Origin of the sequence: Bacillus marasmi (assembly GCF_902168435.1) — a bacterium.
Taxonomy (GTDB): domain Bacteria; phylum Bacillota; class Bacilli; order Bacillales; family Cytobacillaceae; genus Bacillus_BU; species Bacillus_BU marasmi.
The window spans coordinates 1-115343 of record NZ_LR656175.1 but is presented as its reverse complement, the minus strand read 5'-3'; the positions used below and the strand labels follow the sequence as shown (position 1 = coordinate 115343).

The 115343-nt window shown below is 42.0% G+C and carries 106 protein-coding genes, 1 pseudogene and 1 riboswitch (1 of these 108 running past the window's edge); of the genes and pseudogenes, 93 read left to right on the top strand and 14 right to left on the bottom strand.

Going from position 1 to position 115343, the window contains the following annotated elements:
* Positions 1-654, top strand: partial view of a Crp/Fnr family transcriptional regulator gene (locus tag FXW34_RS16215; protein WP_147535053.1) — the 3' portion only. The gene continues 87 nt to the left of window position 1, outside the view; 654 of the gene's 741 nt are visible here — the last part of the coding sequence; its start codon lies beyond the left edge, outside the window; it ends in the stop codon at positions 652-654.
* Positions 655-974: 320 nt separating this feature from the next.
* Here FXW34_RS16215 and bshB2 read toward each other — a convergent pair whose 3' ends face one another.
* The 3 genes from bshB2 to pdxK form a co-directional block, all read right to left on the bottom strand.
* A complete protein-coding gene (gene bshB2, locus FXW34_RS16210) occupies positions 975-1640 on the bottom strand; it encodes a bacillithiol biosynthesis deacetylase BshB2 (protein WP_147535052.1) in 666 nt (221 codons plus the stop codon).
* A gap of 550 nt (positions 1641-2190) precedes the next feature.
* On the bottom strand, positions 2191-2538 hold the full coding sequence (locus FXW34_RS16205) for a YojF family protein (protein ID WP_147535051.1): 348 nt from the start codon (positions 2536-2538) through the stop codon (positions 2191-2193).
* A gap of 625 nt (positions 2539-3163) precedes the next feature.
* Positions 3164-4003 (bottom strand): pyridoxine/pyridoxal/pyridoxamine kinase, encoded by an 840-nt coding sequence (gene pdxK / locus FXW34_RS16200; protein WP_187118989.1) that lies wholly within the window; start codon positions 4001-4003, stop codon positions 3164-3166.
* 512 nt (positions 4004-4515) lie between these two features.
* On the opposite strand from pdxK, the gene fdhD reads away from it, so the two are divergent.
* The 13 genes from fdhD to FXW34_RS16135 all read left to right on the top strand — a co-directional run bounded on the left by fdhD (position 4516) and on the right by FXW34_RS16135 (position 18237).
* Entirely contained in the window at positions 4516-5280 is a 765-nt protein-coding gene (gene fdhD / locus FXW34_RS16195) for a formate dehydrogenase accessory sulfurtransferase FdhD (protein WP_147535050.1), read from the top strand.
* A 14-nt stretch (positions 5281-5294) separates the two neighbouring features.
* Positions 5295-8315 (top strand): formate dehydrogenase-N subunit alpha, encoded by a 3021-nt coding sequence (fdnG, locus tag FXW34_RS16190; RefSeq protein WP_483964279.1) that lies wholly within the window; start codon positions 5295-5297, stop codon positions 8313-8315.
* A complete protein-coding gene (locus FXW34_RS16185) occupies positions 8315-9139 on the top strand; it encodes a 4Fe-4S dicluster domain-containing protein (RefSeq protein ID WP_147535048.1) in 825 nt (274 codons plus the stop codon). Before fdnG ends, FXW34_RS16185 begins: the two co-directional genes overlap by 1 nt.
* Complete coding sequence (locus tag FXW34_RS16180) at positions 9132-9851, top strand: formate dehydrogenase subunit gamma (protein ID WP_147535047.1); 720 nt, start codon at positions 9132-9134, stop codon at positions 9849-9851. The genes FXW34_RS16185 and FXW34_RS16180 overlap by 8 nt, the downstream gene beginning before the upstream one ends.
* A 94-nt stretch (positions 9852-9945) precedes the next feature.
* Positions 9946-10779, top strand: a complete 834-nt coding sequence (locus FXW34_RS16175; RefSeq protein WP_147535046.1) for a formate dehydrogenase accessory protein FdhE — start codon at positions 9946-9948, stop codon at positions 10777-10779.
* A gap of 56 nt (positions 10780-10835) precedes the next feature.
* On the top strand, positions 10836-11435 hold the full coding sequence (gene mobA / locus FXW34_RS16170; protein WP_147535045.1) for a molybdenum cofactor guanylyltransferase: 600 nt from the start codon (positions 10836-10838) through the stop codon (positions 11433-11435).
* 37 nt (positions 11436-11472) lie between these two features.
* On the top strand, positions 11473-12705 hold the full coding sequence (locus FXW34_RS16165; RefSeq protein ID WP_147535044.1) for a molybdopterin molybdotransferase MoeA: 1233 nt from the start codon (positions 11473-11475) through the stop codon (positions 12703-12705).
* A 15-nt stretch (positions 12706-12720) separates the two neighbouring features.
* Positions 12721-14646, top strand: coding sequence for a molybdopterin biosynthesis protein (locus FXW34_RS16160; protein ID WP_147535043.1), 1926 nt, complete (start codon positions 12721-12723; stop codon positions 14644-14646).
* A gap of 68 nt (positions 14647-14714) precedes the next feature.
* The gene (locus FXW34_RS16155; protein ID WP_147535042.1) at positions 14715-15179 is read left to right on the top strand and encodes a molybdenum cofactor biosynthesis protein MoaE; all 465 of its coding nucleotides are present in this window, start codon (positions 14715-14717) and stop codon (positions 15177-15179) included.
* Complete coding sequence (gene moaD, locus FXW34_RS16150) at positions 15172-15405, top strand: molybdopterin converting factor subunit 1 (RefSeq protein WP_147535041.1); 234 nt, start codon at positions 15172-15174, stop codon at positions 15403-15405. Before FXW34_RS16155 ends, moaD begins: the two co-directional genes overlap by 8 nt.
* A 4-nt stretch (positions 15406-15409) precedes the next feature.
* A complete protein-coding gene (locus FXW34_RS16145; protein WP_147535040.1) occupies positions 15410-16477 on the top strand; it encodes a ThiF family adenylyltransferase in 1068 nt (355 codons plus the stop codon).
* A gap of 429 nt (positions 16478-16906) precedes the next feature.
* Positions 16907-17185 carry a YwdI family protein gene (locus FXW34_RS16140; RefSeq protein ID WP_147535039.1) on the top strand — a complete coding sequence of 93 codons (279 nt, stop codon included), beginning with the start codon at positions 16907-16909 and terminating at the stop codon, positions 17183-17185.
* Between the two features lie 680 nt (positions 17186-17865).
* Entirely contained in the window at positions 17866-18237 is a 372-nt protein-coding gene (locus tag FXW34_RS16135; RefSeq protein ID WP_147535038.1) for a DUF423 domain-containing protein, read from the top strand.
* A 46-nt stretch (positions 18238-18283) separates the two neighbouring features.
* Here the strand turns inward: FXW34_RS16135 and gerQ are convergent, their stop codons facing one another.
* Positions 18284-18793, bottom strand: coding sequence for a spore coat protein GerQ (gerQ, locus tag FXW34_RS16130; protein ID WP_246141119.1), 510 nt, complete (start codon positions 18791-18793; stop codon positions 18284-18286).
* A 295-nt stretch (positions 18794-19088) separates the two neighbouring features.
* Positions 19089-19198: riboswitch (TPP riboswitch) on the top strand.
* Between the two features lie 89 nt (positions 19199-19287).
* Between gerQ and FXW34_RS16125 the strand changes: the two genes are divergently transcribed.
* The 5 genes from FXW34_RS16125 to FXW34_RS16105 are packed head-to-tail and all read left to right on the top strand — an operon-like array spanning position 19288 to position 23002.
* Positions 19288-19884: a thiamine phosphate synthase gene (locus FXW34_RS16125; protein ID WP_246141116.1), complete on the top strand. Its 597-nt coding sequence runs from the start codon at positions 19288-19290 to the stop codon at positions 19882-19884.
* A 4-nt stretch (positions 19885-19888) separates the two neighbouring features.
* Positions 19889-20998 (top strand): glycine oxidase ThiO, encoded by a 1110-nt coding sequence (gene thiO, locus FXW34_RS16120; RefSeq protein ID WP_147535037.1) that lies wholly within the window; start codon positions 19889-19891, stop codon positions 20996-20998.
* 11 nt (positions 20999-21009) lie between these two features.
* A complete protein-coding gene (gene thiS, locus FXW34_RS16115) occupies positions 21010-21228 on the top strand; it encodes a sulfur carrier protein ThiS (RefSeq protein WP_147535036.1) in 219 nt (72 codons plus the stop codon).
* Positions 21225-21998 (top strand): thiazole synthase, encoded by a 774-nt coding sequence (locus FXW34_RS16110; RefSeq protein ID WP_187118988.1) that lies wholly within the window; start codon positions 21225-21227, stop codon positions 21996-21998. The genes thiS and FXW34_RS16110 overlap by 4 nt, the downstream gene beginning before the upstream one ends.
* Positions 21995-23002: a ThiF family adenylyltransferase gene (locus FXW34_RS16105; protein WP_147535034.1), complete on the top strand. Its 1008-nt coding sequence runs from the start codon at positions 21995-21997 to the stop codon at positions 23000-23002. The genes FXW34_RS16110 and FXW34_RS16105 overlap by 4 nt, the downstream gene beginning before the upstream one ends.
* A gap of 1627 nt (positions 23003-24629) precedes the next feature.
* Here the strand turns inward: FXW34_RS16105 and hemQ are convergent.
* Positions 24630-25376 (bottom strand): hydrogen peroxide-dependent heme synthase, encoded by a 747-nt coding sequence (hemQ, locus tag FXW34_RS16100; protein ID WP_147535033.1) that lies wholly within the window; start codon positions 25374-25376, stop codon positions 24630-24632.
* 295 nt (positions 25377-25671) lie between these two features.
* Between hemQ and pta the strand changes: the two genes are divergently transcribed.
* Both pta and lipL read left to right on the top strand, forming a co-directional pair.
* Complete coding sequence (pta, locus tag FXW34_RS16095; RefSeq protein ID WP_147535032.1) at positions 25672-26643, top strand: phosphate acetyltransferase; 972 nt, start codon at positions 25672-25674, stop codon at positions 26641-26643.
* A 225-nt stretch (positions 26644-26868) separates the two neighbouring features.
* On the top strand, positions 26869-27717 hold the full coding sequence (lipL, locus tag FXW34_RS16090) for an octanoyl-[GcvH]:protein N-octanoyltransferase (protein ID WP_147535031.1): 849 nt from the start codon (positions 26869-26871) through the stop codon (positions 27715-27717).
* A gap of 409 nt (positions 27718-28126) precedes the next feature.
* Here the strand turns inward: lipL and FXW34_RS16085 are convergent, their stop codons facing one another.
* The gene (locus tag FXW34_RS16085) at positions 28127-28942 is read right to left on the bottom strand and encodes an RsfA family transcriptional regulator (RefSeq protein WP_147535030.1); all 816 of its coding nucleotides are present in this window, start codon (positions 28940-28942) and stop codon (positions 28127-28129) included.
* Positions 28943-29371: 429 nt separating this feature from the next.
* Between FXW34_RS16085 and FXW34_RS16080 the strand changes: the two genes are divergently transcribed.
* The 3 genes from FXW34_RS16080 to FXW34_RS16070 all read left to right on the top strand — a co-directional run bounded on the left by FXW34_RS16080 (position 29372) and on the right by FXW34_RS16070 (position 31684).
* A complete protein-coding gene (locus tag FXW34_RS16080; RefSeq protein ID WP_147535029.1) occupies positions 29372-29596 on the top strand; it encodes a YuzB family protein in 225 nt (74 codons plus the stop codon).
* A gap of 234 nt (positions 29597-29830) precedes the next feature.
* On the top strand, positions 29831-31129 hold the full coding sequence (locus tag FXW34_RS16075) for an HD domain-containing protein (protein ID WP_147535028.1): 1299 nt from the start codon (positions 29831-29833) through the stop codon (positions 31127-31129).
* A gap of 48 nt (positions 31130-31177) precedes the next feature.
* Positions 31178-31684, top strand: coding sequence for a YwgA family protein (locus tag FXW34_RS16070; protein WP_147535027.1), 507 nt, complete (start codon positions 31178-31180; stop codon positions 31682-31684).
* Positions 31685-31734: 50 nt separating this feature from the next.
* Here FXW34_RS16070 and FXW34_RS16065 read toward each other — a convergent pair whose 3' ends face one another.
* Complete coding sequence (locus FXW34_RS16065; RefSeq protein WP_147535026.1) at positions 31735-31920, bottom strand: 2-hydroxymuconate tautomerase; 186 nt, start codon at positions 31918-31920, stop codon at positions 31735-31737.
* 176 nt (positions 31921-32096) lie between these two features.
* Here FXW34_RS16065 and FXW34_RS16060 point away from each other — a divergent pair, with 176 nt between their 5' ends.
* Complete coding sequence (locus FXW34_RS16060; RefSeq protein ID WP_147535025.1) at positions 32097-32762, top strand: site-2 protease family protein; 666 nt, start codon at positions 32097-32099, stop codon at positions 32760-32762.
* 83 nt (positions 32763-32845) lie between these two features.
* Complete coding sequence (locus FXW34_RS16055) at positions 32846-33358, top strand: YwhD family protein (protein ID WP_147535024.1); 513 nt, start codon at positions 32846-32848, stop codon at positions 33356-33358.
* Between the two features lie 394 nt (positions 33359-33752).
* On the opposite strand, the gene FXW34_RS16050 is transcribed toward FXW34_RS16055, so the two are convergent.
* Entirely contained in the window at positions 33753-35831 is a 2079-nt protein-coding gene (locus FXW34_RS16050) for a transglycosylase domain-containing protein (protein WP_147535023.1), read from the bottom strand.
* A 274-nt stretch (positions 35832-36105) separates the two neighbouring features.
* Here FXW34_RS16050 and speE point away from each other — a divergent pair, with 274 nt between their 5' ends.
* From speE to FXW34_RS16025, 5 genes are all read left to right on the top strand, one after another.
* The gene (gene speE / locus FXW34_RS16045) at positions 36106-36933 is read left to right on the top strand and encodes a spermidine synthase (protein WP_147535022.1); all 828 of its coding nucleotides are present in this window, start codon (positions 36106-36108) and stop codon (positions 36931-36933) included.
* An 84-nt stretch (positions 36934-37017) separates the two neighbouring features.
* Positions 37018-37890, top strand: a complete 873-nt coding sequence (gene speB, locus FXW34_RS16040) for an agmatinase (protein WP_147535021.1) — start codon at positions 37018-37020, stop codon at positions 37888-37890.
* A 306-nt stretch (positions 37891-38196) separates the two neighbouring features.
* Complete coding sequence (locus tag FXW34_RS16035; protein WP_187118987.1) at positions 38197-38661, top strand: YwiB family protein; 465 nt, start codon at positions 38197-38199, stop codon at positions 38659-38661.
* A complete protein-coding gene (gene argS / locus FXW34_RS16030) occupies positions 38658-40328 on the top strand; it encodes an arginine--tRNA ligase (RefSeq protein ID WP_147535019.1) in 1671 nt (556 codons plus the stop codon). Before FXW34_RS16035 ends, argS begins: the two co-directional genes overlap by 4 nt.
* A gap of 602 nt (positions 40329-40930) precedes the next feature.
* Entirely contained in the window at positions 40931-41110 is a 180-nt protein-coding gene (locus tag FXW34_RS16025; RefSeq protein ID WP_147535018.1) for a XapX domain-containing protein, read from the top strand.
* Positions 41111-41196: 86 nt separating this feature from the next.
* Here the strand turns inward: FXW34_RS16025 and FXW34_RS16020 are convergent, their stop codons facing one another.
* Entirely contained in the window at positions 41197-42504 is a 1308-nt protein-coding gene (locus FXW34_RS16020; protein ID WP_147535017.1) for a phospholipase D-like domain-containing protein, read from the bottom strand.
* 216 nt (positions 42505-42720) lie between these two features.
* Between FXW34_RS16020 and FXW34_RS16015 the strand changes: the two genes are divergently transcribed.
* The 10 genes from FXW34_RS16015 (at position 42721) to FXW34_RS15970 (ending at position 57770) form a co-directional block, all read left to right on the top strand.
* Positions 42721-44832, top strand: a complete 2112-nt coding sequence (locus tag FXW34_RS16015; protein ID WP_147535016.1) for a heterodisulfide reductase-related iron-sulfur binding cluster — start codon at positions 42721-42723, stop codon at positions 44830-44832.
* A 400-nt stretch (positions 44833-45232) separates the two neighbouring features.
* Positions 45233-46420, top strand: coding sequence for an acetyl-CoA C-acetyltransferase (locus tag FXW34_RS16010; protein WP_147535015.1), 1188 nt, complete (start codon positions 45233-45235; stop codon positions 46418-46420).
* Between the two features lie 347 nt (positions 46421-46767).
* Entirely contained in the window at positions 46768-47619 is an 852-nt protein-coding gene (locus FXW34_RS16005) for a 3-hydroxybutyryl-CoA dehydrogenase (protein WP_147535014.1), read from the top strand.
* A 34-nt stretch (positions 47620-47653) separates the two neighbouring features.
* Positions 47654-48790, top strand: a complete 1137-nt coding sequence (locus tag FXW34_RS16000) for an acyl-CoA dehydrogenase (protein ID WP_147535013.1) — start codon at positions 47654-47656, stop codon at positions 48788-48790.
* A 231-nt stretch (positions 48791-49021) separates the two neighbouring features.
* Positions 49022-50161: an acyl-CoA dehydrogenase gene (locus tag FXW34_RS15995; RefSeq protein WP_147535012.1), complete on the top strand. Its 1140-nt coding sequence runs from the start codon at positions 49022-49024 to the stop codon at positions 50159-50161.
* 211 nt (positions 50162-50372) lie between these two features.
* Positions 50373-51023, top strand: a complete 651-nt coding sequence (locus tag FXW34_RS15990; protein ID WP_147535011.1) for a TetR/AcrR family transcriptional regulator — start codon at positions 50373-50375, stop codon at positions 51021-51023.
* Positions 51020-54286: a fused isobutyryl-CoA mutase/GTPase IcmF gene (gene icmF / locus FXW34_RS15985; protein ID WP_147535010.1), complete on the top strand. Its 3267-nt coding sequence runs from the start codon at positions 51020-51022 to the stop codon at positions 54284-54286. Before FXW34_RS15990 ends, icmF begins: the two co-directional genes overlap by 4 nt.
* Before the next feature lie 399 nt (positions 54287-54685).
* Positions 54686-54892 carry a hypothetical protein gene (locus FXW34_RS15980; RefSeq protein ID WP_246141113.1) on the top strand — a complete coding sequence of 69 codons (207 nt, stop codon included), beginning with the start codon at positions 54686-54688 and terminating at the stop codon, positions 54890-54892.
* A 101-nt stretch (positions 54893-54993) separates the two neighbouring features.
* Positions 54994-55542 carry a DNA-directed RNA polymerase subunit delta gene (rpoE, locus tag FXW34_RS15975; protein WP_147535009.1) on the top strand — a complete coding sequence of 183 codons (549 nt, stop codon included), beginning with the start codon at positions 54994-54996 and terminating at the stop codon, positions 55540-55542.
* A gap of 623 nt (positions 55543-56165) precedes the next feature.
* A complete protein-coding gene (locus tag FXW34_RS15970) occupies positions 56166-57770 on the top strand; it encodes a CTP synthase (RefSeq protein WP_147535008.1) in 1605 nt (534 codons plus the stop codon).
* A gap of 474 nt (positions 57771-58244) precedes the next feature.
* On the opposite strand, the gene FXW34_RS15965 is transcribed toward FXW34_RS15970, so the two are convergent.
* Positions 58245-58769 carry a DUF2529 family protein gene (locus FXW34_RS15965; RefSeq protein ID WP_147535007.1) on the bottom strand — a complete coding sequence of 175 codons (525 nt, stop codon included), beginning with the start codon at positions 58767-58769 and terminating at the stop codon, positions 58245-58247.
* Positions 58770-59063: 294 nt separating this feature from the next.
* Between FXW34_RS15965 and FXW34_RS15960 the strand changes: the two genes are divergently transcribed.
* From FXW34_RS15960 to FXW34_RS15925, 8 genes are all read left to right on the top strand, one after another.
* On the top strand, positions 59064-59435 hold the full coding sequence (locus FXW34_RS15960) for a response regulator (protein WP_147535006.1): 372 nt from the start codon (positions 59064-59066) through the stop codon (positions 59433-59435).
* A gap of 279 nt (positions 59436-59714) precedes the next feature.
* On the top strand, positions 59715-60572 hold the full coding sequence (locus tag FXW34_RS15955) for a class II fructose-bisphosphate aldolase (RefSeq protein WP_147535005.1): 858 nt from the start codon (positions 59715-59717) through the stop codon (positions 60570-60572).
* A 438-nt stretch (positions 60573-61010) separates the two neighbouring features.
* A complete protein-coding gene (locus FXW34_RS15950) occupies positions 61011-62297 on the top strand; it encodes a UDP-N-acetylglucosamine 1-carboxyvinyltransferase (protein WP_147535004.1) in 1287 nt (428 codons plus the stop codon).
* 110 nt (positions 62298-62407) lie between these two features.
* Complete coding sequence (gene glpX / locus FXW34_RS15945) at positions 62408-63367, top strand: class II fructose-bisphosphatase (RefSeq protein WP_147535003.1); 960 nt, start codon at positions 62408-62410, stop codon at positions 63365-63367.
* A 406-nt stretch (positions 63368-63773) separates the two neighbouring features.
* On the top strand, positions 63774-65039 hold the full coding sequence (rho, locus tag FXW34_RS15940; protein WP_147535002.1) for a transcription termination factor Rho: 1266 nt from the start codon (positions 63774-63776) through the stop codon (positions 65037-65039).
* 261 nt (positions 65040-65300) lie between these two features.
* A complete protein-coding gene (gene rpmE, locus FXW34_RS15935) occupies positions 65301-65501 on the top strand; it encodes a 50S ribosomal protein L31 (protein WP_147535145.1) in 201 nt (66 codons plus the stop codon).
* Positions 65502-66780: 1279 nt separating this feature from the next.
* On the top strand, positions 66781-67410 hold the full coding sequence (locus FXW34_RS15930) for a thymidine kinase (protein WP_147535001.1): 630 nt from the start codon (positions 66781-66783) through the stop codon (positions 67408-67410).
* Between the two features lie 161 nt (positions 67411-67571).
* Positions 67572-68009, top strand: a complete 438-nt coding sequence (locus FXW34_RS15925; protein WP_147535000.1) for a hypothetical protein — start codon at positions 67572-67574, stop codon at positions 68007-68009.
* Between the two features lie 97 nt (positions 68010-68106).
* On the opposite strand, the gene FXW34_RS15920 is transcribed toward FXW34_RS15925, so the two are convergent.
* The 4 genes from FXW34_RS15920 to FXW34_RS15905 all read right to left on the bottom strand — a co-directional run bounded on the left by FXW34_RS15920 (position 68107) and on the right by FXW34_RS15905 (position 72860).
* Complete coding sequence (locus FXW34_RS15920; RefSeq protein WP_147534999.1) at positions 68107-69042, bottom strand: 4Fe-4S binding protein; 936 nt, start codon at positions 69040-69042, stop codon at positions 68107-68109.
* A gap of 68 nt (positions 69043-69110) precedes the next feature.
* Positions 69111-69686 (bottom strand): DMSO/selenate family reductase complex B subunit, encoded by a 576-nt coding sequence (locus FXW34_RS15915; protein ID WP_147534998.1) that lies wholly within the window; start codon positions 69684-69686, stop codon positions 69111-69113.
* Between the two features lie 144 nt (positions 69687-69830).
* The gene (locus tag FXW34_RS15910) at positions 69831-72209 is read right to left on the bottom strand and encodes a DMSO/selenate family reductase complex A subunit (RefSeq protein ID WP_246141109.1); all 2379 of its coding nucleotides are present in this window, start codon (positions 72207-72209) and stop codon (positions 69831-69833) included.
* Positions 72210-72860: a TorD/DmsD family molecular chaperone gene (locus FXW34_RS15905; protein ID WP_187118986.1), complete on the bottom strand. Its 651-nt coding sequence runs from the start codon at positions 72858-72860 to the stop codon at positions 72210-72212.
* Between the two features lie 508 nt (positions 72861-73368).
* On the opposite strand from FXW34_RS15905, the gene prfA reads away from it, so the two are divergent.
* From prfA to murA, 44 genes and pseudogenes are all read left to right on the top strand, one after another.
* Positions 73369-74442, top strand: coding sequence for a peptide chain release factor 1 (gene prfA / locus FXW34_RS15900; protein ID WP_147534996.1), 1074 nt, complete (start codon positions 73369-73371; stop codon positions 74440-74442).
* Positions 74435-75328, top strand: a complete 894-nt coding sequence (prmC, locus tag FXW34_RS15895) for a peptide chain release factor N(5)-glutamine methyltransferase (RefSeq protein WP_147534995.1) — start codon at positions 74435-74437, stop codon at positions 75326-75328. The genes prfA and prmC overlap by 8 nt, the downstream gene beginning before the upstream one ends.
* A gap of 400 nt (positions 75329-75728) precedes the next feature.
* Positions 75729-76670 carry a stage II sporulation protein R gene (spoIIR, locus tag FXW34_RS15885; protein ID WP_147534993.1) on the top strand — a complete coding sequence of 314 codons (942 nt, stop codon included), beginning with the start codon at positions 75729-75731 and terminating at the stop codon, positions 76668-76670.
* Positions 76671-76742: 72 nt separating this feature from the next.
* A complete protein-coding gene (locus FXW34_RS15880; protein ID WP_147534992.1) occupies positions 76743-77186 on the top strand; it encodes a GNAT family N-acetyltransferase in 444 nt (147 codons plus the stop codon).
* A 155-nt stretch (positions 77187-77341) separates the two neighbouring features.
* The gene (locus FXW34_RS15875; RefSeq protein ID WP_147534991.1) at positions 77342-78391 is read left to right on the top strand and encodes an L-threonylcarbamoyladenylate synthase; all 1050 of its coding nucleotides are present in this window, start codon (positions 77342-77344) and stop codon (positions 78389-78391) included.
* Between the two features lie 460 nt (positions 78392-78851).
* Complete coding sequence (locus FXW34_RS15870; RefSeq protein WP_147534990.1) at positions 78852-79406, top strand: manganese efflux pump MntP; 555 nt, start codon at positions 78852-78854, stop codon at positions 79404-79406.
* Between the two features lie 146 nt (positions 79407-79552).
* Complete coding sequence (locus tag FXW34_RS15865; protein WP_147535141.1) at positions 79553-80008, top strand: low molecular weight protein arginine phosphatase; 456 nt, start codon at positions 79553-79555, stop codon at positions 80006-80008.
* A 92-nt stretch (positions 80009-80100) separates the two neighbouring features.
* The gene (gene rpiB, locus FXW34_RS15860) at positions 80101-80544 is read left to right on the top strand and encodes a ribose 5-phosphate isomerase B (protein ID WP_147534989.1); all 444 of its coding nucleotides are present in this window, start codon (positions 80101-80103) and stop codon (positions 80542-80544) included.
* Between the two features lie 150 nt (positions 80545-80694).
* Positions 80695-81264: a TIGR01440 family protein gene (locus tag FXW34_RS15855; RefSeq protein WP_147534988.1), complete on the top strand. Its 570-nt coding sequence runs from the start codon at positions 80695-80697 to the stop codon at positions 81262-81264.
* Between the two features lie 295 nt (positions 81265-81559).
* Entirely contained in the window at positions 81560-82801 is a 1242-nt protein-coding gene (glyA, locus tag FXW34_RS15850; protein WP_147534987.1) for a serine hydroxymethyltransferase, read from the top strand.
* Between the two features lie 259 nt (positions 82802-83060).
* Entirely contained in the window at positions 83061-83690 is a 630-nt protein-coding gene (gene upp, locus FXW34_RS15845; protein WP_147534986.1) for a uracil phosphoribosyltransferase, read from the top strand.
* Positions 83691-84247: 557 nt separating this feature from the next.
* A complete protein-coding gene (locus FXW34_RS15840) occupies positions 84248-84538 on the top strand; it encodes a hypothetical protein (RefSeq protein WP_147534985.1) in 291 nt (96 codons plus the stop codon).
* A gap of 444 nt (positions 84539-84982) precedes the next feature.
* On the top strand, positions 84983-86167 hold the full coding sequence (locus FXW34_RS15835; protein ID WP_147534984.1) for an acetyl-CoA C-acetyltransferase: 1185 nt from the start codon (positions 84983-84985) through the stop codon (positions 86165-86167).
* Between the two features lie 74 nt (positions 86168-86241).
* Complete coding sequence (locus FXW34_RS15830) at positions 86242-87027, top strand: 3-hydroxybutyrate dehydrogenase (protein ID WP_147534983.1); 786 nt, start codon at positions 86242-86244, stop codon at positions 87025-87027.
* A 137-nt stretch (positions 87028-87164) separates the two neighbouring features.
* Positions 87165-88610, top strand: coding sequence for a sigma-54 interaction domain-containing protein (locus FXW34_RS15825; RefSeq protein ID WP_147534982.1), 1446 nt, complete (start codon positions 87165-87167; stop codon positions 88608-88610).
* Positions 88611-88961: 351 nt separating this feature from the next.
* Positions 88962-89228 carry a hypothetical protein gene (locus tag FXW34_RS15820; RefSeq protein ID WP_147534981.1) on the top strand — a complete coding sequence of 89 codons (267 nt, stop codon included), beginning with the start codon at positions 88962-88964 and terminating at the stop codon, positions 89226-89228.
* A pseudogene (locus FXW34_RS23715) lies at positions 89192-89356 on the top strand (nuclease-related domain-containing protein); the annotation flags it as partial. The gene FXW34_RS15820 and the pseudogene FXW34_RS23715, both read left to right, overlap by 37 nt.
* A gap of 105 nt (positions 89357-89461) precedes the next feature.
* Complete coding sequence (locus tag FXW34_RS23430; RefSeq protein WP_246141107.1) at positions 89462-89929, top strand: eL43 family ribosomal protein; 468 nt, start codon at positions 89462-89464, stop codon at positions 89927-89929.
* A 114-nt stretch (positions 89930-90043) separates the two neighbouring features.
* Positions 90044-92407, top strand: a complete 2364-nt coding sequence (locus FXW34_RS15810) for a S8 family serine peptidase (RefSeq protein WP_147534980.1) — start codon at positions 90044-90046, stop codon at positions 92405-92407.
* Between the two features lie 469 nt (positions 92408-92876).
* Entirely contained in the window at positions 92877-93104 is a 228-nt protein-coding gene (locus FXW34_RS15805; RefSeq protein WP_147534979.1) for an AtpZ/AtpI family protein, read from the top strand.
* Position 93105: 1 nt separating this feature from the next.
* On the top strand, positions 93106-93480 hold the full coding sequence (locus tag FXW34_RS15800) for an ATP synthase subunit I (RefSeq protein ID WP_147534978.1): 375 nt from the start codon (positions 93106-93108) through the stop codon (positions 93478-93480).
* Positions 93481-93501: 21 nt separating this feature from the next.
* Positions 93502-94212, top strand: coding sequence for a F0F1 ATP synthase subunit A (gene atpB / locus FXW34_RS15795; RefSeq protein ID WP_147534977.1), 711 nt, complete (start codon positions 93502-93504; stop codon positions 94210-94212).
* 73 nt (positions 94213-94285) lie between these two features.
* Positions 94286-94498, top strand: a complete 213-nt coding sequence (atpE, locus tag FXW34_RS15790; RefSeq protein WP_006838507.1) for a F0F1 ATP synthase subunit C — start codon at positions 94286-94288, stop codon at positions 94496-94498.
* Positions 94499-94669: 171 nt separating this feature from the next.
* Positions 94670-95197 carry a F0F1 ATP synthase subunit B gene (locus FXW34_RS15785; protein WP_147534976.1) on the top strand — a complete coding sequence of 176 codons (528 nt, stop codon included), beginning with the start codon at positions 94670-94672 and terminating at the stop codon, positions 95195-95197.
* Positions 95194-95730, top strand: coding sequence for a F0F1 ATP synthase subunit delta (locus tag FXW34_RS15780; RefSeq protein WP_147534975.1), 537 nt, complete (start codon positions 95194-95196; stop codon positions 95728-95730). The genes FXW34_RS15785 and FXW34_RS15780 overlap by 4 nt, the downstream gene beginning before the upstream one ends.
* Before the next feature lie 24 nt (positions 95731-95754).
* Entirely contained in the window at positions 95755-97263 is a 1509-nt protein-coding gene (gene atpA / locus FXW34_RS15775; protein ID WP_147534974.1) for a F0F1 ATP synthase subunit alpha, read from the top strand.
* Positions 97264-97459: 196 nt separating this feature from the next.
* Positions 97460-98317: an ATP synthase F1 subunit gamma gene (atpG, locus tag FXW34_RS15770; protein WP_147534973.1), complete on the top strand. Its 858-nt coding sequence runs from the start codon at positions 97460-97462 to the stop codon at positions 98315-98317.
* A gap of 158 nt (positions 98318-98475) precedes the next feature.
* Positions 98476-99897 carry a F0F1 ATP synthase subunit beta gene (gene atpD, locus FXW34_RS15765; RefSeq protein WP_147534972.1) on the top strand — a complete coding sequence of 474 codons (1422 nt, stop codon included), beginning with the start codon at positions 98476-98478 and terminating at the stop codon, positions 99895-99897.
* A 22-nt stretch (positions 99898-99919) separates the two neighbouring features.
* Positions 99920-100327 (top strand): F0F1 ATP synthase subunit epsilon, encoded by a 408-nt coding sequence (locus tag FXW34_RS15760; RefSeq protein WP_147534971.1) that lies wholly within the window; start codon positions 99920-99922, stop codon positions 100325-100327.
* A gap of 545 nt (positions 100328-100872) precedes the next feature.
* Positions 100873-101247: an NADH-quinone oxidoreductase subunit A gene (locus FXW34_RS15755; protein WP_147534970.1), complete on the top strand. Its 375-nt coding sequence runs from the start codon at positions 100873-100875 to the stop codon at positions 101245-101247.
* On the top strand, positions 101238-101750 hold the full coding sequence (locus tag FXW34_RS15750) for a NuoB/complex I 20 kDa subunit family protein (protein WP_147534969.1): 513 nt from the start codon (positions 101238-101240) through the stop codon (positions 101748-101750). Before FXW34_RS15755 ends, FXW34_RS15750 begins: the two co-directional genes overlap by 10 nt.
* Before the next feature lie 3 nt (positions 101751-101753).
* Positions 101754-102962 (top strand): NADH-quinone oxidoreductase subunit C, encoded by a 1209-nt coding sequence (locus tag FXW34_RS15745; RefSeq protein ID WP_147534968.1) that lies wholly within the window; start codon positions 101754-101756, stop codon positions 102960-102962.
* Positions 102963-102965: 3 nt separating this feature from the next.
* Positions 102966-104066, top strand: coding sequence for an NADH-quinone oxidoreductase subunit D (locus FXW34_RS15740; RefSeq protein WP_147534967.1), 1101 nt, complete (start codon positions 102966-102968; stop codon positions 104064-104066).
* On the top strand, positions 104066-105073 hold the full coding sequence (gene nuoH, locus FXW34_RS15735; protein ID WP_147534966.1) for an NADH-quinone oxidoreductase subunit NuoH: 1008 nt from the start codon (positions 104066-104068) through the stop codon (positions 105071-105073). Before FXW34_RS15740 ends, nuoH begins: the two co-directional genes overlap by 1 nt.
* Before the next feature lie 78 nt (positions 105074-105151).
* Positions 105152-105571 (top strand): NADH-quinone oxidoreductase subunit NuoI, encoded by a 420-nt coding sequence (nuoI, locus tag FXW34_RS15730; RefSeq protein ID WP_147534965.1) that lies wholly within the window; start codon positions 105152-105154, stop codon positions 105569-105571.
* A complete protein-coding gene (locus FXW34_RS15725; RefSeq protein WP_147534964.1) occupies positions 105568-106080 on the top strand; it encodes an NADH-quinone oxidoreductase subunit J in 513 nt (170 codons plus the stop codon). The genes nuoI and FXW34_RS15725 overlap by 4 nt, the downstream gene beginning before the upstream one ends.
* Positions 106081-106395: an NADH-quinone oxidoreductase subunit NuoK gene (nuoK, locus tag FXW34_RS15720; RefSeq protein WP_147534963.1), complete on the top strand. Its 315-nt coding sequence runs from the start codon at positions 106081-106083 to the stop codon at positions 106393-106395.
* A 53-nt stretch (positions 106396-106448) separates the two neighbouring features.
* The gene (gene nuoL / locus FXW34_RS15715) at positions 106449-108314 is read left to right on the top strand and encodes an NADH-quinone oxidoreductase subunit L (RefSeq protein WP_147534962.1); all 1866 of its coding nucleotides are present in this window, start codon (positions 106449-106451) and stop codon (positions 108312-108314) included.
* The gene (locus FXW34_RS15710) at positions 108315-109829 is read left to right on the top strand and encodes a complex I subunit 4 family protein (protein ID WP_147534961.1); all 1515 of its coding nucleotides are present in this window, start codon (positions 108315-108317) and stop codon (positions 109827-109829) included.
* 6 nt (positions 109830-109835) lie between these two features.
* Positions 109836-111359, top strand: coding sequence for an NADH-quinone oxidoreductase subunit NuoN (nuoN, locus tag FXW34_RS15705; RefSeq protein ID WP_147534960.1), 1524 nt, complete (start codon positions 109836-109838; stop codon positions 111357-111359).
* 443 nt (positions 111360-111802) lie between these two features.
* Positions 111803-111985, top strand: a complete 183-nt coding sequence (locus FXW34_RS15700; protein ID WP_147534959.1) for an H-type small acid-soluble spore protein — start codon at positions 111803-111805, stop codon at positions 111983-111985.
* Positions 111986-112129: 144 nt separating this feature from the next.
* Positions 112130-112366, top strand: coding sequence for a DUF1146 family protein (locus FXW34_RS15695; protein ID WP_147534958.1), 237 nt, complete (start codon positions 112130-112132; stop codon positions 112364-112366).
* 343 nt (positions 112367-112709) lie between these two features.
* Positions 112710-113483, top strand: coding sequence for a YwmB family TATA-box binding protein (locus FXW34_RS15690; RefSeq protein WP_187118985.1), 774 nt, complete (start codon positions 112710-112712; stop codon positions 113481-113483).
* Between the two features lie 33 nt (positions 113484-113516).
* On the top strand, positions 113517-114827 hold the full coding sequence (gene murA, locus FXW34_RS15685) for a UDP-N-acetylglucosamine 1-carboxyvinyltransferase (protein ID WP_147534956.1): 1311 nt from the start codon (positions 113517-113519) through the stop codon (positions 114825-114827).
* The last annotated feature ends 516 nt before the right edge of the window (positions 114828-115343 follow it).

Here is a 115343-nt window from a genome sequence, read left to right as displayed (position 1 = left end):
AACCTTCCTAAGAAATCCTTTAACCTGTTGGAGAATCGAATCATAAAAAAGTCTCATCGTAAAGGAGAGCAAATTATCTCTGAGTACGAAGAAGCACAAGGGGTTTATTTTGTTCATTCAGGTATCGTTAAACTAACGAAGCAAGACGACCAAGGAAATGAAATTATTGTGTGTATAAAAAAGAAAGGTGAAATTTTCGCGGAAGCTTGCCTTTTTAATCAAATTGGCAGCCTTTATCCAGCTACAGCACGAATGGTTCAGTCTGGAGATATTTATTTCCTTAATACACTCGACCTTGAGGCCGAATTGATGAAGTCACCTGAAATGGCTGTACAGATGATCCGTTATATGAGTGAAGCTTTGCGGGATATGACGACAATTATGCGAGATATCGCTTTGCTTGACGTTTATACAAAAACGATGAGAACGTTAGAACGACTCGCTCAAAAGTTTGGCGCCAACCACTGCAATCGAATGCATATTGAAATACCCCTAACTGTTCAGGAATTTGCTTCACTAGTCGGAACCTCCCGAGAAAGCATTAGCAGAGTATTTTCTAAATTAAAAAAGGACGGCGTTATTGATATTCAAGGCAAAAAAATCATTATTCTTGATTGGTGCCACTTCTGCGCTTTGACCCAAAATCGAGGCTAATGGTGCGAAGGTTTTCGCATGATTTTGATTATAGTATTGCGAAATTGAGGATAATGGGGTGACTTATTGCAGGTTTATGATTTTGGCGGACATAGCAGCCCTTATTTTGCGAATAAATGCTACAATGATCGTTTAACGGACACCGGTGCTCTTATTTATCTTAAATCACGTAAAACAACCTTCTAAATAAACAAATAGCGGACTGTATGTCCGGATAATTACAAAAACTAAGGATTTTAACCGAAATAAGGGACCGTGTGTCCGAATAAAAACAAAAAAGTTAGTGAGGATGGACCTCGCTAACTTTTTTAGTATGATATCTAAAATTTATACGTCCAGAAACGTTCTGTTAACATTCGAGCAATGATTTCTGGATCATTTTCTCTGAGTTTATCAGACATGGCGGCAGCTGTTAATTGCGTTTGGGAAAGATGTGCTTTAATCGCATTCATTTTAATTTCAGCTACTGAACTGATATTGTTGATAATATCCGGCTCGCCAATCTCCTGTTCACAGTTTTTAGAAAAAGCAACACAGTGGAGCGTAGGACGCTTATGTTCAGGTAACTGGCCAACAGCGCGTACAACCGCTGCCCCAGTAGCGTCATGATCGGGATGGACAGAGTAGCCTGGATAAAATGAAATGACAAGTGATGGTTTTACATCTTCAATTAAGGAGGTCATCATCTCCGTAAGCTTATTCTCATCTTCAAATTCTATCGTTTTATCCCGCAAGCCCATCATTCTTAAATCTTGGATACCAAGCACTTTAGCAGCATTGATTAGTTCTTCTTTACGGATGTTTGGAAGTGATTCTCTTGTCGCAAAAAGAGGGTTTCCCATATTTCGGCCCATTTCCCCTAGTGTTAAACAGGCATAAGTAACTGGTGTCCCGTTTGCGACATGTTGAGCAATTGTCCCTGAAACACCGAAGGCTTCATCATCAGGGTGCGGAAAAATCACTAGTAATTGACGCTCTTTCTCCATTTGGAAAACTCCTTTCTATCTACATTATTGGTTTATAAGTATTTGAACTTGATTAATGTCCAGCTGCAGCGGCAAGGGGCTCGGGGTCATAAGCCAAATCCCTCCAGAGACTAGCGTCTCTTGCGTGATTCGTCTTATGCCTGTCGCCCCTGAACAAGCCGCTTCCGCTTTTCGATTTGTCCAGCTGCAGCGGCTAGCCCCTCGAGGTCTTAAGCCAATCCGACCAAAAGGTTAAAGAACAACCTTTTGGCCGGCTCGTCTTAAGCTTGTCGGGGCTGAACAAGCCGCTTCCGCTTTTCGATTTGTCTAGCTGCAGGCGCCATCGGCTCGAGGTCACAAGACAATCCGTCCAGAAGGTAAAGTTCGACCTTCAGGCCGGCTCGTCTTGTGCTTGTCGCCGATAACCGGGCGCCTTTCGCTTTTCGATTTGTCTAGCTTCAGCGGCTAGGGGCTCGGGGTCACAAGCCAATCAGTCTAGAAGGTCAAAGAACGACCTTCAAGCCTGCTTGTCTTGTGCCTGTCGCCCCTGAACAAGCCGCTTCCGCTTTTCCTATTCAAACGGGGTTTTGCTTAGCTCTAGTGCGACGGCAAGTTTTCCTTCGCTATCGTGGCCAGCTAATAATAAGCGGTCTTCACCAGCAATTTCAAAATGCGTTAGTCCCTCTCCATAAACCCAACCGATTCCCAGTTTGAGTCCGACACGGTATGGCCCGTTTCCAACGATTTTTCCATGCTCATAACGGATTAAAGCGTTGCGAATATATGCACCAGCAGAAAGAAAAGTTTCATTATAATGGGATGCATAGGCTCCGTTGGTTGTTTCGAGGTGGAGGTAGACATCTTGTTGTGCAAAGCGATCGATTTCTGCCTGGACCTTTTCTGGAATAATTAGCTCCATAATATCTGCTCCTTCCTGTATTCTTTCCAAACTACTGATTAGCTTCACTAATTTGACATATATACATCTTACTAAAAACAATATTGATTTGCGAAAAATAAGGCACTAGTAGGTAAAAATTTCCAAAATAAGACAGGACCATACTTTTGGTCCTGTCTGAAATAATCTATGAATAGCATTTAATGATGCAATCAAACTTTTAGGCACTTAATAGCAAAAAAATCTAGAAATTAGAGGGCTTTTTGCGTCACTTTAATGTGTTTTTGGAGAAAAAAATCCTATATTGTTCAATTTTCGATGCCGTAGGTCCCTTTTTTGAAGAAATGGGAATAAATTATACCCAAAAACTAATCAGAGACACTTTTCCGAAAATCTATTTGCACACAAACAGTGATATATGCACAGATTTTGATGTTTATGCTTCATTTCAAAAATTAAATGATACAACTTTTTTGATATATGCACGACTTTTAAAATATATGCACAACTTTTCCAGGCAGTGTTAAATTTATGCACAAGAAAGGTTGTATATGAACATAAATATCGATTTATGCACACAAATCTTAGTTTATGCACAACCGAAATGTCCCTCAACCCAACTAAGGTCACCCTGCAAAAACAGTCCCTACTTGCTAAGCTGCTCAGCCTCTAAAGCGCCGGCGCCATATAATCGGTATGCCTTATGCATCGTTGGTCCAACATATTCATTCAGCTTAAAGCCGTGGCGAATCGCTTCAGTAATGAAATCTTTAGCAACTTTAACTGCCTCTTCAACTGATTTCCCTTTTGCGAGTTCTGCAGTAATTGCTGCTGAATATGTACAGCCTGCACCATGAATATATGTGGTTTCAATTCGCTCAGATTCTAATAGCTGATAATTTTTCCCATCAAACAATAAATCAACAGCTTTCTCGTGCGCTAACTTGCTGCCGCCTTTTATTAACACATACTTTGCACCTAGTTCATGAATTTTAGCTGCTGCCTCTTTCATTGCATCAACAGTGCGAATCGGTCCTGTTTTTGCAAGTTGGCTGGCTTCGAATAAATTTGGCGTCACAACTGTAGCTCGTTGAACGAGCACTTCACGTAAAGCATCGGCTGTTTCTGGATGAAGAACTTCATCTTCGCCTTTGCAAACCATAACTGGATCGACAACGATTGAACTCACTTTGCTTTCGTCCATTTTTTTTGCAGCTAATTCAATAATGTCAACCGAGCCAAGCATTCCGGTCTTCATTGCATCTATACCAACGGATAGAGCCGTTTCAAGCTGTGCTTCTAGTGTATGTAACGCAATTGGAAACACGTTGTGATGCCAATGGTTTTTCGGGTCCATTGTGACAACTGTTGTAAGTGCTGTCATCCCATAAACTCCAAGCTCTTGGAATGTTTTTAGGTCCGCTTGTATACCTGCTCCTCCACTAGTATCAGAGCCGGCAATTGTTAGTACTTTTTTCATCACCATATTGTTAATCCTCCTTAAATCATCCTAGAACGATTTTATCGATATCATTATATCAGTATTATAACGTTGTGAAAAAATTCCTTTTATTATACTCATTACCTAATGAAAAAATTTATACAAAAAACTAATATAAAAGTGCGTAAAATGTCAAAAATTCCGTAAATGCGTGAGAAAAGTTACTGTGATAATTTGGAACTGATATTAAGATTAAGAGACAAGTAATAAACATTTATCATATTAAATAGATGGTAAAGATTATTACTGTGGTAGTTCACAAAATATCCAAAAAAAAGTCATAAAATCGGAATAACTTTGCCACAATGTAACCGCTGTCAACAATCGCTTTTGCTGTACATTAATACTAAGAGGATAGTTTGTTCTATTTCTCTAGTGTTTACGGTTTTTTTGTGTGACTTTTGTCGCAGTCAGATTACTTGCTAATCTCTATGATGGTAAAGGGAAACCAAATCAGCAAATCCCGTCGGTGTTATGGACCTAAAAGGGGTGAAGTTATGAATAGAAAAGGCTGTCCTGATGAATATCCAATTTCATTGATTGTAAATGGTTATGAAATCGCTGTTTTTCAATTAACGAATATGGATCTAGTAGATTGGGCTTATGGATATTTATTTTCAGAAGGATTAATAGATAAGGTTGAAGATGTGCTTGGGGTTAGCGTGAATGAAGATATGGGTACAATCCATGTGACTTTGAGCGAGGCGTTTGATAGTGAAGTGTTTTTCACGAAAAAGAAACACTATACTGCTGGTTGCGGAAGAGGAGTAACCTTCTTTTCAATGACCGATGTCAAAAGCTTTGACAAAGTGAATTCACAACAAACCTATCAATTAAGCTATCTATTAAAAAAGCGGAGTCAATTCGCGCAGGAGTCGCCGTTGTATTTAGAGTCGGGCGGCATGCATGGTGCTTGCATCGTCCATGAGGATGGGAGCATCGCAGTACGTGAGGACATCGGTCGCCATAATGCAGTCGATAAAATCATCGGCTATGCACTGCGAAATCACCTTGACCCGCAGAAATTAATACTATTAACAACTGGTAGAGTTTCATACGAAATGCTGTCAAAGGCAGCTAAATATGGCTTTGCTGTTATTGGCTCACGAACAGCTGCGACAAAGCAAGCAGTTCAACTTGCCAAATATTTAAATATCGAGCTTATTGGCTATTTAAGAGGAAAAATGGCGATTGCCTACACTTCCTTTGGTAGGGTCAACAATGATCTCGTCGAATTGAAAGTCGGGGGTTCTTCCTATTAATTAGGGTTTTATAGATGATATACAACAGTAGTAGAGGGGGCAGAAATATGGATTTTACAAGAAGGCAATTTTTGAAGTTGTCTGGTGCTACAGCGATTACGATGGCCGTAGTCGAACTTGGCTTCGATGATAAAAAGGCCAAAGCAAGCACAAAAGAATTTAAGATTGCAGCATTAAAACCAACACCAACCATTTGTCCATTCTGTGGAGTAGGCTGCGGAATCTTGGTTTATGCCAATGAGAAAGACGTAGTTTACACAGAAGGGGACCCAGACAATCCGATCAACGAAGGAACCCTATGTAGTAAAGGTACAACTGTTCGTCAAATTTTCACATCAGACAAGCGTGTAGAGAAACCTTTGTATCGTGCACCTGGTGCTGATAAGTGGAAAGAGGTCGATTGGGACTGGGCAATTGAACAAATTGCAAAGAAAGTGAAAGATACACGCGATCGTAAATTTATCGCAACTGAAAATGGCATGCCTGCAAATAAAGTAGAAGCAATTGCCAGCATGGGTGGAGCAGCTCTAGATAATGAGGAAGTTTACATCCTAAGTAAATTGATGCGTGCGGGATTAGGGTTAACCTATCTTGAGCATCAGGCCCGGATATGACACAGCTCTACGGTTGCCGGTCTGGCACCTACAGTTGGTCGTGGCGCGATGACAAACCACTGGGTTGACTTGAAAAATACTGATTGCGCACTAATCATGGGTGCAAACCCAGCAGAAAACCATCCAATTAGCTTTAGATGGTTAACGCAAGCAAAAGAACGTGGTGCAAAAATCATTTCAGTAGACCCAAGATTTACAAGAACATCTAGCCAAGCAGATATTTATGCCCCACTTCGTTCTGGTTCAGATATTGCATTCCTTGGCGGGATGATTAACTATATTTTAGAAAACAAGCTATATCATGAAGAATATGTTCGTTATTATACTAATGCTTCTTTAATCGTTACAGATGACTTCTCTTATGATGATGGTATTTTCAATGGTTATGATGAGAAAACAAGAAGCTATGATAAATCTAAGTGGACATTCAAGAAGGATGCAGAAGGTAAGTTTATACGCGATACTACACTTCAAGATCCACGCTGTGTGTTCCAACAACTGAAAAAGCACTACTCACGTTATACGATTGAAAAAGTTGTAGAAGTAACTGGTACACCAAAGGAAGACTACTTAAATGTAGTGAAGGCATTTGCTGAAACTGGTAAGCCAGGTAAAGCCGGAACAATTATGTATGCGATGGGCACAACTCAGCATACAGTTGGTTCACAAAACGTTCGTTCATACGGGATTCTTCAATTGCTACTTGGAAACATCGGTTTACAAGGCGGCGGAATCAATGCGTTACGTGGTGAATCAAACGTACAAGGCTCTACAGACTTTGGTTTATTATATAACAATGTCCCAGGATATATGGAAGTTCCGACTTCTACTCCTGAAGAAGCAACTTACGAAGGTTTCTTAAAGAAAGTAACACCTGCAGCAGGTTACTGGACAAACAAGCCTAAGTTCTACACAAGTATGTTAAAAGCTTTCTATGGTGATAACGCAACAAGTGCTAATGAATTTGGTTACCACTGGTTACCTAAGTTAACACCGAAGAAAGATTACACACATATGAGAATTTTCGATGCGATGTCTAGAGGTGAAATCGAAGGTTTACTCATGTTTGGTACAAACCCAATTGTTGGTGGACCAAACTCAGGTAAGGAACATGAAGCGCTAAGCAATCTTAAATGGATGGTCGCTGTAGACTTATGGGAAACAGAGACTAGCGCATTCTGGCAGAAGGAAGCTGGTGTTAATCCAAGTGAGATTGATACAGAAGTATTCTTCCTACCTGCATGTTCATCATTTGAAAAAGAAGGATCAATTTCTAACTCTGGCCGTTGGATGCAGTATCGTTGGAAAGCAATTGAGCCAAAGGGTGAATCATTAGGTGACTTAGAAATTATCCACCTATTGGCAATTAAATTAAAAGAGCTTTATAAAAATGAATCGACACCAGCAGCAGCATCAATGAATGCTATGACATGGGAATATGGTGAAGGACATCATATTGATATCGATTTAGTTGCACGTGAAATTAATGGTTACGAGACAGCAACGAAGAAGTTAGTACCTGGATTTGCTAAGCTAATGGCTGATGGTTCTACTGCAAGTGGTTGCTGGATTTATTCCGGATTCTATCCAGAAGAAGGCAAAAACTTATCACAGCGTCGTGATAATAAAGATACAGGAAATGGTAACTATCTAAACTGGTCATTTGCTTGGCCTGCAAACCGTCGTGTCCTTTACAATCGTTGTTCTGCTAAACCAGATGGTACTCCATGGTCTAAAGAAAATAACCAAGATGTAATCTGGTGGGATGGAGCACAAAACGCTTGGGTTGGTAAAGACGTACCAGACTTCCCGAAAGATCGTGGTCCTGAAGCACCTGGAGGAAAAGATGCATACTTTATGAATGCGACTGGATTAGGTGGATTATTTGCACCAATGAATGAAGGTCCATTCCCTGAACACTATGAACCATATGAAACTCCAGTTTCAAATGCATTCTCAAGTGTTCAATTGAACCCTGCTACTAAGTTTGGTGAGAAGGAGTTCATGACACAAGGTGATGCTTCTAAATACCCAATCATTGCTTCAACATATCGTGTGTCTGAACACTGGCAGGCAGGAGCGATGACACGTAACCAAGCATGGTTATCTGAATTAGCACCACATATGTTCGTGGAAATTGGCGAACAACTTGCAAGTGAAAAGGGCATCAAAAATAAAGATGAAGTTATTATCTCATCTGCTCGCGGTGAAATTAAAGCATACGCAATGGTTACAAAGCGCTTTAAGCCGTTTAAGGTTAAAGGTAAAACTGTTCACCAAGTTGGTATGCCTTGGCACTTTGGTTTCAAGGGAATCGCAACTGGCGGAACAGCGAACCACTTAACACCGCATATTGGGGACGCCAATACAAACATCCCAGAATATAAAGCATTCCTTTGCGATGTTAGGAGGGCAAAATAATGGCTAAAGAATATACAAAATTAGTCGATGTTACGAAATGTGATGGTTGCCGTGCCTGTATGGTTGCTTGTAAAAACTGGAATGACCTTCCGGCTGAGCCAGAGGAGTTCCTAGGAAGTAATCAATCTCATGCAAAGGTTACTGCGCATACTTGGAATGTAATCGAATTTATCGAGCATGAAAACACAAAAGGCAATTTAGACTACCTATTCCGTCATTCTGCATGTTTCCACTGTAAAGAGGCAGCATGTGAAAAAGTTTGTCCTGAAGATGCAATCACTTACTCAAAATACGGCACAGTTGTAGTTGACCACGAAAAGTGTGTAGGCTGTGGCTATTGCGTACAAAACTGTCCGTTTGATGTTATCTCATTAGCAACTTACAAGGATAAAGAAGGTAAGGAATACCGTAAGGCTTCAAAATGTACAATGTGTACAGACCGTATCGAAGAAGGTATGCAGCCAGCTTGTGTAACGACTTGCCATCCGGGAGCACTTGAATTTGGTGAAAGAAGCGAAATGATTGCTAAAGCAGAAAAACGCTTAAGTCAAATTAAAGACCGTTATCCTAACGCAATGATCTATAATCCAGAAGGTGTTGGCGGAACAAACACAATCTACGTGTTAGCTGAAAAGCCATCCGTTTACGGCCTGCCTGAAAAACCAAAAGTACCAACATCTGCAGTACTTTGGAAAGATTACGCACAACCACTTGGTAAGATGATGATTGGTGCAACTACAATGGGTGTTCTTGGATTAGCAGTGTCCTATAGATTATTTAACAAAGACAAAGGACATGATGCTGGAGGTGATAGCCATGAGTAAACCAAATCAGCCAGAGGTTAAAGTAAGACGCTTCTCGTTGGCGTTTGTTTGGGCCCATAATATCAATTTCATTTCGTTCTTCATTTTGTATATAACGGCCTTACCAATGTATACAGAGTTCTTTGACTGGCTTTATCCAGTTTTAGGTGGACCGGAAATGGCAAGACTATTGCACCGTATTTTTGCAGTCGTCTTCATCACTCCGACATTCATTTGGTTTATTTTTGACCGTAAAGGATTATTCCGTTGGTTCAAAGATATCGTTACTTGGAAAAAACGTGATCTTCAGTGGTTCCAAGAAACAGTTAAGGAACTTGTGGGTCTTAAGTTTAAGCATGTGCCACAATCATTCTTTAACGCAGGTGAAAAGATTAACTCTTGGATTCAAATTTTAACTGCTATCATGATTATCGCATCAGGATTCACACTATGGTTCCCTGATTTCTTCCCGCAATGGGCAGTACAGTGGGGCTACTTCCTTCATAGTGCATGTATGGGTCTTGCGATTGCTGTAGTTGTCGGTCATATTTATTTAGCAGCAGTTCACAAGCATTCATCACCAGGATTCAGAGGTATTGTTGATGGTAAAGTACCAGCATGGTGGGCTAAGGGCCACTACACTGACTGGTATGATGAAGAAGTAAGAAAGGGTAACTTCCCTGATGTACCACTTCATGGCCACGATGATGACAAGAAATCTAAAGGCGCATAATAAATAAAATGCGGTAACGCAGATAACAATAATCTTAAAATGGCTGTCTGTAAAAGGACAGCCATTCCCTTTAAAAACGAAAGAGGTGCAGCTCATGAAGACATCTGTGGTATCAAAGGAATATTTAAATCTACAAAAGGAAATCATCCAGCTTCAAGAGCAATGGAAAAAGGGACTCAACCCTGATTCAGTTAGACCAAATTATGATCAAGCAGTAATGGAAACTGGCGTACCAATTGCCGCCTTTACAGCGATTGATTTCGATATTGCACTATTTGTACAGTGGATAGATGAACTAAAAGACGTATTATTAAAAAATAACCCACAGCTATCTGAGCAATTTGATAAATTAGCAAAGCTATTAGATGAACAAACTGCTGTTTTATGGCTGGAAGAAGCATATGCCTTAAATCATATTTATTTCCAAGAATATGCCAATCAACATGGCTTGGAGCCATGGCTTCCGCAATTTTTAGCTGAGACTGCCTTGCGTCCGTATTTACAATTAATCGCTGAAAAAGTTCAGCCAAGAATAAATGCGGCTGAAAAGGGAGTAGCTGTTCCAGGTTGTGGCTGTCCTGTTTGCGGTGAACCAGTTCGTCTTGGTCAACTCGAAGGAAAAGGCCAAAAAGTGTTACACTGTCCGCGCTGCTTAGCATATTGGTTAGATAAGAAAATTTCCTGTTCACACTGTGGAAACACAGATCATGGTACGATTCAATTTCTAACGATTGAAGGAGATTCTTCCTCACAAATTCATGTTTGTGATAAATGTAAAGGCTATACTAAGGTTATTGATACTAGACAACATCTTGAAAAGCCATCAACGACGTTACTTGACTTAAAGACAATCCATCTTGATTATATTGCCCAAGAAAAAGGTTACAGCTCAACTGGTAATCAACCAGAAGGTGATAAAACAAATTAGTAATGGTATTTATGTTATTTAGGTTATAGTAAAAGAAAGAAAAGCAGGTGCTGTTCATGAAAGCAGGAGGCATTATTTTATCAGGTGGAAAATCAAGCCGAATGGGAACGAACAAATCCCTCCTTAAAATAAACCAAAAGCCAAATATTGAACGGATTAAGGATGAACTTGATAAGCTTGTTTCTGAGATTGTCCTAGTATCGAATAATCCAGAAACCTATCAGTTTTTACAGTTAAATACGGTTTCTGATGTGTATCCGGGCCAAGGACCACTTGCTGGAATCCACGCGGGCTTATTGGCTTCGTCCTTTGATGTTAATTTAATTGTTGCCTGTGATATGCCATTTATTTCAATGGAATTGGGGAGCTATCTCCTAGATGCTACAGACAATTATGATGCGGTGCTGCCGGTTATTCACGGAAAGCATCAACCACTTTTTGCTGTTTATCGAAAGAGCATTTGTGCCGAAATTGAAGCATGTATAGTTCAAAATGAGCTTACTGTTAGAGGATTATTGAAGCGGCTTAATGTCCGATATATGACGGAAGCTGATTTACCGGAGCATCTCCAGCATCAATTAGATAAATATTTTTTCAATATGAATCGACCAGAAGAGTACGAAGTTGCCAAAAGGATGGCTGACACTGAACAATAACCTCTTTTCATCGTCAGAGAAAGGATGTACAGGAACAATGGAATTTTTCAAAGTTAAAACAGTGGAGGAAACCTTCTCCCTAATCGATGAGATGATTAATGGTATTCATGATACTGAAGTTCGACCGATTAAGGATGCCCTCCATTATGTACTTGCAGAGCCAGTACTAGCAAGCGAAGACGTACCAGGCTTTGATCGTTCCACAGTAGACGGTTACGCTGTTTGTGCAAAGGATACATATGGTTCATCTGAAACAATGCCAGGATTCTTAAATGTCGTTGGAGAAGTTAATATGGGTCAGGAAGCATCAAAGCCTGTGGGCCGTTCTGAAGCCATTTATGTTCCAACCGGTGGAATGATTCCGCCTGGAAGTGATGCTGTCATTATGATTGAGCATTGTGAGGATATCCATGGACTTTTGAATACATATAAGCAAATTGCCCCAGGTGAAAATATCATCAAGCGTGGCGAAGATATTAAGTCTGGCGCTATTGTTCTTGATGCAGGCACAAAGCTTCGGCCACAAGAGCTTGGTGCTCTTGCCTCTTTGGGCATTACTGAAGTGAAAGTGTACCGTCGCCTAACTGTAGGCTATCTTTCCTCAGGCGATGAAATCGTTCCATACGAGACAGAAAAGTTAGAAACAGGTCAGATTCGCGATATTAACTACTTAACGGTTGCGGGTATGCTGGAAAATTGGAATATTGATTGTATTTACGGTGGAATTGTGAAGGATGATTACACGCAATTTGCGAATCAGGCTAAACAATTATTTGATCGTGTCGACTGCTTAATTTTATCTGGAGGAAGCTCGGTTGGGGCTAAGGATTATACAACCGAGGTGATTCAATCCTTGGGCAATCCAGGCGTATTTGTCCACGGAATTTCAATTAAGCCTGGCAAACCAACGATTCTTTCCGTTGCATCAGGTAAACCAGTCATCGGCTTACCAGGTCATCCCGCCTCCGCGATGATTATTTTCCAATTATTCGGCGAACGTATTCTTCGTAGACTTAAAGGCGAAAAATTAACGAAACAACCGGATCGAGTCTTTGCAAAAATCACGAAAAATATCGCCTCAGCTCCAGGTCGAGCGGATTATATTCGCGTCAGTTTGTTTGAGAAGGATGGAGAATGGTGGGCTGAACCGATCATTGGGAAATCTGGCTTAATTACTACTCTTGTAAAGAGCGATGGAATAGTTGAAGTCGCTTCAGTTAAGGAAGGTATTTTCCAAGGGGAATATGTGCCCGTATTACCAACAAGATAGAGGGGAGCGGCAAACGTGGAAGGAAACGGATATAAACGCAAAATATACTTAGAAGATAAACCACGAAATCAGGCAAAAGAAGAGATTCTAGCAGCTTTCAATTTGCCGATCGTAACAGAAAGCATTCCGACAGATCAAGCACTTGGACGCGCAACGGCTGAGCCCATCTTCGCAAAAGTATCGGTACCACACTACCACGCTTCGGCTATGGATGGAATTGCGGTAAGTGCCGAAGATACATATACAGCCCATGAGCAAAATCCACTCCATCTAACGATAGGTGAACAGTTTTCCTATGTTGATACGGGAAATGCGGTACCTTCACCATTCAATGCCGTCATCATGATAGAGCATGTTCATGTAATCGATGAACATACAATCGAAATCATCGAGCCTGCCACGCCTTGGCAGCACATCCGTCCAATTGGTGAGGATGTTACGCAAGAGGAAATGTTATTTCCACAAGGCCATATTTTACGACCGGCGGATTTAGGTGTGCTAATCGCCTCGCGGATTTTAGAGGTTAACGTAACAAAAAAACCGCTTGTTACTATCATTCCAACTGGTAATGAGCTTGTGGCACCAAATTCAACACCTGCACCAGGACAAATCATCGAATTTAATGGCACGGTTTTTTCAGGCTTTGTAAAGGAGTGGGGTGGTGAGCCAATCCTATCCCCAATTGTTCGTGATCAGCCTGAAAAGATTAAGGAAGCGCTCCTTTCTGCTGTTGAGACCTCTGATATTGTTGTGATTAATGCTGGTTCGTCTGCTGGTTCGAAGGATTATACAGTACATATTTTACAAGAGCTTGGAACGGTATTTACCCATGGCGTCGCTGCTCGCCCTGGAAAACCGGTTATTTTAGCGGAAATTAACAATAAGGTCGTTGTCGGAGTACCAGGTTATCCAGTATCAGCCTATCTTGCCCTTGAGTGGTTCGTCCGACCTTTGATTTGTAAGTATTTGCAAATACCGGAGCCTAAGCGGCAAACTATCGAAGTAAAGCTTGGTCGCCGCATTGTTTCGTCAATGGGTGCAGAGGACTTTATTAGAATGAATATTGGTTATGTGAATGGTCAATACGTAGCTAACCCGCTAACAAGAGCGGCTGGGGTAACCATGTCATACGTTCGAGCCGATGGGCTTTTGGTCATTCCTTCTGAAGTCATTGGCTATGAGCAAGGTGATATGGCTGAAGTCGAGCTATTAAGACCGCTTTCGGAAATCACAAATGCTTTGCTTTTCACCGGAAGTCATGATTTAACGATTGACCTATTATCGTCCAACTTGAGAAAAGAACGCAGCGACATGAAAATCGTCTCTGCACATGTTGGCAGCATGGCCGGAATTATGGCTATTCGTAAAGGCGAAGCGCATGTAGCAGGAATTCATTTATTAGATCCAGAGACCCGCGAATATAATGTTTCTTATGTGAAGAAATTATTAGCTGGTCAAAACGTAGTTCTATATCCATTTTTAAAAAGAACCCAGGGCTGGATGCTACCAAAAGATAGTGATATAGACAACATGAATGTGAAAGAATTAGTTGAAAGAGAGCTTCATTTTGTCAATCGTCAAAAAGGGGCAGGTACGCGAATTCTGTTTGATATGCTTCTCAAGCAAGCAAGCGTTTCCGCAGATGATATTACCGGATATGAGCGTGAAATGTTTTCCCATTTAGCTGTCGCAGCCGAAGTGAAAGGTGACGATCAGGCTTGTGGTTTAGGTATTTACCCTGCAGCAAAAGCAATGGGACTAAACTTCCAGGCTATTGCTGATGAGTCTTATGATTTGCTGATGTCACGAGCGTTTTTTGAAAGTGAACAAGGCCAAATGCTCCTTAAGGTAATCGGCAGTGAAAGCTTCAGACAAGAAGTAGAAAAAATTGGTGGATACACAGTAGAGGTGAACCCTGAGCCAATTTATTTTAATGCATAACTTAGTGCGCTTTCCCATTTTTGGAAATTCTAATGACTAATAAATGAAACAAGTTGAGGTGACCATCAATGAACTTTGCTATTTCAAAAGAGCCAATTGATATTCAATCGATCATCGATAAAGTAGTTCAGCGTGACGCTGGTGCAATTACAACGTTCATCGGTACAGTCCGCGAGCTCACAAAGGGCAAAAAAACGCTTTACCTTATTTATGACGCTTACGAATCCATGGCTGTGAAAAAGTTAGAACAAATTGGTGCTGAAATTAACGAACGTTGGCCAGGCGCACAAGTAGCCATTACTCATCGTGTTGGTCGACTTGAAATTACCGATATAGCGGTCGTGATTGCTGTGTCAACTCCACATCGAGCTGATGCCTATGATGCCAATCGTTATGCGATTGAACGTATTAAAGAAATCGTCCCAATCTGGAAAAAAGAACATTGGGAAGATGGCGAAGAGTGGATTGGCAACCAGCTCGAAACCGTCGCATATCCATCCGGGAAACCAGAAAGTGGTGATTTACATGAATAAAGTCATGTTTTTTGCCCATCTCCGCGACGCTGTTGGCGAAGAATCCGTCAGCTTCGATTTTGATGGAAAAACAATTGCTGAGGCTAAAACGTTAATCAATGAGAAATATCCTACGTTAAAGCTCGATACAGTGATGACGGCGGTAAATGAAGAATTTGCCGCGAATGATGAAGTAATCAAAGCTGGCGATGTTATTGCATTTATTCCACCTGTAAGCGGAGGTTGAGCGGATGAGCGAGCGCTATTCAAGACAGGTGTTATTTCCTCCGATTGGTTCGATCGGGCAAAGTAAAATTCGCGATAAGCATGTGCTAATTATTGGCGCAGGTGCGCTCGGATCGGGCAGTGCCGAAATGATGACACGAGCTGGTGTAGGTCGGTTGACAATCGTCGATCGCGATTATGTCGAAGCGAGCAATCTCCAGCGTCAGCAGCTATATACAGAAGAGGATGTACTTGAAAAATTGCCAAAGGCTGCAGCAGCCGAAAAGCGTCTAAAGGCCATTAATTCGGCGGTCGAGATTACGGCATTAATTGCTGATGCTACACCGGAATTAATGGAGGAGCTTGTCGGGGCTGGTGCGGGTTCGGCTGCAGGTTCGTATTCAGGTTCGGGTTGGCCGATAGATTTAATACTTGATGCAACTGATAATTTCGAAACAAGAATGATGCTGAATGATATCTCGCAAAAATACCAGATTCCTTGGATTTACGGTGCTTGTGTTGGCAGTTTTGGAATGAGCTTTACGATTATCCCTGGGGTAACTCCTTGCTTAAACTGTTTATTAAAGACCGTTCCGATTCAAGGGATGACCTGTGATACAGGGGGGATTATTGCCCCAGCCGTTGGTATGGTCATTGCTCATCAAGCTGCGGAGGCCTTGAAAATTCTCGTTGAGGATTGGGAGGCAGTGCGATCAGGCTTTGTTAGCTTCGATCTATGGAGAAATCAATATTCAACAATGAAAATGTCAAAAGCAAAGGATCCTGGCTGTTTGTCATGCGGAGAGGCGCCAACCTATCCATATCTCGATGTTGATAACATGACGAAATCGACGGTCTTATGTGGTCGCGATACAGTTCAGATTCGCCCGCCAAAACAAGAAGGTGGACTCGATTTAAATGTTTTAGCCTCTAGCCTCGATTCATTAGGCTATGAAGTTAAAGCGAATCCTTACTTGCTTTCAGTCGAATATGAAGGAACAAGGATGGTCATTTTCGCTGACGGCCGAGCTTTGATTCACGGTACAAAAGACTTAAACCAAGCTAAATCAATATACCAACGCCTACTTGGCTAATGTGAACTCGTATCTTACAATAGATACGGGTTTTTTAGCGTTTGGAGGAAAGTTGGATTAGGTATGAGATTTCATAAGCGGAGAAATTCCCCTTAATGTATCTTGGAGGAGCAAAAATAGCTGAAATAAGCGGAGAAATTCCGCTTAAATGCTCAAAATATGAAAAAATCCGGTGATTTGGATCAAATAAGCGGAAAAACTCCACTTATTTTGAGGGAATTAATGATGTTTTTAAAATTAAGCGGAATTCTTCCCGTTATTTTCAAACACAGCGAACTTCAAAAGAGCTCAAAACGATAAGTGTTTTTTGTTCAAGCTAACTATTAGGAACTTTTTTGAGAAATCGGGTATGATAGAGGCAGTATTTTTAACAGATTCCGACGAAACCTGACAAACGATCCACAAAAATACGCTTGAGGTGAAGAAACTATGAATATCCCGCTAAGTCGGTTGCTTCAAAAAATGGAAGAGGAAATCCAGAAAGCGCAATCAACTTCCTCAGAAGCGAATATACGAGAAAGAGTTCGAGCCATTAAGACGTTATGCGAGTTAGTTTTGGAGGAACCAGGGATTGCGAGTTCAACTGCGCCAAACAATATAGTTGGTTCACAGTTGCGTCCAGTTCAGCCACAGCCTATGAGGCAGTCGCAAGGTCGTCAGCTCGACAGCGAGGATGATGCCAATGGTGATTCTTTGTTTGATTTTTAAATAGGGATGGGTTCTAGTGTCCAATTTTTGAAGGGGTCTAGAGAAAAGGCCACATAGATCGGTACTACGTGCCCCAATATTGAAAAAAGCATGAGAAAAGGTAACGTAGAGAGGTTCTACGTGCCCGATTATTGAAAAAAGCATGAGAAAAGGTAACCTAGAGCGAATCTACGTACCTGAATATTGAAAAAAGCATGAGAAAAGGTAACCTAGAGCGATTCTACGTGCCCGAATATTGGAAAAAGCATTAGAAAAGGGAACATAGAGAGGTTCTACGTGCCCGAATATTGAAAAAAGCATTAGAAAAGGGAACATAGAGAGGTTCTACGTGCCCCAATATTGAAAAAAGCATGAGAAAAGGTAACATAGAGCGAATCTACGTGCCCGATTATTGAAAAAAGCATGAGAAAAGGTAACCTAGAGCGAATCTACGTACCCGAATATTGAAAAAAGCATGAGAAAAGGTAACCTAGAGCGAATCTACGTACCCGAATATTGAAAAAAGCATGAGAAAAGGTAACGTATAGCGAATCTACGTGCCCTATTTTTAAAAAAGATCTGAAAAAAGGTCACTTATATGGCTTTTAATCATTATTACAAAAAATGGAAAACTGAACTAATATCAAGGGGAGCAGGAGCTAGCAATTAGCTCTTAATTAATAAAGAGGATGGGGAAGAAAGTGAAAGTATTTATTATTTTAGGGGCAATCAATGCCTTTTTATCAGTTGCCTTAGGGGCATTTGGGGCACATGCCTTAAAGGGAAAGCTAGACCAGTATTACATCGATATTTGGAACACTGGCTGTCAATATCAAATGTATCATGCGTTGGGCTTGCTTATAGTGGGAATTCTTGCAGCTAAGCTGCCACAAACCTCACTTGTCACAACATCTGGTTGGTTAATGCTGACAGGTATTATCCTATTTTCTGGTAGCCTATTTGTATTGGCGTTAACGAAAATCAGTGTACTTGGAGCGATTACGCCGTTTGGGGGCGTGGCTTTTCTAGCTGCTTGGGTATTAATTATCGTTGCAGCAGTCAAGCATTTATAAAATAAAACAAAACTCCGCGGGTATTGAAACCTGCGGAGTTTTATTATTATCGTGGAGGATAAGTGGCCAGCTGCTGTGGAGCAGCTCCAAATGGATATTCATATTCAAGCTCTTCATCAAAGGTCGCATAGTCGAAGTAAACCATTGGAAGCAAAATCCGTTGCCCAGTTTGCGGGTCGGAAAGGATAAGATGATCACGCCCAGCTGCCTCGATTATACCCTTGAACACCTTGGCGTTCCACTGGGTGTTATTTTCAAATGTCGCATAGACTGTTGCGAGCTTTCCTTTATTAAGTCGGAAAATATTCTCAATGTAAGATTCTTCTATCGGGAGCATACCTGGAATCTGTGAAACAGGAGCCTGCTGTTGTTGCTGCATTTGCTGCTGAAAACCAGCCTGCGGCAAACTTCCTGTTGGTGTTGGTGGAAATGCTCCTTGGGCACCAAAGCTTGGCATTTGTCCCTGAAAGCCCGGCATTTGTCCTCCGGTTGTTGCATATGGATTGTAACCTTGCGGATATGCTCTGTAATCCGAATATGGATTTGAATAGCTCAATTAATTTCCCTCCTTGAACCCCATTTTTAAAAAACAAAATCACTAATTAAATAATATGAGTTAATTGGAAAATTATGATTGAGCAAATGTTTACATAAACTCACGAATAGGACTTAAGCCGAGTGATTGCCCCTTTTTCAGGTGCATTGTAAAAATTAATTTGAAATTGATTATTGCGACAATTTTGATTTGTGCTATAATTAGCCTTGATTTTATTTGAATTGAAAAATGTCTAGCTCCAGGCGCCATCGGCTCGAGGTCACAAGCCGATAAGCTTAGCGCCTTCCGCTTTTCTAAATAACACTAGGGGATCCCTTGATAAGGGCTGAGAATAAAGTAGTTACTTTTAAACCCTCAAAACCTGAACAGGTTCGTACCTGCGTAGGGAAGTGGCGCATACTTTTATGCGCGTCTTTTTGACGTGCAATTGAAGAATCCAACCACTTTCCTATTTAGGAGAGTGGTTTTTTTGTATTTAAAGGAGAAGTGAACTGATGATGAAAATCCTTGCTGTGACGAACGACCAGTATCCAGTTCCCGAACTGGCAAAAATGATTGCAAGTATACAAAGCTACGTTGATTACATCCATATACGCGAGAAAAGCAAAACTGCTGGAGAAATCGCTACACTTTTAACGTTTTTGCAGCAAGCCAATGTTGATTTTCGAAAAATCGTTCTCAATGATCGCTTGGATTTAGCACTGCTGTTTGGCATCAATAACGTTCATTTGCCTGGTCATGGTCTTCCTGTTCAATTAGTAAAGCAAGCATTTCCGCAATTAACAGTAGGGTGTTCAGTTCATTCATTAGAGGAAGCACAGATGGTCGAGCAAGCGGGGGCTGATTACGTCCTTTACGGAAATTGCTATGAAACAACGTGTAAGCCTGGTAAGCCGGCAAATGGGCTCAAACTTCTATCAGAGATAGCACAAACACTCAAGATTCCAGTCTATGGAATTGGCGGCATCACCCAAGAAAACGTAGGGCTGGTTAGTGCTGCTGGTGCAAAAGGAATCGCGATGATGTCAGGGATTTTTGCCGCAAAGGATCCAGTTAAGGATGCAAGGAACTTTTATGATAAATGGAGGTAACGAAATGAAGACAGTATTTGATGTAGTTGTAATCGGTGGGGGAATTATCGGTTCGAGTGTCGCCTTTAACTTGGCCAAGGAGAACATGAATGTCGCTTTATTTGAAGCAGGTGCAATCGGCAGCAAAGCAACTGGTGCAGCAGCAGGAATGCTTGGTGCCCATTCTGAAGCTGATGACCTTGAGCTTTTTTATCCGTTCGCCAGAGAGAGCCAGCAGGCCTATCATATACTCCAAGCTGAAGTGCAAAGCTTGACCGGGCTTGATTTTGACATGAAGGCTGGTGGTATTTTCAAGCTAGCCTATTCTGAAACTGAAAAGCAAGAGCTCGCTGGTGCATTGGCATTAGAAACAATGAAGTGGGTTGAGGCAGCCGAGGTGAAGCGGGCGTTGCCAGGTGTCGCTGAAAACATTATCGGGGCAGCTTACATCGAGGATGACGTCAATATTATGCCAGCTCAAGCTTCACGGGCAATGTGTAAGGGTGTTCAAGCTCTAGGCGGAACAATTTTTGAGAATACTAGTGTTGTAGCGCTTAGTCAAAGTGGCAGCGGCTATGAGGTGAAAACTACGCAAGGCGCCTTCACAGCACAAAAGGTCGTTGTCGCAAATGGGGTTTGGAGCAGTACGTTATTTAAAGAGGCAGGCTTAAGCCACGAGCTTTTTCCGATAAAAGGTGAAATCCTCTCGCTTTCTAGCGACCAGGTAACACTAAAACACACCATTTTCCATAATGGCAGCTATATCGTCCCACGACGTGATGGCAGCTTTGTTGTCGGCTCGACGATGACAGCTCATGATTGGAGCGATTATCCGACGGTGGCCAATATTGAAAAGATTATTGCGAAGGCTAAAACGATGTTCCCTGACGTAGCGAAGATGAAAATAGAATCTGCTTGGGCAGGCTTACGTCCACAAACATTTGACACAAAGCCATTTATCGGCCAGCACCCTGAGCAAGATGGGATTTTCTTTGCAACGGGCCATTCTCGCAATGGGGTCCTCCTTGCACCTGTAACCGGAATGATGATTCGAGATTTAATGCTTGGTCGTGCGGTTAATCAAAACTGGGTCGAAGCGTTCAAGGTTGGCCGGGGCAATCCAGTACTAATTTAAGGGGGAGTATGATGACTGTTCTTATAAAAAAGGTGCAGCTTAATGGGGAAATTGTTGAACTGCCTGAAGATGTTGAGTCTGTTTGGGATTTGCTAAAGTTTTATGAGTTGGAAAATCGCATTGTCGTAGTTGAAGTGAACAAGGACATCACTGTAAAAGAAAACTATAAACACACACCAGTTGTCGCTGGTGATGTTATTGAAATTATCCATTTTGTTGGAGGCGGATGAACATGTTGAAAATCGGAAATCAAACTTTTAAATCTAGATTACTATTGGGCACAGGTAAGTATCCATCTTTTGAAATTCAAAAGCAGGCAGTGGAAGTGTCTGAGGCGGAAATCCTCACCTTTGCAGTGCGCAGAATGAATATTTTTGAAGCTTCACAGCCTAATTTTCTCGAACAGCTAGATTTGCAGAAATATAAGCTGCTCCCGAATACAGCTGGAGCAAAAACGGCTGAAGAAGCGGTTCGGATTGCCAGATTGGCTAAAGCGTCTGGCTTATGCGATATGATTAAGGTTGAGGTAATCGGTTGCGATAAGTCATTGCTACCAGACCCGGTTGAGACCTTAAAAGCGTCGGAAATGCTGTTAGCAGAAGGATTCATCGTCCTACCTTATACTTCTGATGACGTTGTGTTGGCTCGTCGCCTTTGTGAGCTTGGCGTTCATGCCATTATGCCTGGTGCCTCACCTATTGGCTCAGGTCGAGGAATTTTGAATCCATTAAACCTTAAATTTATCATCGAGCAATCCTCTGTTCCGGTTATTGTTGATGCTGGGATTGGCTCTCCTAAAGATGCTGCCTATGCAATGGAGCTTGGCGCTGATGGAGTGCTGTTAAATACTGCCGTTTCTGGCGCGAATGATCCGGTCAAAATGGCCTTGGCGATGAAAATGGCGATTGAAGCTGGTCGTCTCGGTTTTGAAGCTGGACGAATCCCTGAGAAAAACTACGCTGTTGCCAGCAGCCCACTGACAGGAATGGTGACATCTTGATTGAGCGCTACAAAAAACAGGAATTATTTTTAGGACGTGACAATCAAGCAAAATTGCATGATGCGCATGTTTTGGTTGTTGGTGCTGGTGCACTTGGGTCATCTAGTGCTGAAATGCTCGCTCGCGCTGGTGTTGGGAATTTGACGATTGTTGATCGTGATTATGTTGAATGGAGCAATCTGCAGCGCCAACAGCTCTATACTGAGAGTGATGCGTCTGAAACTTTACCAAAAGCAGTCGCTGCAAAAATGCGGCTTTCGCAGATTAATAGTGAAATTACGATTGAAGCGATTGTCTCTGATGTGAATAGTCAAAATATTGAAGAGCTCGTTGCTGGTAAATCAGTTATTGTCGATGCAACCGATAACTTTGAAACGCGGCTAATTGTTAATGATGCTGCGGTGAAGTTTGGCATTCCATTTGTATTTGGGGCATGCGTGGGCAGTTATGGGCTTTCTTTTACAGTACAGCCTGGTGTAACTCCGTGCCTGCATTGCTTGATGGACAACCTTCCAACACAAGGGATGACCTGTGATACAGTTGGGGTGATCAGCCCGATTGTTTCAGTCGTGGCATCGTTTCAGGTGACAAGGGTATTTCAACTATTAACTGGCTGTGAAGTCCCGCCGGTTTTAAATTCATTTGACATTTGGAGGGGCGAAAGCTCGAAGATTAATATTGAAAAATTAAAGCAGAGTAGCTGCCCAACTTGTGGCGAGGCTGCTACCTTCCCATATTTGTCTTTTGAAAATAGCACCAAAACGGATGTGTTATGCGGTCGTGACGCAGTGCAGCTCCGTCCTGGAGGAGCGAAGGTGCCATCGTTGGAGCTATTGGCGCAAGCAGTGGTCGGCATCAGCGATGAGGTCATCGCGAACACCTATTTACTGTCCTTCAAGTATGAAGGCCATCGAATTGTCTTGTTCCGTGATGGTCGCGCCATCATCCACGGCACCAACGACCCAGTCCGCGCACGGTCAATCTATAATAGAATCATAAGTTAAGTGGGGGGTCTGACGGGGTCTGACCTCACTAATCATCTCAAACCAAGTTCTACCTTCTAAAGATGAGTTGCATAGCAAAGGAATGTGCTCTAAATAAACTTGTAGGGTCTGACGGGGTCTGACCTCACTAATCATCTCAAACCAAGTCCAAACTTCTTAAGATGAGTCGCGTAACGAGGATATGTGCTCAAAATAAACTTGTGGGGTCTGACGGGGTCTGACCTCACCAATCATTTCAAGCCAAGTTCTATCTTCTTAAGATGAGTCGCGTAACGAGGATATGTGCTCTAAAAGAAATGTTGGGGTCTGACCCCTAAACTGATACTCAATAAGCGGAGAAATTCCCCTTAATGTTTATAAAAGTGGGTAAAGAAGCAGAAATAAGCGGAGAAATTCCGCTTAATCCCTCAAAATAAGGCAAAAACTAATGATTTTAATAATATAAGCGGAAAAACTCCCTCTATTATTAGGGAAATAAGGGTATTTCCTAGAATAACAGGAAATTCTCCCTCTATTTTTTTAGTCAGACCCACCAATCATCTCAAACCAAGTGAAATCGGGGTCTGACCTCACCAATCATTTCAAGCCAAGTTCTATCTTCTTAAGATGAGCCTCGTAACAAGGATATGTGCACTAAAAGAAATTGTGGGGTCTGACCCCTAAACTGATACTAAATAAGCGGCGAAATTCCGCTTAATGTTTATAAAAGTGGGTAAAGAAGCAGAAATAAGCGGAGAAATTCCGCTTAACCCCTCAAAATAAGGCAAAAACTAATGATTTTAATAATATAAGCGGAAAAACTCCCTCTATTATTAGGGAAATAAGGGTATTTCCTAGAATAACAGGAAATTCTCCCTCTATTTTTTTAGTCAGACCCACCAATCATCTCAAACCAAGTGAAATCGGGGTCTGACCTCACCAATCGTTTCAAGCCAAGTTCTATCTTCTTAAGATGAGCCTCGTAACAAGGATATGTGCACTAAAAGAAATTGTGGGGTCTGACCCCTAAACTGATACTAAATAAGCGGAGAAATTCCGCTTAATGTTTATAAAAGTGGGTAGAGAAGCAGAAATAAGCGGAGAAATTCCGCTTAACCCCTCAAAATAAGGCAAAAACTAATGATTTTAATAATATAAGCGGAAAAACTCCCTCTATTATTAGGGAAATAAGGGTATTTCCTAGAATAACAGGAAATTCTCCCTCTATTTTTTTAGTCAGACCCACCAATCATCTCAAACCAAGTGAAATCGGGGTCTGACCTCACNCTTAATGTTTATAAAAGTGGGTAAAGAAGCAGAAATAAGCGGAGAAATTCCGCTTAACCCCTCAAAATAAGGCAAAAACTAATGATTTTAATAATATAAGCGGAAAAACTCCCTCTATTATTAGGGAAATAAGGGTATTTCCTAAAATAACAGGAAATTCTCCCTCTATTTTTTTAGTCAGACCCACCAATCATCTCAAACCAAGTGAAATCGGGGTCTGACCTCACCAATCGTTTAAAGCCAAGTTCTATTTTCTTAAGATGAGTCACGTAACGAGGATATGTGCTCTAAATGAACTTATGGGTCTGATCCCTATAAGAGAAAAAGCTCCCGAGCGTCAATCGCCTGGGAGCTTTTCCAATTAATTCACATGTAAAAACTTGGCTACATCTTCTTCAGTTAGAAGGTTACCTACAAAGAACGAACCAAACTCGCCGTAACGAGCACTTACTTCATCAAATCGCATTTCGTATACTAGCTTTTTAAATTGAAGCACATCATCAGCGAATAATGTTACGCCCCATTCGTAATCATCGAAACCGACTGAACCAGTAATGATTTGCTTCACCTTACCAGCATATTTGCGGCCAATCATGCCGTGGCTGCGCATCATATCGCGGCGAGATTCCATCGGTAGCATGTACCAGTTATCATCGCCTTGGCGACGCTTGTCCATTGGATAGAAGCAAACGTATTTATTTTTCGGTAAAATTGGGAAAAGACGAGCAAGCACCTGTTGATTTTGATATGGATCCTCATCAGCAGGAAGATAGTTGCTCAATTCAACTACAGACACATAGGAATGCGCCGGAATTGTATATTCAGCCAATTTTGTTTTGTTGAATTCTGTTTCAATTTCATTTAATTCTTCCATCGTTGGACGCAAAATCATCATCATAAAGTCTGCTTTTTGGCCAACAATTGTATATAGAGCGTGGCTACCCTCTTTGTTCGCTTGTGTCTGATTCCACTTTTCTACAAGCTCCAAAAATTCATGAATCGCCGTTTGGCGCTCATCGCTCGATAACATTTTCCAAAGTGTCCAATCGACGGTACGGAAATCGTGTAAACAATACCAACCATCAAGAGTTTGTGCTGCTTCACTCATTATTAAATCACTCCTAAAGTGTTTCTAAAATTCTCAACATTACTATATCATAGTTTAGCCGAAGGACATACGAATAAACTCTGAAGCTAAAAGAAATTGTCAAAGATTGTAAAAATAATGCGCGATTAGGTATAATAACCTAAGTGAAATTGTTTAGTGGAAGGCACTATTCTCACTATTTAAAAATTAAGAATAGAAGAACTTTAGCCATAGTGGTGATAATTGTATTGTAGAATATTGATTTTTCTTTTGGGTAAAGTATTCTAAAGGAAGAGTGTTTTTTAGGAGGGTATTTATGGCTGATTTATTTACAGATTTAAAAGCAAAAGTAAGTGGGCGCGAGCTGAAAATTGTTTTTCCAGAAGGATTAGATGAAAGAATTTTAAAGGCTGCGTCAAGATTAGCATCTGAGCAAATCTTAACTCCTGTGTTAGTGGGTGACATCGAACAGATTCAGAAGAAGGCTGTTGAGCTGAATGTATCTGTCGATGCTTGCGAGATTTATGACCCAAAAAATTACGCAGAAATGGACGAGTTAGTAGCATCGTTCGTAGAACGCCGTAAAGGCAAAGCAACTGAGGAGGATGCTCGCAAAATTCTTCTTGATGAAAATTACTTCGGAACAATGCTTGTACATACAAATAAAGCAGTAGGTCTTGTGAGTGGTGCAGCTCATTCAACTGCTGATACAGTTCGCCCTGCATTGCAAATCATCAAAACTAAGCAAGGTGTTTCAAAAACCTCCGGTGTATTTATCATGGTACGTGGCGATGAAAAATACGTATTCGCCGATTGCGCAATTAATATTTCACCAGACAGCAATGACTTAGCTGAAATCGCGATTGAAAGCGCGAAAACAGCGCAAATGTTTGACCTTGATCCACGCGTGGCAATGTTAAGCTTCTCAACTAAAGGCTCAGCAAAATCTCCGGAAACAGAAAAGGTTTCAGCTGCGCTAGAGATTGCGAAAGAGCGTGCGCCTGAGCTTGTGATTGACGGTGAATTCCAATTTGATGCAGCCTTCGTTCCATCTGTGGCAAAGGCGAAAGCTCCTGGCTCAGTCATCCAAGGCGATGCAAACGTTTTCGTATTCCCAAGCTTAGAGGCGGGGAATATTGGTTACAAAATTGCGCAACGCTTAGGTAACTTCGAAGCGGTAGGCCCAATCCTACAAGGCTTAAACCGCCCGGTTAACGACTTATCCCGCGGTTGTAACGATGAAGATGTATACAAACTCGCATTGATTACCGCCGGCCAAGCATTATAATTTGATGAAGTAAAATAGAGTCAGTTCATTTGCGGACTGACTCTTTTTCTTGTAAAAAAAAGCTATATTTTCGATTGTAAATACAGATAACCTGTGACAAAATTCACTTACGTCGATAAAAATTGAAAACTCGTCGATAAATGGCTCAAACTCGTCGATAAAAGGTCAAAACTCGTCGATAAATGGCTCAAACTCGTCGATAACTACGATAAAAGGAGAAAACACATGAACGAGGCTCAGCAATTACTTCGTCAAGCGCAATGGCGTATCATCGACCAAACAGGACTAGGCCCCCAATTTGGCGCATTGCAATCATTTGGCATCGATGACACCCTTTGTGCCTCAGTCGGAACTGGACTAGCACCGGCAACAGCTAGAGCTTGGGTCCATCACAAGACGATTGTGCTTGGCATTCAGGACACGAAGCTTCCCCACCTAAAAGATGGACTGCAGTTTCTAAAAGAACAGGGTTATTCCTATATTGTTCGGAATTCTGGCGGACTTGCGGTTGTCCTCGATGAAGGCGTGCTCAACCTGACCCTTGTCCTTCCTGAAAAAGATAGAGGAATTGAGATTAACAGGGGCTATGAAGCAATGTTTTTATTAATAAAGCAAATGTTTGCTGATTTTTCGGAGGCAGGACACGAGATTGAAGCTTATGAAATCGCCGAATCCTATTGCCCAGGAAGCTATGATTTGAGTATTGCCGGGAAAAAGTTCGCGGGCATTTCGCAGCGCAGGCTCAAAAACGGAGTGGCGGTGCAAATCTATCTTTGTGTGACTGGAAGTGGGGCCAAGCGTGCCGAAATCATTAAGGATTTTTATGAAAAAAGCAAAAAGGGCGAACAGACGAAGATTAAATATCCGAACATCAATCCAAACGTGATGGCCTCGTTGTCCGAATTGCTCGGAGTGAATATTTCGGTTGCTGATTGCCTGCTTCGATTTTTAAAATCAATCAAGGAATTCGGCGGACAAATTAATTCGGGGCAATTAACGCAACAAGAAATTCCGCTCTTCTCTGATTACTACGACCGCGTCGTAGAGCGCAATCATAAAATGCTTACAACATAAAAAGCCGCCTCCATAGTGGAAGCGGCTTTCTGGTATGTCTAGCTATGGCGGCTAACCCCTCGAGTCGCTTCGGTCAATCAGATGAAGTCAAAATGCAAACTTCATCCGCTTGCCCTCCAGCGCTTGTCGGGGCTGGGCAAGCCGCCTTCGCATTTCGATATGTCTAGCTGCAGGCGCCATCGGCTCGAGGTCATAAGTCAATCAGTCCAAAAGGTAAAGAACAACCTTTCGGCCTGCTCGCCTTATGCTTGTCGCCGATAAACGGGCGCCTTCCGCTTTTCGATATGTCTAGCTGCGGCGGCTAGCCCCTCGAGGTCTTAAGCCAATCTGTCCAAAAGGTCAAAGTGCGACCTTTCGGCCAGCTCGTCTTAAGCTTGTCGGGGCTGGGCAAGCCGCCTCCGCATTTCGATTACTCCGCCATCTTTTCAAGATTCCCATTCCGGTCCATTTTGAAGGTGGTTTGTGGACGCTCCTCTTCTTCAAATAGGACAAGCTTTCTGGCACGATTCATGATTTTCATCAATGTTTCGTAGTCTTCCTGTATTGTTTCGGTATCCTGTTCAAGATGATTGATTTTGCCTTGAAGCTCTTGGTTATGTTTTTTTAGGTCAGCGAGTTCACGCTTTAATCTTTCATTCTCACTTTTTAGTATATCAACCTGATAATTTGAATGGTTAAAACTTTGTAAATAAGCAATGACCATATCCATTGTAATCGTTCTAACGGGCTGTGTCGGCATCGTTAACCGCCGTGTAACAGGCACTTGTACTGCGGGAATGTGTGAATCTTCCTCAGCCGCAGTTTCAGTTTGATTTTCGAGCTGGCTTGTTCCGGTTTGGCTAATAATAGTTTCGCTTCCACCAACATGGAGCTCGTTTGCAAACTCTTCCATTTCCATGCCGTTCGCGCCGATTAGGACAGGTTCAAGCTCACTAACCTGAACAACAGGTGGTGTATAGAGTAGCTTCTTCTTCCCACCTTGATCCTTGCCTAGTACTCTCTGGCGTTGCTTTCGTTGTTTTTTTGCTAAATCTAGTGCTTTTTCATATTGATGACGGACAACGGCGTTCCAACGGAAACCGCATGCAGCAGAAGTGCGATTTAATTTATCCCCTACCTCTTCAAAGGCATTAAGCTGGGTACTTCCTTCTCTTACATGTCTTAAGACAGTTTCGGCTAGTAATAAATCATTCTCGTCCGTCCAAGCATCTTGGCGTACTTTCATATCCTCAACTCCCGGAAAAATAATATAAAATTTCAAATTGTATTTATATCTTTCCCAAATATTTGAAGTCATATACAAATTGAATAAAAGGATAATAGTTTTTGTTAATATTTTCATATAGTATTTAGGGAACCGAAATATAAGGTAACCGAAAATCTCAACAGTTTCCAATTTTGTGGAAAACCAAGCTACTTGCATATGTGTTGGAGAAACTGTAAAATACATGTGACCTAATAGGTAGATTTATTTGGATAAAAAAATACATTTTGAACTGAAACAGTGTCTAGCGCAAGGCGCCATCGGCTCGAGGTCATAAGCCAATCCCTTCCGGAAATCAGGATTTCCTGCAGGTCTCGTCTTATGCTTGTCGCCGAAGCCTAAGCGACTTGCGCTTTTCTTAAATATAGAGTGAAGAAAGGGTTGTCCTAAATGGCAAACGAATTTCGTGTTTGCGACGATTGTCAGGCAGTAAACACAAAAACGCTTATTCCACGATTGAAGAAAATAGATCCAGATGCAGATATTAAAATTGGCTGTCAATCCTATTGCGGTCCCGGTCGGAAGAAAACCTTTGCGTTTGTCAATAATCGGCCAGTAGCGGCACTCTCAGAGGATTCACTAATAGAAAAAATTGAAGCAAAGCTGAAAAAATAAATAACGAAGCGCAAGTTTAGCGGAGTCCACTAGTCGCTAGGCGCAGGTGCTCGACGTGTCCAAAATCACCTTCGATTCATGAATCTGGGGTGATTTTTATTTTCAAATTATATAAAAAATTGTCACTGAAACATTCGTGAATTGGGCAATAAAACGGGATATAATGGTAATATGTTATTTTGAAAAGCGGATGGTGCTCATAAAGGGGCGCTACACTAAGAAAAGGGGTCAATCATGGAGTATGCAGCGGAGAAATTAAATGAGGAAAAGGTATTCAAGGATCCCGTTCACCGCTATGTACATGTACGGGACAAAGTAATTTGGGACTTGATTGGTACTAAGGAATTTCAACGATTGCGGAGAATTAAGCAGTTAGGAACCACTTATTTAACCTTCCATGGTGCCGAGCATAGCCGTTTCAACCACTCGCTCGGTGTTTATGAAATTATCCGGAGAATTATCGATAACGTGTTCGAAGGTAGACCGGAGTGGAATCCAGATGAACGGTTGCTGTCATTATGCGCAGCGCTGTTACACGATTTAGGGCACGGTCCATTCTCGCATTCTTTTGAAAAGGTATTTGATTTTGATCACGAAGAGTTTACGAGAGCAATTATTTTAGGGGATACAGAAGTAAACCAGGTGTTGACCAAAGTTCATCCTAATTTTCCGGCTAAAGTTGCTGAAGTCATAGCCAAAACGTATTCAAGCAAGCTAGTTGTTAGCTTGATTTCAAGTCAAATTGATGCGGACCGCATGGACTACTTGCAGCGTGATGCCTATTTTACAGGGGTAAGCTATGGCCATTTTGATATGGAGCGGATCCTGCGCGTGATGCGGCCTCGCGAGGACCAGGTTGTCATCAAGCATAGCGGAATGCACGCAGTTGAGGATTACATCATGAGCCGTTATCAAATGTATTGGCAAGTGTATTTCCATCCAGTTACCCGCAGCGCGGAAGTGATTTTAACAAAAATCCTCCATCGAGCTAAAGAGCTTTATGAAAGTGATTATGAGTTCAAATCAGAGCCAAAACACTTTGTTTCTTTTTTTGAAAATAAAGTAACGCTAGAAGACTATTTAAAATTAGATGAGGCTGTAATTCTGTTTTATTTCCAATTATGGCAGGAAGAGGAAGACGGTATCCTCAGTGATTTAGCGCGCCGATTTATGAATCGCAATTTGCTAAAATATGTAGAATTTGACCCAGCTAAGGAATATCGCAAGCTCACCCAATTATCGGAGCTTTTTAAAGAGGCTGGAATACAACCTGACTATTATTTGGTCGTTGATTCTTCTTCCGATTTGCCGTATGATTTTTATCGGCCTGGTGAAGAAGAGGAGCGTCTGCCGATTCACCTCTTAAGGAAATCAGGTGAATTACGCGAACTGTCGCGCGAATCAGACATTGTCGATGCGATTTCTGGAAAAAGAAGAACGGACCATAAGCTCTATTATCCAGCTGATATTATAGACGATTTATCTTCAAACGCTGACATAAAAAAACAAATCAAAGCACTGCTTGAGCAGTGATAGATGAATAATAAAATCTCCACTAAGAACAATAGGAGCTGACTTGTTTTGTTAAAAGACCACGCAAAAATTATCCATGCTATTTCCGTCTCCGGGGAAATTATCGGGCGGAAGAAGTTGCAGAAAATGATCTATATCGCGAAAAAGATTTCGTTCCCGTTTCAAGAGCGGTTCCAGTTCCATTTTTACGGTCCATATTCTGAGGAATTAACCTTGCGAGTCGAAGAGCTGTGCAATATGGGCTTTATTAATGAAATTAAAGAGAAAAAGGGCGGCTACTATCAATATCGCTATCAGTTGACTGATGCAGGTAAAGAGTTTTTGAGCATCCATGAAGTGAATATGCCAGCACTTCCAGACTGTCTTAACGATATGAATGGTCAAAATGCTAGATTTTTGGAGTTAGTTTCAACTGTTTTATATTTTAATAATCTTCCAAAAGAGGAAGTAGAGGAGAAGGTCTTTACTTTAAAAAGTAAGCAGCGATACACCGTTGAAGAAATTGATGAGGCCTATGACTATATTGCTTCACTAACAGAAAAAGCTAAGCACTAAAATGTGCTTAGCTTTCGTTTTGTAATGATATGCATGAACGCTATTAAGAATTATTTGTCGCTTAAGCGAGTTCCAGCAACAGCGTAATGATTTTTAGACATTTCTTCGATAAAAACAACGATATTTTCCTTTGGAGCATTTGCTGTTTCACTTACTGCTTCTGTTACCTTTTCTACTAAAGCTCTTTTTTGCTCTTCAGTACGACCTTCTAACATTTTCACAGTTACGTATGGCATATGTATTCTCTCCTTTTGTGTATTTCCCATATGTTGGGTAGCAACGTCTCAAGCTAATGAAAGCGTTACTATATCGTATGTAGTTTTTCATATTTTCACTCTTTAGGCAAGGACTAAACCATCATTTTTCACATTTTATTCTGTTTCAGTTATACTTTTTAAAAAGGAGTGATTCAGTGGAGCAATTAGAACGATTTTTGCTGTATTCTTTACACGATTTGCCCTATGTCATCATTACATTAATTATTGCTTTTTCCGTGCATGAATTTGCTCATGCGTTTGTCGCCTTTAAATTCGGGGACTCAACTGCGAAAAATCAAGGCAGATTAACATTGAACCCGATGAAGCATTTAGATCCATTGGGAACGATTCTGATTTTTATCGCAGGGTTCGGCTGGGCTCGGCCTGTGCCAGTCAATCGTTTCTTCTTCAAAAACCCGCGCCTAGCCGGCATTCTCGTTTCGATTGCCGGACCGCTCAGCAATTTACTCTTGGCTTCACTCGCTTACTTGGTTTGGTACGGAATGCTAAAGGTTGGACTTGGCGAAACAGTTGGCATGAATTTGCTTGATTTCTTCAACATATTTATTCAATTAAACATGGTGTTATTTGTCTTTAATTTATTGCCGTTTCCACCATTGGACGGTTATCGCATTATCGAGGATCTAGTGCCTGCGAATGTCCGCCCGCGCTTAACACAATACGAATCGTACGGGTCGATTATCTTTTTAATTTTAGTCATTACACCGCTAGATCGTTATACGATTCATCCAATCATGAACATAGTCATTCCGTTTTTCGCAAACGGCTTAAATAGCTTCTTCTCTGGATTATTTTTGTAAAATAATTAGGTGGAAGCTCATCGGCTTTGCGCCTAAAGCGGCTGAAATCAATCTATCACGCACATGAACAAAGGAGGATAAGGATGGAGGAAAACAAAAAGAAGCCAATTGGCTTTAACATTATCAAAAAGGAAGATCCAACAAAAGGACACGGTGGGTATGGGGCCGGAACGCTAAGCCTCGATAATATTTCACCGGTTATCATCGACGTTGAAGCAGGGGTAGCAGAGGTCGATGTCGGTGCCATGCACGCTCGAAGCGTCGTTGAAAAGGGAATCAAATTCTTGGCTAATCGAGACGAGGTACCAAATGGCAAGCCTTATTGGCTCGTTTGGGTGACGATTGACAAGAAAGCTGAAGGTTCATATTACGCTGGAGTGACAGCCTGCGAAATGACAGTGGACCGTGAAATCCGCCGTGGCTACAAATCATTACCCGAGCATGTTAACCGCATGGATAAGTCTTTGAAGCGCCAAATCATCGTTGATCATATGGATGAAAAATCAAAGCAAATCCTAGCAAAATTTTTGCAAAATCATAACGAAGAGATGTGGAAATTAGCTTCAGATAAGCTCAAAAATGACCTTTCTGTATAAATAATTTTTTTGCACAAATAACTTGCGAGTTTTGGATAAAAATTGTAAACTAATCGTAAACGTTACGAGAAACGTGAAGCTAGGACACGAAAAACCCCGGGACCTTAAGTCTCGGGGTTTTTTGTCTAAAAAAATAGTGTTAAAACGGACTTAAATGACTCATCAAGAGCTCATGAGTTCAAAACGAGATTGGAAATCCGAAGAAATGAACTCATGAAGGGCTCATGAGTTCAAAACGAGATTGGAAATCCGAAGAAATGAACTCATGAAGAGCTCGTGAGTTCAAAACGAGATTGGAAATCCGAAGAAATGAACTCATGAAGGCCTCATGAGTTCAAAACAAGGTAGGAAATCCGAAGAAATGAACTCATGAAGATCTCATGAGGCCAAAAGCCTATGAGCCCCATATCCGTTTATACCATGGGTCATCCTTGCCTTCTGCAGGCTTAGGCTGCTTGCCATTTTTCTGCTTTTTGCCCTCATGCTCGGCAATATGATCCGTACAATACTCTGTAGGCTCGGTGCCGGCTGCAAAATAAGTCTTTCTTTTTACCGGACAATCCTTCGTCGCGAGCAAACCGTTTTCAGGGTCTACACTTACACCAACGACGCCTTTAGGTGCCTTAAATTTCTTAACAGGCTTATCCGCTAATGCTTCTTCCATAAAATTAATCCAAATATTCTTCGCATAAGACTTCTCAACGGTCAGCTCGAGCGGCTTCCCTTTATCATAGCCAGTCCAGACTGCGGAAACGAGCTGTGGCGAGTAGCCAACCATCCAGCTATCAGATTCTGTTGTGCCTGATTTCCCGGCATATTGGCGCGTCATTTTGTTAGAAATGGTGCTGCCAGTCACACCTGTATAGCCGTTGAGTTTTTTATCAAACATTCCGGTCATCATATGGGTCATTACATAGGCAAGTTCAGGTTTAATTGCCTGATTGCTCGGCTTTTCCTTGCTGAAAAGAATATGTCCATCTCGGTCGACGACTTTTTCAATCAAAACTGGCTCCACTTGTTTGCCGCCATTGGCAAAAATGCTGTAGGCGTTGGCCATTTCAATCATTCGCACTCCGGAAGTTCCGAGTGCCGCAGATGGCACCCTTTCAATTGGCGAGTGAATTCCAAAGCGCTTTGCCGTTTCCGAAAGCGCGTCCTCACCTAAAAATAAATGAGTCTTCACAGCAAAGACATTATCAGAAACAGCAAGTGCCTGAGCCATCGTTATTTCTTTTTCCGCATAAAGATTATTGAAGTTATGCGGTGTATACTCAGGTTGATTATTTTCAAATCGGAACGTTGTCAGCTCGCTTTTCATCGTTGTCGATGGGGTAAAACCATGCTCGAGCGCTGCATAATAAACGAGTGGTTTTATCGTTGATCCTGGCTGCCGGACCGCTTGAACAGCCCGATTAAATGGACTTTCTTGATAATTACGGCCACCGACCATCGCTTTCACATGGCCATTCTTTGGATTCATTGCCACAAGTCCCGCTTGAATTTCTGACTCATCAGAAATCAGCTTTTCGATTGTTTTTTCGGCGATCTCCTGCTGCTTCAAGTTCAAGGTAGTATAAATTTTTAACCCGCCGAGTTCGATCGTACCTTCATCCACGTTCAATACTGATTTTAATTGTTGACGAACCGCGTCTTGAAAATACGGGGCAATTCCGGTTTTCGTATGCTGATGTTTGCCGACAAGCTTAATGGGCGCAGCCGCCGCAGCTTCAGCTTTCTTTTTATCAATGAGCTGATGGTTGACCATCGAGTTTAGGATGAGTTGTTGCCGCTTTTTTGCATTTTCCATTGAGACGAGCGGTGAGTAGACGCCTGGACCTTTAGGTACGCCAGCTAATAATGAAGCCTCAGCGAGCGTTAAATCTGAAGCATTTTTTCCAAAATAATACTGACTTGCTGCTTGAACACCGTAGGCGCCGTTGCCGAAATAAATCGTGTTCAAATAGCCCTCTAAAATTTCATCCTTAGAATAGTTCATTTCTAAACGAATGGTGTAAAACGCTTCGTTTAGCTTTCGTTTCCACGTCTTACCATGATCTAAATATAAGTTCCGAGAGTATTGCTGCGAAATCGTGCTGGCCCCTTGGACCATCGCCATTGCCTTGATGTCCGCGAGCACAGCTCCACCAATTCGTTTAATATCAAAGCCATGATGATTGTAAAAATTTTTATCTTCAATAGAAATAATTGCGTCAACAAACGCTGGTGAAATTTCTTCCAATGGCAGCCAATAACGCTTTTGCCCGGAATTGCTTTCGCCGATGATTGAGCCATCGTCGGCATAGTACAGCGTCGATTGCGGGACAACTAGAGGCGGTGCTCCAAGGATTTTGGCATAACTTAATACGCCAATGAACAACAGCATCATTAATGTGAAGCCAATTAAGCTGATAATGAATAACGCCCGTAAATATTTAATCGTCCTACGGAAGCCATGGTCTGTCATTAATTCCATTTGAAGTCACCTCACTTTTTAATTCTTCTTCGTCGTTAAAAATCAACCTAGTAAGAGAATGATAGCAATATTAGTAGTATGAAATAATTGGTAGTATTTTAAACATAAAATGGTAAACATTAATTTGCTAGTTGAACGGATTTTTGTGTCACTTTTCGACAAAATCCCTAACTTTTTACTATGCAATTTCGTTTGTTTCTACTATACTTTTCTAAGGTTTGAAAATTTGAGTTTGGGTACAATAACATAAAATGGGAATAACGAGGTGAGTTTTATGGGGCTTTGGTTTACCGAGAAGCAAACAGAAAACTTTGGAATTACCATGAAAGTGGAACGTACCTTACATACAGAACAAACTGATTTTCAAAAGCTCGAAATGGTTGAAACAGCAGAGTGGGGCAATATGCTTTTGCTCGATGGAATGGTGATGACATCTGTTCGCGATGAGTTTGTTTATCACGAAATGGTGGCACATGTTCCGTTGTTTACCCATCCCAATCCTGAAAATGTGTTAGTCGTTGGCGGTGGCGATGGTGGGGTGATTCGCGAAGTATTGAAGCATCCAAGTGTCAAAAAGGCAACGCTAGTCGATATTGATGGAAAGGTTATCGAATATTCGAAGAAGTTCTTGCCTGAAATTGCTGGAATGCTAGATGACCCGCGCGTTAATGTTCAGGTCGATGATGGCTTTATGCATATTGCTAATAGTGATAATGAATATGACGTCATCATGGTGGATTCGACTGAGCCAGTGGGGCCGGCTGTGAACTTGTTTACGAAAGGTTTCTATGCCGGGATTGCCAAGGCTTTGAAGGATGACGGGCTATTTGTCGCGCAATCTGACAATCCATGGTTCAAGGCGGATTTAATCCGCGATGTTCAAAGGGATGTCCGTGAGATATTCCCGATTACACGTCTATACATAGCAAATATTCCAACCTACCCAAGCGGCATGTGGGCCTTTACGGTTGGTTCAAAGAAGTACGATCCGCTCGAAGTCAGCGTTGATCGCTTCCACGAAATACAAACAAAATACTATACAAAAGAACTTCACAAAGCAGCCTTCGTCCTGCCCAAATTCGTGAACGATTTAACACAGTAAAGCAGTGGGGGACAGTCCCCCGATGCGGTGCTGCGGTGAAGTGCTGGGGGACTGTCCCCAAAGAGAGAAGGAGGATTCATTTTTATGCGTTTTGATGAAGCTTATCAAGGGAATGTTTTTATTAAGAGTCATCCTAATTATGAGGAGAGCCAAGCGGTCCTTTATGGAATGCCAATGGATTGGACGGTAAGCTACCGCCCGGGCTCACGTTTCGGCCCAACAAGAATTCGCGAGGTTTCACCAGGTCTTGAAGAATACAGCGCCTATTTAGACCGCGAACTTGAAGAAGTAAAATATTTTGATGCTGGTGATATTCCACTTCCGTTTGGAAACCCGCAAAGAAGCATTGATTTAATTGAAGAGTTTGTAGACAAAATTCTTGCTGATGGCAAGTTTCCATTAGGAATGGGTGGGGAACATCTAGTAACATGGCCAGTTATTAAAGCGATGTACAAGAAATACCCAGACCTAGCCATCATTCATATGGACGCACATACAGATTTGCGTGAAAGCTACGAGGGCGAGCCGCTATCACACTCGACACCAATTCGTAAGGCTGCCGAGCTCATCGGACCTAAAAACGTTTACTCATTCGGTATCCGTTCCGGAATGAAGGAAGAGTTCGAGTGGGCGAAAGAAGTCGGTATGCATATTTCTAAATTTGATGTGCACCAACCTTTGAAGGAAATTCTTCCTGAGCTATCAGGCCGTCCGGTTTACGTAACAATCGATATCGATGTTCTTGACCCAGCTCACGCACCTGGAACAGGCACTGTTGATGCAGGCGGTATCACTTCACGCGAGCTGCTCGCTTCAATCCATGAAATTGCTAAATCTGATGTTAACGTTGTCGGCGGCGATTTAGTTGAAGTTGCGCCAATCTATGATCCATCTGAACAAACAGCAAACACAGCAAGCAAGCTTATCCGTGAAATGATTTTAGGCTGGATAAAATAGCAACCTAGTTCTAACGGAGACTGAACATACAGTCTCCGTTTTTTGATGAGTTTAGCAAGTATTCGAGCGGAAATGGCAAGTAAATCTGGATTTTGGCAAGTATTCGAGCGGAAATGGCAAGTAAATCTGGATTTTGGCAAGTAAATCAAAATTCCGGCAAGTAAGCAGGTTAATCTGGCAAGTAAACATCATTTCGACCGAATTCAAATTACTATTTTTAAAAATCAACCCTAATCTTGCGCTTTCCAATCAGTAAACTTATACTAAAAAGGTTATAATAGATGAACAACAAAGGAAGTGCTGCCGTTGCCTGAAGAACACCGAGCATCACAGACTCAAATACCTGTGAAACTATACATAAAAACAGTCATATACCATCCAGAATCCACAGAACCAGAAAAATATGAACTCATCGTATTTGGTCAATATCAGCGCACTGCGACCGCGTCCTATCTACGCTATCAAGAGGTTTTAGAGGCAGGAACTGTCAATACCACGGTAAAAATCGCGCACAACGACAGGGAAATGATGATTTTACGAAACGGTGCTATTAAAATGCGCATGGTTTTCCGACCCAATACACCAGTATCAGGCACTTACCATGCCCCGCATGGATACATGGAAATCGTCACCGAAGCAAAATCCTTCGCACATGAACACAACAACAATACAAACGAAGGAACCATCAAACTTAAATACGACTTATCGATGCAAGAAACACTTGCCGGTACATACAATCTCGAAATCAAATACAAGGAGGAACGAAAATGAATATTGCAGAACAAGTTCAAACGAAGCTTAAAGAAGCAATAAAGCAAGCCGTCATTGGGGCGAACCTTGCTACTGAAGAAAATATTCCAGATGTCATTTTAGAAACACCTAGAGACAAATCTCATGGTGACTACTCAACGAATATGGCGATGCAATTAGCTCGCCTCGCGAAAAAGCCGCCGCGCGCGATTGCTGAGGAGCTTATCCAAAGCTTCGATTTATCGAAGGCTTCTATCGAAAAAATGGAAATTGCTGGACCTGGCTTTATTAATTTTTACATGAATAATAGCTACTTAACCGAGCTCATTCCAACTATTTTACAGGCAGGACCGAAATACGGTGCAACGACCGTCGGCAACCACCAAAAAGTCCAGGTTGAGTTCGTGTCTGCCAACCCTACTGGCGACCTACATCTTGGTCATGCTCGTGGTGCTGCAGTCGGCGACTCACTTTGCAATATTTTAAGCCTAGCTGGCTATGATGTATCCCGTGAATACTACATCAATGACGCTGGTAACCAAATCAATAATCTTGCCCTTTCTGTTGACGCGCGCTATTTCCAAGCATTAGGCATCGACAAGCCAATGCCGGAGGATGGCTACCACGGCGCTGACATTATTGGAATCGGGAAGCGCCTTGCTGAGGAATTTGGTGACAAGTTCGTCGCATTAAGTGATCAAGAACGTTTCGACACATTCCGCGAATATGGCTTAAAGTACGAAATGGAAAAATTAAAACAGGATCTTGAAAACTTCCGAGTTCGTTTTGATGTTTGGTATTCAGAAACATCGCTTTACAACAACGGAAAAATCGATACTGCGTTAAAAACGTTAAGAGATAACGGCCACATCTATGAAGAGGACGGCGCAACTTGGCTCCGTACAACGCCAATGGGTGATGATAAAGACCGCGTGCTTATTAAGCAAGATGGCTCTTATACTTACTTAACACCTGATATCGCCTACCATAAGGACAAGCTTGAGCGCGGCTTTGAAAAATTAATCAATATTTGGGGTGCTGACCACCACGGTTACATTCCGCGTATGAAAGCAGCGATTGAAGCGCTTGGCTATGACCGCGAGGCTTTAGAGGTAGAAATTATCCAGCTCGTTCACCTGTATAAAAACGGTGAAAAAATGAAAATGAGTAAGCGTACCGGTAAAGCGGTAACGATGCGTGAGTTGGTAGAAGAGGTTGGCTTAGATGCAGTTCGTTACTTCTTCGCAATGCGTTCAGCCGATACTCATTTAGATTTCGATTTGGATTTAGCGGTATCGCAATCCAATGAAAACCCTGTTTACTATGCGCAATATGCCCATGCTCGAATTTCGAGCATCCTTCGTCAAGGCGAGGAGCAGGGCTTAAGTTCTAGTGACGCACCGGATTACTCTTTAATCGGTGCAGAGAAGGAAATCGAGCTCTTGAAAAAGCTTGGTGAATTCCCACAGGCGGTAGCTGAGGCTGCACAAAAACGCATGCCGCACCGCATCACGAACTATATTTATGACCTAGCATCTGCGTTCCATAGCTTCTACAATGCTGAAAAGGTGCTTGATCCAGAAAATAAACAAAAAACTGAGGCTCGTCTTGCTTTAGTAAAATCAGTCCAAATTACACTTCGCAACGCGTTAGCGCTAATCGGCGTATCCGCACCAGAAAAAATGTAAAAGGTATTAAAACAAAGCTACTCAAGTTGGAAAAACTTGGGTAGTTTTTTTATGTTGGTTTTAGTGTGGTAATCGCCCCATCTAGCCCGTGAAAAGCCGACTTAGAGTAATGAATAGAGTCTAATCGCCCCATCTAGCCCGAGAAAAGCCGACTTAGAGTAATGAATAGAGTCTAATCGCACCACCTAGCCCGTGAAAAACGAGAATAGAGTAATGAATAGGGTGTAATCGCACCATCTAGCCCGAGAAAAGCCGACTTAGGGTAATGAATAGAGTCTAATCGCACCATCTAGCCCGTGAAAATTGAGAATAGAGTAATGAATAGAGTGTAATCGCACCATCTAGCGCGTGAAAATCGAGAATAGAGTAATGAATAGGGATTAATCGCACCATCTAGCCCGTGAAAATTGAGAATAGAGTAATGAATAGAATCTAATCGCCCCATCTAGCACAGAAAAATCCCAAATAGGGTAATGAATCACTAACTACCTCTCCAAAATAGCAATTTTTTCATTCATGTACAAACACTAGCGGGGAATGCTAACTTTATGGTAGGATAATATAGTGAACAGACGTCTGACATCTACTGAAGGAGGGTTACCTTGAACATCGTTTTATTATCTTTATTTACTGGGTTTCTTGTTGGCTTTATTTTTGCCCTATTCAAGCTACCGATTCCAGCGCCACCTGCATTGGAGGGGGTCATTGGTATCGTCGGTATTTACTTAGGCTTCCAGCTTTTTGCAAAAATCTCTCCTTGGCTTACGAATTTAATAAAATAAATATATCAATAAAATAAAACTCGCCTATGACAGCATCATCAGGCGAGTTTTTTGCTGTGAAAACTGGATTTGTTTGAAGCAAAGGCCTACATAAACCGTGCAAGCGGCCGTGCGATAACTTCCTTGACCTTTGTCATCATGCTTACATTCGTTAAATCTGCTAGCTGCAGTTGTTTCGAATCACGTAAATCCAAATCGATAACATTCTTTATTTTTGCAATGGAAGGTTTATCAGTAATAAAGCAATTGATTTCATAGTTTAAAAACAAGCTGCGTTGGTCGAAATTTGTCGTGCCAATATCACAAATCAAGTCATCAAAAACCAGTGCTTTAGCATGATAAAATCCATTCATAAACTGATACACCTCAACGCCAGCAGCAAGTAGTGGACGTAAAAATCGATAAGAAGCTTCTTGCACAAGCATGTGGTCGGCGGCATGAGGTACTAAAATGGTAATTTTCACACCGCGCCGGGCGGCATCTAATAGGTCGTCAAGCAGCAGTTTGCTGGGAATAAAATAAGGTGTCCCGATAAAAATCGACTCTTGTGCAGCTCGAATTCGATTGGAAAATAACCCCTCCATCATTGCACCCTCAGAGGCGACTGCTTGAATCTTGGTTACGGCATTCTTATCAGCTAATTCAGGCTCGTTCATACTCTCAGCAGGCGCTTCAAAGAGTTTCGACATTTCGACATCCTGGAAGGCGGGCTTCGACATTACAGCCTGGCCAGACTGAGGGAAATAGCGGGAAAGCATCGGTACAGTTGCTTTCGTAGCCTTGCCCCAATCAAGCAAAAACTGAGTTTGCAGGTCGCAAACGATATCTCCGGATAATTTCATGTGGTAATCACGCCACGGTGATAATTTGGGATCCTTATCGATATATTCCTTACCGACATTGAAGCCGCCGAGGTAACCAAGCTTTCCATCTATGACGGCAATTTTGCGGTGATTGCGGACATTAGCCTTATAAAATAAAAATGGAAACTTCGGTACATGACTGAAGGCAAAGTGCACATTGGCTGCCTCCAGCTCGGCGATAATTTGTTTGGAAAGTCGAAAGCTTCCAACCCAGTCAAGGAGGAGGCGCACCTCAAGACCTTCGCGCGCTTTGACCTCCAAAAGTGAATAGAACTCTTTGCTGAAGGCATCATTCCTCCCAATATAAAATAAAATATGAATATGATTTTTAGCATTTTTTATCTCTTGAAACATATCCTTAAACAAATCTGGTCCTTCGTTAAATAAATAAAGCTGGCAGGAGCGAACTGGATATTCCTTCCGTTCACTACTCGCTAAATGACTTTTTCGGCCGAATTTATAATCAATATAAAGCAAAATGAAAAGAACGAATAAAAGTGCAAGCCCCATCAAGACATATTTCAAATCCATTCTCTCCTCAACTCATTTCCTCATAGTTTTTCCGAAAACATTTCAGCTATGAAGATTTTTTTAAAAATATTTCCTTTTAATTGAAAAATAAATGTTGACTGAACGCTCATTCACAATATAATAGAATTAAGAATAAATTCAGAATATTCAAAAATAATGTAATATTCTGTCGAAAAATGCGATAATGGAGATTTTCAGAAAGGGGAGTAATTGTTGATGAACGGACTGCTGTGGGTAAACTTAATAGCCTTTTTGGCTGTAACAGCATACGCGGTGAGCTTGTTTGTTTACGTTGTAAAAACAAGAATCACCTACATCAAGCTCGGAAAACAAGAAGAGTTTGATAACAATGTGAAAGCAAGACTCGACAAAATTTGGGTAAACGTTTTTGGACAAACGAAATTGATGAAGGACAAGAAAAGTGGAATCATGCATATCATGTTCTTTTATGGATTCTTACTTGTCCAGCTAGGAGCCATTGATTTTATTATTAAGGGGATTGTACCAGGTGCACACCTTCCACTAGGACCTTTGTATCCTGCCTTTAACTTTTTCCAGGAAATTGTCACTTTAGTTATTTTAGTAGCAGTTGTTTGGGCTTTTTATCGCCGTTATATTGAAAAGCTTGTACGCCTTAAGCGCGGTTTCAAAAATGGACTTGTATTAATTTTTATCGGTGGATTAATGTTATCTGTTTTACTTGGAAATGGAATGGGCATGATCTGGCATGGCCATGAGGCATCTTGGTCAGAACCAATTGCATCATCGATTGCAGGCGTTTTCTCCGGAATCGGTGAAACAGCTGCGATTGTTGTTTTCTATATTTCATGGTGGATTCATTTACTATTTTTACTAACATTCCTTGTTTACGTACCACAAGGTAAACATATGCACTTAATTGCAGGACCTGCCAATGTTTATTTGAATCGTCTCGATAAACCGGGAAAATTGAAATCAATTAACTTTGAAGATGAGTCACAGGAATCTTTCGGGGTAGGAAAAATCGAAGACTTTACTCAGCTTCAACTAGTTGACTTATATGCTTGCGTTGAATGTGGACGCTGTACCAATATGTGTCCGGCTACCGGCACAGGTAAAATGTTGTCGCCAATGGATTTAATGCTTAAATTGCGTGATCACTTAACGAATCATGGTGCTGCGGTAACCTCTAAACAACCGTGGGTACCAACATTCGCTTTCTCTAATACAAAGGGGAACCAATTAGCGTTAGCTGCTGGTGGTCAAGGTGCTGAAGAAGCAGCTGCATCACTTGCTTATTCACCAAGCTTAATTGGCGAGGTTATTACAGAAGAAGAAATCTGGGCTTGTACAACCTGTCGTAACTGTGAAGACCAATGTCCAGTTATGAACGAGCATGTTGAAAAAATCATTGACCTTCGTCGTTACTTAACGCTGACAGAAGGTAAATTAGACGCTGATGCTCAGCGCGCCATGACGAATATCGAACGCCAAGGAAACCCTTGGGGCTTAAACCGTAAGGAGCGCGAAAACTGGCGCGATGTTCGCGAGGATGTTGAAGTTAAAACGGTTAAAGAAATGAAAAAAGCTGGCGAAGAGTTCGAATACTTATTCTGGGTTGGCGCAATGGGCTCTTACGATAACCGCAGCCAAAAAATCGCTCTATCTTTCGCGAAGCTATTAAATGAAGCTGGCGTTAAATTTGCCATCTTAGGAAGCAAGGAAAAGAACTCTGGCGATACACCACGTCGTCTAGGAAACGAGTTCTTATTCCAAGAATTGGCTCAAGCTAATATCGATGAATTCCAAAAGAATGATGTGAAGAAAATTGTTACGATTGACCCACATGCCTTTAATATTTTCAAAAATGAGTATCCTGACTTTGGCCTAGAAGCAGAAGTGTACCATCACACTGAAGTTCTTGCTGAACTTGTTAAAGAAGGCAGATTGGTGCCTAAATTTGAAGTCAACGAGAAGATTACCTTCCATGATTCATGTTATTTAGGCCGATACAACGAAGTGTACGATCCGCCACGTGAAATTCTGAAAGCTATCCCAGGCGTGACACTTGTCGAAATGGAGCGTAACCGTGAAACCGGTATGTGCTGTGGCGCAGGCGGCGGCTTAATGTGGATGGAAGAGGAAACTGGTCACCGTATCAATGTGGCTAGAACGGAGCAAGCATTAGCTGTGAATCCTTCTGTCATCAGTGCTGGATGCCCTTATTGCTTAACGATGATCACAGACGGAACGAAGGCAAAAGAAGTGGAAGAAACTGTGAAAACTTACGATGTTGCTGAACTACTTGAAAAAGCAGTATGCGGCGACGAGAAAGAACTTGTCCATTAAACCACTTTTTTGACGAAACAAGTTTTCGACAGAATGTTTGAAAGTATAACAAGATTTGTAGGAACTAAACAAAAGGAAGGCCTATAATATCATGATTTGATAAAACTGCCTTCCTTTGTTTACAACCGAAACTGTAAAATATTGTCGAACACTTAATATTTAGAAATTTCAGTAAAGTGATATAATTTGGCTTGTTCCCGAAATAAGATAATGGTAAGTGGATCTCAAGAAGAGTTGCTCCTTTCACATTGAACTAGGTTTACAACGCAGACTGAAACAACTAGAATCAAATATTTTTTTTGTAAAGTAGCCGAGCGAGCGTTCAGTCGCTTTAACGGATTAACGTAATATTCGTGCAAGAGAAATAGATAAATTTGAGAAATAAGGAGTGAGTGGGAATATGACAAGAACAGTTATCGTTGGAGGAAAAAGAACGCCTTTTGGTAAATTCGGCGGAGGCTTAAGCGGGCTTAAAGCAGTAGAGCTTGGCGGAATTGCCGTAAAAGCTGCGTTAGAGGATGCCGGTGTAAGCCCTGAGAAAGTCGATGAATTGATCCTAGGAACAGTTCTTCAAGGGGGCCAGGGACAAATTCCTTCGCGCCAAGCAGCAAAATTAGCTGGTCTACCTTGGAACGTTCAGACAGAAACAATCAACAAGGTTTGTGCTTCAGGAATGCGCGCTGTCACTTTGGCTGATCAAATTATCCGCCTTGGTGATGCTGAAGTAATCGTTGCTGGCGGAATGGAATCAATGAGTAATGCGCCATATTTTATGCCTAACGCACGCTGGGGTCTCAGAATGAACGACAGCCAAGTCAAGGATTTAATGGTACACGACGGCTTAACTTGTAGCTTTACTGGTGTACATATGGGCTCATACGGAAACGGTACGGCAATCGATTACGACCTAAGTCGTGAAGAGCAAGATGCTTGGGCATACCGCAGCCATGTGCGAGCACTTGAAGCAATTGATTCAGGCCGATTTGCAGAGGAAATTGTTACAGTTGAAGTTCCTCAGAAGAAAGGTGAGCCAGTTCTAGTTGAACATGATGAATGTCCTCGCCGTGATACTTCATTAGAAAAATTAGCGAAGCTAGGTCCAGCCTTTAATAACACAGGTACAATCACAGCAGGTAACGCACCAGGCGTAAATGACGGTGCATGTGCCATCGTATTAATGAGTGAAGAACGTGCTAACCAAGAAGGAATCGCTCCAGAAGCTTACATCCTTGGTCATGTCGCACTAGCCCTAGAGCCACAAGAGTTTCCAATTAGCCCAGGGATCGCAATCAATGAGCTACTCGAGAAAACAGGTAAGAGTATCGAAGAAATTGACCTAATCGAAATTAATGAAGCTTTCGCAGCAGTATGCTTAGCAAGTAACAAAATCGCTAAGCTTGACCCAGAAAAGGTCAATGTTAACGGAAGTGCTGTTGCTTTAGGACATCCAATTGGTGCAAGCGGTGCCAGAATCATCTTAACCCTTGTTCACGAACTAAAACGTCGTGGCGGCGGCCTAGGAATCGCCTCTATTTGTAGCGGCGGCGGCCAAGGCGATGCAGTATTAATAGAAGTTCCTAAACAATAAGACAATATTTGCTTAGGTTGATTGGAGCGGAAGGTGTGAGACTCCTGCGGGAGCAGCGGGACAGGTGAGACCCCACAGGCGCGAATGCGCCGAGGGTGAAAAGCGGAAGCGGCTCGCTCAGCCCCGACAAGCGCTGGAGGGCAAACGGATGAAGTCCGCATTTTGACTTCATCTGATTGACCGAAGTGTCTCGAGGGGCTAGCCGCTGCAGCTAGACAAGGCTCCCGACTAGCCCCACGGAAAGCGAAGCGCCCGGAACGGAAATCAACCATGCTCAAACAATATTTTTTTTAAAAATAACAATCACAATACGCGCCTAAGCGCATATCGAATTAAGGAGGATACAAATGAACGTTCAAACAGTTATGGTAATCGGAGCAGGCCAAATGGGCTCAGGAATTGCTCAAGTATGTGCCCAAGCAGGCTACAAAGTTTTCCTAAATGACCTTAAACCAGAATTCGTAGAAAGAGGTCTTGGCGGAATTAACAAAAACCTATCCCGCAACGTAGAAAAAGGACGTATCACTGCTGACACTCGTGATTCAATCCTTGCAAACATCACAGCTTCTACTGATCTACAAGACGCTTCACAAGTTGACCTAGTTATCGAAGCAGCAGTAGAAAACATGGAAATCAAATCAAAAATTTTCGCACAACTTGATGAAATCGCACCAGCTCACGCAATCTTAGCGAGCAACACTTCATCACTACCAATCACAGAAATCGCTGCAGCAACAAAGCGTCCTGAAAAAGTAATCGGTATGCACTTTATGAATCCGGTTCCTGTTATGAAGCTTGTTGAAATCATTCGCGGTTTAGCAACAGCTGACGAAGTTTACCAAACAATCGAAGATATGACTAAAACTTTGGAAAAAGTTCCTGTTGAAGTAAACGACGCACCTGGTTTCATCTCAAACCGTATCCTTTTACCAATGATCAACGAAGCAATCTATGCTTTACACGAAGGTGTTGCATCAGTTGAAGCAATCGACGATGTTATGAAGCTTGGTATGAACCATCCAATGGGACCGCTTACACTTGCTGATTTTATCGGCTTAGATACTTGCCTATACATCATGGAAACATTACACGAAGGCTTTGGTGACGACAAATATCGCCCATGTCCATTATTACGCAAATATGTAAAGGCAGGCTGGTATGGTAAAAAATCTGGCCGTGGTTTCTACGTCTATGAGTAAGGCGGTTCAAACACTCAATCAGGAGGGAATCGCAATGAACCTCAAGTTCACCGACGAACAAGAGATGATGCGCAACATGGTTCGCGATTTTGCTAAAACAGAAATCACTCCTTTTATTGAAAAAATGGAACAAGGTCACTTTCCACGCGAAATATTAAATAAAATGGGCGAGCTTGGCTTAATGGGAATACCAATTCCAGAAGAGCTAGGCGGCGCGGAAATGGATTTTATTTCCTATATTATTGCCATCAATGAGTTATCAAAGGTAAGTGCCACAATCGGTGTTATCCTTTCAGTTCATACATCTGTTGGCACAAATCCTATAGTTTATTTTGGCAATGAAGAGCAAAAGCAAAAATTTGTACCGAAGTTGGCTTCGGGCGAATATTTAGGCGCCTTTTGCTTAACTGAGCCACAAGCTGGATCCGATGCGAGCGGTATTAAAACGCGCGCGGTCAAGGACGGCGATGATTACGTCCTGAACGGATCGAAGATTTTCATTACAAATGGCGGGGAAGCCGACGTGTATATCACATTTGCGGTAACCGACCCGACCTTAGGCACTAAAGGCATCTCAGCCTTTATTGTTGAGAAAAATACACCAGGCTTTATCGTTGGCAAAGATGAGCATAAAATGGGCCTTCACGGTTCTAGAACGCTCCAGCTAACGTTCGAAAATATGAGAGTACCAGCTAGTAATCTGCTCGGCAAGGAGGGCGAAGGCTTTAAAATTGCCATGTCCAACCTAGATGTCGGCCGTATTGGTATTGCCTCTCAAGCGCTTGGTATCGCAGAAGCTGCCCTAGAAGCGGCAACCGAATATGCAAAAACTCGCTACCAATTTGGTAAGCCAATCGCTGCCCAACAAGGCTTAGGCTTTAAGCTAGCTGATATGGCGACAAGCGTTGAAGCTGCAAGACTATTAGTCTATCGTGCTGCTGACTTGCGTGCGAAAGGTCTGCCTTGTGGCATTGAAGCTTCAATGGCAAAGCTATTCGCTTCAAGAACTGCAGTCGAAGTTACTACTGATGCAATCCAAGTATTCGGTGGCTACGGCTACACAGAAGACTATCCAGTAGAACGCTACTTCCGTGATGCAAAAATCACTGAAATTTACGAAGGCACAAGCGAAATCCAACGCCTCGTAATTAGCAAACATTTAATTAAGTAAACTGCTGTGTTGTTTAAATTATGTTGATTGAAGTGGAAGGCATGAAGACTCCTGCGGGAGCAAAGGGCATGGGGAGACCCCACAGGCGCAAAGCGCCGAGGAGGCTCCCCGCACCGCCCGCGGAAAGCGAAGTGCCTGGAACGGAAATCAACTGGTAGCAGCAATCTAACTAAGCTACATAGTTCACATTCAACATACATTAATCAATTAATCCAAAGGGGATGTAATACAATGAACTTCCAATTAACTGAAGAACATGAAATGATTCGTAAAATGGTACGCGACTTTGCTCGCAACGAGGTAGCTCCAAGTGCTGCAGAACGCGATGAAAACGAGCGCTTTGATCGTGAAATTTTCGACAAAATGGCTGAACTAGGCTTAACTGGTATTCCTTGGCCAGAACAATATGGCGGAATCGGTAGTGACTACCTTGCATATTGTATCGCTGTTGAAGAACTATCTCGCGTATGTGCTTCAACTGGGGTTACACTTTCAGCTCACACTTCATTAGCTGGATGGCCAATCTTCAAATTCGGTAACGAAGAACAAAAACAAAAATACCTACGCCCAATGGCAGAAGGTAAAAGTATCGGTGGTTACGGCTTAACTGAGCCAGGCAGCGGTTCTGATGCAGGCGGTATGAGAACTACTGCTCGTCGTGAAGGCGATCACTACGTATTAAACGGTTCAAAAATCTTCATCACAAACGGTGGAGTAGCTGATATCTATGTTGTATTCGCATTAACAGATCCAGAAAACAAAACAAAAGGCACAAGCGCATTCATCGTTGAAGCTGGATTCGAAGGCTTCTCAGTAGGTAAGAAGGAAAAGAAATTAGGCATTCGTTCATCACCTACAACTGAAATCATTTTCGAAGAGTGCCGCGTGCCAGCAGAAAACCTACTTGGTCAAGAAGGTGAAGGCTTCAAAATCGCAATGATGACTCTTGATGGCGGCCGTAACGGTATCGCAGCTCAAGCTGTAGGTATTGCTCAAGGTGCTTTAGATGCAGCAATCGATTACGCGAAAGAGCGCGTTCAATTCGGTAAGCCTATCGCATTGCAACAAGGTGTTGGCTTCAAATTAGCTGACATGGCAACTAGCGTTGAAGCTTCAAGACTATTAACTTACCAAGCTGCATGGTTGGAATCTAAAGGTCTTCCATATGGTAAAGAATCTGCAATGTCTAAACTATTCGCAGGTGACACTGCAATGAAAGTTACAACTGACGCAGTTCAAATCTTTGGTGGCTACGGCTATACAAAAGATTACCCAGTAGAGCGTTTCATGCGTGATGCAAAAATCACTCAAATCTACGAAGGAACTCAAGAAATTCAACGTCTAGTAATTTCTCGTATGGTAACGAAGTAATAACAATATAAACCTCCTCTATGGGACAAAGATTGGGATAAAAGCTCAAGAAGTGTTCCGTAGAGGACCTCTATGAAACAAAACCGAGTTCAAAACTCGAGAAAGTGTTTCATGGAGTGCGTCTAACATCTTAAATGGGGTCACACACATAGAAACTAACTCACAGCCCCCAACTCAAAACTGCATAGGACGGTGAATAGGCGGTGGAATCGTGAAAAAGCGTGAAGTGCATGCATCTGTGAAGGATGAACGTCTTGTTAAAATAAGGCGGAACCAAATGATAAAAAGCGCTGTTGCTCTTTTTAAAGAAAAAGGTTTCCACCGAACCACGACAAGAGAAATTGCCAGGGAAGCCGGATTTAGCATAGGCACCCTATATGAATATATCAGGTCAAAGGAAGATATTTTGTACCTTGTCTGTGACAATATTTACGATGAAGTTCAAGATAAATTGCAAAGGGACTTGGCATCACACCAAGGCACTCTTGAAAGCCTGCGACATGGTATCGAAAATTTCTTCCGGATTATGGATGGCGTGCAAGAAGAAGTACTGGTCATGTACCAGGAAGCCAAATCGCTTTCAAAGGATGCCTTGCCCTATGTATTAAAGAAAGAAATCGGGATGGTCTCGATGCTTGAGGATGTCATTGGGCTAGTTGTTGAAAATGGGGAACTGAACATGACACCACAAGAGGTAAATCTGTTAGCCCATAACATTGTGGTCCAAGGCCAGATGTGGGGATTTCGGCGCTGGTCGATCCAAAAACAATATAATCTTGAGGATTATATTAAAATGCAAACAGATTGGATTTTTGAAGGATTAAAAGGATATATCACTAAAGAACCGGAGGGGAAAAAATGAGTGCAACTTTAACTTATAAGCCAAAACACCATATTAGATTTGTAACCGCATCCAGTTTGTTTGATGGTCATGATGCTTCCATTAACATCATGCGTCGAATTCTTCAAGGCAGTGGTGCAGAAGTTATTCACCTTGGACATAACCGTTCAGTTGAAGAGGTAGTAAATGCAGCGATTCAAGAGGATGCCCAGGGGATTGCCATTTCTTCCTATCAAGGTGGACACGTTGAATATTTTAAATACATGTATGACCTTTTAAAAGAAAAAGGCGCTTCACATATCCGTATTTTTGGCGGTGGCGGTGGTGTTATCCTGCCAAAAGAAATCGATGAACTTCAAGAATATGGTATCGCCGCAATCTATTCTCCAGATGATGGCCGTAACCTAGGTTTACAAGGTATGATCAATGATATGCTTGAAAAGAGTGATTTTTCAACTGTTGATCAAAATACTGCAGAAGCAATCAAACAACTCCCAACTGGCGATACAAACTCCATTGCAAAATTAATCACTCTTGCTGAACAGCATGTAGAAGCAGGAACAGAAGCTGCAGCAGCTGCTGAGTCTGTTTTAGAAGAAATCAAAACGCTTCAAAAAACAGTACCTGTTGTCGGAATCACAGGAACTGGTGGAGCAGGTAAAAGCTCATTAACGGATGAATTGATCCGTCGTTTCTTGAATGAGATTCCTGAGAAGCGTGTTGCGATTTTATCCGTTGACCCGACTAAACAAAAAACGGGTGGCGCGCTACTTGGTGACCGGATTCGCATGAATGCGATTTTCGATTCACGCGTTTACATGAGAAGCTTAGCAACTCGTCATTCAAAAAGTGAGCTTTCATTAGCAATTAAAGATGCTATTTCGGTTGTAAAAGCAGCTGGATTTGATCTTGTTGTTGTTGAAACAAGTGGTATCGGTCAAGGTGATGCAGAAATCGCTGAAATTTGTGACGTAGCACTTTACGTTATGACAAGCGAATTCGGTGCACCATCACAGCTTGAAAAAATCGATATGATTGACTACGCTGACCTAGTTGTAATCAACAAATTTGAGCGTAAAGGCTCTGAGGATGCGCTTCGTCAAGTTCAAAAGCAATATCAACGCAGTCGTGAATTGTTTGACCGTGATTATTCGGAAATGCCAGTTTTTGGAACTATTGCGAGCCAATTCAATGATAAAGGTACAAACGCACTGTTTGCAGCATTAATTGAAACAATTAATGAAAAAGCAGGCACTGATTGGACAACAACTTTCTCTAAAGAAGCTAAGGTAGAAAAGCAAAACATTATTATCCCTAATGATCGTCGCTACTACTTGCGTGAAATCACAGATACTGTTCGTGGCTATCACAAAAAAGCGATGGATCAAGTCGCAGTTGCTCGCCGCTTGTTCCAATTGGAAGGCGCTATTGAAGCAGTTAAAGAAAAAGAAGCTAATCCAGAAGTGCTTGCATCATTAGAAGCCCTTAAGGCTGATACAGAAACGAAGTTAACTCGTGAATCAAAACAAATCTTAGATACTTGGGAAGCAAAGAAAGCAAAGTATGCAGCTGATAAGTTTGTAACGAAGATTCGTGATAAGGAAATCGTAACGATTTTAAAAACAAAATCACTTTCTGGCACAGACATTCCGAAAGTGGCATTACCAAGATATAAAGAATACGGCGAAATCTTAAGCTGGGTATACCGTGAAAACGTTCCAGGTGAATTCCCTTATACTGCAGGGGTATTCCCGTTCAAGCGTGAAGGTGAAGATCCGAAGCGTCAATTCGCTGGTGAAGGAACTCCAGAGCGTACAAACCGTCGTTTCCACTATTTATCAAAGGATGATACTGCGAAACGTTTAAGTACGGCATTCGACTCTGTAACACTTTACGGCGAAGACCCAGATCACCGTCCGGACATTTTCGGTAAAATCGGTGAGAGTGGCGTAAACGTTTGTACATTAGATGACATGAAGAAGCTATATGCAGGCTTTGACTTATGCCACCCTGCAACATCTGTATCGATGACAATCAATGGTCCAGCACCAATCATCTTAGCAATGTTCATGAACACAGCAATTGCTCAACAGGTTGAGCGTAAAGAGGCTGAGCTAGGTCGTGCGCTTACTGAGGCTGAATTAGCAGAAGTTAAAGAGCAAACATTGCAAACTGTTCGTGGTACAGTACAGGCGGATATCTTAAAAGAAGACCAAGGACAAAACACTTGTATCTTCTCAACAGAATTTGCACTGCGCATGATGGGCGATATTCAACAATACTTTATCGACCATCAAGTACGTAATTACTATTCAGTATCGATTTCAGGCTACCACATTGCTGAAGCGGGCGCGAACCCAATTTCACAGCTTGCTTTCACGCTTGCAAATGGATTCACTTTCGTTGAGTACTATTTAAGCCGTGGTATGAACATCGATGACTTTGCACCAAATCTATCTTACTTTTTCTCAAATGGTCTTGATCCTGAGTATACTGTTATCGGCCGTGTGGCTCGTCGTATTTGGTCGACGACAATGCGCGATAAATACGGTGCAAATGACCGCAGCCAGAAGCTGAAGTACCATGTTCAAACTTCTGGACGTTCATTACATGCTCAAGAGATTGACTTTAACGATATTCGTACGACGCTTCAAGCGTTAATGGCTTTACAGGATAACTGTAATTCACTTCATACAAACGCTTACGATGAAGCTATTACAACTCCAACTGAAGAATCAGTGCGTCGCGCAATGGCGATTCAAATGATTATTACGAAGGAGCAAGGTTTATCGAAAAATGAAAATCCACTTCAGGGCTCATTCATTGTTGAAGAGTTAACTGACCTAGTGGAAGAAGCAGTTCTGAAAGAGTTTGAGCGCATGGATGACCGCGGCGGGGTACTTGGTTCAATGGAAACTCAATACCAACGTGGAAAAATCCAAGACGAATCAATGCTTTATGAAATGAAGAAGCATACAGGTGAGCTTCCAATTATCGGTGTTAACACTTACCTAAATCCGAACCCAGCTTCACAAGATGACATCAACAACATGGAAGTTGCTCGTGCATCCAATGAAGAAAAAGAACTACAAATCACAAACTTAAGAGCATTCCAAGCTAAGCATCAGGATCAGTTAGATGCTGCACTAGCTCGCTTACAACAAGTGGCTATTGAAGGAGGAAACGTCTTCGAAGAGCTAATGGAAACAGTTAAAGTGGCAAGTCTTGGTCAAATCACGCAAGCCCTATACAAAGTCGGCGGCCAATATCGTCGAAATATGTAGAACGAAAAGCGGAAGGGGCTTGCTCAGGAGCGACAGGCATAAGACGAATCACGCAAGAGACGTTAGTCTCTGGAGTGATTTGGCTTATGACCTCGAGCTCCTAGCCCCCGCAGCTAGACAGAACGAAAAGCGGAAGGCGCCCGCTTATCGGCGACAAGCATAAGGCGAGCAGGCCGAAAGGTTGGTTTTTACCTTTTGGACTGATTGACTTATGACCTCGAGCCGATGGTGCCTGCAGCTAGACATATTTTTCTCATAAAAGAAATAGGTCTGACACGTTCAGACCTATTTTTATTTGATTTTTTCTAATATAATCAAAATTAAGGGCGTGGCTTTTTTCTTATTTATGAAGTTAAAGCATTGCTTGACCTATACATATTTTGTTTGGATGTGGTGCGCTTGAAACAAGTCATGTATGTGATTTTGGCTATAGTAGTAGCAATAGGAACTTATTATCTTTATTCAAAACAGCTAGGCGCAATCCCGTTCTTCGCTATCTCTCTTTTTCTCTTTTATATTGCCTATCGGCAGCTGCGAAAATCAAAAGGTAGTCAGGGGAGCACCGATGATTCTCTTAAGTATGAGAAAAAAGTGAAGGAACGATAGATAGAACTAGCATAAACGGTAGGAATTTGTTTATAATGAAGAATATGTATTTTGGAGGATATTCCCGTTAGGGGTTTTAATAGTGAAAGGAAGTGCTGAACTTGGGTCTTCAACAGTATTCAAAAGAGCAATTACAAGAGATGTCTTTTATTGAGGTTGCTTACGAATTATTAGCTGAAAGAAAGCAAGCGGTTACGTTTCAAGAAATTATGGATGAAATTAAAAGTGTTTTAAACCTCAATGACGAGCAAGTAAAGAGCAAAATTGCACAATTTTATACAGATTTAAATATAGATGGACGCTTTTTGTGTTTAGGTGAAAATCGCTGGGGTCTTCGCGTTTGGTACCCAGTTGACCAAGTCGAAGAAGAAATCATTACACCAGTGAAAACGAAGAAGAAAAAGGCGAAGAAAGTGGTTGAGGACGACTTCGATGATTTCGATGAAGTTGAAGAAGACGAGGATCTTGGCTTCGATGATATCGATGAACTGGATGATGATGACGATATCCTTGACGAGGATTTAGAAATTGATGATGACGATGACCTAGATATCGATGATGACGACGATGATATCGAAGAAATTGAACTAGACGAAGATGATGATTTGGACGATGACGAAGACCTCGACGACGAGGACGAAAATTTATAATATGTTTTGTAAAGCGCTGGGCATGGTCCAGCGCTTTTTTGCGTGCTGCTTGAAATGCATTTTGGCGATTAAATCGTAAAAACGGCGATTAAATCTAAATTTCAGCGATTAAACTGAAAAAACGGCGATTAAATCTAAATTTCGGCGATTAAACTGGAAAAACGGCGATTAAACATAAGATTCCAATAGTGAAACTCGCCCCTGAGCAAGCCGCCTCCACTTTTCGATTGTCTAGTTCCGGGCGCCATCGGCTCGGGGGCACAAGCCAATCCGTCCAGAAGGCGAAAGGCAACCTTCTAGCCGGCTCGTCTTGTGCCTGTCGCCGATACCCAGGCGCCCTCCACTTTTCGATATTATCTTGACTTTTTCGACAGGCGCTTGTAGAATACTTTTTGGGCTCCTTAAAAAAGGACGACGTTAGTTTGATTCTTACAACGCTCCCTTACCATTATGGTAGGCGGAGCGTTTTTTATTTTTTTATAAAAGAAAAATCATACATATCCTTTCATTCTTTTTGATTTTTGAAATAGAGAGGATCTTCACCCCACAACTAAAATTGCGATGCAAGTCTTTAAATAAAGGCTAAAAAATTGTACAAACTTAACCTATGAGGAGGAAACTTTATGACAAAGTATATTTTTGTTACGGGCGGTGTTGTGTCATCGTTAGGAAAAGGGATTACCGCAGCGTCACTGGGCCGTTTATTAAAAAACCGAGGATTGAGTGTAACGATTCAAAAATTTGACCCATACATTAACGTGGATCCAGGAACTATGAGTCCATATCAACATGGTGAAGTATTCGTAACAGATGATGGCGCGGAAACAGACCTTGATTTAGGACATTATGAGCGTTTTATTGATATTAACCTAAACAAGTTTAGCAACGTAACTACAGGGAAAGTTTACTCATCTGTATTGAAAAAAGAACGTCGTGGAGATTATCTTGGTGGAACAGTACAAGTAATTCCACATATTACCAACGAATTAAAAGAGCGCGTTTTCCGTGCCGGTCATGAAACGAACGCAGATGTTGTCATTACCGAAATCGGCGGAACTGTTGGTGATATTGAATCACTACCATTCCTTGAAGCGATTCGTCAAATCAAGAGCGACATTGGCACGCACAATGTAATGTACATTCACTGTACGTTAGTTCCTTACATTAAAGCAGCTGGCGAAATGAAAACTAAGCCAACACAGCACAGTGTTAAAGAGCTTCGTAGCCTAGGTATTCAGCCAAACGTCATCGTCGTACGTACGGAAATGCCAATTTCTCAAGATATGAAGGATAAAATTGCCCTATTCTGCGATATCGATAAGAATGCAGTAATCGAGTGTGAAGATGCGGATACACTTTACTCCATCCCATTGGCGTTACAAGAACAAAATCTTGATCAAATCGTTTGCGACCACTTAAAGCTTGCTGTTCCAGAAGCGGAAATGACAGAGTGGAAGGCACTTGTAGAAAAAGTAACCAATTTATCTCGTAAAACTAAAATTGCTTTAGTCGGAAAATATGTAGAGCTTCAAGATGCTTACATTTCCGTTGTTGAAGCAATGAAACATGCAGGTTATGCTTTTGATGCGGATATTGATATCGATTGGATTAACGCAGAACACGTTACCGAAGAAAATGTTAGCGAGTTGCTTAAAGACGCAGACGGAATTCTTGTTCCAGGCGGCTTCGGCGATCGTGGTGTTGAAGGGAAAATCCTTGCAACTCAATATGCACGTGAGCAGAAAAAACCGTTCCTTGGAATTTGCTTAGGAATGCAATTAGCATCAATCGAGTACGCACGCAATGTACTTGGCTTAAAAGATGCACATTCATCTGAGTTAAATCCTGAAACACCATACCCAATCATCGACCTATTGCCTGAGCAAAAGGATATCGAGGATATGGGCGGAACATTGCGCCTTGGCTTATATCCATGTAAGCTAACTGCAGGTTCTAAAGCTTACGAAGCATACGGAGACGAGGTTGTATACGAACGCCACCGTCACCGTTATGAATTCAACAATCACTTCCGTCAAGATATGGAAGCAGCTGGCTTCGTCTTCTCTGGTACAAGCCCAGACGGCCGCCTAGTTGAAGTAATTGAACTTAATGATCATCCATGGTTTGTGGCATCTCAGTTCCACCCAGAGTTCAAATCAAGACCAACTCGTCCGCAGCCATTATTCCGTGACTTTATCAAAGCATCCCTTCAATACGGGGAAAAATAAATATAAAAAAACCTCGCCGTTTTGTGAAAGCGGCGAGGTTTTATTATTGTAGATGGTTAGTATTTGAAGAGTTCGAGCATAACTTGATTTTATCGAGCATTTCCTTCCGTAGTTGAGCGTATATGCTGTTTTATGGGCAAAAATTGATAAAGCTGAGCATAGAAATTTTTAAGTCGAGCATAAAAATCGGAAAGCCGAGCATAAATTCCGAAAAGTCGAGCATAAAATTTGAAAAGCCGAGCATATATTCCCGAAAGTCGAGCATATAATTTTTTTGCCTCTAAATTAAAAGTAGAATTCATTCGAATTTCTTTCAATTTGCTTATTTTCGGTTTGTTTTGTTGGTTTTCAGCTTATTTTTACATTGTAATTTTTAATATTTAAAAAAATAGATAAATTTTTAAGGAAAAACGCTTATAATTGATCAATTTTGCTTAACTCAAGAATCTTAATCCAAAGATAGCACAATTCAGCCTACTCATAGTCCGCTAAAATTTCCTCTAACGTGAAGCGCAGGCCATAATAAGCAAATAAACCAGCCATTGCGCCTGGATACCCGACCCGATTGCCTGTTTCATCTGGGATTAAGCCACGCTCAAGCTTCAAGTCGATCACCGCATCTGCCGAACTGGTAATACTTCCAATGGAATCGTCGTCCAGAACCGTACAAACCACCACAAACGGAATCCCGCGCTCAGATAATTCCTGTCCAACTGTGAGAGCAGCATCATCATTTGAATACCGTGTAAACAAAACAACTCGGTCCGCGCTAGTTACTTCCTCAATTCCGCGCCAATTTCGGATAAACTTGAGCGGCTCCGCACCTTCAGTCGCCTCCGCCGCCATCGCCGCCATCTCGCCATTACCATAAATATAAACATGCCCGTCACCAACAACAGCCTGAGCTAACAAGCGGGCCCCATCTTCAAACGAGAATTCATTTACCTCTTGAATTTTTTTAAATAATCCAGATAATTGAGTTGAAAACATTTTTAACATGAAAAAGCCGCCTCCAAATGTGAATTTCTATATCAAATTATATTAGTAATCGACAAAAAGGCAAAAAATCTGTCGAAACAAATTTACAAGAAAAACAATATTGAAAAAGGGATTAGGAAGGAAATTATCCAATCATAATCGAAATATAACAATTGGGTAAGAAATATGCCATAATTGTTTAGTGTGGTTAAGAAATGCTAACCGATGGCAAAGGTCAAAGGCAACGAGAATAATTATTATTTTTTATAAAAAAGCAAAAATAAGTTAAGCATAAAAAATGAAGAGGGTGGACTCATGAAAGGCAAGGTTTTAATTGTAGATGACCAATTTGGGATTCGTATTTTGCTCAATGAAGTATTGCAAAAGGAAGGCTATCAAACTTTCCAAGCAGCCAATGGTGTGCAAGCGCTAGAAATAGTGAATAAAGACACTCCTGATTTAGTTTTATTAGATATGAAAATTCCAGGTATGGATGGAATTGAAATCTTAAAACGCATGAAGGTTGTGGAACCGGATATTCGCGTCATCATTATGACCGCATATGGCGAGTTAGATATGATTCAAGAAGCGAAGGATTTAGGAGCATTAACGCATTTTGCAAAGCCGTTTGATATTGATGATATTCGTGCGGCAGTTCGTAAATATATACCTGTTTCTTCAAATTAATATGCTACGATAAGAGCTTGAAAAATCTATATTTTTCGGGCTCTTTTTACAAAAATAAACAAGTAACCGTTTGCTTTATGAACAAAGTGTAAATCGATGTCGGAACCATAGCAATTCTAAAATCTTTTTGGTATTATACAAAGGGAGTTTGATAGGTCGCATGGATTTTTATCATAGGCAAAAGTAATATACATAATCATGAGATTTGAAGGTTACCCTGTAAAAGAAATATTGCTTATGTAAAAGTAACTGCGATCACCAAGAAGGAGGAAGTAAAGAATGCCTTTAGTTTCAATGACGGAAATGTTAAAAAAAGCAAAAGCAGAGGGCTATGCTGTTGGTCAATTCAACCTAAATAATCTAGAATTCACACAAGCCATTCTTCAAGCAGCAGAAGCAGAAAAGTCACCAGTAATCCTTGGTGTTTCTGAAGGTGCAGCTCGTTATATGTCTGGTTTCAAAACAGTTGTAAAAATGGTAGAAGGTCTACTAGAAGACCTTAACATTACTGTTCCTGTTGCGATTCACCTTGACCATGGTTCAAGCTTTGAAAAGTGTAAGGAAGCAATCGACGCTGGCTTTACTTCTGTAATGATTGATGCATCTCATCATCCATTTGAAGAAAACATCGAAATTACAACTAAAGTAGTTGAGTATGCTCACGCAAAAGGTGTTTCTGTTGAAGCGGAATTAGGAACAGTTGGCGGACAAGAGGACGATGTTGTTGCTGAGGGTATCATTTATGCTGATAAAGATGAGTGCGTTGAATTAGTTACACGCACAGGTATCGACTGCCTTGCACCAGCACTTGGCTCAGTTCACGGTCCTTACAAAGGTGAACCTAAATTAGGCTTTAAAGAAATGGAAGAAATCGGAAATGCTACTGGTGTACCTTTAGTACTTCACGGTGGTACTGGTATTCCATTGAAGGATATTCAAAAATCTGTATCACTTGGTACAGCTAAAATTAACGTAAATACAGAAAACCAAATTGCTTCTGCGAAAGTAGTTCGTGAAGTATTGGCGGCTAAACCTAATGAATACGATCCTCGTAAATACTTAGGTCCAGCACGCGATGCGATCAAGGAAACTGTTATTGGCAAAATACGTGAATTTGGTTCATCAAACAAAGCGTAACTTTGTTGCATAGATCCTGTGAAACCGCCCTCCTAAAAGAGTGCGGTTTCACTGTATTATTTATCTTCTGATTTTTAATGCAAAGCAAGCATTACTTACCCTTTACAGCTATACAGTAAATTTATGAATTTAGGACATCTTTCCTATTTTTCTGTATAAACATATGAATAATTTGTACAGAATGCTAGTAAAAAAACACTATGCCTTTTGCAATGGAAAATGATACCTGTATAATAGAGAATGAGAAAAGCTTTATATTATTATATAGGTTAGAATAGGCAAGGCGCTTATGCTTGACTTTTGACCGTGAGTTTTGGGTGCCTTGTACTAGTCTCTAAAATAAGACAAGCCTTAAAGGTGTTGAGCTGTGAATCATACCTTTACCAGGGTTTTTTTGAATCGATCATTCTTCACTTTAGGCTTAGAAGGGAGCTAATAATGGAAAAGCTTAAGATTGCAGGCGGATATCCTTTGAAAGGAACCGTTCGAATTAGTGGTGCCAAAAACAGTGCGGTTGCCTTGATTCCAGCAACAATTTTGGCAGAATCTCCTGTTACAATTGAAGGATTACCAGATATTTCAGATGTTCAAATCTTAAAAGGGCTTTTAGAAGAAATTGGCGGCACAGTTGATATTTCGAACAATGAAATGACCGTAGACCCGACCTCAATGATTTCCATGCCCTTGCCAAATGGGAAAGTGAAAAAGCTGAGAGCCTCTTATTATTTAATGGGAGCGTTACTTGGTCGATTCAAAAAAGCAGTAATTGGATTGCCTGGAGGATGTCATCTTGGGCCGCGTCCAATCGATCAGCATATTAAAGGCTTTGAAGCTCTAGGTGCAAAAATAACCAATGAGCAAGGGGCTATTTATTTGCGTGCTGACGAACTGCGTGGCGCTCGGATTTATCTTGATGTAGTCAGTGTTGGAGCAACAATTAATATCATGCTTGCCGCAGTGCGTGCAAAAGGCCGTACAATTATTGAAAATGCTGCAAAAGAACCAGAAATCATCGATGTAGCTACTCTATTAACTAGCATGGGAGCGAACATTAAAGGTGCTGGAACTGATGTGATTCGGATTGATGGTGTTGACCACTTACATGGCTGCCGTCACACGATTATTCCTGACCGAATTGAAGCCGGTACTTATATGATTTTAGGTGCGGCAGTAGGACAAGGCCTATTAATTGATAATGTGATACCGGAGCATCTAGAATCATTAATTGCAAAGCTTAGAGAAATGGGTGTAAAAATCGAAGAAAGCGATGAACAAGTATTTATCAACCCGGCTGAAAAATTAAAAGCTGTTGATATTAAAACCTTAGTTTATCCAGGTTTTCCAACCGATTTGCAGCAGCCATTTACCTCGCTGTTAACTAGAGCAGAAGGCTCTGCAGTTGTAACTGATACTATTTATGGTGCTCGATTCAAACATATTGATGAACTCCGTCGCATGAATGCCAACATTAAAGTCGAAGGCAGATCTGCGATTATTAACGGTGCAGTCCAGCTTAATGGAGCAAAAGTGAAAGCAAGTGATCTTCGTGCTGGAGCGGCGCTAGTGATTGCTGGATTAATGGCCGAGGGAATTACCGAGGTAACTGGACTTGAGCACATTGACCGCGGCTACAGTCATATTGTTGAAAAATTACAAGGACTGGGCGCAACCGTATGGCGTGAAGAAATGACAAAAGAAGAAAAAGAACAACTAAAAAACACATAATGTTATATGTACAAAAGTGATTCTAAGTCGTAGACTTAAAATAATAGTGATTTTACAAAGAGATAGACTTCTTAGAGAGAACACCAAAGCAATTGGGAGGCGGGAAACCGATGGAGAGAAGTTTAACAATGGAGTTAGTCCGTGTAACAGAAGCAGCTGCACTTGCTTCAGCTAGGTGGATGGGTCGCGGAAAAAAAGAAGAAGCAGATGATGCTGCAACTACTGCAATGAGAAATGAGTTTAACTCCATTCCGATGCAAGGAACGGTAGTAATTGGTGAAGGTGAAATGGATGAAGCACCAATGCTATATATTGGGGAAAAGCTGGGCACAGGTCATGGACCTGGTGTAGACGTAGCTGTTGATCCATTAGAAGGAACCAATATCGTTGCTGCAGGCAGCTGGAATGCACTGGCTGTTATCGCCATTGCAGATGAAGGCAACCTACTTCATGCTCCAGATATGTATATGGATAAAATTGCAGTTGGACCTGAAGCGGTTGGTAAAGTTGATATCAATGCATCCGTTACAGAAAACCTTAAAGCTGTAGCCAAAGCTAAAAACAAAGATGTTTGCGATGTAGTAGCGACTGTGCTTAATCGTGAACGTCATCAACATATCATAGATGAAATTCGTGCAGCAGGCGCTAGAATTAAATTGATCAATGACGGAGACGTTGCGGCAGCAATCAACACTGCTTTCGAAAATACTGGCGTTGATATTTTATTCGGAATTGGTGGCGCACCAGAAGGCGTAATCGCTGCTGTTGCTCTAAAATGCCTAGGCGGCGAGCTACAAGGTAAGTTAATTCCTTCTAACGATGAGGAAATCGAACGTTGCCACAAAATGGGAATCGAAGTAAACAAAGTCCTCAAAATGGAAGACCTTGTGAAAGGCGATGACTGTATTTTTGCAGCGACTGGTGTAACTGACGGTGAGCTACTAAAAGGAGTCCAATTTAAAGGCTCTCATGGTACTACGCAATCAGTTGTAATGCGTGCAAAAACTGGTACTGTTCGTTTTATTGACGGACGCCATTATTTAACTAGAAAACCAAATTTAGTACTTTAATTTAGTATTATTTTTCAAATTGAATAATCGGCTGGCTCGAACCCAAGAATAGCTTGTTTATATCAATATTTGGTAGTTATCTGACAGGGAACACTAGATATAGTATAGTTTCGGCAATGCTTATTAGGTTTGAGCCAGCCTTCTTTCTTATTAACCGCATTTTTATCCTGCCATTAAGCTCCTTTCAAAAAAATGTTGTTGATTATTATTTACAAATATGGGTAAAATATTAATTGTTTTTTCCTTTTATTTTAGCTATCTGCAAATCAATTATTTACTCTTCCTATACTTCAAGATCCTTCGAAAATATATCAAAACACTTCCATCCATATCATTTGAAAAATTAACATTTTTTACCATTCATACATATGGGGGAACATATGAAACTGTAAAGTGTGGTGTAATCATGGAACTGACTATTGCCAGTTTAGAGAATATGAAGCTTAAGGAACTGTACGAGCATGCTCGCAGTTTGAAGGTCTCATATTACAGTAAATTAACGAAAAAAGAACTTATTTTTGCCATTTTAAAAGCACGAGCTGAACAACAAGGCTATTTCTTCATGGAAGGCGTTCTTGAAATTATTCAGTCAGAGGGCTTTGGCTTCCTGCGACCAATCAATTATTCGCCAAGCTCTGAGGATATTTATATTTCTGCCTCGCAAATTCGTCGTTTTGATTTAAGAAACGGTGATAAAGTTTCCGGAAAGGTTCGACCTCCGAAGGAAAACGAAAGATACTTTGGTTTACTCCACGTGGAAGCCGTAAATGGCGATGACCCTGAAACAGCTAAAGAACGGGTCCATTTCCCAGCTTTAACGCCATTATATCCAGACCGTTTAATGAAGCTTGAAACTACTCCAAGACATCTCTCAACAAGAATAATGGATATTCTTGCACCGGTAGGCTTTGGACAGCGTGGCTTAATCGTAGCTCCGCCTAAAGCCGGTAAAACCATGCTTCTTAAAGAAATTGCAAATAGCGTAACCACTAATCATCCTGATGCTGAGCTGATCGTGCTCTTAATTGATGAACGACCAGAAGAGGTGACTGACATCGAGCGTTCTGTTGCTGGTGATGTAGTCAGCTCAACCTTTGATGAGGTTCCAGAAAATCATATTAAAGTGGCCGAGCTCGTGCTTGAACGGGCGATGCGCCTTGTTGAGCATAAGCGCGATGTTGTCATTTTGATGGATAGTATTACTCGTTTAGCGCGGGCATACAACCTGGTTATTCCGCCAAGTGGTCGTACACTTTCAGGGGGGATTGACCCAGCAGCATTCCATCGTCCGAAGCGTTTCTTCGGGGCAGCTCGTAACATTGAAGAGGGCGGTAGCTTAACGATATTGGCAACTGCACTCGTTGACACTGGCTCCCGTATGGACGATGTCATTTACGAAGAATTTAAAGGAACAGGAAATATGGAATTACATCTTGATCGTAGCTTAGCAGAACGCAGAATTTTCCCTGCACTCGATATTCGTCGTTCTGGTACGCGGAAGGAAGAGTTGTTGCTTCCGAAGGATCAGCTTGATAAACTATGGGCGATTCGCAAATCGATGACAGATTCACCAGACTTTGCTGAGAAATTCCTGAAAAAGCTTCGCCAAACAAAAACAAACGAAGAATTCTTCGCCATGCTCGGCGAAGAAATGAAAGCAAAACGCGGCTAATCATTAGGGGGACAGTCCCCCGCTGCTGTGCTGCGGTGAAGTGCTGGGGGACTGTCCCCCACTGCTTTACTGCGATAAAGTTGGTAATTGTTTACAACGGATGATTCTGTTGTTTTTGCCATAATTCCTTTGTTGCAAATCACAGGTCACCTTGTTATAATAATTTCAGTGTGTTTTAGAAGTTTACGGAGTTAGGCCTCGATCTAACCTGTAATAGATAACTCTGTTTCGAAAGATTCAGGGCGGAAGGAGATGAAAAGAATGAAAGCAGGAATTCATCCAAACTACAAAAAAGTAATGGTGAAATGTGCTTGTGGTAACGAGTTCGAAACTGGTTCAGTTAAGCCTGAGCTTAAAGTTGAAACTTGTTCTGAATGCCACCCATTCTATACAGGTCGTCAAAAATTCGCTGAAGCTGGCGGACGTGTTGACCGTTTCAACAAAAAATACGGCATTAAGTAATATCCAGAAATACTCAAAATGCATAAAAGCAGGCAAAGTGTATCATACCCCTTGCCTGTTTTTTGTTTTTTAAAAAGGCATTTTTGCAATAATTAGATTTGTTTTCTTGTTATTGTTAAGCTCTCTATCGCCATAAAAAATTAAAATTACTCATAAAGTTCTGATGAGTTCAAAACACAGCAAAAAACGATGTGAAATGAACTCATGAAGGTCCCATAAGTTCAGAACACATTAAAAAACGATGTGAAATGAACTCATGAGGGTCTCATGAGTTCAAAACGCAGCAAAAAACGATGTGAAATGAACTCATGAAGGTCTCATGAGTTCAAAACACATTAAAAAACGATGTGAAATGAACTCATGAGGATCCCATGAGTTCAAAACACAGCCAAAAACGATGTGAAATGAACTCATGAAGGTCTCAAGAGTTCAAAACGCAGCAAAAAACGATGTGAAATGAACTCATGAAGGTCTCATGAGTTCAAAACGCAGCAAAAAGCCATGTGCAATGAACTCATGGAGGTCTCATGAGTTCAAAACACAGTAAAAAACGATGTGAAATGAACTCATGAAGGTCTCATGAGTTCAAAACACATTAAAAAACGATGAGAAATGAACTCATGAAGGTCTCATGAGTTCAAAACACAGCCAAAAACCATGTGCAATGAACTCATGAAGGTCTCATGAGTTCAAAACACAGCCAAAAACGATATGAAATGAACTCAAGAAGGTCTCATGAATTCAAAACACAGTAAAAAACGATGTGAAATGAACTCAAGAAGGTCTCATGAGTTCAAAACACATTAAAAAACGATGAGAAATGAACTCATGAAGGTCTCATGAGTTCAAAACACAGCAAAAAATGATGTGAAATGAACTCATGAGGGTCCCATGAGTTCAAAACACATTAGAAAACGATGTGAAATGAACTCATGAGGGTCCCATGAGTTCAAAACACATTAGAAAACGACTTGAAATGAACTCATGAGGGTCCCATGAGTTCAAAACGCAGCAAAAAACGATGTGAAATGAACTCATGAAGGTCCCATGAGTTCAAAACACAAAAAAAAAACCATGTGAAATGAACTCATGAGGGTCCCATGAGTTCAAAACGCAGCAAAAAACGATGTGAAATGAACTCATGAAGGTCTCATGAGTCCAAAACACAGCAAAAAATGATGTGAAATGAACTCAAGTAAGTCTCATAAGTTCATACAATACAGCAAAAAATCATATTTTTTAACCGATATATTAATGGGCGTGGAAGGAGAGGCCGTTCATGTACGTAATGAAGCAAAGCGGCTGGGTTGAAGTCATTTGTGGAAGCATGTTTTCAGGTAAATCTGAAGAACTGATTCGCCGTGTGAAAAGAACCCAATTTGCCAAACAAAAAGTCGTAGTATTCAAGCCAAAAATCGATAATCGCTACAGCAAAGAAGCAGTTGTATCACACGATGGCTCTTCCTTTGTTGCCTTGCCGATTGCAAATTCGAGTGAAATTTTCCAATACGTTGACGAGGATGTCGATGTGGTTGCGATAGACGAAGTACAATTTTTCGATCAAGATATTGTCGCGGTCATCCAACAGCTTGCCGATAGCGGTTATCGCGTCATTACAGCTGGTCTCGACCAGGACTTTCGCGGTGAACCCTTCGGAAAAATGCCAGCCCTAATGGCCATTGCCGAGCAGGTAACAAAGCTACAGGCAGTCTGTGCCGTATGCGGTTCGCCTGCAAGCCGCACGCAGCGCCTAATCAATGGTAAGCCGGCCTCTTACCACGATCCCGTCATCTTAGTCGGTGCATCGGAAGCCTACGAGCCAAGATGCCGTCACCATCACGAAGTTCCAAAAGAAAACGAACCACAAGCACTTGTAAACAACGCAGATACAGTTGTTTCTGAAAAATAAAGATTATATACGACCTGTCCATTGTCATTGGGCAGGTTTTTTATTTCCACTCACAACCGCAAAACGTCCCTAGTATTCATTAAATCCTGAAAAAATACAAATTTTACCTACAAATCCATTCTGCTGAAACGGACATACTATCTTCAGGAGGTATGTATAATATGAAAAAACTCATCTTACTTAGCTTGTTTTTGAGCGCCTTTTTAGCAGGATGTGCAATGAATGATGAGCGTCGTGTAAACACTGCTGGAGATCAAAATGAGGAAGTGCAAATAATCGATACAAGAACAGACCCTAATCAAGGCCCGCGCGCCGCACCGGGAAGGACAATGAGCGATCAAAACCCTAATTTAATCAATAATGATGGTATGCGAAATTCTCGTGCTAAGGAAATTGAAAAGGCTAATGAGGTCATAAAGCAATCGGGTAATTTGCGTCCTGGTCAGGTTTGGTTCGATGGGAACGGCTTATGGGCAAATGTGTATACAAACGGCCAGCTAACGGAAGCGGAGGTGAGAGATGCTAGAGCAAAGCTTCATTCGCGCCTCAGTGAAGCTCTCCCACGCTACCAAATTGAAGTTCGTGTTATGGAAGATTAATTTGCTATTTTTCAGAGTAAAAAAGGCCCCCAATCACAAAGAATTGGGGGCATACTCTATCATTACATTACCAAAAATATGGAACTAAACTAATCTATCAAGGCATCAGCCAGTCAGATGGAATTCGTGAACACACCGGGCATTTGCCCTCATCCTCACTAACGCTAAATGCCAAATACGATTTTTTGCAGCGCGTGCAAGTACGTTCTTCCACTTCAATAGCACTTTCCGTCTTGGCACTAACCTTCTCGGCCACCACCACTGCATCCTCGTTACACACATCGATGCAAAGCTGACAATTTGTGCACTTCTGATGATTAATGAAAAGCGAACTAGCACCACCATCAGCAGCATCAACGCTCAAATTAAATACGTCCTGCTTACATAACTTAACACAGCTCTGACATAGTGTGCATTTTTCTAAATCTAATTGAACCTCAAAAAACTGAACATCTCGATAATGAAAAGGAAGTGACCAAGCATTAGGATTTTGACGCCATTCAGCAGGAGCCATCTCCTTCGCAACATCCTTGCCTTTTTTTCGAGCTGACGTAAATAAGTCCCGTCGCGACATGGCTGGAGGTGCTAATTCCTCAGCACGACAGAAGTAGAAAGGCTCGAGCCCGAGTTTTACCAACCATTGATTCGCTTCTTCAATATGATCGACCCATTGTGAATCATCTAAAGTACCACCAGGAACGGCAATCCCCTTCACACCGCATTTGCGAAAAACCAATAACTCTTTTACGGTTGGGCAGTAATGTGGCTCATAGTAAAGGAGTCCGTTTTTGACAGTGCGGCTCGGCACATTTCCCTTCACCGCACTAACGGGACACGAGGTGATGCACTCACCACATGAATCGCATTTATTAACATCAATTTCGATTTTACCATTTACCAAGGTCAAAGCCTCGACATCGCAATGCTCCAAACAGGTAGTGCAGGTGGATTTTGGACTCACCAGCCGAGAACAACGATCCGTAATAGTTAAATCTATTGATAGACTCTCAAGCCATTTAAATATAAGCGACATGGTCACACCTGCCTATTACATATTTTTACAAAATTCCTACGCAATAACCACAAGCCGCCTCCGCTTTTCTACAGCTTTGCATCACGGTGCGGGTTAATGACGAGATTTGGATTCGTCGTTTTCGCGCTTGGCATTCCTTTGATTTGCGCTACCTTGCCGTATTTCTTACGAAGTTCGTCAATTGGGCCAAATTCAATTGCCCCCATTGGACAGGACGCGACGCAAACAGGATTTTCATCTTTCTCGAGCAAATCAATGCAAAGATTACATTTATTTGCCTTTTTAATTTCTTCATTAAATTGAGGTGCGCCATATGGACAGGCGGAAATACAATATTTCGAACCGATACACACATCTTGCTTAATGATGACAACACCGTCTTCAGCGCGTTTTTCAATTGCGCCAGTCGGGCAGTTCTTCACACAGGCTGGATTATCGCAGTGATTACAGGCGATAGAAAACGTATAAGCTGCGATATGAGGCGTAATCCCAGCACCAGTTTGGTCATAATTGCCTTCCTCATAAGAATAGACGCGGCGGAAATTCATTCCGACCTTTAGATCATTTTTATCCTTACAAGACACCGTACAGGCTTTACAGCCGATGCAAATCGCTTGATTTATATAAAAACCTAATTGTGGCATACCTTTTCACTCCTTTTAAAAATAAGGAAATTTTATTGTTTGAAATGAAGTTTTAACTGTGTAAATACGGGTCAGAGGCGAAAACCTCAACCACCCCTGATCCGCCTAGAATTCACAAAAATATCAATCTAGTAAAATGCCGATTTAAGCTCGTTCCACTTCAACGAGATTCGTCAGCTGTGGATTTGCTTTTGCCAAAGGCGTTGGACGCTGTGAAGTCAGCACATTGGCTGCTCCGCGTTGGTCAATTCCTTTTTTATTTGGTGAGTACCAGCCGCCTTGCGGAATAGCGACAACACCAGGAACGATTCGCACCGTTACCTTTACGTCCATTTCGAGCTCGCCGCGGCCGTTGAACACTTTAACGCGATCGCCGTCCTTGATCGAGCGTTTCTTCGCATCAACCGGGTTTATCCACATTTCCTGCTTAGCTGCTTCTTCCAACCACTCGTTGTTGTCGTGAGTTGAATGACAACGACGCTTGTAGTGCCAGCTAATTAATTGAAGCGGGTATTTTTCAATTAACGGATCCTCTGGACCCTCCCAAGACGTAATATACTTAGCAACAGCCGGGATTTCCTCAGGATTTTTCATATCATACAAGGCTTTTGAGAACAGCTCGATTTTTCCAGACGGAGTTTCGAACTTGTTATTTGCCGGATCTTCAATTTGCGCCTTGAAACCAATATGTGGCTCATCATATTTATAATAGTGAACGCCGGTTTTCTTTAATTCCTCATAGGTTGGGAATTCAGGGTCGATCGTCGCGCGAGTTTGCTCTATGCTGTATTTCACCCAATCAAGCATGGAGCGACCTTCAGTGAACTGTTCCTTCACGCCCAATTTCTCTGCGACTTCCGCAAACACCTCATATTCATTGCGGCATTCATAGAGCGGCTCAATCGTTTTATTTCCTAGTATCACGTAGTCGCCATTTGCCCATGGTGTTCCGATGTCATCGCGCTCGAAGAAGGTTGTTCCCGGCAGCACGATATCCGCAAACTTCACACTCGGTGTCATAAAGATGTCGCTGGCCACAATAAATTCCACTTTACTCTCATCCTGGAGCAATTTAGTCGTTTTATTAATATCAGAATGCTGGTTCACAAGCATGTTTCCAGCCATATTAAAAATCATTTTGATGTTGGTTGGTAATTTATCGGCACCTTGTAGGCCATCTGCAGCGGTCATTTCTGTACCGCGCTCAACTGCATCGGTCCAAAGGAAGCATGGAATAGTTGCTTTAACCGGATTTGTGAAGCCAACTGGGAAAACAATGCTTTTACGAGAATAATAACCTGTTCCTGCTGCCCAACCGCCAAGCTTGCCGACATTCCCGGTAATACAGGCGAGCTGTGCCCCGGCGCGCATAACTTGTTCGCCATATGCTTGACGCTGTGGTCCCCAACCTTGAATTAATGCTGCCGGTTTTGTTGTTGCGTAAAGTCGTGCAATTTCACGAATTTTCTCAGCTGGAACCTGACAGATTTTTTCTGCCCATTCCGGCGTTTTCGGAGTGCCGTCCTTTTCACCAAGCAGGTAGCTCTTCACAGATTCATTTGCTGGAACGCCCGCAGGCATTGTTTTTTCATCAAAACCTACGCAGAACTGATCAAGGAATGCCTGGTCGTGTAAATTTTCAGTGACAATCGTATAGGCCATCGCATCCATTAGAGCTGTATCGGTTGTTGGTAAAATTGGAATCCATTCATCAGCATAGGTAATCGCTGTATCCGAATAACGAGGGTCAATCACGATGAATTTAGCCCCGTTTTGCTTTGCCTTCATTAAGAAATCGCGATATGGTGTAGAGAAAATAATCTCTGCAGGGTTTTGACCCCAAAGAATAATTAGCTTTGAGTGAAGCAGGCTATCATAGCTGCTTCCAGTATTATTTGTTCCATAAGTGAACGGTGTCGCTACATTACTACAGCCTGAGCTATAGTCGTTACGATAGTGTAGGAAACCGCCAGTCATGCTAAGCAGACGACGTGCCATATTACGCCCAGCTAAAATACCTTGATTACCAGAAGCGTAGTTAACATAACGGGATTCAGGTCCGTAGGTGTCACCGATACGCTTCATTTGCGAAGCAATCGTCTCAACGGCTTCCTCCCAAGAAATTCGCTCAAATTTTCCTTCACCGCGCTTGCCAACCCGTTTCATCGGATACTTCAAGCGGTCAGGATGGTACTGCATCGAGCGGTAACTGCGTCCACGCACACAAGCCTTCAAGGAAGGTGTTGATAGGTTCTCGCTCGGACCGTCTGTGCTAATACGAACGACAACTCCGTCCTTTACGTGTGCCTTAATTAAACAACGACCACCGCAGTTATTGACGCTACAGGTTGTCACAATCGTTTCCGGTGTGTCATCAATTTCAGGATTTTTCGCAGGATCACGGTCAACCAACAGCTTGACGCCAACGCCTCCGGCAACAATTGGTACAGCAGCAGCGCCTGTCCATTTTAGGAAGGTCCGACGCTTCATATTTGTAGAAATAATCGGCTTTTTCTCTTTCATCTATAATGCCTCCTTTATGTCTAACAAAGATTGGTAATCAGAAACTGTAAAATCTCTCAACAATAGGGCAGCCCCCTTATATAGCGGACTATCTGTATTGTTAATTATTTTTGTAGTGAACGCTGGAATCCATTGCTGCATATGCTGTTCATGAAACTCAATTTGTTCCTTCACAAGCTTTTTCAGCCTGTCGCTATCTAAATTTTGCAAACACAATTGATTTAAATGGAGGATAAACTCAAGCTCTATCGCGATATGGTCATCTGGTTCTTGGTTTTCTTTGACAAATTCTAGATTGTAACGGTGATAATGTTCACGGACCTGGAATGTCGTTTCTTCAAAAAGCAATCCCTCTTTACTACGATATACGGATTCCCATGGAGGGGTGAGGATGGTTTCTGGCCCAACGAAAAGCCGATAGTATTCGTCCTTAGCTTCCTGAAGCTCAGACTCTGAAGCATTCGAAAAAAACTGGTAAAGATATTTCCCAGCCTCATCTAAACTCTTCAATTCCTCTAGGCAGCTACTATTTTGAAGCTGATCAACACTTTCTTTCGTAACTGGTTCGAAAAATAAAACCTGAATAAATTGATAAAAATACTGTCTTACTCTAAAAATATCTACCAACGGTAATGCGATCGTTTGTTGCATAAGATCACTCCTGGTTGCGTTTATTTTATGACTGAACATGATGGAAAAGGTGATTTGTTATTATTGTGAAATATTTCACAATATATATAACTAAACTTCACCCTTTGTTGAGGGGAGACGTATTTTTCACATCAAACCCTTCGAAAATGAGATAGTAATAGTTTTTATCTATTAATTTGATTTTACAGTATCGTTATATTAGCGTAATTAACGCTAGACATTTTTCACATATAATTCAAAATGGTAAGACAAAATATGGACGAATTTAATTTTTTATACTTTATTAATATAATTTTAAGATTATGGTGCCTGTCACCACCCGAATTTTGTCGAATGGGTAGTTTTTCGGCTTTGATGGTATTTACAAATATTTATTTTTGACTGAAGTGATTGACTATACTATAATTAGAATGTTATGGGTAGAAAAGTGCCCCCTTTCAACAAGTTAATTCATGTAGCGTAAAAATACGCTTTTTTTTATAAAAAAAATCTAGAAGAGGTGAAGAACGTGTTTGATCGTCTTCAAGCCGTCGAGGACCGTTACGAAAAGCTGAATGAGCTTTTGAGCGATCCGGATGTCGTAAATGATCCAAAAAAACTGCGCGATTTTTCAAAAGAGCAGGCAGATATTTCAGATACCGTACAAACATATCGTCAATACAAGGATGTAAAGGAACAGCTTCAAGATGCCAAAGCGATGCTCGAGGAAAAACTTGATGCAGAAATGCGCGATATGGTAAAGGAAGAAGTATCTGAACTTGAATCGCAAAAAGAAGAGTTGGAAGCTCAAATGAAATTCTTGCTCATTCCAAAAGACCCTAATGATGACAAAAACGTTATCTTTGAAATCCGTGGCGCAGCGGGCGGGGAAGAAGCAGCGCTTTTCGCGAACTCACTTTACCGCATGTACAGCCGCTATGCTGAATCACAAGGCTGGAAAACAGAATTAATCGATGCCAACCCAACCGGTCTTGGCGGCTTCAAGGAAATCAGCTTCATGATCACTGGTAAAGGTGCATACTCTAAATTGAAATTTGAAAATGGTGCGCACCGCGTTCAGCGTGTTCCTGAAACAGAATCAGGCGGCCGAATTCATACATCAACCGCAACAGTTGCCTGCTTACCAGAAGCAGAGGATGTAGAAATCGAAATCCACGATAAAGACGTACGCGTTGACACTTACTGTTCAAGCGGCGCCGGCGGTCAGTCCGTTAACACGACTGCATCAGCCATCCGTGTTACGCACATCCCAACTGGTATCGTCGTAACGTGCCAGGATGAAAAATCTCAACACAAAAACAAGGACAAAGCAATGAAGGTATTGCGTGCCCGCGTTTACGATAAATTCTTGCAGGAAGCCCAAGCGGAATACGATGAAGTTCGTAAATCCGCCGTTGGTACAGGCGACCGTTCTGAGCGTATCCGTACCTACAACTATCCGCAAAACCGCGTAACCGACCACCGCATCGGCCTTACGCTACAAAAGCTCGATCAAATCATCGAGGGCAAGCTTGATGAAATCATCGATGCGTTAATTTTAGAAGACCAATCAAGCAGACTGGAAGCTGCATCTAATGACTAAAATTTTTGAAGCCCTCCACTGGGCTTCTTCTTTTTTAAAGGAAAACGGTCGCGAGGAAAAAGCGGCTGAACTCTTGCTGCGCCATTTTGCGGGAAAGTCGCGCGCAGAGCTGTTTGCGAGTTTTCAGGACAAGCTTTCGGAGGACGCTGAATCAGCGTTCCGTGCCGCGGTCGTCGAGCATGTCGGTGGTCGTCCAGTCCAGTACATCATCGGCTATGAGGATTTCTACGGCCGTCGTTATATCGTCAACGAAGAGGTGCTCATCCCCCGTCCGGAAACGGAAGAGCTAGTCTACGGAACTCTAGAACGGATTGACAAGCTTTTTGGAAAAAATAAAGCTGACATTTGGCTCGAACACGACAATGCGGAGGATTCAATTGAGGTGGTCGATATCGGAACCGGAAGCGGAGCAATTGCCGTATCATTAAAGCTCGAAAACCTTGACCTAGTGGTGACCGCTTCGGACTTGGCGGAGGCATCACTAGCTGTTGCCTGCGAAAATGCATCTCGCTTAGGTGCGTTGGTCGAGTTTGTCCACGGCGATCTGCTGCAGCCGTTCATCGAAATGGAGCGCAAGTTTGATGTCGTCATTTCCAACCCTCCGTATATCCCGGATGGTGATGAATCGTGGATGTCCGACATCGTCACCGAGCACGAACCGCACCGCGCCTTATTTGCCGGCGAGGACGGCCTAGACCTGTACCGCCGCTTTATGGAGGAATTACCTTTAGTATTGAAAAATAAAGCCTTAGTCGGCTTCGAAGTAGGAGCCGGGCAAAGCGAGGCGGTTGCTGGCATGCTCCGCGAAACCTTCCCAGACGCGGAAGTTGAAATCGTCTTTGATATAAACGGCAAGGACCGCATGGTGTTTGCAACACTACAATAATAAGAATATTTCAGCCGTGGCAGCTCAAAAGTCTGCTGCGGCTTTTATTAAGTTTTTGTCCTTGTAATGGGGTCTGATTTGTGACAAAACTATGGCAACGGCAAATAGAAGTGCGAAAACGGCGAATAGAAGTGCGAAATCGGCTAATAGAAATACGAAATCGGCGAATAGAAGGCCGAAACCAGCTAATAGAACGCCGAATTAGGCTAATAGAATTATCGGAACTTGCTGATAAAGTTGCGAAATCCACGGATAAATCCCAATTCCACGGATAAACCCTGAAAACCCACGGATAACCATTCCTTCTCCCTCTCAATTTCCCTACTAAAAAATTTTCATTTTACTAGTTTAAGATTCTTACCTCCTGTCCACAATGTGATTAGAGGGGACGGTGGCCGAGATGACAAAGAAAACAAAATTTAGAAGAACATTAATTACTTCATACCTACTATTATTATCATTCGCAACTATTTTTAGTTTATATATGCCGAAAAACGAAGCGACTGCACAAGAGGAAACAGTCATTCCAAACGAAGCAATCCGACTAAGAATTCTAGCAAACAGTGACTCCGATAAAGATCAGGATCTGAAGCGCAAAGTTCGAGACGCTGTAAACGCAGAAATTACCCAATGGGTTCAAGATTTAACCTCTTTAGAAGAAGCACGAAAAACAATCAAATCAGGACTTCCTGAGATTCAAAAAATAGCAGAACAAATTGTCGCGGAAGAAAACGAAACACAAACAGTGAAAGTAGATTTCGGAAAAGTGAACTTTCCAACTAAATTATATGGTCAGTTTTTATATCCAGCTGGTGAATATGAAGCAATCCTGATTACACTTGGTGAAGGCGAAGGCGCCAATTGGTGGTGCGTCCTTTTCCCGCCGCTATGCTTTCTTGATTTTTCAAATGGAGTAGCAGTTAGTGAAGGCTTTGAGGAAGAGCAAGGTGATAATAGCAAAAAGAATCCAGTGAGCAAGTCGAGCGAAACTGAAAAAAATGGTGGAAAAATTGCTCAAGCTGAATCAGTCGAACAGACTAACGAGGACGACGTTACAACCGCGCCTAAGCCAGAAAAAACAGAAACTACTCAAGCAACTACACAGGCCCAAACAGAAGCGTCGCCAATAACAGAGCAACCAAAAACTCAAGTAAAGCAACAAGAAGAGGAACCAATTGATGCAGAGGAAAACATTACTCCTGTATCGGAAAAATCAAAACAAGAAAAGCAATCTGAAAAGAAAGCAGCTAAAAAGTCGAAAAAACCAGTATACACGGCGCAAGACGAAGAAGAAGTGGAAGTAAAATTCTTCGTAGTAGAGTTGTGGACAAAATTCTTTTAAATCTGTTCTACTTTCCCTCTTTTTTCATATTGATAATAGTAGAATTCAAATGAAAAAAGAGGTGGATCATAAATGCAACCAAATATAAGATTTGCTAATGAACAGGATATTGAAAAAATAACAGCCTACTTAAAGCGCGCGAACCTCGCCACAGAAGGAATCGCTGAATCGATTGACTATTTTCTAATCATGGAGGATGCCCGCCAGGAAATTCTAGCAACGCTTGGAATTGAGCACAGCGGCGAGGTTGGGCTTCTTCGATCACTGGCAATGTCACCCAAGCTTACCGAAGCAGACATCCTTTTGCTGTTTAATAAAATGTTTATTTTAGCCCGAAAAAAATCACTATCCACATTGTATTTGGCGACAAATAAGCCTCAATCGGTTTCATTTTTCCAGCTGTTAGGCTTTAAATTGCTAGAATCGAAGGTCGTTCCGGAACCGTTAACAAAGTTAAAGCACGCCAAACACATTTTTACTGTGGATAACTCACTTTTTATGGAGTTAAATCTCTAAATTGTGGATATATCCACAAAGTTATCCACGGAATGCCACTTTTTATACACAATTTGTGGATAAAATCTTGTATTCCCACCTATCTTCTTTTATACTTTCAAAGGAAATATGGTCAAAATCTCGATAAATAGACCTATTTTTAAAGGTGGATGAAAATGAAAACGAATGTTTGGGCAGTGGATAAACTTGTGGATAAATTAGAAAGTTACCCACAAATTATTCAAGCTGCCGATTACTTAAAAAATAATGAAGTGATTGCCTTCCCAACCGAAACCGTCTACGGACTCGGTGGTAATGCCGAAAATAGCGACGCCGTTGCGAAAATCTTCGCTGCAAAAGGTCGTCCATCCGATAATCCATTAATTATTCACATCGCTGAAACGAGTCAGCTTAACGATTTTGTAACCGAGGTTCCAGCTAAAGCAGCCAGTTTAATGGAGCATTTTTGGCCAGGACCATTAACGATTATTTTTAAAAAGAAAGAAGGAAAGCTCTCCGAATTGGCGACGGCTGGTTTATCCACAGTTGCCGTGCGGATGCCGAACCATCCGGTGGCGTTGGGACTAATCAAAGCTTGCGGCCTACCAATCGCCGCGCCGAGCGCGAATACTTCTGGAAAACCAAGCCCGACATTAGCGCGCCACGTGTTTGAGGATCTGAATGGTAGGATTGCTGGGATTGTTGATGGCGGTCCGACCGGGGTCGGGGTTGAATCTACTGTAATTGACTGCACAGACGAGATTCCCGCCATCTTACGTCCGGGTGGAGTTACGAAGGAACAAATTGAAGCAGTGATTGGCGAAGTCTCCGTCGATCCAGCCTTGAAAAATAGCGAAGCAGCGCCGAAATCACCAGGCATGAAATATCGCCATTATGCGCCAGACGCACCTTTTTATTTAGTTGAAGGAAGCCATGCCTTTTTGCAAAAGCTCGTTGATGAGAAAAGGCGTGAAGGTCGAAAAGTCGGCGTGTTAACTACGGCCGAAGCAGCAGGCGATTATCAAGCTGATTTAGTGCTTGCGTGCGGTCGTCGCGGCGAGCTCGAAACAGTTGCGACTTCTTTATATGAAACATTGCGTGCCTTCAATGACTCTGAAGTAGAGGTGATTTTCAGCGAAACCTTCCCAGAAGTCGGCGTCGGCGTTGCCATCATGAACCGTCTTTCTAAAGCCGCGGGCAATCAAGTCATTTATGAAAAGAGTTAATTTTTAGGTGAGGTTTTACATGGAATAGGTTCATACGGACAATACAGCCGAGGAAAAGGTCAAAAGTGTCCCATAGAGTAGCTCTATGACCCAAAACATCCGCGAAAAAGGTCCAAAGTGTCCCATAGAGTAGCTCTATGACCCAAAACATCCGCGATAAAGAACCCAAGTGTCCCATAGAGTAGCTCTATGACCCAAAACATCCGCAAAAAAGAGCCAAAGTGTCTCATAGAGTAGCTCTATGGCCCAAAACAGCCGCGAAAAAGAGCCAGAGTGTCCCATAGAGTAGCTCTATGGCCCAAAACAGTCACGAAAAAGAGCCAAAGTGTCTCATAGCATAGCGAGATGCGTTACAATAAAACACACATGCCTAATAGCCCTCCCAAATTATCCCTTCTAAACCCGATTGGACGTGCATATGCTGAATTAGTAAGTCCAAGTGTCCAAGGGGGCGAAAGAGTTGGCCGCAATTATAGGGGAAATATTCACATTATGTGTGGTGGCATTTGCGCTAGGAATGGATGCCTTTTCCGTCGGTCTTGGTATGGGCATGATTAAACTCAGGCTCAAACAAATATTCAAAATCGGCATTTTGATAGGATTATTTCACGTCTGGATGCCGCTATTAGGTATCATTGCCGGAAGATTTCTATCAGATAAATTTGGCCAATTTGCCGGCTATGCTGGGGGAATACTGCTCTTGGCTCTAGGCCTGCAAATGATATGGTCCAGTCTAAAACCTGACGAAAGCCGCATGATCACTCCAGTCGGCTTCGGCTTAATACTGTTTGCGTTAAGCGTCAGTCTCGACAGCTTTTCCGTTGGCCTTACGCTTGGCATATACAAAGCCAAAATGGCCGCCGTGCTCATCAGCTTCGGACTTGCCGCCACAATCTTAACCTGGGCTGGACTTCTTGTTGGCCGCAAAGTCCAAGGTTGGCTTGGCACCTACAGCGAAGCACTTGGAGGCAGCATTCTCCTCGGCTTTGGCCTCAAGCTACTATTGCCAATATAAAAATCAACCAAAAATAGCAAACTCAAAACCTTAGCTCACAACTGAGGTTTTTTTATTTTTACAGAAAAATTGCCCCATACAGCTTCCCTTCTTAATATTATGTCATAGAGTAAATATTGCTTATAATAATGGTAAAGGCTGGAGGGATGAAAATGCGGATATTATTTATTTGTACAGGGAATACATGTCGAAGCCCGATGGCTGAGGCTATTTTAAAAAATAAAGCAATCCAAGGCATCGAAGTAAAATCGGCAGGGGTATTCGCCATCGACGGCAGCCCGGCTTCTGCCCATGCTCGGACCGTGCTTGGCGAAAACAATATACGAGAAGAGCACCGCTCCACGATGCTTTCTGACGAAGAAATCAATTGGGCAACCCATATATTTACAATGACCGAGGGCCATAAGGCGTCAGTTATCAGCTATTATCCACAAGCATCGGACAAGACGTTCACCCTCAAGGAATTTGCGACTGTCGAGTCAACAACCGGAGACATCAGCGACCCGTACGGCGGCACGCTCGAAGTCTATCGCCAAACCTTTGCGGAAATCGAAAATACAATCGGAAAAATCATCAAACGTTTGACTGAAGAAAAACAATAACTCATCGATAAAGATAAATTTGAAATCTCCCAACTTTCATGTCAAAATAAATGTGGAAAAAATATATGGTTTCAATTACAGGAGGCAATAATATGAAAGTAGCAATCGCATCTGATCATGGCGGACTTGTCCTACGTGAAGAAATAAAAAATTTAATGGATGAAATGGGTATTCAATATGAAGATTTCGGCTGTGAATGTGCATCCTCAGTTGACTATCCGGACTACGCACAACCAGTAGCAGAAAAGGTTGCAGCTGGCGAATTCGACCGCGGTATCCTTATTTGCGGAACTGGAATCGGCATGAGCATCGCCGCTAACAAGGTGAATGGCATCCGTGCGGCGCTTGTCCATGACGTATTCAGCGCAATCGCAACGCGCGAACACAACGACAGCAATATTTTAACAATGGGTGAGCGCGTAATCGGCGCAGGTCTTGCTCGTGAAATCGCCAAAGCATGGTTAACAACAGAATTCCAAGGTGGCCGCCATGCCAATCGTGTAAATAAAATTACGGCTATTGAAATAAATAAATAAACTGGCTAATCCGGCTCCGCCCCATAGTGGACAAGCAAGCCGGGCGCCATTGCCCAACAAATAGGGATTGCAACAAAATTCTGGAGTAATGGAAAGCAACTTTCCAGATATCTGGAATATGAATATGGGCGAAGAAAGGAGGAGGGCCACGTGTCAGTACAAACCTGGGAAACCGAATTAGACACAATCTTAAGTAGCTATTTTAATCAAGTTGAATTAAAGTCCGGCAATCTTATTGTGGTAGGCTGCAGTACGAGTGAAGTCATCGGACAGCGAATCGGAACTGCCGGCTCAACCGAAGTTGCGGAAATGATTTTTCGCATCTTGACGAAATATCAAGCGCAAATTGGTTATCAACTGGCTTTCCAATGCTGCGAGCACCTAAATCGAGCTCTAGTTGTCGAGCGAACAACTGCCACAGAACGTGGATTTGACGAGGTTTCCGTAATTCCGGTACACAGTGCCGGCGGCGCCATGGCCACCTACGCTTTCGAACATATGAAAGACCCAGTCATGGTGGAAACCATCCAGGCCGAAGCCGGAATCGACATCGGCGAAACGATGATCGGTATGCACCTCAAGCGTGTTGCCGTACCGATAAGAACCGAACAGCGAACCGTTGGCTCTGCCCGCGTCGTTCTAGCAAAAACCCGACCAAAACTCATTGGCGGCCCTCGCGCCGTTTACGAACGCACCATTGACAACACCACTTGTCACTAAACTGAATCGTAAACACAAAAGGTAAGTACACTAAGTTTAAAGTACTTACCTTTTTCTTTTGGAAAAATAAAGCAGCATGTTGCAGGCCGACTAGTTTTCCAAAAATATGCAAATAATTTCCACTATCACTACCTTAAAATCCGTATCATTCGGAAATTTTAAAATGTATCCGTTTACTTTTCGCCTAATCTCGCTTTCATTCTTTCTTTTTAGACAAAAACCGTGTAAAATGTAATAGAATTTTCAAATAATAGTTCGGAAATAGACATCGTTTAAATAAAGAAAGGGGATTAATATGAAGAATTTAGCTCGTCAAGACGAACAAGTATATCAAGCAATCCAAAAAGAATTAGGACGTCAACGTAACAACATCGAACTCATCGCTTCTGAAAACTTCGTAAGCGAAGCGGTAATGGAAGCTCAAGGCTCCGTACTAACAAACAAATACGCAGAAGGCTACCCTGGCAAACGCTACTATGGTGGCTGTGAATTCGTAGACGTTGCAGAAGATATCGCTCGTGACCGTGCAAAGCAAATCTTTGGCGCTGAGCATGTAAACGTGCAACCACACTCAGGTGCACAAGCTAACATGGCAGTTTACTATGCAATCCTAGAGCACGGCGACACTGTACTAGGGATGAACCTTTCAATGGGTGGACACTTAACTCATGGTAGCCCAGTTAACTTCAGTGGCCTACAATTTAACTTCATCGAGTATGGTGTAGACAAAGAAACTCACTACATCGATTACGAAGATGTTCGCGCTAAAGCTCTAGAGCACAAACCAAAATTAATCGTTGCTGGTGCATCAGCTTACCCACGCGTAATCGACTTCGCGAAATTCCGTGAAATCGCTGATGAAGTGGGCGCTTACCTTATGGTAGATATGGCTCACATCGCTGGTCTTGTAGCTGCAGGCTTACATCCAAGCCCAGTGCCATACGCTGAATTCGTAACAACAACAACTCACAAAACGCTTCGCGGACCACGTGGCGGTATGATTCTTTGCCGTGAAGAATTTGCGAAAGCGATTGATAAATCAATCTTCCCTGGCGTTCAAGGTGGCCCGTTAATGCATGTAATCTCTGCAAAAGCAGTAGCATTTGGTGAAGCTCTTCAAGACAGCTTCAAAGACTATGCGAAAAACATCATCGCAAACGCTGCTCGCTTAGCTAGCGGTCTTCAAAAAGAAGGCATCAACCTTGTATCTGGTGGAACTGATAACCATCTTCTACTAGTTGATCTACAATCACTTGATTTAACTGGTAAAGTGGCTGAGCACGTTCTTGACGAAATCGGCATCACAGTTAACAAAAACACAATTCCTTACGATCCAAAGAGCCCGTTCGTAACAAGCGGTATCCGTATCGGTACAGCTGCTGCAACATCTCGCGGCTTTGGCGAAGCGGAAATGGACGAAATCGCAAGCATCATCGCTCTTGCTCTTAAAAATCATGAAGATGAAGTAAAACTTCAAGAAGCTCGTGAGCGCGTTAGTGCATTAACTGCGAAATTCCCGCTTTATCCTGAATATTAATACACAATCGGGGTGGTCAACTGACCATCCTGTTTTTTATGATTTACCATGATTATTATTTTTCTAATAAAACTTTAGTACATCCCGAAATAATTGTTTTATTTTACATAAAGCCGGAAACCCTAAGCATATATTTCAATTACGTGATAAGTTTACGAAGATTGTTGCCTGTTCAATCATTTTTCTGTAAAATTAATCGAAGTGTGGTACACCATTATACATAGTACGACAAAATTTGATAAGCGAAGGGGCGATACTAATGGCAAAAGTATATGTTTTCGACCATCCACTCATCCAGCACAAACTTACATACATTCGTGACAAGGAAACAGGAACAAAGGAGTTCCGCGAGCTCGTTGATGAAGTTGGTACGTTAATGGCGTTTGAAATCACTCGTGATTTACCGCTCGAGGATATCGAAGTTGATACTCCAGTCAGCAAGACAAAATCAAAAGTATTATCAGGTAAAAAAATCGGCCTTGTGCCAATCTTGCGCGCAGGCATCGGAATGGTAGACGGGATCCTAAAATTAATCCCAGCGGCAAAGGTTGGTCATATCGGTCTATATCGCGACCCAGAAACATTAAAGCCGGTTGAATATTACATTAAGCTTCCTAGCGATGTCGAAGAGCGCGACTTCATCGTCGTTGACCCAATGCTCGCAACTGGCGGCTCAGCAATCGAAGCGATTCACGCTCTAAAGAAACGTGGCGCAAAGCACATCAAATTCATGTGCTTAATTGCAGCACCTGAAGGCGTGGATGCTCTAAAAGAAGCCCACCCAGACGTCGACATTTTCATCGCTGCCCTTGACGAAAAACTCAACGATCACGGCTACATCGTACCAGGTCTCGGCGACGCCGGCGACCGCCTATTCGGAACAAAATAATTATTATCCCAAGAGGCTAAACCAATTTCGGTGAGGCCTCTTTTTTATTTTTAGAAAAAGGATTTGTAATTTTTGGTGTGGGGTTGGTGGTTGGTTTGAGAAAGTTGTGCATAAAAGGGGAATATTGTTCATATCTAGCTATTTTTGTGCAAATGATGGTTTTCGTGTGCATATATTTATGGCACCTTTAAAAAGTTGTGCATATATTTCAAAAGTCGTGCATATATCGAAAAAGTTGCATCATATAATTTTTCAAATTGATCATATCCACAATTTCCTGTGCATATCGCTATTAACCTGTGCAAAAAATTTACGACATCTTTAATAAAATAGGTCAAAAAACGTTTTTGTTATTGAAAATCTTCTTTTTTTAAAAAAAATAGACTATTTTACTGCAAAAAATTAACGTTTCTCCTAAAAAAATCTCAAATAAACAAAGAAAACCTTCAAAAGTTCCTCAAAAATCCACCTCGCAAATAACTTTTATAACATGCTTAGAATATCCTGTTAAATTTTGAAAAAAATAAGCATAACAACACTGAGCGGGAGTGTCGAAAATGTTTAAAACCAGAACAGAGCAGGAATGGGTCGCAGATTACGTGAAGGGAAAGAAGCATCCACATCCCGTCGTTATTGGGACAAGGGGGACTTGGACCGGAAACGGGAAGCCGATGATCATACTAATTGGTTTTACACTTGAGGATGTGCTGACATTAGGAGATATTTACGGGGTCGCCCATCACCCTGTCAGAGAAATGCGAGAAAAAACCGTAACTTACTTCGCAATCAATATTATTAATAGGAAAAAAGTAAAAGAAATCATCGATGAATGGAAGGAAGCTAATTGAACTCCCTCTCCCTATAATTTCTCCGAATTTTTGAGGAAGGGGTATTCTTCTCTCCCTCGAATGATAAATCACCATGGCCTATTTTCCGTATTTCCGGAAACCGTCATTCCGTATTCATGGAAATTTCCGTATTTACAATAATTAACATCATGTTCATACCCTGTTCATTCTCAAATTGTAATATTTTTATAAACCCATATGGTGCATAGGTTTCAGCATTATTTTTCAAAAAAATTCTAGGATTTTTGCAGTATTTTTTCATTTTGGCACGGAACATGCATATTAAAACGATAAGCAGAATATAAATCACCTATAACCTTCTGGACAAGCAAGCAAAAAACAATCATGAGTGTTAGCGCTTTCATTGATACAACTAGGGCAACATTAGAGGGAAGGGTGTTCCTAACCAGAGAGAGATAAAATATTGAATAGGGGGAATTTGGTATGCGTGAAGTCGTAATTGTTAGTGCAGTCCGTACAGCGATTGGAAATTTTATGGGGTCATTAAGCAACACTCCGGTAACGGAGCTTGGTGCAATTGTTATAAAAGAAGCAGTAAATCGAGCTGGTATCACACCTGAGCAAGTAGATGAAGTAATTATGGGCAACGTTCTTCAAGCTGGTGTAGGTCAAGGGCCAGCGCGTCAAGCAGCGGTTAAAGCCGGAATTCCAATTGAAAAAACTTCGATGGCCATTAACAAGCTTTGTGGATCCGGACTAAAAGCAGTCCACCTTGCATCACAGGCGATTCAAACAGGCGATGCGGAAATTGTCGTTGCCGGTGGAATGGAAAATATGAGTCTAGCACCTTATCTTTTACCAAAAGGTCGGACAGGCTATCGCATGGGTGAAGGAAAAGTAATCGACACTATGATTGAAGATGGTCTTCAATGTGCATTCAATGAATATCACATGGGAATCACTGCTGAAAACATAGTAGAACAATACGGATTAACTCGCGAACAACAGGATGAATTTGCAGCATGGAGTCAGCAAAAGGCTGAACAAGCCATAAAAGACGGCAAGTTCAAAGATGAAATAGTCCCTGTTATGCTTCCTAACCGCAAAGGCGACCCAATCTGCTTTGACCAAGATGAATTTCCGCGTGCAGGCGTAACTGCTGCGGGGCTTGCGAAATTAAAGCCTGCCTTCAAAAAGGACGGGACAGTAACCGCAGCAAATGCCTCCGGAATCAATGATGGCGCCGCAGCTTTCGTGCTCATGAGCCGTGAAAAAGCAAACGAATTAGGCGTGAAGCCAATGGCGGTTCTTCGTGGAAATGGAACTGCTGGTGTCGACCCAAGCATTATGGGGATCGGACCAATCCCTGCTACGAAAAAGGCACTTGAAAAAGCTGGTCTTTCAATTGAAGATATCGGTCTAGTTGAAGCGAACGAAGCCTTCGCTGCGCAATCGCTAGCAGTTGGACAAGGCTTAGAAATTCCTAACGAAATCCTCAATGTAAATGGAGGGGCGATTGCCCTTGGTCATCCAATCGGTGCCAGTGGTGCGCGCGTTCTCGTCACACTGCTACATGAAATGAAGCGCCGCAACACCCGCTATGGCCTTGCGACTCTCTGTATCGGTGGCGGCATGGGAATTGCTAGTATAGTAGAATTGGAAAAATAAAGATTGATAGAGCGTGCGGCTCGGACAGATGCTAACATAAAAAATTCTCAGCAATTTCCAAGGGAGAAATGACAATGAGCTATTTTTTAGACGGGAAAGTAGCGTTTATTACAGGTGGTGCAAGTGGAATTGGCCTCCAGCTCGCCAAAACGTTTGCGGCAGAAGGGGCAAAAGTCGTCATCGCTGATCTTAGTTCTGAAAAATGCGAGGCAGTCGCTTCGGAATTATCCAATCAAGGATTTGCTGCCCTCGCCGCGCCTTGTGATGTGACCGATGAGGCAGCATTTAAGAATAGCCTCCACCATGCAAAAGCGACGTTCGGAACGGTTGATATTTTAATCAACAATGCAGGACTTCAGCATGTTTCGCCTATCGAAGAATTTCCAACTGAAAAGTTTGAGCAACTCATTAAAGTCATGTTAACTGCGCCATTTATCGGCATTAAACATGTTTTTCCGATCATGAAGCAACAAGGCTATGGCCGAATCCTTAATATGGCGTCAATCAACGGTTTGGTGGGCTTTGCAGGAAAAGCAGCTTACAACAGTGCCAAACACGGAATTATTGGCCTAACAAAGGTTGCAGCATTAGAGGGCGCCCCCCATGGAATCACTGTAAATGCCATATGTCCGGGCTATTGTGACACCCCGCTTGTGCAAAACCAGCTCGAGGACTTGGCGAAGACAAGAAAGGTTAGCTTAGAGCGCGTCGTCGAGGAGGTCATCTTCCCGCTCGTCCCGCAAAAGCGGCTGTTATCGGTAACGGAAATCGCCGACTATGCAGTGTTTTTAGCAAGCGAACGAGCAAGGGGAATTACCGGCCAAGCAGCTGTAATCGATGGCGGCTACACCGCACAATAACTGAAATTGAACAACTACTTCATGAGCGCCCCTCTCCAACTCTTTAAAAAAAGGAATCTCATTCAGTTGCTGGGAATGGGATTCCTTTTTAATTGCATGTATAATGTAGAGAGATTAAAGGGTTTGGGGTGAAAAACGTGAATGTTGGAATTGATAAAATCCCGCGACAATGGGTAGAGGAAATCTTGAATCTATCAGGCAAACGGATTGTAGTGGTAGATACGGATGGAACCATATGCTACATTAATGCTGGCTATTGTCAGTTCCTAGGGATCAAACCCGAAGACGCACTCGGCCGCCCAGTCCAGGACGTAATTGAAAATACGCGAATGCATATCGTCGTGAAAACTGGCAAACCGGAGCTAGCCGCGCTCCAGCCAATTAAGGGTAGCGAAATGATTGCCAACCGTTATCCAATCATCATCGACGATGAACTAGTCGGGGCGTTTGGAACAGTCATGTTCGGCAATCCTGATGAAGTGAAATCGTATAAGGAAAAAATCGATCTGCTCATAGAAGAGCTTAATTTTTATAAAACACAAATCGAAAAAGACGTAAACAGTAAATATAGCTTTCATGATTTAATCGGCCGCAGCCAAACCTTCCTAAATGCGCGCAAACTCGCCGAGAAGGTTTCAGTCAGCATGTCTTCGATTCTCTTAATCGGTGAATCTGGTACCGGTAAAGAGCTGTTTGCGCACGCGATACATAACAATAGTCCGCGCGCTTTCAAGCCGTTTGTCCCAATCAATTGCGCCTCGATTCCGGAGCATTTACTTGAGTCGGAGCTGTTCGGTTATGAGGACGGTTCATTTACCGGTGCGAAAAAGGGTGGCAAGAAGGGGTTATTTCAGCTCGCCAATAAGGGGACCATTTTTCTCGATGAAATTGGCGATATGCCATTATCGATGCAAAGTAAGCTATTAAGGGCGCTTCAGGAAAAAGAAATCCAGCCTGTCGGCGGGCAAAAATCAATCAAAATCGACGTCCGCATCATTGCGGCGACACACCGCGACCTCGAAAAAATGGTCGAAGAAGGCAAGTTCCGCCAAGACTTATACTATCGTCTAAATGTCATCAAAATCGATATCCCACCACTTCGTGACCGAAAAGGTGACATCGAGCTCCTTTCGAAAAAATTAGTCGAGAAGCTCGAAAAGAAGTTTTATCGAAAGGGTATTAGTATTAGTCCTGAAGTAATTGCGCGGCTTCAGCAGCACTCTTGGCCGGGCAACATTCGCGAACTCGAGAACGTGCTCGAGCGTGCCATCAATGTTTTGACTGGAAGGCAAATTGAACTCATCCACTTGCCGTTATATATACGTGACCTAAATGTGGCCGACGAACCATTTGTTTTAACGGACGATTCGGCCGGAGGTGTGAGCGGCGTTAGCGTTGATTCTACAGCGGTACAAATGCCGCCAACTGTCGGACCGCTAAAAGACACAATCGCATTCGTCGAAAAACAAGCCATTCTTAGCGCGCTAAAAGTAGCCGACGGCAACAAAATTCAAGCTGCCAAACTGCTTGAAATCGGCAAAACCCGCTTTTACGAAAAATGCAAAGTCTACGGAATTAAATAAAGTTTTAGTTCGGTCATCGCCAGCTCTCGGCCGATGAACTTCCAAAAATCAGCAAACATGCCTTTAACCGAAATGGTTAAAAGCACAATTTGCTGATTTTTTTGGTTTGGTGGAGTGGCCTTTGGGAGGTTGATTAGAGTGATATTTTCCACTTACGTCGATAAATGTGTTATTTGCGTCGATAAATACCGAAAACGCGTCGACAAATCATCCATTTGCGTCGATAAACACTCCAAACTCGTCGATAAATCTCCAAGTCATATAAAATACATAATTATTTCTCATTCTAAGCAGGAAGAAGTATAGTAAAACACGAAAATTATGGGTAATTTCATTAAAGGAGGAGACATTTTGAACGTAAAACCTCGACAAATTCCATTAATCGTCGAAGAAATTGATGCTGTATTAAGTAGACTTCAACCATTTCATCCGAAAAGAGCCCAACTCGAAGACGAGAAAAGAAACTATATGAGTGGATACTATGGTGAAAGGCAAATTGACTACTTTCTTGATGCCTATATTACGGATTCCCACAATACTATGCTTCACTTCGATTACTCCACGATAAAAAGGTCTTTCAAATTGACACACTCATTGTTACAAGCTATTTCATTCTAATAATTGAATCAAAAAATATCTTTGGTAAGTTAATCTTTGAAAAAAACTCTACCCAAGTAACACGAGAATTAAATGGGACTGTTCAAGGCTTTCAAAATCCAATTGTTCAAGTTGCTAGACAGAAAAAACTGCTAACAGCTTGGTTAAAAAAACATAAATTCCCACCAATCCCAATCATCGATCTAGTTGGAATTGCTGACAGAAGAACAATCATTTCAACAACAAAAGATAACATGCAAATATTTAATAAACTGTTTTATGCTGATGTTATTGAAGACGAAATCATCCAGCTTGAAAGAATGTATCAACAAGTACAATTAACACCTAAACAGTTGCAAAAATTAAAACATACCCTATTGAAAAAGCATACTCCAGCTCCACCATCCATTCTTAAAAAACATGGAATATCAATAGTGGAGTTATTACTTGGTGTCAGATGTCCTAACTGTGGACAATATCATTTAATACGCATTGCAAGAAAATGGTATTGTGATAAATGTTTAACGTATTCAAAAGTTGCCCACCAAGAGGGGATTCGTGATTATTTACTAATCATTTCCGAAACGATTACCAATAAAGAATGCAGGGAGTTCCTTAAGATTGAATGCCCAAACTTAGCGAAGAGAATATTAACTAGAATGAACCTCCCCACCACTGGCGCTAACAAAAACCGACTCTACCACCGCCCACAGAACTTTTAAATGACCTTTTCTCAAAAAAGAAATAATGTTTGGCAGCATCCCCAAAACTATCAACAACCCTGCATAATTCCCATCACATCAGAAGAACATAGTAGTAAAAAGGAGTCCACACCGATGCGTACATTGCTTTTCGTGATTATCCTTTTTGGCACACTTTTTCATCAAGCTGAGCATCAGGCATATGCAAACAAAATCCAAGTTAAAATTCAAACAAACACCCCATTACAAACAACAAAGCTGCAGCATCCACCAATCCCAACCGAAAATCCACAAACTGAAAAAATCGCCATTGTGACTCTGCAACATCCGCAGTCAGTCGAGGAAATACTATCCCAATTTCCAGAGCTGGAGTTGCGTTATGTATTTAAGCATGCACTCAACGGTTTTTCGGTAAAAGGTCCCATCAAAGTACTTGAAAAATTAGCAAAAAACCAATCAAATATTATCAATATTTCTCCTGTGAATACATACAAAACGGACGAAACACCAGCAAACATTAATGTAAACCAAGCTAAAACAACCGTATCTACAGACACTTCTAATCTTGATATCATTGGAGCAAAACAAATTAGAGGCCTTTTTGATGAACAAAATCAACGTCTTACTGGAAAGGGCGTAACAGTTGGAGTCATCGACACCGGTATCGATTACCGACATCCAGATTTATCATCAAACTACAAGGGGGGGCGTGACTTTGTTGATGGAGATAAAGATCCAATGGAAACAAAGGGAATAGCCGGTCTTTCCACGATTCACGGTACCCATGTCGCCGGCATCATTGCTGCAAACGGCAGAATGAAAGGCGTTGCACCTGAGGCTGACATCATCGCGTACCGAGCACTTGGGCCAGGCGGGAGCGGTACGACTGAGCAGGTCATTGCAGCAATCGAGCAAGCTATTGAAGATAAGGTAGATGTCTTAAATCTATCGCTAGGCAATCGAGTGAATGGACCGGATTTGCCGATTAGTCTCGCGTTAAACAAAGCGGTCGAATCAGGTATTACAGCAGTTACTTCATCAGGTAATTCTGGCCCAAACAAATGGACAGTTGGTGCCCCGGGCACAGCAACGAAGGCCATCTCCGTTGGTGCCTCAACGCCAGTTCAACAGATCGCGTATTTACAATTAATTGGAAAACACAATCAAACGCAAGCCCAAACCCAAACCAATATCGGAAAAATAAAAATGGAACCGCTCCAGGGCTCGATATCCTGGACACCAGACAATCGCCAACATGAACTTATCTTTGCGGGGTTAGGTAGCCCCGATAACCTCCATCAAGCAGAAGGTAAAATTGTTTTGATTGAGCGAGGTCAGCTTACTTTTACTGAAAAAGCCAAAAACGCAGTGAAGGCTGGAGCGAAAGCAGTCATTATTTTTAATAATACAAAAGGAAGCTTCATGGGGAATCTTGATGAAGCGGTCAATATTCCGGTCATGGCCGTTTCTCGGCAGGACGGGCTTAAACTGAAACAACTATGTCCAACGAATGCTAAAACATTATTAATAGAAGAAAGTGATCAATTAGCCGACTTTAGCTCGAGAGGACCGGTCACGGTGAGCTGGGAAATAAAGCCTGATGTCGTTGCGCCAGGGGTGGCGATTAATAGCACAATCCCGGGTGGTTATCTTGAGTTGCAGGGAACAAGCATGGCCGCGCCCCACGTTGCTGGTGCATGTGCGCTCATCAAACAGGCACATCCCGACTGGACGCCTGAGCAAATAAAAGCTGTGTTGATGAATACAGCCAAACCTATCAAAAATCAATCAGGCAAAATCCATCAAACATTCGAACAAGGTGCTGGAAGAATCCAAATACCCGAAGCGATCAAAACAGAATCCATCGTCGCACCTGGCTCGCTGCAATTTGGAAAATTTAACACCAAGGATATTCACCATAAGCATCAAGAAAGTATAACCGTGAAAAACTCGTCAAACCATCATCAAAATTATTATTTTAATGTACCAAAGCGCATCGCCGGCATTGAATGGAATTTGCCATTATCCTTTCAGCTGAAGCCAAACGAGGAAAAGCAAATAGACATAAGCATGACGGTTGATCCGAAGCATTTTTCAAACAAAATCTATGACGGATATCTCGAACTTCGGGCGGAATCAAACACAATCAGAATTCCATACCTATATGTTTTTGAGGAACCGGATTATCCTCGCGTCATGGGCTTTGAAATGGGCATGGGTGATGAGGAAGAAATATATCGCTATGAGGTGTATTTACCAGGTGGAGCTGATGAGTTTGGCATCGCGCTATTTGAACCGCAGTCAATGGTGTTTAATGGGTTTCTAGACTGGCAGCGTAATGTTGGGAGTGGTCTTCTGGAAAAAGAAATCAGTGGAGAGCGGTTGCCGGAACCAGGACTCTACTTAGCGAAGGTGTTTGCCAAAAAGGGAGGAAAGGAGGATATGCTCGAAACAATGATAAAAATTGTGTCGGAAAGTGAGGAAAGTCAATTCCAATAACATACAATTACTGTAAAATTAGGAACAAACATCAGATATACCGCCTTGAAGAATAGAAATTTTTCAAGGCGAGTTTCCTTTATTCATCCAATTTTCCTCAAGAATTTACAAGAATAAGTTACAATTATTATAATTATTTAACAATATGTAAATTTTGAACATTGAAAAAAACGTGTCCAAATTGTGACTTATTTCCTCAATTTACATTGACAATGCGAAAGTGCTATTGTATGCTAACTAAGGGTATAAAATGATAGGGTTTACAATGCTAGTATTGATATTTTCACCTTCATTACATTGTTATTTTGAGCAAGACTTTCCGTTGAAACATTAGTAATTTTCCAGGAATTGCAATAATATTTCAACAAAGCCATCAAGATTTTTCTACATAATCAGCACCCAAGTTTAACTATTATTTCAAGATTCTACAAAGAAATTACCATTCTCTGAAAGAGAGGATGTGTTTTTTATGACTCAAAAAAACCGTCGCCCATTTAAAGCAATGGCGCTCATGTCGGGGATATTATCTTCTTTAGTAGGATGCATCCTCGTTGGGATTTTTTCCGGACGAGCACTCGATCAATGGATAGGAACTGAACCGTTGTTTCTTATTATTGGATTAATGCTTGGGCTTGCAGCTGGGATCTTCGCGATGCTTCGGCTTGTCAATCAATTCTTCTCATCAGGGGATAGCTAACATGTCAGATATTAAATCCATGTATACACGCCAACGAAAGTACATGTTCTTCTTAATGGCTTTATACGTTTTAGGATGGGGCTTTACTACATATCAATCGGTATTTCTAGGTTTGACTCTTGGGACAGCTTTAAGTTTGTTTAACTTATGGCTAATGGTTAGAAAAACGGACAAATTCGGCGAAGCAATACTTCAAGGAAAGAAAGTCCGCTCACTTGGATCCTTTTCAAGGATGGCAACAGCCGCGTTGGCGGTAATGATTGCTCTGAAATATCCTGAATCATTTCACCTTGTTTCTGTAGTTTTGGGATTAATGACATCCTATATTGTCATTATGATAGATTTTTTTCTTCAATCTTTTCATTCACATAAATAACGCGGAAGAGAGGTGATACTGTTGCATCACGAAGCTCCTATAGTTGAATTTCTAGGCCTTAATTTTAACTTGGCCAACGTATTGATGATTACGGTCGCAAGTGTAATTGTGTTTTTAGTTGCTATCTTATCTACTCGTAAACTCGCAATGAGACCGACCGGAATGCAGAATTTCTTCGAATGGGTTATGGATTTCGTTAAAAACATTATTGACAGCACAATGGATTGGAAAACCGGTGGTAGATTCCACGTTTTAGGTATTACGATCATGATGTATGTGTTTGTATCAAACATGTTAGGTCTTCCATTCTCAATTGTTATCGACGGTACGCTATGGTGGAAATCACCAACAGCAGACCCAGTCGTAACCTTAACTCTTGCAACCATGGTTGTAGGTTTATCTCATTTCTATGGTGTTAAGATGAGAGGTACTGCGGCATACGGAAAAGAATTCCTTAAGCCGTTTGCATTTATGTTCCCAATTAAGATTATTGAAGAGTTCGCGAATACGTTAACTCTCGGTCTGCGTCTTTACGGGAATATTTATGCGGGTGAAATTCTATTAAGTTTATTAGCAGGTAGTCTTGCTACTGGTGTGGGTGGCCACATCGCAGCAATTGTACCAATGCTAGCTTGGCAAGGATTCTCAATCTTTGTCGGCGCAATCCAAGCATTTATTTTTACAATGTTAACGATGGTTTATCTTTCTCACAAAGTGAGTAGCGACCATTAATATATTTCGATGTTCAATTCGAGCATCTTAAAAAAATTCTATTTTTCCACATATTTGAAGGAGGAACTTTATAATGGGTCTTTTAGCAGCAGCAATCGCAATTGGTTTAGCAGCACTAGGTGCTGGTATCGGTAACGGTCTTATCGTATCTCGTACAGTAGAAGGTATCGCACGTCAACCAGAAGCACGTGGTATGTTACAAACTACAATGTTCATCGGGGTAGCGTTAGTAGAAGCGATTCCTATCATCGCGGTTGTTATCGCGTTCATGGTTCAAGGTCAATAATTTTTACTAAGCAAGATGTTCAAGTGTGGCGAAGATCATTCCATGTGAACCTTCGCCATTCTCTTATGTCCAGTTGAGAACCATTTGATTTATTTTTGACAAAAAATCAGGATTCATATACATGGTCCTTAAAGTTGAAAGTGAACGACTCTTGAAGGGAGTGAATCGAGGGTGTTAACAAGTAGTTTAGTATTAGGAGCGGCTGAAGCTCATGGCGGTTTTAATGGTGGAGACATCATTTTCCAATTAGTAATGTTTATCATCTTGTTAGCATTGTTGAAAAAATACGCATGGGGTCCGTTAATGGGCATCATGAAACAGCGTGAAGACCATGTTAACGGTCAAATTGATGCAGCTGAAAAAAGCCGTACAGAAGCTAACAAAATTTTAGAAGAGCAACGCGCTCTTTTAAAAGAAGCTCGTCAAGAAGCGCACGTATTAATCGAAAATGCTAAGAAACAAGGCGATGTGCAACGTGAAGAAATTATTTTAGCTGCACGCGCAGAATCTGATCGTATTAAAGAAGCAGCTAAACTTGAAATCGAAACTCAAAAAGAGAAAGCAGTTACTGCTATTCGTGAACAAGTCGCTTCTTTATCTGTATTGATTGCGTCTAAAGTTATTGAAAAAGAATTAACTGCAGCCGATCAAGAAAAACTTATCAATGATTATATTCAAGAGGCAGGAGAAAAGCGATGAGCAACTCTGCAGTAGCAAAACGCTATGCGTTAGCTCTTTTCCAGCTTTCGAAGGAACACCAGCTTCTTGACCAGATGGAAACAGAACTTCGTGTAGTGAAAGATGTAGTCACTAATAACCCGGGGTTAACAGCTTTATTACAATCTCCAAAGCTTTCTAAAGATAAGAAGAAGGAAATTGTAACTGAAGCATTTTCATCGGCTAGTCCATATGTGGTAAACACTTTAAAAATTATGATTGATCGCGGACGTGCTGCACATTTGGCAGCGCTAGCAGATGAATTTATTATCCTTGCGAACGAAGAAAGAGGAGTAGCTGAAGCAGACGTTTTCACTACCCGCCCAATTACAGCTGATGAAAGCAAAGCTTTATCAGAATCCTTTGCAAGCAAGGTTGGCAAAAAAGCTCTTACTATTAATAATATCGTTGATTCCAATTTGCTCGGCGGCGTTAAGCTACGAATTGGAAACCGGATTTTCGACGGCAGCCTGCGCGGGAAACTGGAACGATTAGAACGTACATTATTAGGCTAAGATTCGTAGATAGGGGTGAAACTCATGAGCATCAAAGCTGAAGAAATTAGTGCGCTGATAAAAAAGCAAATTGAAGAATATCAGTCGGAAATTCAAGTGAGTGATGTAGGTACGGTTATCTCTGTTGGTGACGGTATCGCTCGTGCTCATGGCCTCGACAATGTCATGGCTGGAGAACTTGTTGAATTTTCAAACGGCGTTATGGGTATGGCACAAAACCTTGAAGAAAATAACGTCGGTATTATTATCCTTGGACCTTACTTAGAAATCCGTGAGGGTGATGAGGTTCGTCGTACAGGTCGTATCATGGAAGTTCCTGTTGGTCCTGAGTTAATCGGACGTGTTGTGAACCCACTTGGACAACCTGTTGATGGTCTAGGACCAATCAATACTACTAAAACTCGTCCTATCGAGTATAATGCACCAGGAGTAATGGCTCGTAAGTCCGTTCATGAACCACTTCAAACTGGTATCAAAGCGATTGACGCTCTTGTACCAATCGGACGTGGACAACGTGAATTGATCATCGGTGACCGTCAAACTGGTAAAACATCTGTTGCAATCGATACAATCTTGAACCAAAAAGGTCAAGATATGATTTGTATCTACGTTGCAATCGGACAAAAAGAGTCAACTGTACGTAACGCGGTTGAAACTCTTCGTAAGCATGGCGCATTAGACTACTCAATCGTAGTAACAGCGTCTGCATCTCAACCAGCTCCATTATTATACCTAGCTCCTTATTCTGGTGTATCAATGGCTGAAGAATTCATGTATGATGGCAAGCACGTATTGGTTGTTTATGATGACCTTTCTAAGCAAGCGTCTGCATACCGTGAACTTTCATTATTATTACGTCGTCCTCCAGGTCGTGAAGCGTATCCAGGGGATGTATTCTACCTACACAGCCGTCTTTTAGAGCGTGCTGCAAAATTATCTGATGCACTTGGTAAGGGTTCAATTACAGCTCTTCCATTCATCGAAACTCAAGCTGGTGACGTTTCTGCGTACATTCCAACAAACGTTATCTCGATCACTGACGGACAAATCTTCTTACAATCAGACTTGTTCCACTCAGGTGTTCGTCCAGCAATCAACGCTGGTCTTTCCGTATCTCGTGTAGGAGGATCTGCGCAAATTAAAGCGATGAAGAAGGTTTCTGGTACACTACGTCTTGACCTTGCGTCATACCGTGAGCTAGAAGCGTTCGCACAGTTCGGTTCTGACCTTGATGCTGCAACTCAAGCAAAACTTAACCGTGGTGCTCGTACAGTTGAGGTTCTTAAACAAGATCTTAACAAGCCGCTTCCTGTTGAAAAGCAAGTTGCGATTCTATATGCATTAACAAAAGGCTTCTTGGATGATGTACCTTTACAAGACATCCGTCGTTTTGAAGCTGAATTCCATACATGGTTAGACCATAACCGCAAAGATTTATTAGACCATATCAAAAATACTAAGGAACTTCCTGCTGATGCTGATATGTCTGCTGCGATTAACGAATTCAAGAAAACTTTCGCAGTATCCGAGTAATTTTGGGTCTAACTTGAAATGCTGAAGCGCCTCGGTCAGCCCCGACAAGCACAAGGCGAGCCCATCCAAAAGGCGGGTTTTGCCTTATGGAGGGGATTGACTTGTGACCTCGAGGGGCTAGGCGCTGAAGCTGGACAACGACTTGTGGATAAAAAGTTCAAGCGTTGAAATCTTTGTAAAAGGGTGGTGAGAACCTGTGGCATCTTTACGTGATATAAAATCAAAGATAACTTCTACTAAAAAGACGAGCCAAATTACGAAAGCAATGGAAATGGTATATTCCGCAAAGTGGAGTAAAGGCGTTGGGAATGCAAAAGCGTTTGTTCCTTACATGGAAAAAATCCAAGAAGTAACAGCGTCAATTGCGATCGGTAGCAAGGATGCAACCCATCCAATGCTCGTAAGCCGTCCTGTTAAAAAGACTGGTTACGTAGTATTTACTTCAGACCGTGGCTTGTGTGGAGGCTATAACTCTAACGTGCTTCGTGCTGTATACCAAACTATCCAGGAACGTCATAAATCGACTGATGAATATGCAATTATTGCTATCGGAAGAATGGGACGTGACTTTTTCGTAAAGCGAGGAATGCCTGTAATCCTTGATATTATTGGTATTTCCGACCTGCCGAGCTTTGAAGATATCCGAGAAATCGCAAACAAATCTGTTGGTATGTATTCTGATGGTACATTCGATGAATTACATGTCTACTACACCCATTATGTGAGCGCAATTTCTCAAGAAGTAACAACTAAGAAGTTATTACCGTTAACGGATATTCAAACTTCTTCTAAACTTACTTCTTATGAATTTGAGCCATCTGCTGATGAAATATTGGACGTTCTCTTGCCTCAATATGCTGAAAGCTTAATATATGGTTCGCTATTAGACAGTAAAGCCAGTGAATCTGCCGCAAGGATGACAGCGATGAAGAATGCGACTGATAACGCGAAAGAGCTTATCAACTCGTATACGCTATTGTTTAACCGTGCCCGTCAGGCTGCGATTACTCAAGAAATCACTGAAATCGTCGGTGGTGCAGCTGCACTAGAATAGTAAGTTTACCGAAATTTATTTATTCTTCGTTATTGTTTTTTTTTGAAAAAAACAAACAGTTAAACGTTCATTCAAAGGGGTAGTTGACCCCTTATCCAATAAAAGGCATGAGTCCAAATGGCTCATTTTGTTGTAAGAGTATGTTAGGAGGGAAAACGATGAACAAAGGACGCGTTCTTCAAATTATGGGTCCGGTTGTTGACGTAAAGTTCGAAAGTGGTCAACTTCCTGAACTATATAATGCGTTAACAATCAACACTCAAGCGCGTGACGAATCTGAAGTTAGTATTAACTTAACCCTTGAAGTTGCCCTTCATTTAGGTGACGATACAGTTCGTACGATCGCTATGTCATCTACTGACGGTTTAACTCGTAATGTAGAAGTAACTGACACTGGTGCTCCAATCTCTGTACCAGTTGGTAACGTTACTCTTGGTCGTGTATTTAACGTACTAGGTGATAATATTGACTTAGCTGATGCTATTCCTGCAGATGCTCGTCGCGATTCAATTCATAGAGAAGCTCCTTCTTTTGAACAGCTTTCTACTGAAGTTGAAATCCTTGAAACTGGTATTAAAGTAGTAGACTTACTTGCTCCTTATATCAAAGGTGGTAAAATCGGTCTATTCGGTGGTGCCGGAGTAGGTAAAACCGTATTAATCCAAGAATTAATCAACAACATCGCCCAAGAGCACAGCGGTATCTCTGTATTCGCTGGTGTAGGTGAGCGTACTCGTGAAGGTAATGACCTTTACCACGAGATGACTGACTCAGGCGTTATCAAGCAAACTGCGATGGTATTCGGACAAATGAACGAGCCACCAGGTGCACGTATGCGTGTTGCCCTAACTGGTTTGACTATGGCAGAATATTTCCGTGATGAGCAAGGACAAGACGTGTTGTTCTTCATGGATAACATCTTCCGTTTCACTCAAGCAGGTTCTGAGGTTTCTGCGTTATTAGGCCGTATGCCTTCTGCCGTAGGTTACCAACCAACTCTTGCTACTGAAATGGGTAAATTACAAGAACGTATCACTTCTACTAACGTAGGATCTGTTACTTCAATCCAAGCGATTTACGTACCAGCCGATGACTACACTGACCCGGCGCCGGCTACTACATTCGCTCACTTAGATGCAACAACAAACCTTGAGCGTAAGCTTTCTGAAATGGGTATCTACCCTGCGGTGGATCCACTAGCTTCAACTTCTCGTGCATTATCACCTGAAATCGTTGGTGAAGAGCACTATGAAGTAGCTCGTAGTGTACAACAAATTCTTCAAAAATATAGAGAGTTACAAGATATTATCGCAATCCTAGGTATGGATGAATTATCAGATGATGATAAATTAGTCGTACTTCGTGCGCGTCGTATCCAAAACTTCCTATCTCAAAACTTCCACGTGGCTGAACAGTTCACTGGACAACCAGGTTCTTATGTTCCTGTTAAAGAAACTGTTAAAGGTTTCAAAGAAATTCTTGAAGGTAAATATGACCACCTTCCAGAAGATGCATTCCGTCTCGTAGGCCGCATTGAAGATGTGGTTGAGAACGCGAAAAAAATGGGTGTACAGGTCTAATTTCGGTCCAGGAGGGTAAAAAATGAAGACGATCAAAGTCAATGTTGTTACTCCTGATGGCCCGGTGTACGATCGGGATGTAGAAATGGTAAGCTCCAAAGCGCAAACAGGCGAACTTGGTATTTTACCAGGACATATTCCTATGGTTGCACCGTTAGAAATTGCAGCCCTTCGCTTAAAAGTTGAGGGAAAAACAGAATTCGTGGCCGTTAATGGTGGATTCCTAGAAGTGCGTCCAGAACAAGTTACAATTTTGGCGCAAACTGCGGAAAAAGCTGAAGACATCGATGTCGAACGTGCCCTTCGTGCAAAAGAACGTGCTGAGCAACGCCTACGTGAACATAAACAAGAAGATCTTGATTTTAGACGTGCCGAGCTTGCACTAAAACGTGCCATCAACCGTATCACTGTTGCACAACATAAAGCATAATCCAAACACTCTCTGAGCGCTCGCTCAGGGGGTGTTTTTTTGTGAAAGCTGAGTCTGGTCAATATCCTAGCTATCTATTTTACTCACTTTCATGACGTAATATTAGTGAATCGTTATGCAGTGATACAAGTGTTTTGTATTTGTGAACCCGTTAAAGAACCTATAAATTTTTGCGGTTTGTAGTTTGTGGAAATTTTTAGAAAAAAATAAATTGCGAATGTAATTTTTTAACTATTATGACTATTTAAGGTATTTAACAAGTTTTACTGATAAGTAATCTGATATTTGAATAATATTAAATCATATATGTATGAGGGTAATGTTGATAACTAGGTATGTCGACAGGATCATGTCGATTTTTGTTTTCTAATCACTAAAAAAGCGCAAAAAATAAGGGTTTATCGACAAGAAATACGATTATTTGTCAAGAAATTCACTTTGGTAAAAATAGTAACGGTTTGTCGACACAAAATTGTAACAGTGATATAATGTTATCGGTTACAAAAAGAAAATATGAAAATTTTATGACATAGGGAGGTATGGGCATGGATTTACTCAACCTGTATCAGAATAATTATCTGATTGTCTTTGTGTTTCTATGTCTGGGAGTATTACTACCAATTGTTGCGTTGACACTTGGAAGGTTACTTCGGCCATATAAACCGAGTGCTGAGAAATATACCACTTACGAAAGCGGTCTAGATCCATTCCATGATGCAAGGGTCCAGTTCAATGTTCGCTATTATATTTTTGCACTTATGTTTGTTGTTTTTGATGTAGAAACTGTATTCTTGTACCCATGGGCTGTTGCCTACGAAAAGTTAGGGATTTTTGCACTAATCGAAATGTCAATTTTCGTCATCATGCTTCTTATCGGACTCATCTATGCCTGGAAAAAGAAGGTGCTCAAATGGATTTAAGCTTAAAAGATATTTCTCCTCAAGAAATGGAAGAGATCAAACGGACTGTGTTTTTTACAACATTAGAACAGGTCAAAGCTTGGGCAACTAGTAATTCGTTGTGGCCTATGACTTTTGGCCTAGCTTGCTGTGCCATCGAAATGATGGGCACAGGTTCGGCTGCATATGACTTGGACCGTTTCGGAACCATCTTCCGGGCATCGCCACGTCAGTCAGACTGTATGATTGTTTCCGGGACAGTTACTAAGAAAATGGCGCCAATCCTTCGCCGTCTTTATGACCAAATTCCGGAACCAAAATGGGTGATCGCAATGGGATCCTGTGCTACTGCGGGGGGACCTTATGTGCGTTCCTATTCAGTAGTTAAGGGTGTTGATCAAATCGTCCCAGTGGATGTCTATATTCCTGGATGCCCTCCAAATCCAGCGGCATTAATCTATGGAATTAATAAATTAAAAGAAAAGATCCGCTACGAGGCGAAAACCGGGAAGAAGGTGCTGTAATCGATGAGCGGGGAAAAAGATATTGAACAAATAAAGAAAGAAGCTGCCGCAAAGGCGAAAGCCGCCGCAGCCGCAAAAGCAAAGGCCGCAGCACTAGCCAAGCAAAAAGCTACAGAGCAAGCAGCTGAAGCAGAGCCACAAGCAGAAGCTCAAGCTCCAGCTGATGCTAAGGCAAAGGCCGCTGCAGCCGCAAAAGCAAAGGCTGCAGCACTAGCCAAGCAAAAAGCTACAGAGCAAGCAGCTGAAGCAGAGCCACAAGCAGAAGCTCAAGCTCCAGCTGATGCAGATGCTAAGGCAAAGGCCGCAGCAGCCGCAAAGGCGAAAGCTGCCGCAGCTGCGAAAGCAAAGGCCGCAGCACTAGCCAAGCAAAAAGCTACGGAGCAAGCAACTGAAGCAGAAGCTCAAGCTCCAGCTGATGCAGATGCTAAGGCAAAAGCTGCCGCCGCAGCAAAAGCGAAAGCCGCCGCAGCCGCAAAAGCGAAAGCAGCAGCAGCTGGTGGAGCAGCCGCAACGGACGATGAAAAAGCGAAAGCCATCGCAGCCGCAAAAGCAAAGGCCGCAGCCGCAGCAAAAGCGAAAGCAGCAGGTGGTGGAGCAGCCGCAACAGACGATGAAAAAGCAAAAGCCATCGCAGCCGCGAAAGCGAAAGCCGCCGCCGCAGCCGCAGCGAAAGCAAAAGCTGCCGGTGCAGGAGCTACTGCAGCATCCACAGAACCTGTTGAGGAACAGCCGTCACCAAATCAAGAGTACCTTGATAAATACGTTCGGGTCATTGAAGAGCACCTTGGTAAAGAAGTTTTAGAAGATTCTTATATTAATAAGCTTTCAAAAGATGTACCTACATTAGTAGCGAAACGCGATACTTATTTTAAAGTAGCCCAGTTCTTAAAATACAATGAGCAGCTTGGCTTCGATTATTTATCAGAGCTGCATGGTACGGACTTTGAAACCCATATGGAAGTGTACGTACACCTCTACTCCTATAAAAACCGTCAATCTGTTGCTTTAAAAGTAAAGATTGATCGCGACCAGCCAGAAATCGAATCACTGCAGCCACTTTGGGCAGGTGCCGATTGGCCTGAGTGTGAGGCATACGACTTACTAGGGATAAAATTCCAGGGTCATCCAAACCTCCATCGTATCTTCCTTGGTGAGGATTGGGTCGGATACCCACTCCGCAAAGATTATGAACAGTATGATGTGGAGGTATAAACAATGATACGTACAGAAGAAATGATGCTTAACATCGGACCGCAGCATCCTAGTACCCACGGAGTATTCCGCTTAGTCGTTAAAATTGACGGTGAGATGATTACGGAAGCGATTCCAGTCATTGGTTACTTGCACCGCGGTACCGAAAAACTAGCTGAAGATCTACAATATACTCAAATTATTCCTTATACAGACCGCTTGGACTATCTATCCTCTATGACTAACAATTACGTACTTGTCCATGCTGTTGAAACGATGATGGGACTTGAGATTCCAGAGCGCGCTGAATATTTACGCGTCATCGTAATGGAGCTTGGCCGCATTGCCAGCCACTTAGTTTGGTGGGGAACTTTCTTGCTAGACTTAGGGGCAACAAGTCCATTCCTGTATGCATTCCGCGAGCGTGAAATGATCATTAATATGCTTGCCGAGCTATCAGGTGCACGCTTAACGTTTAACTACATGCGTGTTGGCGGTGTAAAATGGGATGCTCCAGAAGGCTGGATTGATAAATTACGTGAATTCATCCCTTACATGCGTCAAGAATTAAAGGGCTATCACACTTTAGTATCAGGAAATGAAATCTTCCTAAATCGTGTTAAGGGTGTTGGTTTCTATACGAAGGAAGACGCTTTAAATTATTCATTAAGTGGTATTAACCTTCGCTCAACAGGAGTGAAATGGGACCTTCGTAAGGATGAGCCATACTCAATCTATGATCGTTTCGAATTCGATGTACCTGTTCGCGATGAGGGTGACTGTCTCGCCCGTTATCATTTGCGTTTAGAAGAAATTGAGCAATCACTCAATATCCTTGAGCAGGCAGTAGAGCAATTCCCTGCTGAAGGTCCAGTACTGGCCAAGGTGCCAAAAATAATTAAAGCACCAAAAGGAGAGGGCTTTGTCCGCATTGAATCTCCACGCGGCGAGATTGGTTGCTATATTGCCAGTGATGGTAAAAAAGAACCATACCGTTTGAAATTCCGCAGACCTTCTTTCTACAATCTGCAAATTCTCCCTAAGCTTTTAGAGGGCGAAAATATTTCAAATCTAATTGCCATTTTAGGTGCGATTGATATTGTCCTCGGGGAGGTGGACGGCTAATGATTGAGGATTTACTATATTCCAGCCCAGGTTGGTTGAACTTCGGAATATTTTTCTTACTTGCAACGGTGCTGCTGTTGGTTATTCTAGGGTTCGTTACCTACGCAATTCTTGCTGAACGGAAGGTAATGGGTTTCATCCAGCTACGTAAAGGTCCAGATCAGCTAGGTGGAAAATTCGGACTATTGCAAACAGTTGCTGACGTTTTAAAGCTTCTATTAAAAGAAGATACGATTCCAAAGCTTGCAGATAAGCCGTTATTCATCGTGGCTCCTATTCTAGCATTTGCACCATCTTTTATGGTTATTGCTACAATTCCGTTCACAGACAAGCTTCAGTTTGCTGATGTGGGAATCGGCTTGTTATATTACGTTGCGATTTCAGGGATGACCATTGTCGGAATTTTAACAGGAGCATGGGCTTCCAATAATAAATACTCATTACTCGGTGGTATGCGTGCTGCAGCCCAAATGATTTCCTATGAAATTCCACTGGTAATGTCCGTGCTTGGAATTATCTTATTAACTGGAAGTTTAAATTTAAACGATATTGTCGCTGCTCAACAGGATGGCTGGTATATTTTATTACAGCCGGTCGCATTCATAGTGTTCATCATTGCAGCTGTTGCCGAATTGAACCGGGTACCATTTGACTTACCAGAAGCAGAGAACGAACTAGTTGCCGGATATTTCACTGAATACTCAGGGTTCCGCTGGGCATTCTTCATGCTCACTGAATATGTTTATATGTTTGCGATGTCCGCACTAATTACCGCAATTTTCTTAGGTGGTTGGCTGCCGCTTCCATTCCTTGGTTTCATACCAGGAGCAGTATGGTTTGCGCTAAAATTCACTGGAGTAGTCTTCTTCCTACTATGGATTCGAAGTACCTTCCCGCGTGTCCGCGCCGACCAATTAATGGAATTCGGCTGGAAAGTACTCCTACCCGTAGCGCTAGCAAACATCTTCTTAACAGCGTTAATTAAGGAACTTATTAACTTATTTTAAAAATAAACAAGGGTTGTGCTCGTGTAAACAGTCACAATCATACACACTGTGAAGAAATAAAAAAGGGGTGAACATTACATGCTTGGATTAGCGAAAGGCTTGAAGTATACCCTAAAGAACCTGACGCGGGATAAGTTAACTTATGACTATCCAAACGAGCCACTGCCGCTACCGGATCGATTTAGAGGCATTCAAAAATTCTATCCGGAAAAATGTATCGTATGTAATCAATGTGCCACGATTTGCCCGACTGACTGTATTCAATTAACAGGCAAAAAACACCCGGACCCAACCAAAAAGGGGAAAATCATCGACACATATGATATTAATTTTGAAATCTGTATCCTCTGCGACCTGTGCACAGAGGTGTGCCCAACCGAGGCGATTGTCATGACCAATAACTTTGAGCTTGCCACATACAGTCGTGATGATTTATTTAAAAACCTCGAATGGCTAGACGAAAATGATGAGAATGTTCGGCAGGTGAATAAACCATGACGGGTGAATTAATCGCATTTATGGGTCTCGCCCTCGTCGGAATTATCGGCGGGGTGCTACTCTTGAACCTCCGTGGAGTTGTTCAAGCGGTATTAGCCCTAGTGCTTACCTTTATTAGTATCGCAGGGATTTACATCCTTTTATCAGCGGAATTCATTGCCGGAGTACAGATCTTAATTTATTCCGGTGCTATCACCATCATCATGATGTTCGGAATCATGTTAACCCGACACGATGATGTAGAGGAGCCAAAGACTGGACGCTTACGCAAATTCTTCGTCTTCCTAGGAGTCGTTGGCTTTGCAGCTGCTGTCTACTTTGGTATTTATAATCTTGAGCTACCAGCTAGCGAGCTTGCGTTACATGAAAACAATACTAAGCAAATTGGGGAAGCCATTTATACCAAATTTGTGATTCCGTTTGAAGTAACTTCTGTTGTTCTTTTAGTGGCGTTAATAGGAGCGATTGTCCTTGCCAAAAAAGACGACGAAAAGGAGGCGGAAAAATAAATGAGCTCAGTGCCAATTTCAGTATATTTAACACTTGCACTTATTTTGTTCTCAATCGGTCTTTACGGTGCTTTAACTAAAAGAAACATGGTTATCGTGCTCATTTCAATTGAGCTCATGCTCAATGCCGTCAACATCAACCTAGTTACCTTCAGCAAATACGGTGTAGTTCCATCGATTGACGGACAGATTTTTGCCTTATTCACAATGGCGGTCGCTGCCGCAGAAGCAGCACTAGGGCTAGCAATCCTAATTGCCCTTTACCGCAACAAGAAAACTGTTAACGTCGACGAAATGGACATAATGAAGCATTAAATTAGACGCAGGGCTACTAGCCTAACAACGCGTAAAAAAAGGGGAATGTGATATTGATGGAGAATGCATGGATCATACCGCTTTTCCCGCTTTTATCGTTTTTCATCCTACTTCTTGTCGGTAAACGACTTAAAGAAGCGAGTGCCTATATCGGAATCCTATTAACATTGGCCACATTTATTTACTCTTTAGTGGTGCTGTTCGAACGCTTTACAGCATCAACATTTAAGAGCGAGGCCACCTGGCTTTCGTTCGGGGATACCGTGATAACAGCGGGTTTTGAAGTGAATCAATTAAATGCATTAATGCTAGTAATCGTATCGCTCGTCAGTTTACTAGTACATACCTATTCAAAGGGTTATATGCACGGGGATGACCGAATTTCGGTATTCTATGCGTATCTTGGACTGTTTACGTTTGCGATGCTCGGTTTAGTTTTATCACCTAATTTATTACAAACGTATATTTTCTGGGAACTCGTTGGTGTAGGTTCTTTCCTATTAATCGGTTTTTATTTTTACAAAGAAGAAGCAAAGGCTGCAGCCAAAAAAGCCTTCATTATGACACGTATCGGTGACGTTGGCTTATTAATCGGAATGATTCTGTTATTCTGGCAGGTTGGTAGCTTTGAATATGATGATATCTTTAGAGCTGTTGAAGAAGGGGTAATTTCTGGCGGTTGGATTACCTTAACAGCGATCTTAATCTTTATTGGAGCGGTTGGTAAATCCGGTCAATTTCCGCTTCACACCTGGTTACCGGACGCAATGGAAGGTCCAACGCCAGTTTCAGCATTAATCCACGCCGCAACAATGGTTGCAGCAGGGGTTTACTTAGTAGCTACACTCTTCCCGTTATTTGAAGCAAGTGAAACTGCGATGCTAACAGTTGCAACGGTTGGGGCTATTACGGCGATTTTTGCAGCCAGCATCGGCCTTGTTCAAACGGATATTAAACGAGTGCTCGCTTACTCAACGGTGAGTCAGCTCGGTTACATGATGCTTGCACTTGGTTCTGCAGGCTATGTAGCAGGTGTATTCCATTTAATGACACACGCTTTCTTTAAGGCCTTGCTATTCCTAGCAGCAGGAAGCGTCATTCATGCTGTCCACACTCAGGACATCGAAAAAATGGGTGGACTATGGAAAAAATTAAAAATTACTGGTCCTTTATTCTTAATTGGAACATTAGCAATCAGCGGTGTACCGTTATTTTCAGGATTCTTCAGTAAAGACGAAATTTTAATCGCAGCATGGGAATCAGGTAATGTTGTACAATTCTGGCTTGCTGTCATTGCTGCATTCTTTACAGCATTCTATATGTTCCGCTTGTTCTTTATGGTTTTTGCAGGCCAGGCACGCAGTGAAATGAAAAATGTACACGAGTCACCAAGCGTAATGACTGTACCAATGATGGTACTAGGTGTGCTAGCGGTTGTCGCAGGATATGTGAACACACCTTGGTTCGGAACCTTCTTAGGCGATTGGCTTACTGAAGGAAACGAAGCACTTGGCCACGGCCATATCGAAGGTCCAGCCTGGATTATGATCGTTGCTACTTTAGTCTCTTTAGCAGGTATTTTCCTTGCGTGGCTTATGTACGCGAAGAAGAGCTTGTCACGCGACTGGTTATCAGGCAGCGCACCTATGGTTTACAACATTTTATACAATAAATATTATTTCGATGAATTGTATCAGCTAACAGTTGTAACAGCGACAAAATGGATCAGCCAACTCTTCAAAATTATTGAAATCTTCCTTGTGGAAGGAATCATTAATTTAGTGCTTGGCTTCGTACAATCGCTTAGCAAAACGGGCTCTAAGCTCCAAAACGGACAAATTCAAACGTACGGTACGGTAGCCTTTGTTGGTCTTGCGTTGTTAGTTGTCATCTTTGCTTTGACAGGGGGGTACTTATAAATGAATATGGAAAACTTCTTATCCATCTTAATTTTCTCCCCATTATTAGGTATTTTGGTGTTAGCATTTGTTCCAAAGACGAAGGAAGATACGATAAAAATCATCGGTTTTATCGCTACTCTTCCAGCGGCAGTGTTTTCAATCGTTGCCTTCATCCAATATTTGAATGGGGCAAATCTTGCGCTATTAGCGGAAAAAGTAAACTGGGTTCAGTTCGGACGTTTTGAGGCGGATTATTTATTCGCGGTTGATTATGAGGTTGGCGTTGATGAATTTTCGCTTATCATGGTCGTTTTAACATCAGTTGTGGCAAGCCTTGCAGCGATTGCTTCCATTCATATTAAAAAGGAATGGAAAGGCTACTTCATGCTATTCCTATTGCTTGAAGTCGGAATGCTCGGCGTGTTTACCGCACAAAACTTGATTTTATTCTTTATTTTCTTTGAGGTAACTCTCGTACCAATGTTCTTCCTTATCGGTAAATGGGGTTATTTTGACAAAGAAAAAGCAGCCTATAGCTTTTTAGTCTACAACGGTTTAGGCTCTGCCATTTTATTAATTGTTATTATGATTTTGTTCGCTCGCACAGGAACATCAAATATCGAAGCGTTAAAGTTCTTTATGAACAATGAAGGGGGCGAGCTGATTGCGCCAATTTCCGAAGCGGCGAAGTTCGGAATGCTCGTTGCCTTAATGGTTGCCTTTGGGGTGAAGCTACCAATCTTCCCTCTTCATACATGGATGCTGAAGGTACACGTTGAAGCACCGCCTTCAATCGTTATGATTCACTCCGGTATTCTTTTGAAAATTGGGGCATTCGGTATCATTCGCTTCGGAATGGGAATTTTCCCACAGCAATTTAAAGAAATTGCTGTTGTACTAGCAGTGCTAGGGGTTATCAACCTGTTATACGGTGCATTCCTAGCGTTTATCCAATCAGATTTCAAAATGGTGCTTGCTTACTCTTCGATCTCCCATATGGGTATCGTCTTAATCGGTTTAGCAGCATTAAATGAAGCGGGAATTCAAGGGGCGATTTTCCAAGTTGTCTCTCACGGATTAATCTCTGCACTATTGTTCTTCTTAGTAGGTGTGATGTATGAAAGAACACATACGACGAAGATTGATAATTTAGGTGGACTTGCTAAGGGGATGCCACTTACAGCTGGATTTTTACTAGCCGGCGCTATGGCATCACTCGGCTTACCAGGTATGTCTGGATTCGTCAGCGAATTTATGGCGTTCATGGGCTTATTTAAAGAAATGCCTGTTCTTGCGGCAGTCGGAGCACTTGGCATTATTATGACAGCCGTTTACTTGCTGCGTGCAGTACTCGGAATGACTTTTGGAAAAGCAGAACGAGAATTCGCAGGTATTACTGATTTAAAAGCGGTTGAAATGATTCCAGTGTTTGCATTAATGGGTCTCATCGTGTTAATTGGTGTTTATCCGACGCTATTAAGCGAGCCGCTCACATCAACAATTGAAACTATCATGCAAGGAATAGGGGGGTGATGAAGGATGGATCTAGATACGCTATTATCATTTGAATGGAGAGTCATGGCTCCTGAATTCATTATCCTAATCGTTGCAACCCTGATGTCCTTGCTCGATTTGTTCATGCCAAAAAGCGTTGATCGTCGCAACATCGGCTGGATTGGAGTTGCTGGTATCCTGCTCGCAATGGTTTCACTTGCTGGACTATTCCAACTTGATGTGACTTCCATTCTTCACGATACGTTCCGACTTGATTCATTTGCAAAGGCGTTTAAGCTATTAATGCTTGGCGGTGCTGCATTAGTTTTAATTTTAGCAATCAGTGATGATACAAAAGAGGGACTTGAAAATTACCGTGGCGAATATTTCTACTTGTTTCTAACTGCTTTGTTAGGGGCAATGATCATGTCGTCAAGCGGCGACATCATCACAATGTTCGTCGGACTTGAATTGCTTTCAATCTCTTCTTATATACTTGCTGGTATGAAAAAGAAAAACTTACAATCCAACGAATCAGCAATGAAATACGTCGTGAACGGCAGTATTGCCACAGCCATCACCTTGTTTGGTTTGAGCTATGTGTACGGCTTAACCGGCTCAACCAACTTAATGCAGGTAGCGGCAGCAGCTCAAACCGTTGCTGATACGCAAATGGTTTACTTGCTCGGCCTAGCTTTCTTTATTGTTTTCGTCGGACTGTCGTTCAAGCTAGCGACTGCGCCGTTCCATATGTGGGCTCCGGACGTTTACCAAGGAGCGCCAACACCGGTGACAGCTTTCTTGAGCGTAGTATCAAAGACTGCGGGCTTTGTGTTGATGGCTCGGATGTTCTTATTCATTTTTATCCGCATTCCGACTGAGGGTGCAGGCTCAACGCCAATTTTCTATCAGCTCCAAGATTATATTGCTGCTTTAGCAGGTATCACGATGATCATCGGAAACGTCGTGGCCCTTCGTCAAACGAATGTAAAGCGGATGTTTGCCTATTCAAGTATTGCTCACGCAGGTTACTTATTGGTATGCTTCGTGACCTTACAATTTATGTTTAATACATTATGGTTTTATTTAGCAGCTTACTTATTTATGAACTTAGCAGCATTTGCAATTATTAGCCTCGTTACTCGTGGTCATGATTCAGAAGACATTAAACATTTTGCCGGTCTATACCGCCGTTCACCGCTACTAGCCGTGGCGATGGGAATCTCGATTCTGTCGCTTGCTGGTTTCCCGGGAACAGCAGGATTTATCGGTAAGCTAAACATTTTCATGGGCGCATTGGTTGACCAACCAGCTCATTACGTATTGGCTTCAATTATGATTGCCACAACAGTTGTATCGTATGTGTACTACTTCGGCATCATGACGCAAATGTTCTTCCGTCCGGCTGCAGGCGGTGCAAATGCACCTAAGCTGTCCGTGCCAATTGGTGTAGCAGTTGTAATTGTAATCTGTGTCATCGGTACATTGGTATTAGGTTTGGCACCAGACACAGCTTACGACTTCATCGACAGCCAATTTAGGAATTTCGCTGATTTCTTCCAACAATAGGCTAGAAGCTTGGGATTCAAGGCTTGGGACAAAAAATTGGAAATAATTACGAAATTATTGTAAAATAAAGTTACGAACAAAGGATATATTTCTTGGGAAAGAATTTATTACGGATTCAATAAAAAGGGGTTTAAGAGAAAGGGTGCGCGCGACTTGCCCCTTTCTTTTTTTTATGGATGTTTGATGTATTGGTGGCGGGGGTGTGACATTGTCCACTTACGTCGATAAACTCTCAATTTGCGTCGATAAACTTGTAAAATTCGTCGATAAATTCTTAATTTGCGTCGATAAATTCCGAAAATGCGTCGATAAATACAAAATCACGTTAATCCACCGACTGAAACGAGTCACAATTACGCCAGAACCCCGAAATTTCCATACATAAAACACCTCAACCATCAAAAACTAGGATGGATTCCATAAAATAAAGGGAGTGTGTACGAATGGATGCAAAAAGAATCAAACAAATTCTATCTTCCTCAGCCGAAATTGATGTAAAATATAATGGGGCATCCGTCTGGATTGACGCATTAAATGAAGACGGTACAACCGCGACCGTTCACTCAAGACATCCAGGACTCGAAGAACGTTCAACAGTCGAAATTACTGAGCTCGTTGAAGAATAGTCACCATAAGAAAACCACCTTATTACACATGAGGTGGTTTTATAAATGTAAAACTAAAAAGAAATGAAACCTTTTCACGACTTGCACGTCTATATCTATTATGGCAAGCTGCAAGCGGAGAAATAAGGGAGGGGGTAAAAAATAATGATAACCGACTTTGGACAGCAGGCACTGCTCTCAATCGTGTCACATCTTGTCTTCATTGGGGTTGCTTGGTGGGCAATCCAGGCGCTACAGATCGAGAAAATTATCAAAAAAAATCACGTCGTGCAAGCTAGATTACTATATATAATATTATCGATTGTACTCGGTTCAGCGGTTAGCAATTTTTTCCTAGATTACCTACTTTGGTCAAAGCAGCTACCAGCGTTGTTACCATAAAGATGAACTTTAGTAGGAAAATCAATAATAGTTAGAATATTTAAATATTTTTAAGGTAATTACATCTATTTGTCAAAAATATAGGTCTTCCTACATGTTCCCAAACGTAAACTAATTCAGTACAATTCATGGTGGTGTTGTTTATCTTACATAAGAAACGTAACAACATTAATTTAATTTAAAATCTTAAAGTAGCTTTATTTTTACAAAAAAACAGCTAGTAAAATTTTACAAAAATAAGAAATTCGAAACGTGCAAAACTGAATGTCAAAATGTGACGAGAATTCCCAAGTATGCAAGCTCCTCTTCAGGTAACAATGTAAGTATGGAGAGGAGTTCGAAGATGAAAAAACATATAAATAAATGGGTAATTTTAGTCATTATTAGTTTTATCCTTGTGCAATTCGGGAATCGTCCGACTGAAGCGACGAAATCGAAACCAAATTCCAACGCACCGGAAGCGATCGATTTAATCACTTTAGCCGAACGGATTGAAGGCGAAAATATCGAGATTGACGAATGGTCCATTCATGCAAGAGAAAAATTAACAAGCGTTAGCGATACGAAGGACATAGAAAATTATATCAACAGCTTAAAGAAACAATTTCCAACATGGGACTGGACTGAAGCAAGCAACGATGCTCATTGGGAGGCCACAGCCCTATCCACAGATCATTCCACATTCCAAGAAAGTGTCAAAATTGTTTCGACCCGCACAAAACAAAGCACCCAGGCGTATGTTATTTATGAAATCAAAGGTCAATACTGGACAGAGGATACGGTAAAACACCTAAATTCTGGGTTGCGTTCGACATTTTCTAATATCTTTCGTACAAAGCCACAAATTTTCTCTTGTGTACAAGCGGAATTAGATGATAAGATGATATCGACTTTGTCTACAACAACAAAAGGTTTATTAAAAGCATTGAATGCGAATGAAATAGAGTCTCTATCTGAAGAATCATTTATTTCTGTAACGGCTGCTTCGCCTTTATTCGCCGAATCGCTAAAAAGAAACCAAGAAAGCATAAACCTACAATTGGCCTTGCGAACACAAGGAATGGGCGCAAAGACAACCCTTGTTGTTGGCACACCAATCATTACGATTGAATATTAATATAGAGAAAATGGACGCGGAGGGGAATACACTTTGGAAAAAATCATCGTCCGCGGCGGAAATAGGCTTAGCGGTACCGTTAAAGTAGAAGGGGCAAAAAATGCCGTTTTGCCTGTGCTCGCTGCAACATTATTAGCAAGTGACGGAAAAAGCGTAATTCGTGATGTACCAGCTCTCTCCGATGTATACACGATTAATGAAGTGCTACGTTTCTTAAATGCCGGAGTGGAGTTTCATAATAATTTAGTAACTGTAGATGCGTCGAAACCATTAAAGGAAGAGGCACCTTTCGAATACGTTCGTAAAATGCGTGCATCTGTTTTAGTGATGGGCTCACTGCTTGCTCGAAATGGCCGTGCCCGAGTAGCTCTTCCTGGCGGCTGTGCGATTGGCTCACGTCCAATTGACCAGCATTTAAAAGGTTTTGAAGCAATGGGAGCAGAAGTTAAGGTTGGCAACGGCTTCATCGAGGCCGAGGTGAAGGATCGACTTAAAGGTGCGAAAATATATCTTGATTTTCCAAGCGTCGGTGCAACAGAAAATATCATGATGGCGGCAACGCTTGCAGTCGGTACAACTGTGATCGAGAATGCAGCGAAGGAGCCTGAAATTGTTGATTTAGCTAACTTCCTTAACGCCATGGGTGCGAAGGTTCGCGGCGCTGGTACCGGCACAATCCGTATCGAAGGCGTTAACGTTCTATTTGGTGCAGACCATACGATCATTCCTGACCGTGTTGAGGCTGGAACGTTCATGGTAGCTGCAGCGATTACAGGTGGAAACGTACTTGTTCAAGGAGCTGTGCCAGAGCATTTAACCTCTCTAATTGCGAAAATGGAAGAAATGGGCGTCGAGATCGCCGAGGAAAATGACGGTGTTCGCGTTATTGGTCCAGACCTATTAAAACCAGTTGATATTAAAACCATGCCTCATCCGGGCTTCCCAACAGATATGCAATCACAAATGATGGCGTTGTTGTTGCGAGCGCGCGGTACGAGCATGATTACCGAAACCGTATTTGAGAATCGTTTCATGCACGTTGAAGAATTCCGTCGCATGAACGCCGAAATCAAAATCGAAGGCCGTTCTGTCATTATGAATGGACCATCTAATCTGCAAGGTGCAGAAGTTGCTGCAACTGATCTTCGTGCCGCAGCATCCTTGATTTTGACTGGCCTTGTCGCAGATGGCGTGACACGCGTGACTGAGTTGAAACACTTAGATCGCGGCTACGTGAACTTCCACGAAAAGCTTCGTCTTCTTGGTGCCGACATCGAACGTGTCAAAGAAGAAGAAGTAAGCCTTGCTCACGAAACGAAAATTGTTTCGGATTTAAATGCGTAATTTTTTGTTTTTGTAAAATTTAATATTGCATGGACGACCGAAGCTTGAGCAATTGTGCTCAGCTTCGGTTTTTTGTATATATGGGATGCATCACCGCATCACAGTGCTGGGGGCCAGTCCCCCGGTGCATCACCGCATCACCGTGCTGGGGGTCTGTCCCTCGCCGCATCACCGCATCACCGTGCTGGGGGTCTGTCCCCCGGTGCATCACCGCATTACAGTGCTGGGTGCCAGTCCCCCGTTGCATCACCGCATCACCGTGATGGGGGTCTGTCCCCCGTTGCATCACCGCATCACCGTGTTGGGTGCCAGTCCCCCGTTGCATCACCGCACCACCGTGTTGGGGGCCAGTCCCCCGTTGCATCACCGTAGCACAGTGTTGGGGGTCTGTCCCACTAGCGTTGCACGACTTGAAAAATATGTAAAAGTGACTTAATTAATTTCTAAAAAATAAAAAGGCTCCTATTGTAGAAGAGATAGACCATACTTGTTCCCTCATCTTCTACAAAAGGAGCA

Coding starts and splice junctions, on each gene's coding strand:
- bshB2 (WP_147535052.1), bottom strand. CDS start 1,640: ATGGAGAAAGAGCGTCAATTACTAGTGATTTTTCCGCACCCTGATGAT.
- FXW34_RS16205 (WP_147535051.1), bottom strand. CDS start 2,538: ATGGAGCTAATTATTCCAGAAAAGGTCCAGGCAGAAATCGATCGCTTT.
- pdxK (WP_187118989.1), bottom strand. CDS start 4,003: ATGGTGATGAAAAAAGTACTAACAATTGCCGGCTCTGATACTAGTGGA.
- fdhD (WP_147535050.1), top strand. CDS start 4,516: ATGAATAGAAAAGGCTGTCCTGATGAATATCCAATTTCATTGATTGTA.
- FXW34_RS16185 (WP_147535048.1), top strand. CDS start 8,315: ATGGCTAAAGAATATACAAAATTAGTCGATGTTACGAAATGTGATGGT.
- FXW34_RS16180 (WP_147535047.1), top strand. CDS start 9,132: ATGAGTAAACCAAATCAGCCAGAGGTTAAAGTAAGACGCTTCTCGTTG.
- FXW34_RS16175 (WP_147535046.1), top strand. CDS start 9,946: ATGAAGACATCTGTGGTATCAAAGGAATATTTAAATCTACAAAAGGAA.
- mobA (WP_147535045.1), top strand. CDS start 10,836: ATGAAAGCAGGAGGCATTATTTTATCAGGTGGAAAATCAAGCCGAATG.
- FXW34_RS16165 (WP_147535044.1), top strand. CDS start 11,473: ATGGAATTTTTCAAAGTTAAAACAGTGGAGGAAACCTTCTCCCTAATC.
- FXW34_RS16155 (WP_147535042.1), top strand. CDS start 14,715: ATGAACTTTGCTATTTCAAAAGAGCCAATTGATATTCAATCGATCATC.
- moaD (WP_147535041.1), top strand. CDS start 15,172: ATGAATAAAGTCATGTTTTTTGCCCATCTCCGCGACGCTGTTGGCGAA.
- FXW34_RS16145 (WP_147535040.1), top strand. CDS start 15,410: ATGAGCGAGCGCTATTCAAGACAGGTGTTATTTCCTCCGATTGGTTCG.
- FXW34_RS16140 (WP_147535039.1), top strand. CDS start 16,907: ATGAATATCCCGCTAAGTCGGTTGCTTCAAAAAATGGAAGAGGAAATC.
- FXW34_RS16125 (WP_246141116.1), top strand. CDS start 19,288: ATGATGAAAATCCTTGCTGTGACGAACGACCAGTATCCAGTTCCCGAA.
- thiO (WP_147535037.1), top strand. CDS start 19,889: ATGAAGACAGTATTTGATGTAGTTGTAATCGGTGGGGGAATTATCGGT.
- thiS (WP_147535036.1), top strand. CDS start 21,010: ATGACTGTTCTTATAAAAAAGGTGCAGCTTAATGGGGAAATTGTTGAA.
- FXW34_RS16110 (WP_187118988.1), top strand. CDS start 21,225: ATGAACATGTTGAAAATCGGAAATCAAACTTTTAAATCTAGATTACTA.
- hemQ (WP_147535033.1), bottom strand. CDS start 25,376: ATGAGTGAAGCAGCACAAACTCTTGATGGTTGGTATTGTTTACACGAT.
- pta (WP_147535032.1), top strand. CDS start 25,672: ATGGCTGATTTATTTACAGATTTAAAAGCAAAAGTAAGTGGGCGCGAG.
- lipL (WP_147535031.1), top strand. CDS start 26,869: ATGAACGAGGCTCAGCAATTACTTCGTCAAGCGCAATGGCGTATCATC.
- FXW34_RS16085 (WP_147535030.1), bottom strand. CDS start 28,942: ATGAAAGTACGCCAAGATGCTTGGACGGACGAGAATGATTTATTACTA.
- FXW34_RS16080 (WP_147535029.1), top strand. CDS start 29,372: ATGGCAAACGAATTTCGTGTTTGCGACGATTGTCAGGCAGTAAACACA.
- FXW34_RS16075 (WP_147535028.1), top strand. CDS start 29,831: ATGGAGTATGCAGCGGAGAAATTAAATGAGGAAAAGGTATTCAAGGAT.
- FXW34_RS16065 (WP_147535026.1), bottom strand. CDS start 31,920: ATGCCATACGTAACTGTGAAAATGTTAGAAGGTCGTACTGAAGAGCAA.
- FXW34_RS16055 (WP_147535024.1), top strand. CDS start 32,846: ATGGAGGAAAACAAAAAGAAGCCAATTGGCTTTAACATTATCAAAAAG.
- FXW34_RS16050 (WP_147535023.1), bottom strand. CDS start 35,831: ATGGAATTAATGACAGACCATGGCTTCCGTAGGACGATTAAATATTTA.
- speE (WP_147535022.1), top strand. CDS start 36,106: ATGGGGCTTTGGTTTACCGAGAAGCAAACAGAAAACTTTGGAATTACC.
- speB (WP_147535021.1), top strand. CDS start 37,018: ATGCGTTTTGATGAAGCTTATCAAGGGAATGTTTTTATTAAGAGTCAT.
- argS (WP_147535019.1), top strand. CDS start 38,658: ATGAATATTGCAGAACAAGTTCAAACGAAGCTTAAAGAAGCAATAAAG.
- FXW34_RS16020 (WP_147535017.1), bottom strand. CDS start 42,504: ATGGATTTGAAATATGTCTTGATGGGGCTTGCACTTTTATTCGTTCTT.
- FXW34_RS16015 (WP_147535016.1), top strand. CDS start 42,721: ATGAACGGACTGCTGTGGGTAAACTTAATAGCCTTTTTGGCTGTAACA.
- FXW34_RS16010 (WP_147535015.1), top strand. CDS start 45,233: ATGACAAGAACAGTTATCGTTGGAGGAAAAAGAACGCCTTTTGGTAAA.
- FXW34_RS16005 (WP_147535014.1), top strand. CDS start 46,768: ATGAACGTTCAAACAGTTATGGTAATCGGAGCAGGCCAAATGGGCTCA.
- FXW34_RS16000 (WP_147535013.1), top strand. CDS start 47,654: ATGAACCTCAAGTTCACCGACGAACAAGAGATGATGCGCAACATGGTT.
- FXW34_RS15995 (WP_147535012.1), top strand. CDS start 49,022: ATGAACTTCCAATTAACTGAAGAACATGAAATGATTCGTAAAATGGTA.
- icmF (WP_147535010.1), top strand. CDS start 51,020: ATGAGTGCAACTTTAACTTATAAGCCAAAACACCATATTAGATTTGTA.
- FXW34_RS15970 (WP_147535008.1), top strand. CDS start 56,166: ATGACAAAGTATATTTTTGTTACGGGCGGTGTTGTGTCATCGTTAGGA.
- FXW34_RS15965 (WP_147535007.1), bottom strand. CDS start 58,769: ATGTTAAAAATGTTTTCAACTCAATTATCTGGATTATTTAAAAAAATT.
- FXW34_RS15960 (WP_147535006.1), top strand. CDS start 59,064: ATGAAAGGCAAGGTTTTAATTGTAGATGACCAATTTGGGATTCGTATT.
- FXW34_RS15955 (WP_147535005.1), top strand. CDS start 59,715: ATGCCTTTAGTTTCAATGACGGAAATGTTAAAAAAAGCAAAAGCAGAG.
- FXW34_RS15950 (WP_147535004.1), top strand. CDS start 61,011: ATGGAAAAGCTTAAGATTGCAGGCGGATATCCTTTGAAAGGAACCGTT.
- glpX (WP_147535003.1), top strand. CDS start 62,408: ATGGAGAGAAGTTTAACAATGGAGTTAGTCCGTGTAACAGAAGCAGCT.
- rho (WP_147535002.1), top strand. CDS start 63,774: ATGGAACTGACTATTGCCAGTTTAGAGAATATGAAGCTTAAGGAACTG.
- rpmE (WP_147535145.1), top strand. CDS start 65,301: ATGAAAGCAGGAATTCATCCAAACTACAAAAAAGTAATGGTGAAATGT.
- FXW34_RS15930 (WP_147535001.1), top strand. CDS start 66,781: ATGTACGTAATGAAGCAAAGCGGCTGGGTTGAAGTCATTTGTGGAAGC.
- FXW34_RS15925 (WP_147535000.1), top strand. CDS start 67,572: ATGAAAAAACTCATCTTACTTAGCTTGTTTTTGAGCGCCTTTTTAGCA.
- FXW34_RS15920 (WP_147534999.1), bottom strand. CDS start 69,042: ATGTCGCTTATATTTAAATGGCTTGAGAGTCTATCAATAGATTTAACT.
- FXW34_RS15915 (WP_147534998.1), bottom strand. CDS start 69,686: ATGCCACAATTAGGTTTTTATATAAATCAAGCGATTTGCATCGGCTGT.
- FXW34_RS15910 (WP_246141109.1), bottom strand. CDS start 72,209: ATGAAAGAGAAAAAGCCGATTATTTCTACAAATATGAAGCGTCGGACC.
- FXW34_RS15905 (WP_187118986.1), bottom strand. CDS start 72,860: ATGCAACAAACGATCGCATTACCGTTGGTAGATATTTTTAGAGTAAGA.
- prmC (WP_147534995.1), top strand. CDS start 74,435: ATGACTAAAATTTTTGAAGCCCTCCACTGGGCTTCTTCTTTTTTAAAG.
- spoIIR (WP_147534993.1), top strand. CDS start 75,729: ATGACAAAGAAAACAAAATTTAGAAGAACATTAATTACTTCATACCTA.
- FXW34_RS15880 (WP_147534992.1), top strand. CDS start 76,743: ATGCAACCAAATATAAGATTTGCTAATGAACAGGATATTGAAAAAATA.
- FXW34_RS15875 (WP_147534991.1), top strand. CDS start 77,342: ATGAAAACGAATGTTTGGGCAGTGGATAAACTTGTGGATAAATTAGAA.
- FXW34_RS15865 (WP_147535141.1), top strand. CDS start 79,553: ATGAAAATGCGGATATTATTTATTTGTACAGGGAATACATGTCGAAGC.
- rpiB (WP_147534989.1), top strand. CDS start 80,101: ATGAAAGTAGCAATCGCATCTGATCATGGCGGACTTGTCCTACGTGAA.
- glyA (WP_147534987.1), top strand. CDS start 81,560: ATGAAGAATTTAGCTCGTCAAGACGAACAAGTATATCAAGCAATCCAA.
- upp (WP_147534986.1), top strand. CDS start 83,061: ATGGCAAAAGTATATGTTTTCGACCATCCACTCATCCAGCACAAACTT.
- FXW34_RS15840 (WP_147534985.1), top strand. CDS start 84,248: ATGTTTAAAACCAGAACAGAGCAGGAATGGGTCGCAGATTACGTGAAG.
- FXW34_RS15835 (WP_147534984.1), top strand. CDS start 84,983: ATGCGTGAAGTCGTAATTGTTAGTGCAGTCCGTACAGCGATTGGAAAT.
- FXW34_RS15830 (WP_147534983.1), top strand. CDS start 86,242: ATGAGCTATTTTTTAGACGGGAAAGTAGCGTTTATTACAGGTGGTGCA.
- FXW34_RS23430 (WP_246141107.1), top strand. CDS start 89,462: ATGCAAATATTTAATAAACTGTTTTATGCTGATGTTATTGAAGACGAA.
- FXW34_RS15810 (WP_147534980.1), top strand. CDS start 90,044: ATGCGTACATTGCTTTTCGTGATTATCCTTTTTGGCACACTTTTTCAT.
- FXW34_RS15805 (WP_147534979.1), top strand. CDS start 92,877: ATGACTCAAAAAAACCGTCGCCCATTTAAAGCAATGGCGCTCATGTCG.
- FXW34_RS15800 (WP_147534978.1), top strand. CDS start 93,106: ATGTCAGATATTAAATCCATGTATACACGCCAACGAAAGTACATGTTC.
- atpE (WP_006838507.1), top strand. CDS start 94,286: ATGGGTCTTTTAGCAGCAGCAATCGCAATTGGTTTAGCAGCACTAGGT.
- FXW34_RS15780 (WP_147534975.1), top strand. CDS start 95,194: ATGAGCAACTCTGCAGTAGCAAAACGCTATGCGTTAGCTCTTTTCCAG.
- atpA (WP_147534974.1), top strand. CDS start 95,755: ATGAGCATCAAAGCTGAAGAAATTAGTGCGCTGATAAAAAAGCAAATT.
- atpD (WP_147534972.1), top strand. CDS start 98,476: ATGAACAAAGGACGCGTTCTTCAAATTATGGGTCCGGTTGTTGACGTA.
- FXW34_RS15760 (WP_147534971.1), top strand. CDS start 99,920: ATGAAGACGATCAAAGTCAATGTTGTTACTCCTGATGGCCCGGTGTAC.
- FXW34_RS15755 (WP_147534970.1), top strand. CDS start 100,873: ATGGATTTACTCAACCTGTATCAGAATAATTATCTGATTGTCTTTGTG.
- FXW34_RS15750 (WP_147534969.1), top strand. CDS start 101,238: ATGGATTTAAGCTTAAAAGATATTTCTCCTCAAGAAATGGAAGAGATC.
- FXW34_RS15745 (WP_147534968.1), top strand. CDS start 101,754: ATGAGCGGGGAAAAAGATATTGAACAAATAAAGAAAGAAGCTGCCGCA.
- FXW34_RS15740 (WP_147534967.1), top strand. CDS start 102,966: ATGATACGTACAGAAGAAATGATGCTTAACATCGGACCGCAGCATCCT.
- nuoH (WP_147534966.1), top strand. CDS start 104,066: ATGATTGAGGATTTACTATATTCCAGCCCAGGTTGGTTGAACTTCGGA.
- nuoI (WP_147534965.1), top strand. CDS start 105,152: ATGCTTGGATTAGCGAAAGGCTTGAAGTATACCCTAAAGAACCTGACG.
- FXW34_RS15725 (WP_147534964.1), top strand. CDS start 105,568: ATGACGGGTGAATTAATCGCATTTATGGGTCTCGCCCTCGTCGGAATT.
- nuoK (WP_147534963.1), top strand. CDS start 106,081: ATGAGCTCAGTGCCAATTTCAGTATATTTAACACTTGCACTTATTTTG.
- FXW34_RS15710 (WP_147534961.1), top strand. CDS start 108,315: ATGAATATGGAAAACTTCTTATCCATCTTAATTTTCTCCCCATTATTA.
- nuoN (WP_147534960.1), top strand. CDS start 109,836: ATGGATCTAGATACGCTATTATCATTTGAATGGAGAGTCATGGCTCCT.
- FXW34_RS15700 (WP_147534959.1), top strand. CDS start 111,803: ATGGATGCAAAAAGAATCAAACAAATTCTATCTTCCTCAGCCGAAATT.
- FXW34_RS15695 (WP_147534958.1), top strand. CDS start 112,130: ATGATAACCGACTTTGGACAGCAGGCACTGCTCTCAATCGTGTCACAT.
- FXW34_RS15690 (WP_187118985.1), top strand. CDS start 112,710: ATGAAAAAACATATAAATAAATGGGTAATTTTAGTCATTATTAGTTTT.